General features: G+C 64.1%; 112 protein-coding genes, 1 tRNA gene and 7 pseudogenes (2 of these 120 running past the window's edge). 67 read left to right on the forward strand and 53 right to left on the reverse strand.

Going from position 1 to position 111,293, the window contains the following annotated elements; translation table 11 throughout:
- The 3 genes from ACVWWD_RS08745 to ACVWWD_RS08755 all read right to left on the reverse strand — a co-directional run.
- Positions 1–191, reverse strand: partial view of a methionine ABC transporter permease gene (locus tag ACVWWD_RS08745; RefSeq protein ID WP_023772097.1) — the start only. 466 nt of this gene lie to the left of the window's left edge; the window shows 191 of its 657 coding nt (coding positions 1–191); it begins with the start codon at positions 189–191; the stop codon falls past the left edge of the window.
- On the reverse strand, positions 172–1,254 hold the full coding sequence (locus ACVWWD_RS08750; RefSeq protein WP_023772098.1) for a methionine ABC transporter ATP-binding protein: 1,083 nt from the start codon (positions 1,252–1,254) through the stop codon (positions 172–174). Before ACVWWD_RS08750 ends, ACVWWD_RS08745 begins: the two co-directional genes overlap by 20 nt.
- A gap of 82 nt (positions 1,255–1,336) precedes the next feature.
- Positions 1,337–2,191: a MetQ/NlpA family lipoprotein gene (locus ACVWWD_RS08755; protein WP_023781933.1), complete on the reverse strand. Its 855-nt coding sequence runs from the start codon at positions 2,189–2,191 to the stop codon at positions 1,337–1,339.
- A gap of 467 nt (positions 2,192–2,658) precedes the next feature.
- Between ACVWWD_RS08755 and ACVWWD_RS08760 the strand changes: the two genes are divergently transcribed.
- The 13 genes from ACVWWD_RS08760 to ACVWWD_RS08820 all read left to right on the forward strand — a co-directional run bounded on the left by ACVWWD_RS08760 (position 2,659) and on the right by ACVWWD_RS08820 (position 16,223).
- Positions 2,659–3,141, forward strand: coding sequence for a hypothetical protein (locus tag ACVWWD_RS08760; RefSeq protein ID WP_352546360.1), 483 nt, complete (start codon positions 2,659–2,661; stop codon positions 3,139–3,141).
- A gap of 196 nt (positions 3,142–3,337) precedes the next feature.
- Positions 3,338–4,432 carry a transporter substrate-binding protein gene (locus tag ACVWWD_RS08765; protein ID WP_457103025.1) on the forward strand — a complete coding sequence of 365 codons (1,095 nt, stop codon included), beginning with the start codon at positions 3,338–3,340 and terminating at the stop codon, positions 4,430–4,432.
- Positions 4,429–5,106 (forward strand): ANTAR domain-containing response regulator, encoded by a 678-nt coding sequence (locus ACVWWD_RS08770; protein ID WP_352546362.1) that lies wholly within the window; start codon positions 4,429–4,431, stop codon positions 5,104–5,106. Before ACVWWD_RS08765 ends, ACVWWD_RS08770 begins: the two co-directional genes overlap by 4 nt.
- On the forward strand, positions 5,084–5,989 hold the full coding sequence (locus ACVWWD_RS08775) for an ABC transporter permease (protein ID WP_023793262.1): 906 nt from the start codon (positions 5,084–5,086) through the stop codon (positions 5,987–5,989). Before ACVWWD_RS08770 ends, ACVWWD_RS08775 begins: the two co-directional genes overlap by 23 nt.
- Positions 5,990–6,002: 13 nt before the next feature.
- Positions 6,003–6,923, forward strand: a complete 921-nt coding sequence (locus ACVWWD_RS08780; RefSeq protein WP_352546364.1) for an ABC transporter permease — start codon at positions 6,003–6,005, stop codon at positions 6,921–6,923.
- A gap of 67 nt (positions 6,924–6,990) precedes the next feature.
- A complete protein-coding gene (locus ACVWWD_RS08785; RefSeq protein ID WP_023781929.1) occupies positions 6,991–8,634 on the forward strand; it encodes an ABC transporter substrate-binding protein in 1,644 nt (547 codons plus the stop codon).
- The gene (locus ACVWWD_RS08790) at positions 8,624–9,568 is read left to right on the forward strand and encodes an acetamidase/formamidase family protein (RefSeq protein ID WP_352546365.1); all 945 of its coding nucleotides are present in this window, start codon (positions 8,624–8,626) and stop codon (positions 9,566–9,568) included. The genes ACVWWD_RS08785 and ACVWWD_RS08790 overlap by 11 nt, the downstream gene beginning before the upstream one ends.
- 97 nt (positions 9,569–9,665) lie before the next feature.
- Positions 9,666–11,429, forward strand: a complete 1,764-nt coding sequence (locus tag ACVWWD_RS08795; protein WP_352546366.1) for an ABC transporter ATP-binding protein — start codon at positions 9,666–9,668, stop codon at positions 11,427–11,429.
- Positions 11,430–11,631: 202 nt separating this feature from the next.
- Positions 11,632–12,840: an ABC transporter substrate-binding protein gene (locus ACVWWD_RS08800; protein WP_023772105.1), complete on the forward strand. Its 1,209-nt coding sequence runs from the start codon at positions 11,632–11,634 to the stop codon at positions 12,838–12,840.
- Positions 12,837–13,631 carry an ABC transporter ATP-binding protein gene (locus ACVWWD_RS08805; protein WP_457103026.1) on the forward strand — a complete coding sequence of 265 codons (795 nt, stop codon included), beginning with the start codon at positions 12,837–12,839 and terminating at the stop codon, positions 13,629–13,631. Before ACVWWD_RS08800 ends, ACVWWD_RS08805 begins: the two co-directional genes overlap by 4 nt.
- Complete coding sequence (locus ACVWWD_RS08810; RefSeq protein WP_352546368.1) at positions 13,624–14,334, forward strand: ABC transporter ATP-binding protein; 711 nt, start codon at positions 13,624–13,626, stop codon at positions 14,332–14,334. Before ACVWWD_RS08805 ends, ACVWWD_RS08810 begins: the two co-directional genes overlap by 8 nt.
- A 7-nt stretch (positions 14,335–14,341) precedes the next feature.
- Positions 14,342–15,229 (forward strand): branched-chain amino acid ABC transporter permease, encoded by an 888-nt coding sequence (locus ACVWWD_RS08815; RefSeq protein WP_352546369.1) that lies wholly within the window; start codon positions 14,342–14,344, stop codon positions 15,227–15,229.
- Between the two features lie 22 nt (positions 15,230–15,251).
- Entirely contained in the window at positions 15,252–16,223 is a 972-nt protein-coding gene (locus ACVWWD_RS08820; protein WP_435053969.1) for an ABC transporter permease subunit, read from the forward strand.
- A 28-nt stretch (positions 16,224–16,251) separates the two neighbouring features.
- Here ACVWWD_RS08820 and ACVWWD_RS08825 read toward each other — a convergent pair.
- From ACVWWD_RS08825 to ACVWWD_RS08860, 8 genes and pseudogenes are all read right to left on the reverse strand, one after another.
- Positions 16,252–16,434: pseudogene (locus tag ACVWWD_RS08825) on the reverse strand (HNH endonuclease); the annotation flags it as partial.
- Positions 16,435–16,494: 60 nt separating this feature from the next.
- Complete coding sequence (locus tag ACVWWD_RS08830; protein ID WP_457103027.1) at positions 16,495–17,475, reverse strand: 2-dehydropantoate 2-reductase; 981 nt, start codon at positions 17,473–17,475, stop codon at positions 16,495–16,497.
- A complete protein-coding gene (locus ACVWWD_RS08835; RefSeq protein WP_352546410.1) occupies positions 17,472–18,998 on the reverse strand; it encodes an acyl--CoA ligase in 1,527 nt (508 codons plus the stop codon). The genes ACVWWD_RS08830 and ACVWWD_RS08835 overlap by 4 nt, the downstream gene beginning before the upstream one ends.
- A gap of 258 nt (positions 18,999–19,256) precedes the next feature.
- On the reverse strand, positions 19,257–20,843 hold the full coding sequence (gene ggt / locus ACVWWD_RS08840) for a gamma-glutamyltransferase (RefSeq protein WP_352546372.1): 1,587 nt from the start codon (positions 20,841–20,843) through the stop codon (positions 19,257–19,259).
- Positions 20,844–20,906: 63 nt separating this feature from the next.
- On the reverse strand, positions 20,907–21,707 hold the full coding sequence (locus tag ACVWWD_RS08845) for an ABC transporter permease (RefSeq protein WP_457103028.1): 801 nt from the start codon (positions 21,705–21,707) through the stop codon (positions 20,907–20,909).
- Positions 21,704–22,630 carry an ABC transporter permease gene (locus ACVWWD_RS08850; RefSeq protein ID WP_352546374.1) on the reverse strand — a complete coding sequence of 309 codons (927 nt, stop codon included), beginning with the start codon at positions 22,628–22,630 and terminating at the stop codon, positions 21,704–21,706. The genes ACVWWD_RS08845 and ACVWWD_RS08850 overlap by 4 nt, the downstream gene beginning before the upstream one ends.
- The gene (locus ACVWWD_RS08855) at positions 22,627–23,712 is read right to left on the reverse strand and encodes an ABC transporter ATP-binding protein (protein WP_352546375.1); all 1,086 of its coding nucleotides are present in this window, start codon (positions 23,710–23,712) and stop codon (positions 22,627–22,629) included. Before ACVWWD_RS08855 ends, ACVWWD_RS08850 begins: the two co-directional genes overlap by 4 nt.
- Positions 23,713–23,785: 73 nt before the next feature.
- Positions 23,786–24,826: an ABC transporter substrate-binding protein gene (locus tag ACVWWD_RS08860; RefSeq protein WP_023772116.1), complete on the reverse strand. Its 1,041-nt coding sequence runs from the start codon at positions 24,824–24,826 to the stop codon at positions 23,786–23,788.
- A 214-nt stretch (positions 24,827–25,040) separates the two neighbouring features.
- On the opposite strand from ACVWWD_RS08860, the gene ACVWWD_RS08865 reads away from it, so the two are divergent.
- Positions 25,041–25,742 (forward strand): GntR family transcriptional regulator, encoded by a 702-nt coding sequence (locus tag ACVWWD_RS08865; RefSeq protein WP_031240303.1) that lies wholly within the window; start codon positions 25,041–25,043, stop codon positions 25,740–25,742.
- Between the two features lie 27 nt (positions 25,743–25,769).
- Here ACVWWD_RS08865 and ACVWWD_RS08870 read toward each other — a convergent pair whose 3' ends face one another.
- The 7 genes from ACVWWD_RS08870 to ACVWWD_RS08900 form a co-directional block, all read right to left on the reverse strand.
- Positions 25,770–26,702, reverse strand: a complete 933-nt coding sequence (locus ACVWWD_RS08870; RefSeq protein ID WP_352546376.1) for an alpha/beta hydrolase — start codon at positions 26,700–26,702, stop codon at positions 25,770–25,772.
- 45 nt (positions 26,703–26,747) lie between these two features.
- On the reverse strand, positions 26,748–27,530 hold the full coding sequence (locus ACVWWD_RS08875; protein WP_023772119.1) for a carnitinyl-CoA dehydratase: 783 nt from the start codon (positions 27,528–27,530) through the stop codon (positions 26,748–26,750).
- Positions 27,523–29,601 carry an acetate--CoA ligase family protein gene (locus ACVWWD_RS08880; protein ID WP_352546377.1) on the reverse strand — a complete coding sequence of 693 codons (2,079 nt, stop codon included), beginning with the start codon at positions 29,599–29,601 and terminating at the stop codon, positions 27,523–27,525. The genes ACVWWD_RS08875 and ACVWWD_RS08880 overlap by 8 nt, the downstream gene beginning before the upstream one ends.
- A gap of 85 nt (positions 29,602–29,686) precedes the next feature.
- Entirely contained in the window at positions 29,687–30,850 is a 1,164-nt protein-coding gene (locus tag ACVWWD_RS08885; RefSeq protein ID WP_352546378.1) for an acyl-CoA dehydrogenase family protein, read from the reverse strand.
- Between the two features lie 4 nt (positions 30,851–30,854).
- Positions 30,855–31,949, reverse strand: coding sequence for a carnitine 3-dehydrogenase (locus ACVWWD_RS08890; protein ID WP_352546379.1), 1,095 nt, complete (start codon positions 31,947–31,949; stop codon positions 30,855–30,857).
- Complete coding sequence (locus tag ACVWWD_RS08895) at positions 31,946–32,575, reverse strand: HD domain-containing protein (protein ID WP_023781911.1); 630 nt, start codon at positions 32,573–32,575, stop codon at positions 31,946–31,948. Before ACVWWD_RS08895 ends, ACVWWD_RS08890 begins: the two co-directional genes overlap by 4 nt.
- Positions 32,576–32,621: 46 nt before the next feature.
- A complete protein-coding gene (locus ACVWWD_RS08900; protein ID WP_457103029.1) occupies positions 32,622–33,575 on the reverse strand; it encodes a 3-keto-5-aminohexanoate cleavage protein in 954 nt (317 codons plus the stop codon).
- 79 nt (positions 33,576–33,654) lie between these two features.
- On the opposite strand from ACVWWD_RS08900, the gene ACVWWD_RS08905 reads away from it, so the two are divergent.
- The gene (locus ACVWWD_RS08905) at positions 33,655–34,632 is read left to right on the forward strand and encodes a GlxA family transcriptional regulator (protein WP_352546381.1); all 978 of its coding nucleotides are present in this window, start codon (positions 33,655–33,657) and stop codon (positions 34,630–34,632) included.
- An 11-nt stretch (positions 34,633–34,643) separates the two neighbouring features.
- On the opposite strand, the gene ACVWWD_RS08910 is transcribed toward ACVWWD_RS08905, so the two are convergent.
- Positions 34,644–34,853 carry a hypothetical protein gene (locus ACVWWD_RS08910; protein ID WP_023772126.1) on the reverse strand — a complete coding sequence of 70 codons (210 nt, stop codon included), beginning with the start codon at positions 34,851–34,853 and terminating at the stop codon, positions 34,644–34,646.
- A 209-nt stretch (positions 34,854–35,062) separates the two neighbouring features.
- A pseudogene (xylA, locus tag ACVWWD_RS08915) lies at positions 35,063–36,389 on the reverse strand (xylose isomerase).
- A 113-nt stretch (positions 36,390–36,502) separates the two neighbouring features.
- Here xylA and ACVWWD_RS08920 point away from each other — a divergent pair.
- Positions 36,503–36,865 carry a nuclear transport factor 2 family protein gene (locus tag ACVWWD_RS08920; RefSeq protein ID WP_352546383.1) on the forward strand — a complete coding sequence of 121 codons (363 nt, stop codon included), beginning with the start codon at positions 36,503–36,505 and terminating at the stop codon, positions 36,863–36,865.
- A gap of 299 nt (positions 36,866–37,164) precedes the next feature.
- Here the strand turns inward: ACVWWD_RS08920 and xylB are convergent, their stop codons facing one another.
- From xylB to ACVWWD_RS08935, 3 genes are all read right to left on the reverse strand, one after another.
- Positions 37,165–38,619 (reverse strand): xylulokinase, encoded by a 1,455-nt coding sequence (gene xylB / locus ACVWWD_RS08925; RefSeq protein ID WP_352546384.1) that lies wholly within the window; start codon positions 38,617–38,619, stop codon positions 37,165–37,167.
- A gap of 79 nt (positions 38,620–38,698) precedes the next feature.
- Positions 38,699–40,024: a tetratricopeptide repeat protein gene (locus tag ACVWWD_RS08930; RefSeq protein WP_352546385.1), complete on the reverse strand. Its 1,326-nt coding sequence runs from the start codon at positions 40,022–40,024 to the stop codon at positions 38,699–38,701.
- 284 nt (positions 40,025–40,308) lie between these two features.
- Positions 40,309–40,932, reverse strand: a complete 624-nt coding sequence (locus ACVWWD_RS08935) for a LysE family translocator (protein ID WP_352546386.1) — start codon at positions 40,930–40,932, stop codon at positions 40,309–40,311.
- Positions 40,933–41,359: 427 nt separating this feature from the next.
- Here ACVWWD_RS08935 and ACVWWD_RS08940 point away from each other — a divergent pair, with 427 nt between their 5' ends.
- The 4 genes from ACVWWD_RS08940 to ACVWWD_RS08955 all read left to right on the forward strand — a co-directional run bounded on the left by ACVWWD_RS08940 (position 41,360) and on the right by ACVWWD_RS08955 (position 45,972).
- Entirely contained in the window at positions 41,360–42,130 is a 771-nt protein-coding gene (locus tag ACVWWD_RS08940) for a L,D-transpeptidase (protein WP_352546387.1), read from the forward strand.
- A gap of 153 nt (positions 42,131–42,283) precedes the next feature.
- Positions 42,284–43,450 (forward strand): diphosphate--fructose-6-phosphate 1-phosphotransferase, encoded by a 1,167-nt coding sequence (locus ACVWWD_RS08945; protein WP_023781905.1) that lies wholly within the window; start codon positions 42,284–42,286, stop codon positions 43,448–43,450.
- Positions 43,451–43,518: 68 nt separating this feature from the next.
- Positions 43,519–44,238 carry an MBL fold metallo-hydrolase gene (locus tag ACVWWD_RS08950; RefSeq protein WP_031251954.1) on the forward strand — a complete coding sequence of 240 codons (720 nt, stop codon included), beginning with the start codon at positions 43,519–43,521 and terminating at the stop codon, positions 44,236–44,238.
- Between the two features lie 186 nt (positions 44,239–44,424).
- Positions 44,425–45,972: a DegQ family serine endoprotease gene (locus ACVWWD_RS08955; RefSeq protein ID WP_352546388.1), complete on the forward strand. Its 1,548-nt coding sequence runs from the start codon at positions 44,425–44,427 to the stop codon at positions 45,970–45,972.
- A gap of 58 nt (positions 45,973–46,030) precedes the next feature.
- Here ACVWWD_RS08955 and coaA read toward each other — a convergent pair whose 3' ends face one another.
- The 9 genes and pseudogenes from coaA to hisB form a co-directional block, all read right to left on the reverse strand.
- Positions 46,031–46,990: a type I pantothenate kinase gene (gene coaA / locus ACVWWD_RS08960; protein WP_023772139.1), complete on the reverse strand. Its 960-nt coding sequence runs from the start codon at positions 46,988–46,990 to the stop codon at positions 46,031–46,033.
- A 24-nt stretch (positions 46,991–47,014) separates the two neighbouring features.
- Positions 47,015–47,338 (reverse strand): phosphoribosyl-ATP diphosphatase, encoded by a 324-nt coding sequence (locus ACVWWD_RS08965; RefSeq protein WP_023772140.1) that lies wholly within the window; start codon positions 47,336–47,338, stop codon positions 47,015–47,017.
- A gap of 59 nt (positions 47,339–47,397) precedes the next feature.
- Positions 47,398–48,189 carry an imidazole glycerol phosphate synthase subunit HisF gene (gene hisF, locus ACVWWD_RS08970; RefSeq protein ID WP_031240296.1) on the reverse strand — a complete coding sequence of 264 codons (792 nt, stop codon included), beginning with the start codon at positions 48,187–48,189 and terminating at the stop codon, positions 47,398–47,400.
- Positions 48,189–49,025, reverse strand: coding sequence for an arginase family protein (locus ACVWWD_RS08975; RefSeq protein WP_457103030.1), 837 nt, complete (start codon positions 49,023–49,025; stop codon positions 48,189–48,191). Before ACVWWD_RS08975 ends, hisF begins: the two co-directional genes overlap by 1 nt.
- Positions 49,022–49,771 carry a 1-(5-phosphoribosyl)-5-[(5-phosphoribosylamino)methylideneamino]imidazole-4-carboxamide isomerase gene (gene hisA, locus ACVWWD_RS08980; protein ID WP_023781899.1) on the reverse strand — a complete coding sequence of 250 codons (750 nt, stop codon included), beginning with the start codon at positions 49,769–49,771 and terminating at the stop codon, positions 49,022–49,024. Before hisA ends, ACVWWD_RS08975 begins: the two co-directional genes overlap by 4 nt.
- Positions 49,772–50,061: pseudogene (locus ACVWWD_RS08985) on the reverse strand (DUF1330 domain-containing protein).
- 3 nt (positions 50,062–50,064) lie between these two features.
- Positions 50,065–50,715 (reverse strand): imidazole glycerol phosphate synthase subunit HisH, encoded by a 651-nt coding sequence (gene hisH, locus ACVWWD_RS08990; RefSeq protein ID WP_352546390.1) that lies wholly within the window; start codon positions 50,713–50,715, stop codon positions 50,065–50,067.
- 1 nt (position 50,716) lies between these two features.
- Positions 50,717–51,193 carry a DUF2628 domain-containing protein gene (locus ACVWWD_RS08995; protein ID WP_023772146.1) on the reverse strand — a complete coding sequence of 159 codons (477 nt, stop codon included), beginning with the start codon at positions 51,191–51,193 and terminating at the stop codon, positions 50,717–50,719.
- A 4-nt stretch (positions 51,194–51,197) separates the two neighbouring features.
- Positions 51,198–51,797 (reverse strand): imidazoleglycerol-phosphate dehydratase HisB, encoded by a 600-nt coding sequence (gene hisB, locus ACVWWD_RS09000; protein ID WP_352546391.1) that lies wholly within the window; start codon positions 51,795–51,797, stop codon positions 51,198–51,200.
- A 234-nt stretch (positions 51,798–52,031) separates the two neighbouring features.
- Between hisB and hslV the strand changes: the two genes are divergently transcribed.
- The 5 genes from hslV (at position 52,032) to ACVWWD_RS09025 (ending at position 56,199) form a co-directional block, all read left to right on the forward strand.
- Entirely contained in the window at positions 52,032–52,583 is a 552-nt protein-coding gene (gene hslV / locus ACVWWD_RS09005; RefSeq protein ID WP_352546392.1) for an ATP-dependent protease subunit HslV, read from the forward strand.
- Positions 52,584–52,630: 47 nt separating this feature from the next.
- Positions 52,631–53,146, forward strand: coding sequence for a GNAT family N-acetyltransferase (locus ACVWWD_RS09010; protein ID WP_023781893.1), 516 nt, complete (start codon positions 52,631–52,633; stop codon positions 53,144–53,146).
- 8 nt (positions 53,147–53,154) lie between these two features.
- Positions 53,155–53,754, forward strand: coding sequence for a DUF2585 domain-containing protein (locus tag ACVWWD_RS09015; protein WP_023772150.1), 600 nt, complete (start codon positions 53,155–53,157; stop codon positions 53,752–53,754).
- Positions 53,755–53,758: 4 nt separating this feature from the next.
- The gene (gene hslU, locus ACVWWD_RS09020; protein ID WP_015314577.1) at positions 53,759–55,069 is read left to right on the forward strand and encodes an ATP-dependent protease ATPase subunit HslU; all 1,311 of its coding nucleotides are present in this window, start codon (positions 53,759–53,761) and stop codon (positions 55,067–55,069) included.
- A 170-nt stretch (positions 55,070–55,239) separates the two neighbouring features.
- Entirely contained in the window at positions 55,240–56,199 is a 960-nt protein-coding gene (locus ACVWWD_RS09025; protein WP_023772151.1) for a DUF1402 family protein, read from the forward strand.
- Between the two features lie 152 nt (positions 56,200–56,351).
- Here ACVWWD_RS09025 and ACVWWD_RS09030 read toward each other — a convergent pair whose 3' ends face one another.
- The 3 genes from ACVWWD_RS09030 to ACVWWD_RS09040 are packed head-to-tail and all read right to left on the reverse strand — an operon-like array spanning position 56,352 to position 59,019.
- Positions 56,352–57,569: an NAD(P)/FAD-dependent oxidoreductase gene (locus tag ACVWWD_RS09030; protein WP_352546393.1), complete on the reverse strand. Its 1,218-nt coding sequence runs from the start codon at positions 57,567–57,569 to the stop codon at positions 56,352–56,354.
- Between the two features lie 17 nt (positions 57,570–57,586).
- Complete coding sequence (locus ACVWWD_RS09035) at positions 57,587–57,901, reverse strand: MocE family 2Fe-2S type ferredoxin (RefSeq protein ID WP_023772153.1); 315 nt, start codon at positions 57,899–57,901, stop codon at positions 57,587–57,589.
- Positions 57,902–57,927: 26 nt separating this feature from the next.
- Positions 57,928–59,019 carry a fatty acid desaturase family protein gene (locus ACVWWD_RS09040; protein ID WP_023793201.1) on the reverse strand — a complete coding sequence of 364 codons (1,092 nt, stop codon included), beginning with the start codon at positions 59,017–59,019 and terminating at the stop codon, positions 57,928–57,930.
- A 136-nt stretch (positions 59,020–59,155) separates the two neighbouring features.
- Between ACVWWD_RS09040 and ACVWWD_RS09045 the strand changes: the two genes are divergently transcribed.
- The 7 genes from ACVWWD_RS09045 (at position 59,156) to ACVWWD_RS09075 (ending at position 65,576) form a co-directional block, all read left to right on the forward strand.
- Positions 59,156–60,187, forward strand: a complete 1,032-nt coding sequence (locus ACVWWD_RS09045; protein ID WP_352546394.1) for a LacI family DNA-binding transcriptional regulator — start codon at positions 59,156–59,158, stop codon at positions 60,185–60,187.
- A gap of 28 nt (positions 60,188–60,215) precedes the next feature.
- The gene (locus tag ACVWWD_RS09050; protein ID WP_352546395.1) at positions 60,216–60,341 is read left to right on the forward strand and encodes a hypothetical protein; all 126 of its coding nucleotides are present in this window, start codon (positions 60,216–60,218) and stop codon (positions 60,339–60,341) included.
- Positions 60,342–60,743: 402 nt separating this feature from the next.
- The gene (locus ACVWWD_RS09055; protein ID WP_023772156.1) at positions 60,744–61,685 is read left to right on the forward strand and encodes a sugar ABC transporter substrate-binding protein; all 942 of its coding nucleotides are present in this window, start codon (positions 60,744–60,746) and stop codon (positions 61,683–61,685) included.
- 107 nt (positions 61,686–61,792) lie between these two features.
- Positions 61,793–62,869: an ABC transporter permease gene (locus tag ACVWWD_RS09060; protein ID WP_023772157.1), complete on the forward strand. Its 1,077-nt coding sequence runs from the start codon at positions 61,793–61,795 to the stop codon at positions 62,867–62,869.
- Positions 62,870–62,871: 2 nt separating this feature from the next.
- A complete protein-coding gene (locus tag ACVWWD_RS09065; RefSeq protein WP_023772158.1) occupies positions 62,872–63,639 on the forward strand; it encodes an ATP-binding cassette domain-containing protein in 768 nt (255 codons plus the stop codon).
- 114 nt (positions 63,640–63,753) lie between these two features.
- Positions 63,754–64,749 (forward strand): inositol 2-dehydrogenase, encoded by a 996-nt coding sequence (iolG, locus tag ACVWWD_RS09070; protein ID WP_352546396.1) that lies wholly within the window; start codon positions 63,754–63,756, stop codon positions 64,747–64,749.
- A 32-nt stretch (positions 64,750–64,781) separates the two neighbouring features.
- Positions 64,782–65,576: an SDR family oxidoreductase gene (locus tag ACVWWD_RS09075; protein ID WP_352546397.1), complete on the forward strand. Its 795-nt coding sequence runs from the start codon at positions 64,782–64,784 to the stop codon at positions 65,574–65,576.
- 35 nt (positions 65,577–65,611) lie between these two features.
- Here ACVWWD_RS09075 and ACVWWD_RS09080 read toward each other — a convergent pair whose 3' ends face one another.
- Together ACVWWD_RS09080 and ACVWWD_RS09085 are read right to left on the reverse strand one after the other, a co-directional pair.
- Positions 65,612–66,037 carry a type II toxin-antitoxin system VapC family toxin gene (locus ACVWWD_RS09080; RefSeq protein WP_031240294.1) on the reverse strand — a complete coding sequence of 142 codons (426 nt, stop codon included), beginning with the start codon at positions 66,035–66,037 and terminating at the stop codon, positions 65,612–65,614.
- Positions 66,034–66,279 carry a type II toxin-antitoxin system VapB family antitoxin gene (locus tag ACVWWD_RS09085; protein ID WP_140615375.1) on the reverse strand — a complete coding sequence of 82 codons (246 nt, stop codon included), beginning with the start codon at positions 66,277–66,279 and terminating at the stop codon, positions 66,034–66,036. Before ACVWWD_RS09085 ends, ACVWWD_RS09080 begins: the two co-directional genes overlap by 4 nt.
- A gap of 265 nt (positions 66,280–66,544) precedes the next feature.
- On the opposite strand from ACVWWD_RS09085, the gene ACVWWD_RS09090 reads away from it, so the two are divergent.
- The 3 genes and pseudogenes from ACVWWD_RS09090 (at position 66,545) to ACVWWD_RS09100 (ending at position 68,615) form a co-directional block, all read left to right on the forward strand.
- Positions 66,545–67,636 carry a 3-deoxy-7-phosphoheptulonate synthase gene (locus tag ACVWWD_RS09090; protein WP_023772163.1) on the forward strand — a complete coding sequence of 364 codons (1,092 nt, stop codon included), beginning with the start codon at positions 66,545–66,547 and terminating at the stop codon, positions 67,634–67,636.
- A 118-nt stretch (positions 67,637–67,754) separates the two neighbouring features.
- Positions 67,755–68,120, forward strand: a complete 366-nt coding sequence (locus ACVWWD_RS09095) for an ArsR/SmtB family transcription factor (RefSeq protein ID WP_352546398.1) — start codon at positions 67,755–67,757, stop codon at positions 68,118–68,120.
- Positions 68,098–68,615, forward strand: a pseudogene (locus ACVWWD_RS09100) (SRPBCC family protein). Before ACVWWD_RS09095 ends, ACVWWD_RS09100 begins: the two are co-directional and overlap by 23 nt.
- Before the next feature lie 43 nt (positions 68,616–68,658).
- Here ACVWWD_RS09100 and ACVWWD_RS09105 read toward each other — a convergent pair.
- On the reverse strand, positions 68,659–69,294 hold the full coding sequence (locus ACVWWD_RS09105; protein WP_352546400.1) for a LysE family translocator: 636 nt from the start codon (positions 69,292–69,294) through the stop codon (positions 68,659–68,661).
- A gap of 129 nt (positions 69,295–69,423) precedes the next feature.
- On the opposite strand from ACVWWD_RS09105, the gene ACVWWD_RS09110 reads away from it, so the two are divergent.
- A complete protein-coding gene (locus ACVWWD_RS09110; RefSeq protein ID WP_023781882.1) occupies positions 69,424–70,122 on the forward strand; it encodes a helix-turn-helix transcriptional regulator in 699 nt (232 codons plus the stop codon).
- 20 nt (positions 70,123–70,142) lie between these two features.
- Here the strand turns inward: ACVWWD_RS09110 and ACVWWD_RS09115 are convergent, their stop codons facing one another.
- Positions 70,143–71,252 (reverse strand): Gfo/Idh/MocA family protein, encoded by a 1,110-nt coding sequence (locus ACVWWD_RS09115; protein ID WP_352546402.1) that lies wholly within the window; start codon positions 71,250–71,252, stop codon positions 70,143–70,145.
- Between the two features lie 152 nt (positions 71,253–71,404).
- Here ACVWWD_RS09115 and ACVWWD_RS09120 point away from each other — a divergent pair, with 152 nt between their 5' ends.
- From ACVWWD_RS09120 to ACVWWD_RS09170, 11 genes are all read left to right on the forward strand, one after another.
- A complete protein-coding gene (locus tag ACVWWD_RS09120; RefSeq protein WP_023772168.1) occupies positions 71,405–72,250 on the forward strand; it encodes a MurR/RpiR family transcriptional regulator in 846 nt (281 codons plus the stop codon).
- Positions 72,251–72,406: 156 nt separating this feature from the next.
- Positions 72,407–74,341: a bifunctional 5-dehydro-2-deoxygluconokinase/5-dehydro-2-deoxyphosphogluconate aldolase gene (locus ACVWWD_RS09125; protein WP_352546403.1), complete on the forward strand. Its 1,935-nt coding sequence runs from the start codon at positions 72,407–72,409 to the stop codon at positions 74,339–74,341.
- A gap of 38 nt (positions 74,342–74,379) precedes the next feature.
- The gene (iolD, locus tag ACVWWD_RS09130) at positions 74,380–76,230 is read left to right on the forward strand and encodes a 3D-(3,5/4)-trihydroxycyclohexane-1,2-dione acylhydrolase (decyclizing) (RefSeq protein WP_352546404.1); all 1,851 of its coding nucleotides are present in this window, start codon (positions 74,380–74,382) and stop codon (positions 76,228–76,230) included.
- A 122-nt stretch (positions 76,231–76,352) separates the two neighbouring features.
- Positions 76,353–77,270 (forward strand): myo-inosose-2 dehydratase, encoded by a 918-nt coding sequence (iolE, locus tag ACVWWD_RS09135; RefSeq protein ID WP_352546405.1) that lies wholly within the window; start codon positions 76,353–76,355, stop codon positions 77,268–77,270.
- A 62-nt stretch (positions 77,271–77,332) separates the two neighbouring features.
- Positions 77,333–77,551, forward strand: coding sequence for a DUF3329 domain-containing protein (locus ACVWWD_RS09140; protein ID WP_352546406.1), 219 nt, complete (start codon positions 77,333–77,335; stop codon positions 77,549–77,551).
- A gap of 4 nt (positions 77,552–77,555) precedes the next feature.
- Positions 77,556–78,368: a 5-deoxy-glucuronate isomerase gene (gene iolB / locus ACVWWD_RS09145; protein WP_023793178.1), complete on the forward strand. Its 813-nt coding sequence runs from the start codon at positions 77,556–77,558 to the stop codon at positions 78,366–78,368.
- A 151-nt stretch (positions 78,369–78,519) separates the two neighbouring features.
- A complete protein-coding gene (locus ACVWWD_RS09150; protein ID WP_352546407.1) occupies positions 78,520–79,227 on the forward strand; it encodes a DUF1045 domain-containing protein in 708 nt (235 codons plus the stop codon).
- A 35-nt stretch (positions 79,228–79,262) separates the two neighbouring features.
- Positions 79,263–80,402, forward strand: a complete 1,140-nt coding sequence (locus tag ACVWWD_RS09155) for an alpha-D-ribose 1-methylphosphonate 5-triphosphate diphosphatase (protein ID WP_023772175.1) — start codon at positions 79,263–79,265, stop codon at positions 80,400–80,402.
- Positions 80,399–81,028 (forward strand): phosphonate metabolism protein/1,5-bisphosphokinase (PRPP-forming) PhnN, encoded by a 630-nt coding sequence (phnN, locus tag ACVWWD_RS09160; RefSeq protein WP_457103031.1) that lies wholly within the window; start codon positions 80,399–80,401, stop codon positions 81,026–81,028. Before ACVWWD_RS09155 ends, phnN begins: the two co-directional genes overlap by 4 nt.
- Positions 81,029–81,152: 124 nt before the next feature.
- Positions 81,153–81,905 carry a COG4280 domain-containing protein gene (locus tag ACVWWD_RS09165; RefSeq protein ID WP_352553076.1) on the forward strand — a complete coding sequence of 251 codons (753 nt, stop codon included), beginning with the start codon at positions 81,153–81,155 and terminating at the stop codon, positions 81,903–81,905.
- Positions 81,905–82,117, forward strand: coding sequence for a hypothetical protein (locus tag ACVWWD_RS09170; protein WP_352553074.1), 213 nt, complete (start codon positions 81,905–81,907; stop codon positions 82,115–82,117). The genes ACVWWD_RS09165 and ACVWWD_RS09170 overlap by 1 nt, the downstream gene beginning before the upstream one ends.
- A gap of 86 nt (positions 82,118–82,203) precedes the next feature.
- Here ACVWWD_RS09170 and ACVWWD_RS09175 read toward each other — a convergent pair whose 3' ends face one another.
- The 3 genes from ACVWWD_RS09175 to ACVWWD_RS09185 form a co-directional block, all read right to left on the reverse strand.
- On the reverse strand, positions 82,204–83,199 hold the full coding sequence (locus tag ACVWWD_RS09175; RefSeq protein ID WP_023772179.1) for an ABC transporter permease: 996 nt from the start codon (positions 83,197–83,199) through the stop codon (positions 82,204–82,206).
- Positions 83,200–83,211: 12 nt separating this feature from the next.
- A complete protein-coding gene (locus ACVWWD_RS09180; protein WP_023781874.1) occupies positions 83,212–84,756 on the reverse strand; it encodes a sugar ABC transporter ATP-binding protein in 1,545 nt (514 codons plus the stop codon).
- 120 nt (positions 84,757–84,876) lie between these two features.
- Positions 84,877–85,839 carry a sugar-binding protein gene (locus ACVWWD_RS09185; protein WP_023772181.1) on the reverse strand — a complete coding sequence of 321 codons (963 nt, stop codon included), beginning with the start codon at positions 85,837–85,839 and terminating at the stop codon, positions 84,877–84,879.
- 618 nt (positions 85,840–86,457) lie between these two features.
- Between ACVWWD_RS09185 and ACVWWD_RS09190 the strand changes: the two genes are divergently transcribed.
- A complete protein-coding gene (locus tag ACVWWD_RS09190) occupies positions 86,458–87,582 on the forward strand; it encodes a LacI family DNA-binding transcriptional regulator (RefSeq protein ID WP_023772182.1) in 1,125 nt (374 codons plus the stop codon).
- Between the two features lie 109 nt (positions 87,583–87,691).
- Positions 87,692–88,492, forward strand: a complete 801-nt coding sequence (locus ACVWWD_RS09195; RefSeq protein ID WP_457103032.1) for a class I SAM-dependent methyltransferase — start codon at positions 87,692–87,694, stop codon at positions 88,490–88,492.
- Positions 88,493–88,525: 33 nt separating this feature from the next.
- Here ACVWWD_RS09195 and ACVWWD_RS09200 read toward each other — a convergent pair whose 3' ends face one another.
- From ACVWWD_RS09200 to ACVWWD_RS09210, 3 genes are all read right to left on the reverse strand, one after another.
- Positions 88,526–89,011, reverse strand: a complete 486-nt coding sequence (locus tag ACVWWD_RS09200; RefSeq protein ID WP_457103033.1) for an SRPBCC family protein — start codon at positions 89,009–89,011, stop codon at positions 88,526–88,528.
- A 2-nt stretch (positions 89,012–89,013) separates the two neighbouring features.
- Entirely contained in the window at positions 89,014–89,325 is a 312-nt protein-coding gene (locus ACVWWD_RS09205) for an ArsR/SmtB family transcription factor (RefSeq protein ID WP_023772185.1), read from the reverse strand.
- Between the two features lie 163 nt (positions 89,326–89,488).
- Complete coding sequence (locus ACVWWD_RS09210; RefSeq protein ID WP_352553070.1) at positions 89,489–90,256, reverse strand: SDR family oxidoreductase; 768 nt, start codon at positions 90,254–90,256, stop codon at positions 89,489–89,491.
- Positions 90,257–91,567: 1,311 nt separating this feature from the next.
- On the opposite strand from ACVWWD_RS09210, the gene ACVWWD_RS09215 reads away from it, so the two are divergent.
- A complete protein-coding gene (locus tag ACVWWD_RS09215) occupies positions 91,568–91,807 on the forward strand; it encodes a hypothetical protein (RefSeq protein ID WP_023781870.1) in 240 nt (79 codons plus the stop codon).
- Between the two features lie 706 nt (positions 91,808–92,513).
- Here ACVWWD_RS09215 and ACVWWD_RS09220 read toward each other — a convergent pair.
- The 3 genes from ACVWWD_RS09220 to ACVWWD_RS09230 all read right to left on the reverse strand — a co-directional run bounded on the left by ACVWWD_RS09220 (position 92,514) and on the right by ACVWWD_RS09230 (position 94,882).
- Positions 92,514–92,590: transfer RNA gene (locus tag ACVWWD_RS09220), tRNA-Arg, on the reverse strand.
- Positions 92,591–92,744: 154 nt separating this feature from the next.
- Positions 92,745–93,668 (reverse strand): DUF1003 domain-containing protein, encoded by a 924-nt coding sequence (locus tag ACVWWD_RS09225; RefSeq protein ID WP_224525170.1) that lies wholly within the window; start codon positions 93,666–93,668, stop codon positions 92,745–92,747.
- 320 nt (positions 93,669–93,988) lie between these two features.
- Complete coding sequence (locus tag ACVWWD_RS09230; protein WP_352553067.1) at positions 93,989–94,882, reverse strand: D-alanyl-D-alanine carboxypeptidase family protein; 894 nt, start codon at positions 94,880–94,882, stop codon at positions 93,989–93,991.
- 256 nt (positions 94,883–95,138) lie between these two features.
- Between ACVWWD_RS09230 and ACVWWD_RS09235 the strand changes: the two genes are divergently transcribed.
- From ACVWWD_RS09235 to ACVWWD_RS09250, 4 genes and pseudogenes are all read left to right on the forward strand, one after another.
- Positions 95,139–96,950, forward strand: coding sequence for a methyl-accepting chemotaxis protein (locus ACVWWD_RS09235; protein WP_352553065.1), 1,812 nt, complete (start codon positions 95,139–95,141; stop codon positions 96,948–96,950).
- Positions 96,951–97,067: 117 nt separating this feature from the next.
- Positions 97,068–98,166 (forward strand): annotated as a pseudogene (locus ACVWWD_RS09240) (hypothetical protein).
- 136 nt (positions 98,167–98,302) lie between these two features.
- Positions 98,303–98,915 (forward strand): annotated as a pseudogene (locus ACVWWD_RS09245) (nucleoside triphosphate hydrolase).
- 131 nt (positions 98,916–99,046) lie between these two features.
- On the forward strand, positions 99,047–99,394 hold the full coding sequence (locus ACVWWD_RS09250) for a hypothetical protein (protein WP_457103034.1): 348 nt from the start codon (positions 99,047–99,049) through the stop codon (positions 99,392–99,394).
- A gap of 27 nt (positions 99,395–99,421) precedes the next feature.
- Here ACVWWD_RS09250 and ACVWWD_RS09255 read toward each other — a convergent pair whose 3' ends face one another.
- The 3 genes from ACVWWD_RS09255 to ACVWWD_RS09265 all read right to left on the reverse strand — a co-directional run bounded on the left by ACVWWD_RS09255 (position 99,422) and on the right by ACVWWD_RS09265 (position 101,776).
- Positions 99,422–100,126 carry a glutathione S-transferase family protein gene (locus ACVWWD_RS09255; protein WP_023772193.1) on the reverse strand — a complete coding sequence of 235 codons (705 nt, stop codon included), beginning with the start codon at positions 100,124–100,126 and terminating at the stop codon, positions 99,422–99,424.
- A gap of 182 nt (positions 100,127–100,308) precedes the next feature.
- Complete coding sequence (locus tag ACVWWD_RS09260; RefSeq protein ID WP_023772194.1) at positions 100,309–101,517, reverse strand: beta-ketoacyl-[acyl-carrier-protein] synthase family protein; 1,209 nt, start codon at positions 101,515–101,517, stop codon at positions 100,309–100,311.
- Between the two features lie 4 nt (positions 101,518–101,521).
- Positions 101,522–101,776: an acyl carrier protein gene (locus ACVWWD_RS09265; RefSeq protein ID WP_015314512.1), complete on the reverse strand. Its 255-nt coding sequence runs from the start codon at positions 101,774–101,776 to the stop codon at positions 101,522–101,524.
- A 202-nt stretch (positions 101,777–101,978) separates the two neighbouring features.
- On the opposite strand from ACVWWD_RS09265, the gene ACVWWD_RS09270 reads away from it, so the two are divergent.
- From ACVWWD_RS09270 to ACVWWD_RS09290, 5 genes are read left to right on the forward strand one after another with little or no spacing between them, the layout of a single operon-like run.
- Positions 101,979–102,821 carry an urease accessory protein UreD gene (locus ACVWWD_RS09270; RefSeq protein WP_457103035.1) on the forward strand — a complete coding sequence of 281 codons (843 nt, stop codon included), beginning with the start codon at positions 101,979–101,981 and terminating at the stop codon, positions 102,819–102,821.
- A gap of 28 nt (positions 102,822–102,849) precedes the next feature.
- Entirely contained in the window at positions 102,850–103,152 is a 303-nt protein-coding gene (locus tag ACVWWD_RS09275; protein WP_023772196.1) for an urease subunit gamma, read from the forward strand.
- A 12-nt stretch (positions 103,153–103,164) separates the two neighbouring features.
- A complete protein-coding gene (locus ACVWWD_RS09280; RefSeq protein ID WP_352552966.1) occupies positions 103,165–103,419 on the forward strand; it encodes a DUF1272 domain-containing protein in 255 nt (84 codons plus the stop codon).
- Positions 103,420–103,444: 25 nt separating this feature from the next.
- Positions 103,445–104,032: a HupE/UreJ family protein gene (locus ACVWWD_RS09285; protein ID WP_352552964.1), complete on the forward strand. Its 588-nt coding sequence runs from the start codon at positions 103,445–103,447 to the stop codon at positions 104,030–104,032.
- 6 nt (positions 104,033–104,038) lie between these two features.
- Positions 104,039–104,344 (forward strand): urease subunit beta, encoded by a 306-nt coding sequence (locus ACVWWD_RS09290; protein WP_015314507.1) that lies wholly within the window; start codon positions 104,039–104,041, stop codon positions 104,342–104,344.
- Positions 104,345–104,418: 74 nt separating this feature from the next.
- On the opposite strand, the gene ACVWWD_RS09295 is transcribed toward ACVWWD_RS09290, so the two are convergent.
- Together ACVWWD_RS09295 and ACVWWD_RS09300 are read right to left on the reverse strand one after the other, a co-directional pair.
- Positions 104,419–104,925, reverse strand: coding sequence for a hypothetical protein (locus ACVWWD_RS09295; RefSeq protein WP_457103036.1), 507 nt, complete (start codon positions 104,923–104,925; stop codon positions 104,419–104,421).
- Positions 104,926–105,039: 114 nt separating this feature from the next.
- Positions 105,040–105,405, reverse strand: a complete 366-nt coding sequence (locus ACVWWD_RS09300) for a hypothetical protein (RefSeq protein ID WP_352552961.1) — start codon at positions 105,403–105,405, stop codon at positions 105,040–105,042.
- A gap of 167 nt (positions 105,406–105,572) precedes the next feature.
- Here ACVWWD_RS09300 and ureC point away from each other — a divergent pair, with 167 nt between their 5' ends.
- From ureC to ureG, 8 genes and pseudogenes are all read left to right on the forward strand, one after another.
- Positions 105,573–107,285, forward strand: coding sequence for an urease subunit alpha (gene ureC, locus ACVWWD_RS09305; RefSeq protein ID WP_435054047.1), 1,713 nt, complete (start codon positions 105,573–105,575; stop codon positions 107,283–107,285).
- 206 nt (positions 107,286–107,491) lie between these two features.
- Positions 107,492–107,734, forward strand: a pseudogene (locus ACVWWD_RS09310) (DUF29 domain-containing protein); the annotation flags it as partial.
- A 130-nt stretch (positions 107,735–107,864) separates the two neighbouring features.
- Entirely contained in the window at positions 107,865–108,458 is a 594-nt protein-coding gene (locus tag ACVWWD_RS09315) for a hypothetical protein (RefSeq protein ID WP_352552959.1), read from the forward strand.
- A gap of 46 nt (positions 108,459–108,504) precedes the next feature.
- Positions 108,505–109,140 (forward strand): glutathione S-transferase family protein, encoded by a 636-nt coding sequence (locus ACVWWD_RS09320; protein WP_352552957.1) that lies wholly within the window; start codon positions 108,505–108,507, stop codon positions 109,138–109,140.
- Positions 109,141–109,210: 70 nt separating this feature from the next.
- Positions 109,211–109,822, forward strand: a complete 612-nt coding sequence (locus tag ACVWWD_RS09325) for an urease accessory protein UreE (RefSeq protein WP_023781859.1) — start codon at positions 109,211–109,213, stop codon at positions 109,820–109,822.
- Positions 109,815–110,486: an urease accessory protein UreF gene (locus tag ACVWWD_RS09330; protein ID WP_352552955.1), complete on the forward strand. Its 672-nt coding sequence runs from the start codon at positions 109,815–109,817 to the stop codon at positions 110,484–110,486. Before ACVWWD_RS09325 ends, ACVWWD_RS09330 begins: the two co-directional genes overlap by 8 nt.
- Positions 110,483–110,923, forward strand: coding sequence for a DUF3995 domain-containing protein (locus ACVWWD_RS09335; RefSeq protein ID WP_023793152.1), 441 nt, complete (start codon positions 110,483–110,485; stop codon positions 110,921–110,923). Before ACVWWD_RS09330 ends, ACVWWD_RS09335 begins: the two co-directional genes overlap by 4 nt.
- Positions 110,920–111,293 carry the 5' portion of an urease accessory protein UreG gene (ureG, locus tag ACVWWD_RS09340; protein WP_023781856.1) on the forward strand. Its footprint extends 268 nt past the window's final position, so the window shows 374 of its 642 coding nt (coding positions 1–374); it begins with the start codon at positions 110,920–110,922; the stop codon falls past the right edge of the window. The genes ACVWWD_RS09335 and ureG overlap by 4 nt, the downstream gene beginning before the upstream one ends.

The following is a 111,293-nucleotide window of genomic DNA, read 5'->3' on the forward strand; positions in this document are numbered from 1 at the left end:
CGGAAGCCGTTGATGACGGCGCCGAGCACGCGGTTCACCCATGGGCTTTCGGCGATGCCGCCGCGTTCGGTGGCAATCAGGGCCAGCCCGAGTGGCAGGCCGAACACCAGCGAGATCAGGCCGGAGGCGGCCGTCATCAGCACCGTCTCCCAGATCGATCGCAACAGAAGCTCAAACAGGATCGGTGACATGGCCAAGCACCTCCACCCGCGCCTGGCGGGATTTCAGGAATGTGACGATTTCCGCGAGGTGGCTCGCATCGCTGCCGGCGACGGAAAGGAACAGTGTTCCGACCGGCTGCCGCTGGATGTGGTCGATGCCGCCATGGACGAGGCGGAAGGGACCGGGCACCGCGGCCGCAAGGTCGAACAGCAGCGGCTCGCGCGCCGCCTCGCCCGCCACGTCGACGCGCAGAACCGTTTCGGTGCCGGCCCCCGGCACCAGCCGCGCCGCCAGTTCGGCCGGAAGTTGCGGCCGGATGGTCCCGAGCAGGCGTCTTGTGACGTCCGATTGCGGATCGGCGAACACCGACCAGACTGGCCCTTCCTCGACGATGCGCCCGGCGTCGATCACCGCCACGCGGTCAGCGATCGAGCGGATCACTTCCATTTCATGGGTGATCAAAAGGATGGTCAGGCCAAGCTGGCGGTTGATGTCCTTCAGCAGGGCGAGAATGGAGCGCGTCGTCTCCGGGTCGAGCGCCGATGTCGCTTCGTCCGACAGAAGCAGCGCCGGCCGCGCGGCAAGCGCTCGGGCAATGCCGACGCGCTGTTTCTGGCCGCCGGACAGCGACGCCGGATATGCCTTTGCCTTCTCCGACAGGCCCACGAGATCGAGCAGTTCCGCGGCCCGCTTCAGGCGCTCCGCCTTCGGCCGGCCCTCGATCTTGAGCGGCAGCGCCACATTGTCCTCGACTGTCTTGGCCGACAGCAGGTTGAAATGCTGGAATATCATGCCGATGCGCCGCCGCAACGGCTGCAACTCGCGCTCGCCAAGTCGGCTGATCTCGCGGCCTTCGATGAACACCTCGCCGGTGTCAGGGCGCTCCAGTCCGTTCAGGCAGCGGATCAGGGTGGATTTACCGGCGCCGCTGCGGCCGATGATGCCGAGAACCTCGCCCTTGCGCACCGTCAAGGAAATGCCGTCGAGCGCCGCCGTCTGGCCGAAGCGGCGCTTCAGGTCGACAAGGCGCACCACGTCCTGCGTGGTGGCCTGATCCGCGGCCTCGGTGGTTGCGATAAAATGCTGGTTCATAGGCAGGTCCCAAAATGCGATCGCGGCCCGCGCATCGCGCGGACCGCTTAAGCTGTCAACGGCACGTCGGTGCCCGCATAACTCAATAGGCGCTGAGACCGGTGCCCTTATAGACCTTGTCGAACTCGGCCTTCACAGCCTCGTTCTGATAGGACGCGACCAGCGTCCTTACCCAGGCCTCGTTCTCATGGCCGACCTTGACCGCGATGAAGTTGCGATACGGATTGTCTGCGATCGGCTCCTGAGCGATGCGGTTCTCCGGTGTGAGGCCGCTTTTCAGTGCCCAGTCGGTATTGACCACGGCGGCGTCGAGATCCTCGACCGAGCGGCCGACGATGCCGGCATCCAACTCCTTGATCTCGACCTTTTTCGCATTCTCGGCGATGTCGGCGGTGGTGGCGAGAATGCCGGTGCCATCCCTGAGCTTGATCACGCCCTCATTCTGCAGCACGCGCAACGCCCGGCCTTCGTTGGACGGGTCGTTCGGCACGCCGATCACCGCGCCCTCCGGCAGATCGGCAACCTTGGTGTACTTCTTGGAGTAGAGGCCGATCGGCCACACGCCGGTATAGCCGACACGCACGATGTGGTAGCCCTGCGTCTTGATCTGGTTGTCGAGATAGGGCTGGTGCTGGAAGGCGTTGGCGTCGATCTCGCCGCGCTCCAGCGCCTCGTTGGGCTGGGTGTAGTCGTTGAACACCACCGTCTCGATGCTGAGGCCCTTTTCGGCTGCTTGCGCGACGACGACACGCCAGACATCCTCGTCCTCGCCGCTGATGATGCCGACCTTGATCGCCTTCTTGTCCTCGGCCAAGGACGCATGCGGCGCCATCAGGCTGCCGATCGCGACAGCCGACGCGAACAGCAGAGCCAGGCCGCTGCGGCGGTTCAGGGGTGCCCATGGGGAAGATGGCAAAGTGTTGTTGGGATCGGACATGATTGATCTCTGCGGTTGTGAAGTCATGGCAGCAAGGCGGATTGCCCAAGCTTGTTCACATCGTCAGAAATTCTACTGATTTTATCAAAGAACGTGTTTCGCCGTTCTCGGCAAAGCCGGGAATATTCTCTCAAAAAATTCAGGGATGTGAGCACAGGACGCCGCCGGATCGACCATGGCGGCGCCGCGCTGCCACCCGGGATGTCGGGGAAGGCAGTCAAGTTTTCAACGAGCCCGCCTCTACCGACCGGCTGCGAAGATATTTCATCCGGTTCGACGCGCGGCTCGAGACATCGCCCGGAAACGATGGACGGCCTTCATTGGCTGCCGGCGGGTCCATTTATGGCGAAGTCAAAAGCTCTTCGGCTTGCTCAGCCACTTTTTCGTGAAGCTGGGCGGGTTGATCCGACCGTCGGCCTGCCTAGGTAGAGAGGGCGGCCGGGCGCCACGCGATCTCAATAATCGGTATGACATTTTCCTGCATTCGAAAGCTTGCCCTTTTAGCCCTCCTCGTCGTCATCGAGTCTTCCTGCGTCGTTCCCGACGACACGTCGCGCATCGCCAAGATCGATCCCACGGCGGCTGCGGCACGCAAGGAGATGGTCGGCCTCAGCGAAGCCGACGTTCGAATGTGCGCGGGATTTCCGACCGCCACCGCCGATGTCGGCCAGTCCGGGCAGATCTGGACCTATAAGCGCATCGTCCAGCGCGGCAATCTCAGCGTCGTCGTTCCCGCCTTGGCCGTGGGGGCGATCCCGACGGTCGGCGGTTCCGTCAATGTCGCTCCCGGCGGTTACTGCGACACGCAGGTTCGCATGGTCGGCGGCCGTGTCGCCGAAGTTGCCTACGCCGGCGACAACAACCTGCCGAACAAGCGCGACGCGCTTTGTGTCAGCACCGTGGATGCCTGCGTGGCCTATGCCCGCCAACACAGGCCGGCGGCCAAATAGCGGCAGCGGATTTCGCGGGAACCAGCGGTGGCCGGACACTCGGTGTTTGACGCGGATGGCGTTGAGGGCTTGACTGACCCGCCGGACCGAATACGCTAGGGCAAAATACCGGCTCTGATCGCCGGGCGGCAAACATGCCTCGTATGCCTCGCCTTTCCGGCGCTGGCTGCGGGGCATTGTCATTTTGGGGATCGGTTTGAAACGGCGCATCGAGATCGGCATCCTTTATTCCCGCTCGGGAAGCTATCAGCTCGTCTCCGACGCGTGCCGGATGGGTGCTATGCGCGCCATCGCCGACATCAACGCCGACAGGAGCTCAGGCATCCAACTGGCGCCGGTAGAGCGCGACCCGCAAAGCAATGCCGACCGTTACGCGACGCTGTGCGAAGACATCTTCAGGACCAGCAGTGCACGCCATGTCGTCGGCTGCGTCACTTCCTGGAGCCGCAAGGAGACAATCCCTGTGCTGGAGAAGGCGGGCGGCATGCTCTGGTATGCCTGCCCCTATGAGGGCTTCGAGGCCAACGAGCATGTCGTCTACATGCATGCTTGTCCCAACCAGCATCTGGTGCCGCTGCTGGCCCATGTCGTGCCGCGCTTCGGCGCCAACGGTTTCCTGCTCGGGTCGAACTACATCTGGGGCTGGGAGATGAACCGTGTTGCGCGCGACCTCATCGCCGATGCCGGCGGCAAGGTGCTGGGCGAGCGCTATCTGCGCATCGGCGAGACCGACGTGTCGCGGCTGATCGCCGAGATCCGGGCGACGCGGCCAAGCTTCATCCTCAACAACCTGATCGGCACCTCGTCCTATGCCTTCCTTGCGGCCTATCGCGATCTGGCGGGCGAGGATGCGGCTTTCAGTCCTGAATCTTGCCCAGTGATCTCGTGCAACCTGACCGAAGGCGAACTGCCGGCGATCGGCGAAACGGGCAAGGGTCACCTGTCGGTCGGACCGTATTTCGCGCCACGGCCGGCCGCGTTCGCGTCGTCCTTCGAAGCCTCCGCCTATGCCTCGGTGCAGGTACTGGCCGACGTGCTTTCGCGCGATCCCGACGCCGGCCCGGCGGAATTTTCCAAGGCCTTCGCCGAGCGGCGCTTCTCCACCCGGCTCGGCCCGATCGCCATCGACGCCCATTCCCAGCACGCCACGCTGCCTGTCATCATCGGCCGGATCGCGGACGGCTACTTCGAAGTAGTCAGCCGGCAGCACGAGGTCGCGCCGGACCCGTATCTGTCGCGCTACGACCCCGCAAAGACATTCGGCCGGCCACGCTTGCGGGTGGTGTCTTGACCAGAACCCCGCGCATCCCCAACCTCGGCGGAGCCAGGGCCTTTGTCCTGCATCGCCCGCACCCGACGGTGCAGGCGATCACCAGGCAATTGTCGGCCATCGGCCTTGTCACCGTGGATTGCTGGCCGGAACTGGCGCCGGAGGCGCTGGCCGCCGACTTCGTCTTCTTCGACGCCGATCTCGGCTTCGACGAGCAATTCCCCTGGAAGCCGGGCGAGGCGCCGATGCCGCTGGTGGCGCTGATCGGTTCCGAGGCGCCGGGCCGCATTGAGTGGGCGCTGTCGCACAAGGCCGACGCCCAGCTCCTGAAGCCGGTCGGCAATGCAGGGGTCTACAGCGCGCTGCTGATCGCAAGGCAGAGCTTCGAGGCGCGAAAACATTTAGCCGGCGAAATTGCCGCGCTGCGCCAGCGGGTCGCCGAACGCCAGACCATCGTGCGGGCTGTCTCGGCTTTGTCGAAGGGCGGCGACGACGATCGCGCCTATGCGCGGCTGCGCTCGCTGGCGATGAGTTGGCAGGTCAGCGTCGAGGACGCCGCGCGGCGTATCGTGGCGATGACGGAGGAAGCCAAGATCGGGGAAACCAGGACCGGGGAAACCAGGACCGGGGAAACCAAGACCGGGGAAGCCCCGATCGAAGATGAGAGCGGCGATGACCAGCCCTATCGCGCCTGATCTCACGGCAGGGCGCATGCCGGCCAAGGCGCGCGCCGGTGTCTGGCGCCGGCTGGTCAAGCGCCGCCTTGCGCTGCTCGGCCTGGTCATCGTCGCCATTGTCGTCGCCGGCGCAATCCTGGCGCCATGGCTGACCGGCTATGACCCCAACGACCAGATGTTCGATGGTCTGACCATCGAGGGCTCGCCTCTGCCGCCAAGCGCGAAATTCTGGCTTGGCACCGACCTGCTCGGACGTGACCTGTTGACCCGCATCCTCCATGGCGCGCGCACCTCGCTGATCATCGGCATCGTCGCCAACGGCGTGGCGCTTTTGATCGGCACGCTGGTCGGCGTCACCGCCGGCTATTTCCGCGGGTGGATCGGCGGCGCACTGATGCGTTTCACCGATTTGATGATGGCGTTTCCGGCCCTGCTGCTCGCCATCTGCCTGGCGGCGGTGTTCCAGCCGAGCCTGTGGATCGTCGCCATGGTCATCGCGCTGGTCAACTGGGTGCAGACCGCTCGCGTCATCTACACCGAGACGTCATCGCTCGCCGAGCGCGAGTTCATTGACGCCGAACGCACCATAGGGGCGAGCGCGCCGCGCATCCTGTTTCGCCACATCCTGCCGCATCTCCTGCCGACCATCATCGTCTGGGGCACGCTCGGCATCTCGACCACGGTGCTGCTGGAAGCGACGCTCTCCTTCCTCGGCATCGGCGTGCAGCCGCCGACGGCATCCTGGGGCAATATCATCTTCGAGAACCAGACCTATTTCCAGGCGGCGCCCTGGCTGGTGTTCTTCCCCGGCGCCGCGATCCTGGCGCTGGCGCTGGCCTTCAACCTGATCGGCGACGCGCTGCGCGACATTCTCGATCCGACGCAGCGAGGGCGGGAATAATGGGGGGCCGGACATGATCGCCTACCTCGGCCGCCGGCTGATCCAGTCGCTGCTCATCCTGCTCGGCGTCTCGCTGATCACCTTCGCGCTGCTCTATCTCCTCCCCGCCGACCCGGTGCGCCAGATCGCCGGCCGCAGCGCCACGCCGCAGACGGTCGAGAACATCCGCCAGCAGCTCGGCCTCGACCAGCCCTTTATCGTCCAGTACTGGCACTACCTGACCAGGCTCGTCAGCGGCGATCTCGGCCGCTCCTACATCCAGCGCTCGGAGGTGACCGAACTCATCGTCTCGCGGCTGCCGGCGAGCCTGCTTCTGATGGTCGGCGCCATACTGTGCGAGCTGCTGATCGGCCTCTCGATGGGCCTGATCGCCGCCGTCAAGCGCGGCACCGCCACCGACCAGGCCCTGATGGTCGCCTCCTTCATCGGCGTCTCGGCGCCGCAATTCGTCGTCGGCCTGCTGCTGCTCTATGTCTTCGCCGTCAGACTGAGCTGGTTCCCGATCGGCGGCTATGGCACATGGCGCCATCTCGTGCTGCCGTCGCTCACCATGGGCATCCTCGGCGCCGGCTGGTACGCGCGCATGATGCGCTCGTCGATGATCGACGTGCTGCGCCAGGATTATGTCCGCACCGCGCGCGCCAAGGGCCTGGCTCGCGGCGCCATCATTTTCCGCCATGCGCTGCCCAACGCCATCCTGCCGGTCGTCGCCATGATCGGCATCGACATCGGCATCTTCATGGGCGGCATCGTCGTGGTCGAAAGCGTGTTCGGCTGGCCCGGCATCGGCCAACTCGCCTGGCAAGCCATCCAGCGTGTCGACATCCCGATCATCATGGGCGTCACGCTGGTCTCGGCCTTCGCCATCGTGCTCGGCAATCTCTTGGCCGACATCATCGCGCCCTTCATCGACCCCCGTATCAAACTGAGATGAGTATCAAACCGAGATGAGCATCAACTCAGATGAAACCAGAAAACAAACAGAGAAAGGGAACATGACAATGAAGAAATTTCTCGCATCGACCGTCGCGGCATCGGCGCTGGCGCTGATGCTCGGCATGACAAGCGCCCGCGCCGAGGACGCCGTCGACCCGAACGCCAAGCAGGGCGGCGCCATCACCATAACCTACAAGGATGACGTCGCGACTCTGGACCCGGCGATCGGCTATGACTGGCAGAACTGGTCGATGATCAAGAGCCTGTTCGACGGCTTGATGGACTATGAGCCGGGCACCACCAACCTCAAGCCCGACCTCGCCGAAAGCTATGAGATTTCGCCCGACGGCAAGACCTTCACCTTCAAGCTGCGCCATGGCGTGAAGTTCCACAATGGCCGCGAGATGACCGCCGACGACGTGAAATATTCGCTCGACCGCGTCACCAATCCGAAGACGCAGAGCCCCGGCGCCGGCTTCTTCGGCTCGATCAAGGGCTATGACGATGTCGCTGGCGGCAAGGCCGAGACGCTGTCCGGCGTCACCGTCGTCGATCCCTACACGGTCAAGTTCGAGCTGACCCGCCCGGACGCCACCTTCCTGCATGTCATGGCCATCAACTTCTCGCATGTCGTGCCGAAGGAAGAGGTCGAGAAATACGGCGCCGATTTCGGCAAACATCCGGTCGGCACCGGCGCCTTCAAACTGGCGGAATGGACACTTGGCCAGCGCATCGTCTTCGAGCGCAACGCGGACTATTGGCACAAGGGCCTGCCGCACCTCGACAAGATCACCTTCGAGATCGGCCAGGAGCCGATCGTGGCGCTGCTGCGCCTGCAGAAGGGCGAGATCGACGTGCCCGGCGACGGCATTCCGCCGGCCAAATTCCAGGAAGTGATGGCCGATCCCGAGCAGAAGGCGCGTGTCGTCGAAGGTGGCCAGCTGCACACCGGCTATGTCACCATGAACACAACCATGGCGCCGTTCGACAATGTGAAGGTGCGCCAGGCCGTCAACATGGCGCTCAACAAAGCGCGCATCATCCAGATCATCAACGGCCGCGCCGTGCCGGCCAACCAGCCGCTGCCGCCGTCGATGCCCGGCTACGACAAGGCGTATGAGGGCTATCCCTATGACGTTGCCAAGGCCAAGGCGCTGCTTGCCGAGGCCGGCCATCCCGATGGGTTCGAGACGCAGCTGTTCGCCATGAACACCGACCCCAACCCGCGCATCGCCCAGGCGATCCAGCAGGATCTGGCGGCGATCGGTATCAAGGCCAGCATCCAGTCGCTTGCCCAGGCCAATGTCATTGCCGCCGGCGGCGACAAGGCCGGCGCGCCGATGATCTGGTCGGGCGGCATGGCCTGGATCGCGGACTTCCCCGATCCGTCCAACTTCTACGGCCCGATTCTCGGCTGCGCCGGTGCGGTACCAGGCGGCTGGAACTGGTCGTGGTATTGCAACAAGGATCTCGATGCCAAGGCGGCCGAGGCCGATTCGGTGGTCGACCCGGCCAAGGCCGCCGAGCGCGACAAGATGTGGAGCGCCATCTACGACAAGGTGATGGAGGACGCCCCTTGGGCGCCGGTCTTCAACGAACAGCGCTTCACCATGAAGTCCGCCCGCATGGGCGGCGCCGACAATCTCTATGTCGACCCGGTCCATATCCCGATCAACTATGACAATGTGTACGTAAAAGATGTGCAATAACTGCGATTACACCATCCACGGGCGCCATCACCATTTCGGCTGGGACAATTCGTTTGTCCCGGCTGAGCGGGTGGCGCCTGGCTCCACCATCGAGTTCCAGTGCCTGGATTCCTCGGGCGGCCAATTGCAGCCCGACAGCACCGTGGCCGAGATCGCCAAGCTCGATTTCGACCGGATCAATCCTGTGACCGGGCCGATCTTCGTCGAAGGCGCCGAGCCGGGTGACGCGCTGAAGGTGACGATCGAGATGTTCAAACCGTCCGGCTTCGGCTGGACGGCGAACATTCCCGGTTTCGGCCTGCTCGCCGACGATTTCCAGGAGCCGGCGCTCAACATCTGGAAATACGATGCCACCTCGCTGGAGCCGGCATTGTTTGGCAAAAACGCCCGCGTGCCGCTAAAGCCATTCGCCGGCACCATCGGCAATGCGCCGGCCGAAATGGGTCACCACTCGGTGGTGCCGCCGCGCCGCGTCGGCGGCAATCTCGACATCCGCGACCTTGCCGCCGGCACCACGCTCTACCTGCCGGTGGAGGTGGCGGGCGCGCTGTTCTCGGTCGGCGACACGCACGCCGCGCAAGGCGACGGCGAGGTCTGCGGCACGGCGATCGAAAGCCCGATGAACGTCGTGCTGAAGCTCGACCTGGTGAAAGATGCGCGGCTGAAAACGCCGCGCTTCACCACGCCGGGTCCGGTGACACGGCATCTCGACGCCAAGGGCTATGAGGTGACGACGGGGATCGGGCCGGATTTGATGAGTGGCGCAAAAGAGGCCGTGGCGCAGATGGTCGACCTGCTCGCCGGCCGCTACCAGATCGACCCGGTCGAAGCCTACATGCTGGCCTCGGTCTGCGGCGACCTGCGCATCAGCGAGATCGTCGACATGCCCAACTGGGTGGTGTCGTTCTACTTCCCGCGCTGCGTGTTTGAATGAGGCTGGGTTTGCGTCAAGACACGGCCATTGTCCTGCCGGACCCGGCAGGACAGAGGGGTGCGTGCCGGAAAAGACCTCTCGGAACTCTCCCTCTGCAATGACCTCAACTCCCGAACCAATCCTCACCATCGCCAACCTCCGCGTCTCGGTACGCGGCGAAGAGGGCGCCCGCGAGGTTGTCTCCGACCTGTCGCTGACGCTCAAGCGTGGCGAGACGCTCTGCATCGCGGGCGAATCCGGCTCCGGCAAATCCATGACCGCGCTGGCCATCATGCAGCTCCTGCCGCAGCCCGCCGCGCGTATCTCCGCCGGCAAAATCCACCTTGGCGCCACCGAGCTGACCGCCCTCGACGATCGCCGGATGCGGCGGATTCGCGGCGACCGCATCGCCATGATCTTCCAGGAACCGATGACCTCGCTCAACCCGGTGCTGTCGATCGGTCGCCAGCTCACGGAATCCATCGAGGCGCATACCAGCCTGTCGCGCGACGAAGCCCGCCAGCGTGCCATCGAGGCGTTGAAGGCGGTGCGCATTTCGGAGGCCGAAAGCCGGCTAAGGCAATTTCCCCACGAGCTCTCCGGCGGCATGCGCCAGCGGGTGATGATCGCCATGGCTCTGGCGCTCGAACCCGACGTGCTGATCGCCGACGAGCCGACGACGGCGCTCGACGTCACCGTGCAGGGCGAGGTGCTGGAGCTGCTGCGCGACTTGCAGCAGAAGCACGGCACCAGCGTCATCCTGATTACCCACGACATGGGCGTTGTCGCCGAAATGGCCGATCGCGTCATCATCATGCGGCATGGACGCATGGTCGAGGAAGGCAAGACGTCGGACATTTTCGCCCGCCCACAAGCCCATTACACGCGCGAGCTGTTCGCCGCCGTGCCGCGCATAGGCAGCGGCGCCGGCCGCCAGGAATCCAGGGATGCTGAGCCGCCGGGGCCGGCCAAGGTCGCCGAGGTCACCGATCTGCACGTCCGCTTCGACCTGCGCGGCGGCGTCTTCGGCCGGGTCACCCGCCGCGTTCACGCCGTCGAGGGCGTCAGCTTTTCCATCGCGCCCAACGAAACGCTGGCGCTGGTCGGTGAATCCGGCTGCGGCAAGTCGACCACCGCCAAGGCGCTGGCGGGGCTGGTGCCGTATAGCGGCGACATCGTCGTTGGCGGCCGCAATTTGTCCGGCCTCGGCCGCGACGAGCGCAAGGCGGTGCGCCGCGACGTGCAGATGATCTTCCAGGACCCCTACGCCTCGCTCGACCCGCGCATGCGCGTCGGCGACCTCGTCGCCGAGCCGCTGCTCATCCACGGCATCGCCTCGAAGGTAGAGCGCCGCGAGCGCGTCGCCGCGCTGTTCGACCGCGTCGGCCTGTCATCGGACCAGATGGAGCTCTATCCGCACGAATTCTCCGGCGGCCAGCGCCAGCGGATCTGCATCGCGCGTGCGCTGGCGCTCAGGCCAAAACTGATCATCGCCGACGAAAGCGTCTCCGCGCTGGACGTCTCGGTGCAGGCGCGCGTGCTCGACCTCCTCAAGGAATTGCAGCGCGAATTCGGCGTCGCCTATCTCTTCATCTCGCACGACATGGCCGTGGTCGAGAATATCTCCGACCGTGTCGCCGTCATGTATCTCGGCCAGATCGTCGAGATGGGCACACGCGACCAGGTTTTTTCCAACCCCCGCCATCCCTACACCAGGCGCCTGATCGAAGCCGTGCCGGTGCCGGATCCGGCGCGGCGCCGAAGCCGTTTCGCCCGCCTCGACCAGGAAATCCCCAGCGCCACGCGCCGGCTCGGCGAGGCGCCGCTGAAACTGGCACTCAGCGATGTCGGCAACGGCCATCTCGTTGCCGCCGAGGTCTGAAGCCGTCCGGGCGCAAACAAACCCGGCGTGCGGCAGGTCGAGCTTCACATAGTAGTGTCGCACGCCATGGGTCGGTCTCGGCGTCATGAAATCCGTGGCCGCCCCTTGCCGTTCCACGTCATTTTCCTAATCTTCCATAGTGCTTGCGGATGACGATCGTAGGGGGCGGGCGGATTCATCCACATTGGGAGGAAGTAAACTCATGAAGCTTCGCCATGTCGTTTCCGCCGCGCTTCTCGCGGCCACCACGATCCCGGCCTCGGCCGCCGAGATTTCCGATGGCAAGGTCAAGATCGGCATCCTCAACGACCAATCCGGCGTCTATGCCGATTTCGGCGGCAAGTGGTCGGTCGAGGCGGCCAAGATGGCGGTCGAGGATTTCGGCGGCAAGGTGCAGGGAGCGCCGGTCGAGATCATCAGCGCCGACCATCAGAACAAGCCCGATATCGCCTCCAACATCGCACGCCAGTGGTATGACACCGAACAGGTCGATGCCATCATGGAGCTGACGACCTCTTCGGTCGCGCTCGCCGTGCAGGGGATCTCCAAGGAAAAGAAGAAGATCGACATCGTCACCGGTGCGGCGACCACCGACCTCACCGGCAAGCAATGCTCGCCCTACGGCTTCCACTGGGCCTACGACACCCATTCGCAGGCGGTGGGAACCGGCGGCTCGCTGGTGCAGCAGGGCGGCGACAGCTGGTTCTTCGTGACCGTCGACTATGCGTTCGGCTATTCGCTGAAGGAGCAGACCGCCAAGTTCGTCGAGAGCCATGGCGGCAAGGTGTTGGGCGAAGTGCGTTATCCCCTCGGCGCGACCGACTATTCGTCCTTCCTGCTGCAGGCGCAATCGTCGGGCGCCAAGGTCATCGGCTTGGCCAATGCCGGCCTCGATACCTCCAATTCCATCAAGCAGGCAGCCGAATTCGGCATCGTGCAAGGCGGCCAGCGCCTGGCCGCGCTCCTGTTCACGCTGGCCGAGGTGCATGGGCTCGGCCTGCAGGCGGCGCAGGGCGTCGTGCTGACCGAGGGCTATTACTGGGACCGCGACGACAAGAGCCGCGAATTCGGGCAGCGCTTTTTCAAGCGCACCAACCGCATGCCGAACATGATCCAGGCCGCGACCTATTCGGCGGTGACGCAGTATTTGAAGGCGATCGACAAGGCCGGCACCGACGAGACCGAAGCCGTCGCCAAGCAACTCCATTCGCTGCCGGTGGACGATGCCGTCATCACCGGCGGCAAGGTCCAGGCCGACGGCAACATGGTCCACGACATGTATCTCTACCAGGTCAAGACGCCCAGCGAGAGCAGCAAGGATTGGGACTATTACAAATACCTCGCCACTATTCCCGGCAAGGAGGCGTTCCTGAGCGAGAAGGACAGCGGCTGCGCGACGGCCGCCCAGTGACGGGCGCGGCCACGGTGCCGCCCGACCTGACCGACCAGGAGCCGCGGGTGGTGCTTTCCGCCCGCGGCCTGCGGCGTGACTTTGCCGGCTTCGTCGCCGTCAAGAATGTCGACCTCGATGTCCGCCACGGCAACATCCATGCGCTGATCGGACCCAACGGCGCCGGCAAGACGACCGTTTTCAACCTGCTGACAAAATTCCTGGCGCCGACCAGCGGCAGGATCGACCTGCTCGGCCACGACATCACCCGCGCCTCGCCGGCCAAAGTGGCGCGCATGGGGCTGGTGCGTTCGTTCCAGATATCGGCGATCTTTCCGCATCTCAGCGTGCTCGACAATGTGCGGGTCGCGCTGCAGCGGCCGGCCGGGCTCGGCATCCAGTTCTGGCGCTCGCTGGCGGCCCTCGACCGGTTGACGCCGCGTGCCATGGAACTGCTGCGGTCCGTCGGCCTCGACGATGCCACGAACAGGCTGGCCGGCGATCTTTCCTATGGCAGGAAACGCGTGCTCGAGATCGCCACGACGCTGGCGCTGGGTCCCAAGGTGCTGCTGCTCGACGAGCCGATGGCGGGCATGGGCCATGAGGACGTGGCCACGGTTTCCGCCCTCATCCGCTCGGTGGCGAGTGACCGCGCGGTTCTGATGGTCGAGCACAATCTGACCGTGGTCGCCGATCTCTGCGACTGGATAACGGTGATGCAGCGCGGCGAGGTGCTCGCGGCCGGCGACTACGCCACCGTCAGCCGCGACGAGCGCGTCAAGGTGGCCTATATGGGTACCGCCGATGACTAGGGCTTCCCCCCTGCTCGCGGTCCGCGGCCTCAATGCCTGGTACGGCGAGGGCCATGCGCTGCACGGCGTCGATCTCGAAGTGTTTGCCGGCGAGACGGTCACATTGCTCGGCCGCAACGGCGTCGGCAAGACGACGACGCTGCGCGCCATCATGGGCCTGATCCGCCGGCGCACCGGCAAGATCGTTTTCGACGGCGCCGACCTGATGCGGCTGCCGCTGCACCGCACCGCGCACCAGGGCATCGGCTTCGTACCGGAAGAACGCGGCATCTTCTCGACGCTGACCGTCGACGAGAACTTGGTGCTGCCGCCGGTCGTCGCCTCGGGCGGCATGAGCGTCGAGGAAATCTTCGATCTGTTCCCCAATCTGAAGGAGCGGCGCAACAGCCCCGGCACAAGGCTGTCGGGCGGCGAACAGCAGATGCTGGCGATCGCGCGCATGCTGCGGACTGGGGTCAAGATGCTGCTCTTGGACGAACCGACCGAGGGCCTCGCTCCCGTCATCGTCCAACGCATCGGCGAGTTGCTGGCGACGCTGAAGCAGCGCGGCATGACCATCCTGCTGGTCGAACAGAATTTCCGCTTCGCCAGCCGTGTCGCCGACCGCTTCTACCTAATGGAGCACGGCAAGGTCGTGGCCGGGTTTCCCACCGGCGAACTGGCGGACCGCATGACGCTGCTCCACGAAATTCTGGGTGTATGATGGCGCCATGACGATGATCTTCGGCATCCCCGTCCAGGCATTGCTCGGCCAATTGCTGGTCGGGCTGATCAACGGCTCCTTCTACGCCATGCTGAGCCTTGGCCTGGCCGTGATTTTCGGCCTGCTGCGCGTCATCAATTTCGCCCATGGGGCCCAATATATGCTGGGCGCCTTCATCGGCTATCTCCTGCTCACCCATCTCGGCATCGGCTATTGGCCGGCGCTGGTCTTGGCGCCGCTGATGGTCGGCATCTTCGGCGTCGTGGTCGAGCGCCTGGCGTTGTCGCGGCTCTACGACACCGATCCGCTCTACGGCTTGCTTTTCACTTTCGGCCTCGCGCTCGTGCTCGAGGGCATCTTCCGCTACTATTACGGCGTGTCGGGAAACCCCTACGCCGTGCCGCCGCTGCTGGCCGGCGGCACCAATCTCGGCTTCATGTTCCTGCCCATTTATCGCGGCTGGGTCGTGGTCGCCTCGCTCATCGTCTGCTTTGGCACCTGGGCGTTGATCGAGAAGACCAGGCTCGGTTCCTATCTGCGCGCGGCAACCGAAAATCCTCGCCTCGTCCAGGCCTTCGGCGTCAACGTGCCGTTGCTCTTGACCCTCACCTACGGGCTCGGCTCGGCCCTTGCCGGGCTCGCCGGGATAATGGCCGCACCGATCTACCAGGTCAGCCCGCTGATGGGATCGGATCTCATCATCGTCGTCTTCGCCGTCGTGGTGGTCGGCGGCATGGGCTCGATCCTCGGCGCCATCGTCACAGGCTACATGCTTGGCCTCGCAGAAGGCCTGACCAAGGTTTTTTACCCGGAGGCCTCCAACCTGGTGGTCTTCGTCATCATGGCGATCGTGCTTTTGGTCCGGCCGGCCGGCCTGTTCGGAAAGGACGCCTGAGATGACGGAAGAGACATCCGACATGGCCGGGCTTTCGCTGCGCGAGGCATCGGCCAACCCCTCGCCAAGGCTCGAATGGGTGCTGGTCGGGCTCGGCATGGCGGCACTGCTGGCGGCGCCGTTCTTCGTCTATCCGATCTTCCTGATGAAGATGCTGTGCTTCGCGCTGTTTGCCTGCGCCTTCAATCTCCTGCTCGGCTATACCGGGCTCTTGTCCTTCGGCCACGCCACCTTCTTCGGCGGAGCCGCCTATTTCACCGCGCACGCCGTCAAGGTCTGGGGCTGGCCGCCGGAAGCCGGCATCCTGCTCGGCATGGCGGGCGCCGCACTGCTCGGCCTCGTCATGGGCTTCTTCGCCATTCGCCGGCAAGGCATCTATTTCGCCATGATCACGCTGGCGCTGTCGCAGATGTTCTTCTTCTTTTGCGTGCAGGCGCCGTTCACGCAAGGCGAGGACGGCATCCAGGGCGTGCCGCGCGGCGTCCTGTTCGGTGTCCTCGATCTCAACGCCCCGATGAACATCTATTATGTCGTGCTCGTCGTGGTCCTGCTCGGCATCTTCGCCATCTGGCGCATCGTCAACTCGCCCTTCGGCATGATCCTGCGCACGATCCGCGAAAACGAGAACCGCGCCATTTCGCTCGGCTATTCCGTAGCCGGCTACAAGCTCGCCGCCTTCGTCATGTCGGCGGCGCTGGCCGGGCTCGCCGGCTCGCTGAAGGCGATCGTCTTCCAGTTCGCCACGCTCACCGACGTCACCTGGCAGATGTCGGGCGAGGTCATCCTGATGACGCTGCTCGGCGGCATCGGCACCATGGTCGGCCCCATCATCGGCGCCAGCCTCGTCGTCGGCCTGGAAAACACGCTGGCTACATCAGGTTTCCCCGTGACCATTGCCACCGGCCTGATATTCATGGTGTGCGTGCTGGTCTTCCGGCGCGGGATTGTCGGCGAGGTTTACGCGCGGGTGCTGGGGCGGGCGAGGAAGGGGTGAGGGGCGGCCGCCGCAGCGCGGAAACATGTCACTGCTTAAAGCAGTGCTCACGGTGCCATTGTAGGAAATGAGGATGAGGGCGCTCAAGCGGTCGACGGGGTGGAAGCGCACGGCCTGACTTGTTGACGAATGCCCTTACGCTCTCAGGATCATTGACCAGCCGCGAAATCAGGATTTCCAGACCATCGTTTAGGCCGATCAATCCGCGATTGAGCTTGGAATATCTTACTCCCGTGCTGCCGGCCCATAAGCACCAAAAGCTCAGTCCACCTCACCCATAACACCCGCGCTCCACCGCCAGCCGCCGCACCAGCGCCAGCACACCATCGATCGCCGGCGTCGGCTTCCCCACCAGTCGCCCAAGCTCCTGCACCGCGCCGACCAGCGCGTCGATTTCCATCGGGCGGCCGCGTTCCAGGTCCTGGAGCATCGAGGTCTTGTGGTCGCCGACGTCGCCGGCGCCCTTGATGCGGCGGTCGACGTCTATGGGGAAGCGCACGCCGAGGCTTTCGCCGATCGCTTGCGCTTCCAGCATCATGGCGCGGGCGAGCGTGCGGGTGCCTTCGTCGGCGACGATCGCGGCCAGCGTCGAGCCGGTCAGCGCAGAGATCGGGTTGAAGGAGAGATTGCCCCACAGTTTTATCCAGATTTCTGCGCGTATGTCGTCGCGCACCGGCGCCTGCAGGCCGGCCTTGACCATCTCCCCGGCCAGGAGCGTCGCCCTTTCGCTCTTTTCGCCCGAGGGTTCGCCGAGCGAGAAGCGCCGGCCCTCGACATGGCGGATCAAGCCGGGCGCATCGACCTCGACGGCGGGGTAGACCACCGAACCGATGACGCGCCGCGGGCCGAGCCGGTCCCAGATCGTGCCGCCGGGATCGACCTGATGTAGCCTCGTGCCTTCGAGCGCGCCGCTGGTTTTATGGAAATACCACCAGGGAACGCCGTTCTGCATGGTGACGACCGATGTGTGGTCCCCAAGCAGCGGGGCGATCTGGTCGAGCGCGGGCGCGACGGAATGCGCCTTCAGCGCCAATACGACATAGTCCTGTTCGCCAAGGTCTTCGGCCTTGGCGGCGGCCCTGACCGGGGCGGTCGTTTCCTGTCCGTCCTCGATCAGGCGCAGGCCAGTGGCCTTGATCGCTTCGAGATGCGCGCCGCGGGCCGCGATCGACAGCTCGGTGCGGCCGGCGATGGCCAGCTTGGCCGCGAGATAGCCGCCGATGGCGCCCGCGCCGAAGATGGTGATCTTCATGATCGGAGTCCGAGCTTGGCGGCGAGCCCGATGCGCTGCAGCTTTCCGGTCGCCCCCTTGGGAATCTCCTCCAGGATCAGCACCTTGCGCGGCACCTTGAAGTCGGCGAGCCGCATCGCGGCGTGGGCGCGGATATCGCCCTCGCTGGCGCTCATGCCTTCGCGCAGCACGACCGCCGCCGCCACCTCCTCGCCGAGCTTGTCATGCGGCATCGCGAAGGTGACGACCTGCGCCACCGCCGGATGGTCCATCAGCACCTCGTCGACCTCGAGCGGCGAGATCTTCTCGCCGCCGCGATTGATGATCTCCTTCAGCCGGCCGGTGACCCTGAGATAGCCGTCATCGTCGAGCACGCCCTGGTCGCCGGTGTGGAACCAGCCATGCGCGAAGGCCGTGGCGTTGGCGTCCGGGTTCTTCTCGTAGCCTGAGGTGACGTTGGGGCCGCGAATGACGATCTCGCCCGTCTCGCCGGCCCGCATCAGCCGCCCGTCCGGCGCCATGACCGCAACCTCGGGTCCGCAGGCCGCACCCACGCTGCCCGGCTTGCGCAGGCCCGGCGGCAGCCGGTTCGACGCCATCTGGTGCGCGGCCTCGGTCATCCCATAGGATTCGATCACCGGGCAGCCGAAGGTCGCCTCGAGCTCGGCCATCACCTGCGCCGGCAGCGACGCCGAGGACGAGCGGATGAAGCGCAGGCGTGCCGCCGACAGCGCTTCGGCATTGCGCGCCGCGCGCGCCAGGATCGCCTGGTGCATGGTCGGCACCGCCGTGTACCAGCTCGGCCTGGCGTCACTCAGCCACTGGAAGAAGCGCAGCGCGTTGAAGCCTGGCGTGCAATAGATGCTGCCGCCGGATGCCAGTGACGACAGCACCGCCGCGATCAGCCCATGGATGTGGAACAGCGGCATGATGTTGAGGCAGCGGTCACCGGCCGTCAGGCCGAGCGTCGCGCCGATATGACGGGCGGAGGCCGCGACATTGGCATGGCTGAGTGGCACCAGCTTGGGCCGCGACGTGGTGCCGGAGGTGTGCAGCAGAAGCGCGATGTCATCGTCCCCGGCCATGGCGGGCGCCGCCTGCGGTCCGACCGCCGCGCCGTCGATGGTGAAGCCGCCGGCCGGCGCATCCGGCGGCACGATGAGCCGCAGCACGCCGATGCCGAGGCGCTCGGCCACAGTCACGGCAGGGCCGGTCTCGTTCTCGGCGACCAGGATCGCCTTGGGGCCGATGTCGGTGAGATAAAAGTCGAGCTCGTCCGCCCGGTAGGCGGGGTTGAGCGGCGCCGTCGGGGCTGTGGCGGCGACAGCGATGAAGGCCGTCGCCATCTCCGGCCCGTTTGGCAGCACGATCGCCACCCGGTCGCCTCGGCCGATGCCGAGGGTGTGGAGCTGTTTGGCCGTGGCGGCGATCAGCGCGCGCAGTTCGCCATGGGTCAGCATGGGCCTGTCGGGCGCCAGGATCGCTGGCGCGTCGTCGGCGCCGGCGACGAGGCGGCGGGAAAGGTCTGTGTGGGTTTGGATCATGGTCACCAGCTATGTTTCAAGACTATGGCTTGCGAAAGTCCATCGGACGTCAGCGCCGCCCCTCATTGCCCTGCCGGGCATTTCTCCCCGTATAGTGACGGGGAGAAAGTAGCAGTTTCTGCCTCGGCGCTTGTTCAGCGTAGGAGATTGGCGAAACCGTCGATGACATCACCTCTCGCCCCGTCATTATACAGGGAAGGATGCCGGCAGGCGGGTGAGGGGAAGCGCCAACGCCCGGCAGTTGCCTTGCCAATCACCTCAATACCCCAGCGCCATCCCGTCCTTGCGCGGATCGGATGCCCCCGTCAGCGTTCCCTTTTCCCAGTCGATCAGCACCGCCTGGCCGCCGCCGAGCGGATGGTGCGGCTCGGTGATCGCGTGGCCGCGCCGCCGCAGGCCTTCGATCGCCTCGGTGGGCACGTTGCGCTCGGCTTCCACTAGGCCGTCATTGTAGAACACGCGCGGCGCATCGAGCGCTTGCTGCGGGTCCATGCCGAAATCGATCATGTTGGTCAGAAGATGGACATGACCGAAGGGCTGGTAGCCGCCGCCCATGACGCCGAACGGCATCACCACGCGGCCGCTTTTGGTCGCCATGCCCGGCATGATCGTGTGCATCGGCCGCTTGCCGGGCGCGATGGCATTGGGATGACCTGCGTCAAGGCGGAAGCTCGAGCCGCGGTTCTGCAGCATCACGCCGGTCTTTGGGCCAACCACGCCGCTGCCGAAGGAATAATAGGTCGAGTTGATGAAGGAGACCGCGTTACGGTCGCGGTCGACGATCGAGATATAGACCGTGTCGCTGCCCGGCAGCTGCACGTCGGGCAAATGGGTCATGGCGCGCTCGCGGTCGATCTCGGCGCGCAGCCGGTCGGCATAGGCGGCCGATAGAAGCGCCCTCACTGGCACCGGGACATGGTCATGGTCGCCAACGAAACGGTCGCGGTCGCGATAGGCCAGCCGCCCGGCCTCGATTTCCAGGTGCAGGCGCTCGGCGCCGTTGGGGTCGAGCCCGCCGAGCTTGAAGCCCGACAGCACGTTCAGCATCAAGAGCGCCGTCAGCCCTTGGTTGTTCGGCGGCATCTGGTGGATCTCGTGGCCGCCATAGCTGACGCTCACCGGCGCCACATAGTCGCCCCTTGTCGCGGCGAAATCTTCCGCCGTGTGCAGCCCGCCCAGCTCCTTGAGCCGGCGCACCATGTCGACGGCGACCGCGCCTTCGTAGAACCCGGCGCGGCCCTTTTTGGCGATCACCCGCAAGGTCGCGGCCAGTTCCGGCTGCTTGTGCACGTCGCCGGCCTTTGGTGCCACGCCACCGGGCAGGAAGATGCGCGCGGCATGCTCGTCGGTGGAAAGATCGGTTTCGGGTTCGGCCCAGTCGAAGGCGACGCGGTCGTGCACGACATAGCCGTTCTCGGCATAGTGGATCGCCGGCGCCAGCACCTCGGCCAGGGTCTTGCTGCCATGGTCCTCCAGCAGCCGGCACCAGGCGTCGATGGCGCCCGGCACGGTCACCGCATGCGGTCCCTGCTTCGGTAGCTCGTTAAACCCCTTGTCGCGATACCAGTCGACGGTCGCGGCCGCCGGCGCCCGTCCCGAGCCGTTGAAAGCCAGCACTTGGCTTTGTCCCTTGGGGCAGTAGAGGACAAAGCAATCGCCTCCGATCCCCGTTGATTGCGGCTCGACCACGCCCTGCACGGCGGCGGCGCAGATGGCGCCATCCATGGCATTGCCGCCGGCGCGCAGCATCTCGATGGCCGCAAGCGTCGAGAGCGGATGCGATGTCGCGGCAATCGCTTCCGTGGCACGAACCGGCGAGCGGCCGGGAAACTGGAAATCACGCATCTGTTCTGGATATCCTAGGGCACTTGAAAGAATGGGTCACTTGAAGCGATGAGTCCGATGAAATCAATGCCGGCGGCCAAAGATCTGCGCCAGCGACAGCAGCAGGACAGACAGCACGATCAGGCAGGTCGAGATGGCGGCGATGGTCGGGTCGATCTGGTCGCGCAGCGCGTTGAACATGCGGCGCGTCAGCGTCGTGGTCTCCCCGCCCGAGATGAACAGCGAGACGACAACTTCGTCGAAGGAGGCGATGAAGGCAAACAGCGCGCCCGAGACGATCGAGAAGCGGATCTGCGGCATCGTCACCTGCCAGAAGGCAGCGACGCGTCCGGCACCCAAGCTGCACGCCACCCGCTCCTGGTTCATGTCGTAGGAGCGCAGGCCCGACAGCACCGTCAGCACCACCAGCGGCAGCGCCTGCACCGTATGCGCGATGACCAGGCCGGTCAGCGTGTTGTTGAGGCCGATGCGCGCATAGAGGAAGAAGGTGCCGATGCCGACCAGGATCACGGGGATGATCAGCGACGCGGTGAGCAGCGCGTTGATGGTGCCGTTGAAGCGCAGCGTGCCCCGGTTGACCGCATAGGCGGCGGCAGTGCCGAGCGGTGTCGCCACCAGCGCGGTCATGACAGCGACCCTCACCGACACGATGGTGGCGTCGCGCCATTCCGGCGACTGGAAATAGCTTTCATACCAGCGCAGGGACCATTGCCGCGGCGGGAACTGCAGCAGCGTCGAATCCGAGAACGACATGAGGACGATGATGACCGACGGCGCGATCAGGAACAGCAGCACGAGGCCGCCGAAGGCGTAGAGCCACAGCCGTTGCCGGTGCGAGATCGGCAGTCCGACGCTGTCACTCATCGCGAACTCCATACGCCGGTGGCGTGCGCACCGAGCAGCCACTGGAACAGGCCGAGAAGCGCCAGCGTGACCGTCAGCAGCACCACGCCGAGTGCCGCACCGGCGCCCCAGTTGGAATAGAGGCTGGTGGTCTGTTCCATGCGCATCGCCCACATCACCACCTTGCCGCCACCCATCAGCGCCGGCGTCACGAAGAAACCGAGGCACAGCACGAAGACGATGACCACGCCGGAGGCGAGGCCGGGCACCGACAGCGGAAAGAAGATTTGCCGAAAGGTCGCGGCCGGGCCGGCGCCGAGGTTCATGCCAGCGCGCAGGCAGTCGGTGTCGATCGTCTTCATCGAGGCATAGAGCGGCAAAACCAGGAACGGCAGCAATATATGCGTCATGCCGATGACTACGCCCGAAAAATTGTTGGCCAGCGACAGCGGCTGGCTGATCACGCCGAGATCGATCAGCCAGCTGTTGATCAGGCCCTTGCGCTGCAGGATCACCAGCCAGGCATAGGTGCGCACGAGCACCGATGTCCAGAACGGCAGGATGACGAAGATCAGGCAGATCGACGCGGCCCGGCCCGGCAGCTGCGACAGCATGTAGGCCAGGGGATAACCGAGCAGCACGCAGGCGCCGGTGACGATGAAGGCGACCTCGAAGGTGGTGATGAAGGTCCTGATGTAGGAGGCCTGCTCGAAGAAGCGCGCATAGTTGGCGGCGCTCAAGGCGCCGGTCTCGTCGAACAGCGACAGCCAGAACAGCCAGCCGATCGGCACGATGATGATGGCGCAGACGAGGAACAGGCTCGGCGCCAGCAGCGCCAGCAGCCGCAATGACTCGCGCCGCGCATCGGCGCGCAGGGCCTGCGTGTTCAGGTCCTGCCCCGCCGGCCTGGCGGTCTCCGTCACGATGGCGAACTGCGCGCTCATCCCTCGGCCGCCACCAGGATCGTGTCCTTGGCATCGAGGCCGAGCGTGATCGGCTGGCCGGGCGCCGGCAGCCTTGCCAGCACGTGGCTGCGGCAATAGTCGCGCAGCGTCACCTGGCGGCCGTCGCGCAGGCTGGCATAGCAGACGAAACTGTCGCCCTGGTAAATGATGTCGCTGACCGTCGCATCGAGCACATTGACGCCCGTCGACGGGTCGGATGCCGTGACCAGCCGCAGCTTCTCGGGTCGGACCACCATCAGATGCGGACCGGCCGGCGGCGTCGGTGCGCCGGTCTGGATCAGCCTGTCCTCATACCAGACCGAGCCATCGCGGCTTTCGACCGGGATGAAGTTCGATTCGCCGATGAAGCCGGCTACGAATTTTGTCTTCGGCGCGGCATAAATCGTTTCGGGCCTGTCGAGCTGTTCGATGCGGCCGCCGTTCATCACCGCGATACGGTCCGACATGGTGATGGCTTCGCGCTGGTCATGCGTGACATAAACCGTGGTCATGCCGAGACGGCGATGAAGCGCACGCAATTCGATCTGCATATGCTCGCGCAAACCCTTGTCGAGCGCCGACAAGGGTTCATCCATCAAGACGATGCGCGGCTCGAAGACGATGGCGCGCGCCAGGGCCACGCGCTGGCGCTGGCCGCCGGAAAGCTGGTCCACCCGGCGCTCGCCCAGGCCCTGCAGCTTCACCAACTCCAGCGCGTTCTCCACCCGCTGCGCCGTCTCTGTCGCACCAACGCCGCGCTGCTTCAGCGGAAAGGCGATGTTGTGGAAGACGTTCATATGCGGAAACAGCGCATAGTTCTGGAACACCATGCCGATATTGCGCCTGTGCGGCGGCGTGGTGATGATCTCGTCGCCGCCGACCTTGATCGATCCGCCATTGGCTCGCACGAAACCGGCCAGGATCATCAGCAGCGTCGTCTTCCCCGAGCCCGAAGGCCCAAGCAGCGTCAGGAACTCGCCCGCCTCGACATCGAGGTTCAGGCCACGCAGCACCGGCACGCTGCCAAATCGTTTCTCGATCGCCCGCATGCCGATCGGCAGCGCGGATGGTGCAATGGACAAGATCGTTATCTCCGAGGCAGAGACTGAAGGAGCGGGGCGGCGCTGGTGCCGTCCCGCAAGGTAAGGTTCCAGCCTATTGCTGGATCAGATTGTTGAACTTTTCCGTCGCCTCGACGAGGTTGTCGCGCCAGAACTCGGCATCCTGCAACACCTGCTTCTTGACGTTTTCGGGCGCCGAGTTGATGTCCTTGATCCGCTCCGGCGGGATCTTGCCGGTCTCGAAGGCCTTCTCGTTCACCGGTCCATTATCGACATAGAGCGGCAGATTGGCCTGCAGTTGCGGGCTGACGAACATGGCCAGCGCCTTCATCGCCGCGTCCTTGTTCTTGGCGCCCTTGGGGATGACCATGCAATCGGCGGTGAGCACGCCCTGGTCGAAGGAGAAGCTGACCGGCGCGCCTTCCTTCTTCAAAGTCCCGGCGCGGCCGTTCCAGATGCTCGCCATGTCGACTTCGCCATCCTTCACCAGTTGCATGGCCTGGGCGCCGGAGGTCCACCAGGCATCGACATGGCCACGGATCTTGTCGACCGATTTCAGCGCGCCGTCGATGTCGACGGGATAAACTTTGTCGATCGGCAGGCCGGAGGCGAGCGCTGCGACGCTCAGCGTCTCCGTCGCCTGGCTGCTGCTCAGTGCGCGCCGTCCCGGAAACTTTTCCACGTTCCAGAAGTCGGCCCATGTCTTCGGGCCCTTGTCCCCGAAGACGTCGGTCCGGTAGATCAGCACGACGGAAGTGTAGGAGATGCCGACCCAGTCGTCATGCACCAGCTTCGGGTTGATGCCGCTCTTGTCGATGATGCCGTAATCCAGCTTTTCGAACAGCCCTTCCTTCGAGCCGCGCGCGCATTCGTCGGCGCCGAGTTCGGTGATGTCCCATTTCACCGCATTGCCGGTCACCTGCAGCCGCACGTCATCGAGGCCGTTGGTCGTGTCTTCCTTGATGGTGATGCCGAGCGCATCCGCGGTCGGCTTGAAGAAGGCCTTGGTCTGCGCCTCCTGATAGGTGCCGCCCCATGAGGCGACGGTGATCGTGTCGGCGGCGACGGCCGGCACTGCCACGGAGGCAATGAGCCCGGCTATCGCTAAAGTTCTAAAGCTGGTGGTCCTGTTCATTTCAGTTCTCCGACCGGTGTTCCCATTTGTTTTTGATTTGGCATGCGATTTTGTATACAATTTAGAATGTAGCCGAGAGATCGGTGTTGTCAACCGCGACGGGCGCGATCGGCTGGACGGTGGGGACGGCGCCGCGGGCGTGGCAAATTACGCCGACTGCGACTACAAACGAGGCGATGTCCGGCTGAAGCGGCCGGGGAACTGGAAACGGAACTTGGCCAAGGAACCAAAAAACACGCTGCGCGACTCGGTCTATTCCGCGCTCAAGGCGATGATCGTGACCGGCCAGATTCCGCCGGGCTCACGCGTCACTGAAAGCGACATCGCGGCAAAACTCAATGTCAGCCGCACCCCCGTGCGCGAAGCCTTCAACCGCCTGGAGCGCGACGGGCTGGTCACCGGCCGGCCGCGCCAGGGCTATGCCGTCACCGAGTTCGACATCAACATGTTCCGCGAGGCCTTCGCCATCCGCGAACTGCTCGACGGCCATGCGACGGAATTGGCGGCGGCCGCCGCGACCGAGAAGGACAAGGCGCGGCTGCGCGCCATGCTGGCCGAGTGCGAGCGGCTGGCCGCCATTCCCGATCGCACGACGCGCGAAAAATTCCAGGAACTGGAGGTCGGCATCGATCTCCACCGCGTCATTGCTGAAATCAGCGGCAATGTCATGCTGCATGGCATGCTGTGCGGCATCCTCGACAAGTGCCAGCATTATGTCTGGACCGAACTCTTGTGGCTCGATGAATGGAAGATCGCCCGCGACGAACACGCCGAGATCGTCGAGGCGATCTGCGCAAATGATATCATCCGCGCCGGCGCCCTGGCCCGCGCGCATGTGCGCGGTTCGCGCGAGAACGTGCTGCGCCTGCTGCAGGCGAAATCGGATTATCAGAGCTTCCTGGCCAAGGCGTCCTGAGCGGACCAGCCATTCTTCCTACCTGGTTCAGCCGCCCTTTCCGAGCGTGGCCACCGCGTCGACGATCCGGGTGAAGCTCGCGCGGGCGCGGCCAACGGTATGCCGAGCCCTGAGATAGCCGTGCACCAGGCCGGGTTCCTCGAACCAGGTGGCGCGCCCGCCTGCCGCGACGATGCGGTCGCGATAAACCTCGCCATCGGATGACAGCGGGTCGCACTGGGCGGTAATCAGCACGGTCGGCGGCAAATTGGCGAAATCGGCATCGGCCAGCGGATACAGCGTGATGTCACCGGTCTGGTCCACACCGCCGGTACGGACGTGTTTGTAGAATTCAAGGTCGCGCACCGTCAGCATGGGCGCCTCGGCATGCGTCACGTAGGAGCCGAGCGCGCGATCGCCGCCGAGACCGGGATAGATCAGCACCTGGCCGACCGGCTTTTTCGAATTGCCACGGGTCGCGTGCGCAACGGCGGCGCAAAGATTGCCGCCGGCGCTGTCACCGCACAGCAAGACGGGGCGGTCGTAGGTCCCGGCGGCCCATTCGAAGGCGCTCATCGCATCGTCGAAAGCGGCCGGATGCGGATGCTCCGGCGCCAGCCGGTAGTCGACCGAGACCACCTCATAACCGGTGCGGCCGCAAAGTTCGGCACAGACGTCGTCATGGCTGTCCAGCCCGCCAAGGATGAAGCCCCCGCCATGGAGGTAGAGCACCATGGCGGCGTGGTCCGGCTTTGCGTTGCGGTAGATGCGGACCGGTATGTTGTTGACAGGTGTGGTAATGGCGGTCGTCTCCGCCGTCACGCCTTGCGGGTAGCCGGCAAAGAACTCACGGCACATGCGATCGTAGATCTCGCGCTGCTGCGCGATCCTGTGATCGATCGTGTCGGGCGGATAATAGGAATTCGTCCGCTCGATGAAGGCCCAGGTCTCGGCGTCGATCAGTTTGACGTAGTCGGTCATGAAGGGAGACCAGCTTTAGGTGATGGCGCCATCATCTCCGCAGCGTCACTTCCCCTTCCACACCGGTTCGCGCTTTTCGGCGAAGGCGCGGAAACCCTCCATGCCGTCCTCCGACCCATAGAGCGCATCGACGGTCGGCAACTGCCGGCGCGTCACCTTGTTCATCGCCTCCTGGAAGGTCAACGATTCCGCCACCCTCGCGGTCTCCTTGATCGCTGCGAACACCAGCGGCGGGCCGCTGGCGAGCAGCCGGGCGATCTCCCAGACGCGGTCCTCGAGCTTTTCCTTGGGCAAAACCTCGTTGACCAGGCCCCAGCGATGCGCCTCGGCGACATCCATCCAGCGGCCGGTGAGCAAAAGGTCCATCGCGACATGATAGGGGATGCGCTTCGGCAGCTTGATCGTCGCCGCGTCGGCCAGCGTGCCGGCGCGGATTTCAGGCAGCGCGAAGGAAGAATGGTCGGAGGCATAGATGAGGTCGCAGGACAGCGCCAGCTCGAAGCCGCCGCCCACCGCCATGCCGTTGACGCAGGCGATGACCGGCTTGTTCAGGTCGCGCAATTCCTGCAGGCCGGCAAAGCCGCCGACGCCGTAATCGCCGTCGACCGCGTCGCCGCTCGCGGCGGCCTTCAGGTCCCAGCCGGCGCAGAAGAACTTGTCGCCGGCGGTCTTGACGATGGCGACGCGGAGGTCGGGATCGTCGCGGAACGCCTTGAAGGTTTCGCCCATCAGCCGCGAGGTTTTCAGGTCGATGGCATTGGCCTTGGGGCGGTCGAGCGTGACCTCGAGGATCGAGCCTTCGCGGCGGGTCGAAATGACGTCAGACATTCTTGTTTTCTCCCAGCACCAGAAGCGCATCGGCGATCCAGGCGCCCTTGCCCTCGGAGCAGACGATCAGCGGATTGATGTCGAGTTCCTCGATCTCGCCGGCATTCTCCTGCACGAAGCCGGCAATGCCCGCGATGGCGTCGATGGCGGCCGCGAGATCGGCCTTCGGCCGGCCGCGATAGCCTTCGAGCAGCGGGAACAGTTTCAGGCCGCGCAGTGCGGCCTCGATGTCGTCGCGCGTTGCCGGCAGCATCAGCGTGACGCTGTCGCGCAGCAATTCGACCAGCACGCCGCCAGTGCCCAGCGTCATCACGGCACCGAACATCGGGTCGCGGGTGAAGCCGACGATCAGTTCGGCGACGCCGTCGCGCACCATGCGCTCGACATAGAGCCCGGTGCCGAGCGGCAACAGATCATGCGCCGCGGTGCTGACCGATTCGGCGTCCTTGAGATTCAGGCTGACGGCGCCGACCTCGGACTTGTGGGCGACGCCAAGGGCCTTCAGGGCGACGGGGAAGCCGAGCGCCATGGACGAGATCACCGCTTCGACCGCATTGCCGGCGCGTTCGCCTCTCGGCACCGGAAGCCCGGCCTTGATCAGCCGCGCCTTGGCTTGCGCCTCGTCGGGCGTGGAATGGTTACCGCCGGCAGCACCGGAGGCGGAGGTATCCACCGGCTGCGCCTGCGGTTCGCGCCAGGCCCAGCCGATGAAGGCCGCGGCCTGGGCCGCATCCATCGCCTCGGAAATGCCGAACAGCGGCACCATGCCGCGCGCCATCAGCTCGGCGGTGTATTCCTCCGGCAGGTTCTCCGGCAGCGACGAGACGATGGCGCCGTGCGCCTTGTTGGTCTTCAGCGCCGATTCGAAAGCGCGCAGCGTCGCCCACCAGTCGGTCACCGAGCAGCGATCGGGACGCGGGAAGTCGAGCACCAGCATGTTGAGGTCGAAGCCGCCCGACACCATGGCGGTGAAGGTAGCGGTCATCGCCGGTTCGTTGTTCCAGATGAAGGTGTGATAATCCAGGGGATTGGCCACCGCGACCAGCGGCCCGAGCGTCGATTTGACATGGGCGCGATGGGTGTCGTTCAGGACCGGGAAGTTGACCCACCGGCCTTCGGCGCTGTCGGCCATGACCGATGCCTCGCCGCCCGAACAGCTCATCGACGAGAGCTTGTAGCCGGGCAATGGGCCGGTGATGTGAAGCAGCTTCAGCGCCTCGATGAAGGAGGGGATGGAATCGACACGAGCGATGCCAAGCCGCCTCAGGAAGGCGCCCGAGGCCGCATCGGACCCGGCAAGCGAAGCGGTGTGCGAGACGGTCGCCTGCCGCGCCTGTTCGGAGCGGCCTACCTTCATGGCAATGATCGGTTTTTTCAGCTCACGCGCCCTGGCGGCCAATCGCTCGAAGCCGGCTACCGAATCGAAGGCCTCGATGTGCAGGCCAAGCGCGGTGACCCGCTCGTCCTCGATCAGGCCAAGCGCCATTTCGGACAGGCCGGTCTGCGCCTGGTTGCCGGCGGTCATCAGGAAGGCGATCGGCAGGCCGCGCTTCTGCATCGTCATGTTGATGGCGATGTTGGACGACTGGGTGATGATGGCGACGCCCTTGCCGCCCTCCTCCAGCCTGATGCCGCCATGCTGGTCTGGCCACAAAAGCGCGCCATCGGCATAGTTGATCAGGCCGTAGCAGTTCGGTCCGATGATCGGCATCTGGCCGGCGGCGGCCACCAGCTCGGCCTGCAGCCTTTCGCCATCTTCGTCATAGGCCTCGGTTTCGAGGAATCCGGCGGCAAAGCAGACGGCGCCGCCGGCCCCGCGCTCAGCCAGCGCCTTGATCACCTCGATTGTCAGGTGCCGGTTGACGCCGACAAAGGCCGCGTCCGGCGCGCCGGGCAGATCGGCGACCGAGCGGTAGGCCTTGCGTCCGGCAACCACGTCCTTGGTCGGGTGCACCGGCCAGATCTCGCCGGCAAAACCCATTTTGATGGATTGCGCGACGACCGCGGCAGCCTGCACGCCGCCGAACACGGCGATCGATTTGGGGCGCAGGAGGCGTTCAAGTTTATGCATGGTCATCTTTTCGTTTGAGCATGATCTCAGGAGAAACGATCTCGTTTGCCGACAAAATCGGACTCCGGCTTTCGCGGATCATGCTCTAAGCTCCGAAAGGACGCAGCAGCGCCCGCGAAATAATATGTCGCTGAATCTCCGACGTGCCCTCCCATATGCGCTCGACGCGGGCGTCGCGCCAGATGCGCTCCAGCGGCAGGTCGTCCATGAGGCCCATGCCGCCATGGATCTGGATCGCCTCGTCGGCAACGAAGGCGAGCATTTCGGTGGCCTTCAGCTTGGCCATGGCCATGTCCTGGTCGGTGACGGTGCCCTGATCGTACTTCCAGCCGGCTTCGAACACCATCAGGTCGGCGGCCTTGAGTTCCGTCGCCATGTCGGCGAGCTTGAACGACACGCCCTGGAACTTGCCGATCTGCTGGCCGAACTGCTGGCGCTGCGCGGCATATTCGACAGCATGGCCAAGCGCCCGCTCGGCACGGCCAAGGCAGGTGGCGCCGACCTGCAGGCGCGTGGCGCCGAGCCAGGAATTTGCGACGTCGAACCCCTTGTGCACCTCGCCCAGAACCTGGGATGCCGGCAACCGGCAGTCGTCGAATTCGAGAATGGCGTTGGTGTAGCCGCGATGCGAGACATTGCGATAGCCGTCGCGCACCGTGAATCCCTTGGTGCCCTTGTCGACGAAGAAGGCGGTGATCTTCTTGCGTTTTCCGCGCGGTGAATCCTCTTCGCCCGAGGCCATGAAGACGATGGCGAAATCGGCGAGATCGGCGTGGGAGATAAAATGCTTGGTGCCGTTCAGCACCCAGTCGTCGCCGTCCTGCACGGCGGTCGCCTTCATGCCGCGCAGGTCGGAGCCGGCGCCCGGCTCGGTCATCGCCAGGCAGTCCCATTTCTCGCCGCGGATGCAGGGGAAAAGATACTTTTCGCGCTGCTCCGGCGTGCCGGCGAGCAGGATGTTGGAAGGGCGCGCCACGCAGGTCCAGTGCAGCGCGTAATTGGCGCGGCCGAGTTCCTTTTCGTAGAGCAGCCAGGTCACGGTATCGAGCCCCGCGCCGCCGACATCGGCAGGCATGTTGGCGGCGTAGAGGCCGGCCTCGAGCGCCTTGGCCTTGATCTCCTCGATCAGTTCGCGGCGCAGCACGCCGGTGCGCTCGACCTCGCGTTCATGCGGATAAAGCTCATTCTCGACGAAGGCGCGCGTCGTCTCGACAATGAGTTTCTGCTCTTCCGAAAGACCGAAATCCATGGTCTCAGCCCTTCTTCTTTTTCTTCGGCTTTTCGGCTTTCTTGACCGGCTTGGCGGTCCTGGCCCTTTCCGCTGCCTTTGAGGCCACTGGCTTCTTCGCCGCCAACTTGGCCAGTTGCCTCGTATAATCCTTGTGCAGCGCGCCGGCGCCCCAGCCCTTGCCCTTGTTTTGCTTCGACAGCGCATCCATGATCGCGACCAGATTGTCGTCGCGGATTTTTTCCAGTTCGCGGATCGAAAGGCCGTGCGCCTGGTCGTCCGACTGGGTGGCGATCAGGTCGACCAGTTCGTCGTTGAACTCGGGCACGTCCATCAGCTTGGTCCACGGCCATTTCAGGCACGGTCCGAACTGCGCCATGAAGTGGCGCATGCCGGCCTCGCCGCCGGCAACACGATAGACCTGGAACATGCCCATCTGCGCCCAGCGCAGGCCGAAGCCGTAGCGCATGATGTCGTCGAGTTCCTCGACCGTGCAGATGCCGTCCTTGATCAGCCACAGCGCCTCGCGCCAGGCCGCTTCGAGCAGGCGGTCGCCGACGAAAGCCTCGATCTCCTTGCGGATGACGACCGGCTTCATGCCGATAGAGGCATAGATCTCCTTGGCGACTTCGATGGCTTCGGGGAAGGTCTGGTCGCCGCCGACGATCTCGACCAGCGGCAGCAGATAGACCGGATTGAACGGATGGCCGACGACCAGCCGTTCCGGGTGCTTCTTCATCGCCACCTGCATGTCGGTCGGCTTGATCCCCGAGGTCGACGAACCGACGATGGCGTTTGCCGGCGCGTGGGTGTCGATCTCGGCCAGCACCTTATGCTTGAGGTCGAGCCGTTCCGGCACGCTTTCCTGGATGAAGTCGGCATCCGCCACCGCTTCGGCGATCGTCTTGGCGAAGATCAGCTTGCCCTCTTTCGGCAGGCCGCCCGGCACCATCTGCTTGTAGGCGCGGCGCGCGCCCTTCATCACTTCCGAGACCTTGCGCGAAGCTTCGGGATCAGGATCGAAGATCGACACGTCAATGCCGTTAAGCAACAGCCGCGCCACCCAGCCGGCGCCGATGACCCCGCCGCCAATGGCGGCCGCCTTGTTGATGATGCTCATTGAGAGGCTCCGGTTCTTGTCCTGGCGGTTTCGGGATCGGTGAGAGGCACGCGCTCGCCGGCGCGGATGACCGATGGGTCGTAGGCTTTGCGGGCGAAGACTTCGAGCACGAACGGCCGGAAGAAGTCGATCGGCAGCGTCTCATAGTCAGGGTCGAAGCTCGACTGGTCCCAGCGTTCGCAGAATTGGTCGCAATCGTCGAAATAGGCATGGCCGGCGAAGCGGTCGCGCGCATGGCGATTGCCGCCGAGATGGTGGGCGTAATAGAGGCGCTGGAAGTCGCCATGCTTCTCCACCACCCAGGTGCATTGCTCGCGCACGAAAGGTTTCAGGATCGAAGCGGCATATTCGTCATGATTGAAGGGCGCGTAGATGTCGCCGATATCGTGCAGCACGGCGCAGGCGATCCAGTCGGTGTCGGCGCCGTCGCGCCAGGCCCGCGTCGCCGCCTGCAGCGAATGGCCGAGCCGGGTGATCTTGTAGCCCGACAGGCCCTCGTCGAGCTGCACCAGCGCGTCGAGCAGCCGCTCGCCGGTCCTGGCCGCGTAGTCGATCTCGTGGGCGGTCAGGAACTCGTAGTCTTGCCTGTCGCCATCCTTCATGGCGGTGAATTTTACGGTAGCCATATCGACCCTCCCTGCGAATTAGTCTTCTTGTTGTTTGAGCATGATATTATCCGAGAACCGGTTCCCACTTTTCGGGATCATGCTCACGCCGCGATGGCGCTCGCTTGGTCAGATTGAGCTTCTTGCGCACTTCTTCCGGCCCCAGGATCCGGGCGCCGAGATTGGTGACGATCGAGGCGGCACGCTCGACCAGTTGCGCATTGGTCGCCAGCACCCCCTTGTCGAGCCACAGATTGTCCTCGAGGCCGACGCGGACATTGCCGCCGGCGAGCACGGCGGCGGCAGCGTAGGCCATCTGGTTGCGGCCGATGGCGAAAGCCGACCAGTTCCAGGTCGACGGCACGTTGTTGACCATCGCCATGAAGGTGTTGAGATCATCCGGCGCCCCCCACGGCACGCCCATGCAGAGCTGTACCAGCGCGTCCGGATCGAGCACCTTTTCCTCGACCAGTTGCTTGGCGAACCAGAGATGTCCGGTGTCGAAGGCCTCGATCTCGGGCTTGACGCCGAGCGCCGTCATCATGCCGCCCATGGCGCGCAGCATGCCGGGCGTGTTGGTCATGACATAGTCGGCCTCGGCGAAATTCATGGTGCCGCAGTCGAGCGTGCAGATTTCGGGCAGGCATTGGCGCACATGTTCCATGCGGTTGGTGGCGCCGCCCATGTCGGTCCCTTTTTCGGTGAGAGGCAGCGGCGCCTCGGGCGAGCCGAACACCATGTCGCCGCCCATGCCGGCGGTGAGGTTCAGGATGACGTCCACGTCCGCCGCGCGGATGCGCTCGGTCACTTCGCGGTAAAGATGCACGTCGCGCCTGGGCTTGCCGGTTTCGGGGTCGCGCACATGGCAGTGGACGATGGCAGCGCCGGCCTTGGCCGCGTCGATGGCCGAATCGGCGATCTGCTTGGGCGAGCGCGGTACGTGCGGTGAGCGATCCTGCGAGCCACCAGACCCGGTCACGGCACAGGTAATGAAGACCTCACGGTTCATCGCGAGCGGCATCGAAACTCTCCTCCCATTCGAAACAGCCCCTACCATCGCTTGACTTGATCAAGGCTGCTTTGCGTTTTACGAAGGTGACATGATCAAAAGCGAAAAGTCCGTCTTTCAGGCCGAACGTGAGACCCTCAAGGTAACGTTCCTGGTGTTTTCCGGCTCCTCGATCATGTGCGTCGCCTCCGCCGTCGACCCGCTGCGCGCCGCCAATCGCATTTCCGGCGAGACCCTGTTCGATTTCAAGCTGGTCTCGGTGACAGGCGAGGCGCCGGTCACCACCTGCGGCCTGCCGGTGGCCGTCAGCGGCCGTTTCGACGCCAATGAGACAACCGACGTTCTCGTCGTCGTCGCCGGTTTCGGCACCCAGAATTACGCGACGTCGGCTCTGCTTTCAGGTTTGCGTAGGGCAGCGCGTGCGGCCCGCGCGTGCGGCGGTGTCGAGGCCGGCACCTGGCTGGTAGCGCGCGCCGGCCTGCTGGAGGGCCGCAGCGCAACCACCCATTGGGAAGACATGGAGGATTTTTCGTCCGCTTTGCCCGGCGTCGATGTCCGGCCGGACCGCTATGTCATCGATGGGCCGGTGTTCACCTCGGGCGGCGCCTCGCCGACCTTCGACCTGATGCTGCACTTGATTCGCACGCGGCTCGGCATGGCGGTGGCGCTCGATGTCGCCAGCGTCTTCATCTACGACCAGGCGCGTGCCGCGACCGATGCCCAGCCGCTGGTCTCGCTCGGCCGGCTCGACGGCTACGATCCGCGCCTGGCCCACGCGATCCGCTTGATGGAAGCGCATGTCGACCAGCCACTGACCATCGACGCTGTGGCCAGGCGCGCCGGAGTGACAGCGCGGACCCTGGAAAGCATCTTTCGCAAGTCGATCGGCGAGACGCCGGGCGCCTACTATCTCAGGCTGCGCCTGGGTGCCGCGCGCCGGCTCGTGGTCGACACGCGGATCGCCATGGCGGATATCGCCGGGCGGACGGGGTTCTCGTCTGCGGCAGCCTTTTCGAGAGCCTTTTCGAGAGCTTTTGGCGAAGCCCCTGTCAGGCTTCGCCGAGGTTGAATCCAGCTGGCTCAGACGGCGATTTGCTGGTCGCTCCCGCCATCGATCTGTGAGCGCATCTGTCTAGCCAGATGGGTCTCGAAACGGCTGGCGACAGCACGATCCCATTCGTTGGACCGGCGCGCGCCATCCCTGGGATGCGGCATTGCCATCAGCCGGTCGATGATCGATCCGGCCTCGCCAGGTGAGAGCAGGGCGTCGATTTCACGTTCGTTCTGCATATCGGTTCGCCTCCTTCTTCCTCTCCCGCTACGAGCCATACCTATACGAGATTCGTGACGGCAGTTTGAAGGCAAGAGCGAGGTCATTGAGAGGCGGCAAGGGGCAAAACCTTGTCGTCGATTTCAGCTTGGCGCGAAAAAGGTTTCCGAGCGCCAAGCTTTCGAAATCGCATAGGGCGCCGGCTTGAATTGCCGACGGTCAGGCAGCGTCAGACGTAGCGGTTGACGATGTTTTCGAGCAGTTCCTGGCGGCCGGAGCGCGGCTGCGGCTCGATCTTCTTCTTCACCACGCGCTCGGCGATCTCTTCCAACGTCCGCTTGCCCGACAGCATCGCCTTGGCCTCGGCGCTGTTCCAGCCGGCATAGCGCTCGGCGAGCGGACCCGACAGCGCCTTGTCCTCCATCATCTTCGCTGCCGCCTTGAGGCCGCGCGCGCAGGAATCCATGCCGCCGATGTGGCCGATCAGCAGGTCCTGCGGGTCGAGCGACTGGCGGCGCAGCTTGGCGTCGAAATTGGTGCCGCCGGTCTTGAAACCGGCCGGCCTGGAGCACCTGGTAATACGCCAGCGCCATTTCCGGCACGTTGTTGGGGAACTGGTCGGTGTCCCAGCCGGACTGATAATCGTTGCGGTTCATGTCGATCGAGCCGAAGACGCCGAGCGCGTTGGCCAGCGCCAGCTCGTGCTCGAAGGAGTGGCCGGCCAGGATGGCGTGGCCCTGCTCGATGTTGAGTTTGACCTCCTTCTCCAGGCCGAAACGCTTGAGGAAGCCGTAGACGGTCGCGACGTCGTAGTCATACTGGTGTTTTGTCGGCTCCTGCGGCTTCGGCTCGATCAGGATCGTGCCCTTGAAGCCGATCTTGTGCTTGTAGTCGACGACGAGATTCAGGAAACGGCCGGCCTGTTCCTGCTCGCGGGCAAGGTCGGTGTTGAGCAGCGTCTCATAGCCCTCGCGCCCGCCCCACAACACGTAGTTCTCGCCCTTCAGCCGCTTGGTGACGTCGATGCAGCTCTTCACCGTCGCCGCCGCATAGGCGAACACATCCGGATCGGGATTGGTCGCCGCGCCCGACATGAAGCGGCGGTTTGAGAACAGGTTCGCCGTGCCCCACAAAAGCTTGACGCCGGTCTGCTTCATCTTGCCGGCGAAATAATCGGCGATCTCATCCAGGCGGGCCGCACTTTCGGAGAAATCCTTGCCCTCTGGCCGCACATCGGCGTCGTGGAAGCAGAAATAGGGAGCGCCGAGTAGCGAGAACATTTCGAAGGCGACATCCGCCTTCAGCTTCGCCAATTCCATCGTGTCGACGCCGCCGGCCTTGGGAAACCAGGGACGGTCGAAGGTCTGGCCGCCGAACGGGTCGCCGCCCGGCCAGGCGAAGGAATGCCAGTAGGCGACGGCAAAGCGCAGATGGTCCTCCAGCCGCTTGCCGGCCACCTCTTCGTCGGGATTGTAGAAACGGTAGGCCAGCGGATTGGTCGAATCCGGTCCTTCATATTTGATTGTCTGGATGTCGCCGAAAAAGCCGCTGCTCATGGTTCTCTTCCTCTCCAAGATAAGTTTGCCCGATTACCTCAGGCGTAATTGGTTTCACGCCGGCGCTGGTCGAAAACGGTCCTGTCAAAACCGTCAAACCAAGGAGACAGACCATGACCGACCTCAACACGATCGCCCTGAACTACATCACCGCCTGGAACGAAAGCGATGCCGGCCGCCGGGCGGCCTTGCTCAACGCTGCTTTCACCGAGGACGTCAGCTATCGCGATCCGCTCATGCAGGGCGACGGCCATGAAGGCGTCGCGGCGCTGATCGACGGTGTCCAGCAGCGCTTTGCCGGCTTTCGCTTCTCGCTGAAGGGCACGCCGGACGGCTTTGCCGACAGGATCCGCTTTTCGTGGAATCTTGGCCCGGAAGGTGTCCCTTCCGTCATCGAAGGCACGGATATCGGCGTCATCGAGAACGGTCGCCTGAAGAGCGTCACCGGGTTTTTGGACAAGGTTCCGGCGCAGTGACGTTTTGACGGCAAGTTGAGTGGCTCCGACTCTTACGGCAGTTGCTTGCCTAATCTGTAGAGGGGACCAATTGGCGAAGTCGGCGCCGCCCCTCATCGCCCTGCCGGGCACTTCTCCCCGTGTACTGACGGGGAGAAGTGGGCCGGCGGCAATCTCGACGCCTTTCCTGCGACGTTGGTGATTGCCGAAACCAGCAATGACAGCGCCCCTGTCCCCGTCTCTACACCGGGAGAGGATGCCGGCAGGCAGGTGAGGGGCAGCGCCAACGCCCGCACGAAAGTAATGGGACAAGCGCCAACTCACGCGGTTACGGCCTTGATCGCCGGATAGAGCGCGCGGTAGCGGTGATAGGCATCGGCGAAGGCGCCGCCAAGAGCTGCATCCGGCTCGATCGTGGCATCTGTCCTCGGCGCGGAGCACACGGCCAGCGGATCGGCGCCGGTCGCCGCGATCAGGCCCAGCCTGGCGGCACCGAAGGCAGCGCCGAAATCGCCGTCGGCGGGGATATCGACGGGCAATTGCAGCGCGGTTGCGATCGCCTTCAGCCAATAGCGCGAGCGCGAGCCGCCGCCGATCGCGGTCACGCGCGTCAAGGTCGTGCCGGCGGTTTTCAATGCTTCCAGGCTGTCGCCGAAGGCAAAGGCGACGCCTTCGAGCACGGCCTGTGTCAGCACGGCGCGGCCCGATTCATGCGCCAGGCCGGTGAACGAACCGCGAATGGCGGAATCATTGTGTGGCGTCCGCTCGCCCGAGAGATAGGGCAGGAAGGATACGCCGGTCGGCGCCTTCAGCGTCTCGCCGAGTTCGGATGTCAGTTCGCCCGCGCCCTTGCCCGTGATCTCCGACAGCCAGTTGAGCGAATCGGTCGCCGACAGGATGACGCCCATCTGATGCCAAGTGTTGGGCAGCGCATGGCAGAAGGTGTGCACCGCGCTGGCCGGGTTGGGCAGATAGGCGGCGTTGGCGGCAAACAGCACGCCCGATGTGCCGAGCGAGACAAACGCGTGGCCGGCCCCCACCGTGCCCATGCCGCAGGCGGACGCCGCATTGTCGCCGGCGCCGCCAGCCACCGGAGTGCCGGCCGCGATGCCCCACCGCGACGCGAGTTCGGCGCGCAGGGCACCAGCCTTCGCGGTGCCTTCGACCAGCGCTGGCATATGATTCTCGTGAAGCGATGTCGCGGCGAGCAGCTCCGCCGACCAGCGGCGCTTGCCGACATCGAGCCAGGATGTGCCGGCCGAATCCGACATTTCCGAAATGTGCTCGCCGGTCAACCAGAGCCGCAGGAAATCCTTGGGCAAAAGCACCTTTGCCACTTTGGCGAAGACAGCGGGCTCGTTGCTCTTCACCCAGGCGAGCTTGGGCGCGGTGAAGCCGGGAAAGACGATGTTGCCGGTGAGCGCGCGGAAGCGTGGATCGGCGTCCAGTGCCGCCGCCTCGACATGGCTGCGCGTATCGTTCCACAGAATGCAGGGGCGCAACACCTGATCGGCCGCATCGAGCAAGGTCGCGCCATGCATCTGGCCTGACAGGCCGATGCCCTTGATTGCCGCGAACTGCCCGGGATGTGCCGCCTTCAGTTCGGCGATCGCGTCTTCGCAGGCGCGTATCCAGTGCATGGGATCCTGTTCGGACCAGCCGGGATGAGGGCGAGAAACATCAAGCGTGCCATGGCCGGAGCCGATGACGCCCTGTCCGGCATCGATCAGCAGCGCCTTGACGCCCGATGTGCCCAGGTCGAGGCCGAGATACATGGTTTCCTCCCACGTTCTTATTTTTTTCGGAACCCGAAAAATATGTTGAGCCAGTTTTTAAGGCAAGATCCGCTCCGGGTCAATTCTCTGACAAATCGGCGGCGCGTCGCAAAAACAGCGCCGACAGCGGGCTGTCCGGGCGTGCAGTCGAACGCTCCGTCGTCAGCGCCCTGGCCAGCGCACCGTCGCCGACGCGCAGGGCGGCCTCTATCAGCGTCAGATCGATGACGTCGCGCTGCGCGTGGCTGCCGCCAAAGCGATGGGCGATGGCCCGGATCGGCCGGATCAGTCGGATGGTTTCGGCGTAGTTGCCCTCACCGAACGACTTGATCGCAAGCGTCAGGGGATGACCGACATCCCGCGTGAAAGCGGCATTGTCGTCACCGCCCAGCATCGCCTCGCGCTGTGCTTCGAGCAATGTCCGGGCCGGAGCATCGAGCCCGGCGCCGACAAAGGCCATCATCGCATGGGCGTCGTTGAAGGCATAGTTGGAGCCACTGGCCTTGGGCACCCAATTGGCGGCCAGCGCCGTCCAGCGGTCGCCGACATCGACGCCGCCGAGATGAAGCCGCCACAGGATCGCCGATGCATCGACCATGTTGAGCGCCAGCGTCGATCTGGCGCCGTAGATCGGCCCGTCATAGAGCGCCAGCACCTCGCCGGTCTCGCCGAGATCGTAGTGGAACAGCGCCAGATGCCACCAATTGTGTACCTGAAGGAAGCTTTCCTTGGTCCAGGCTTCGGGGTCGGTGCGCATCCAGGCGATGCCGTCCCTTTGCCGGCTTTGCATCTCCATCACATGCGCGACCGCATGTTGCGCCCACCCATCGCGCGGTTCGATTTCGACCGCCGTACGGCCGAGCCTTTCGGCCTGCGCATACTCAGCCATCTCTTCGAGCCCGAAGGCCTGCATGCCGAGGATCGCGTGGTAACCCGGCATGTCCGCCTGCCACGACGGCAGGGCGCGGGCGATGCGGTCGCGCAGCATGCGGGCGTTGCCGGTGAAGAAATCGACCTGGTGTCCGACCTGGAGCGCCACGGCGTCGAGCGGGAAATCGATCGCTATGTCCCGCAGAATGCCGGAGGCCTGATGCCAGTGTCCGTTGGCGAGGTTGCCGAGGGCAGAGACATGCGCCCGCTCGCGCGTTGTCGCGGCAAGCGGCAGCGCCGCCTCGTGGCAGGTCCTGGCCACGGCCGTCGCCTCCGGTTCGGTGGCAAGCCCGAAGAGGTAGCCCTTGAAGACATGCGCCATGACAAACCCGGGGTCCTGCGCGATGGCGCGATCGACGGATTTCACGGGATCGCCAATGAAGCACTGCAATTCGCGCACGGCCTGGCCGTAGGGCGCGAATCCCGCTTCCGTCGCGCCCGAAAATGCCAGGCCAAATGCGTCCCTGATGGCCACCGAGAGTTCCCTGGTCGAGGCCCGATGGGCATGATGCCCTCGGTCCAGCGTCATCTTAAAGCATAGGCTACAGCTACGCCATTTCACGAGTCGCGCCGCGGCTCCAGGTCGAGCTCGTTCGAGTTCGGCGGCGCTATCGTCGCCAAGGTGACGGACAAGGTCAGCATCTTCGCCACCGGCGACTACACCACCAACCTCGGCGGCGACGAACGCCGCATCCTCGCGGGCAATCTGGGCTTCAGCGTTAAACGATGAGGCCCTCCGGCCTCACCTGCGTCAGGACATCAATTGCCGGAACGCATCGCCACCGTGGCGATGCCGGCGCCGACCAGGAGCGTGCCGCCGGTGCGGTTGAAGATGCGGATCGCCTTGGGATTGCGCACCACGTCGCGGGCGCGTGCCGCGATCAGCGCGTAACCGAAGGCGTTGGCGAAAGCGAGCGCCAGGAAAGTCGTCTCGAAAATCAACATCTGCGTCCAGAAATCGGCATGCCGGTCGAGAAATTGCGGCAGGAAGGCGACGAAGAAGGTGATGCTCTTCGGGTTGAGCGCCGTGACCAGCCAGGCATGCGCCATCATCTTGGCCGACGACACCGCGTCGGTGCGTGGTTCGGCCTTCAGCGTGCCGCCGGCGCGGAACAGTTTCACGCCGAGATAAATCAGATAGCCGGCGCCGATCAGTTTCAGGATGGTGAAAACACCAGCCGAAGCCGCAAGCAGCGCGCCGATGCCCAGCATCGACAAGGTCATGGCGGTGAAGTCGCCGAGCGCCACGCCGACTGCCATCGGCAAAGCGGTGCGCCAGCCCTGGCCCAGCGCATAGGAGACGACTAGAAGGATTGTCGGGCCCGGGATAATGAGGAGGATGGTGGACGCGGCAGCGAAGGCGGCCCAGTTTTCGAAGGACATGCTCGTCTCCTTTGAGCTCAAGGAAGAGGATAAATCCTTGGCTCCCGAAGAATGTAAAGGGTCGAATCCTTGTTTTCGCGTATTGCGGCCGGACAACCCGCACGACCCTTACGGGACTGCGACGTCAATTGCGCCAGCGGCAGCTAGGCATCAGTTCGCGCCGCCCAGCATGCTCACGATATCGGCCAGGCTGACATTGGCCCGAGAACCGTGGCGGCCGCGACAATGGCGGCGCCAAAAAGCTTGATGGCGGTTTTCAACGTCCTGCACATGTTTAATGGCGGCCGCGCGGGAGGGCGGAGCGGCGCCTCGGCAAGGCGCAAACGCAAGCAGCGCAAGGCATTCACGCTTTATCAACCATGAATGATGAAAATGCCCGCTATCCGGCCGGACCGTGCTTCCCGCCGACAGCCTAGGGTTTGGGTATATGCGTGAGTTGCCACAAGGTCCGACGCCGCCACGAAACGGCGACGCAGTCGAAGCCGATCTTCTTCTCTCCCGCCGCGCCGTCCTGTCCGGGGCGGGCGCTTTGGCATTGCTCGGCGTCGCCGGCTGCTCGACCTCGGGTGGTGGCGGTCTGCCGGCGCTCCAGCTCGACGATACGGTCACCGGTTCGGTGCGGCCGATCCGGCCCTCGATCAGCGTCGACAAGAACATCACCAGCCCCGATGTCATGTATGCCTCCTTGACGGATAACGGCTTCAACGTGCCCGAGGTGCCCTATCTCAAGGTCAAGCCGGAGTTTCGCCGCCAGATCGTCGTCGATACGACCGGCGAGGCGCCCGGCACCATCGTCGTGCATCTCAAGGAACGCATGCTCTATCTTGTCCAGCCGGGTGGCGAAGCCATCCGCTACGGCGTCGGCATCGGCAAGGATGGGTTCCGCTGGTCCGGCCGCGCCAATATCCAGTACGGCAGGGAGTGGCCGACCTGGACGCCGCCGCCCGAAATGATCCAGCGCAAGCCGGAACTGGTGAAGTGGCAGGGCGGCCAGCCCGGCGGCCTGACCAATCCGCTCGGGGCGCGTGCGCTCTACATCTACCAGGACGGCAAGGATACCGGCTACCGCATCCATGGCTCTCCGGAATGGTGGAGCATCGGCCAGGCGATGTCGTCGGGCTGCGTGCGCCTGATTAACCAGGACATCATCGACCTCTACAGCAGGGTCTCGAAGAAAAACCCGGTCGTCGTCATGTGATCGTCCAGCCCTCCGTTTCTCCCGTTGCGCGATGCGGCAAGACAGGCCAAGGTGACCTGAAAACCATCGCCTAGAGCCGGATGGTTTCAGGTCCGTTCGACCCGAAATCCGAATCCGTCTCTTTCGGCGTCATGCTCTAGGGAGACATCAAGCATGGCCGGAACTTTCGTCATCGCGCAGGGCGGCGGCCCGACCGCCGTCATCAACCAGACGGTCGTGGGCGCCGCGCTGGAGATCCGCGGGCGCCATCCCGGCGCCAAGGTGCTGGGCTCCCTGCACGGCGTGCGCGGCATCCGTGACGGGAACTATGTCGACCTCTCCGCCATCCCGGAGGACCGGCTGCGGCTGATCGCCGGAACGCCGAGCGCCGCCCTCGGGTCGACGCGCGACAAGCCGGATGCCGCCTATTGCGAGGTCATCCTGAAGGGCCTGCGGAAGGCGGGCGCCGACGCCTTCATCTATATCGGCGGCAACGACACCTCGGGCACGCAGCAGATCCTGACCGATGCCGCCGGCGGCAAGATCGCTTTCGTCCATGCGCCGAAGACCATCGACAATGATCTCGAGGAAAACGACCATACGCCCGGCTTCATGTCCGCGGCCGAATTCGTCGCTGGCGCCTTCCTGTCCGTCGATCTCGATTTCCGCGCGCTTCCCGGCATCTATGTCGGCATCGTCATGGGCCGCCATGCCGGCTTCCTGACCGCAGCGTCGGCGGCCTGGCAGCTCGATTCCGACAGCGGCCCGCATCTGGTCTACGTCCCGGAGCGGCCGTTCTCCGCCGCCGGTTTCATCGACGACGTGCGCGCCACGCTCGACCGCCACAAGCGCTGCATCGTCGCCGTGTCGGAAGGCGTCAGCACCGCCGACGGCAAGGCGCTGGTCGAAAGCCTGGTGCCGGCGGACAAGCTCGAGCGCGATCAGCACGGCAACGTCAAACTCTCGGGCAGCGACCTGCCGGCGGCGCTCGAACGGGCATTGGCCGAGGGGCTGCCGGGCAAGCGTGCCCGCGTCGATGCACTCGGCTACATGCCGCGCGGCTACGTCGGCTCCATCAGCGCGGTCGATGCGCAGGAGGCCTTCGATGCCGGCGCCTTCGCCGTCACTGTGGCCGAACAGGGTGGCGGCTCGGTGGCGCTGCAATATGATGGCAGCAAGATAGTGCTGAAGAAGGTGCCGCTGAAGAACGTCGCCGGCAAGACCCGCCACATGCCCGACGATTTCATGAAGCCCGACGCCAACCAACTGTCCGAGGCCGGCATGGCCTATCTCAAGCGGCTGGTGCCGGAAAAATACAAGGTCGGAAAGCCGTTCGTCTGATGCCGGGTTCGCTGATGCCCGGCTCACACTTGATGCCCGGCTCACACCTGATGCCCGGCTCACACCTGATGGATAACTGGTTCTCCAAGCGCATCGTCGACGACAGGACGACGATGCTGACCGAACCGTTCGTGCACGACTATGTGCGCGCCAATATCTGGCATTTCACCGGCCGCGACGCCGACCTTCTGGTCGACACCGGGATGGGCATCTGTCCGCTTGCGCCGGAGATAAGGACGCCTGAAGGCAAGCCGCTTCTGGTCGTCGCCACCCATATCCACCTCGACCATGTCGGCTCGCTGCACGAATTTCCGCTGCGGGCTGGGCCAAGGATGAGCGCGGCGCAATTCGAGAGCATGGATGAGGCCGCGACTTACGCTTACATGTTCCACGATCTAGAGGGCGCCGTTTCGAAATTGCCGGCGCCTGGCTGGAAGTCGGCCGACTATGCGATAGCGCCGGCGCCGTTGACGCGCATGCTGGACGAAGGCGACGTGGTCGATCTCGGCGACCGGCAATTTCGGGTGCTGCATCTCCCCGGACATTCGCCGGATTCGATCGCGCTGTTCGATGAGGCCAACGGTCTGTTGTTCAGCGGCGACGCTATCTATGACGACACGCTGATCGACGACTTGCCGGATTCCGACCGGGAGGCCTATGGCAACACGATGCGCCGGCTGCTCGACCTGCCGATCCGCATCGGCCTTGGCGGCCACGGCCCGAGCTTCGACGGCGCACGCATGCGCGAAATCGCGTCGGCCTATCTGCGGTCCGTAAGCGCACTCTGAATTAAATCTTCGTAAGGTTGGGCTAAAACCCTAAATCGCGCAGATCGGCGCCCTAGATAGTTGTGGTCGATCCGGCCGGCCGCCATGCGTGGCGAGGCAGGCAACCCAGGCCGTCGACACGCTGATGGGCACTTCTCCTAGAAGACCCGCGGGCGCGGATCAACCCCTCGCCCGGACAGAACGACCATGTCAAACCTGAGCATTCTTGGTAGGCATCGCGTCGCCGCCCTGCTGGGCGCCGCGCTGCTGGTTTCTCCCTTTGTCGTCTCATTCGCCGACAGCGCGAACGGCGTCGGCACGGGCAACACGGTTGCAACGACGCAGACCCCCGTTGCCGGGACCACGGCCCCGAGCGGTTCGTTGGCGCCGATCGTGGCCACAACCAAGCCGGCCGTCGTGACCGTGACCACGGTCATGAAGGGACAGCCCGAGGTAATGAACGAAGCGTCGCCCTTCGATGGCACCTCGCCCTTCGATGACTACTTCCGCCAATACTTCGGCGATCAGGGCATGCCCACTCCCAAGACGCCTCCGCAACAGCGGTCGCCGCGAGCCGAAGCGCTCGGTTCGGGCTTCATCGTCGGTGCCGACGGCACCATCGTCACCAACAACCATGTCGTCGACGGCGCTTCCTCGATAAAGGTCACGCTCGACGACGGCACGGAGCTCCCGGCCAAGCTGGTCGGTCACGATGCCAAGAACGACCTCGCCGTGCTGAAGATTAACGCCGGCAAGTCGCTGCCAACCGTGAAATGGGGCGACTCCAACAAGCTCATGACAGGTGATCAGGTGCTGGCGATCGGCAATCCGTTCGGCATCGGCACCACGGTAACGGCCGGTATCGTCTCGGCGCGGGGCCGCGACCTGCATAGCGGGCCGTTCGACGATTTCATCCAGATCGACGCGCCGATCAATCACGGCAATTCCGGCGGCCCGCTGGTGGACGTCAATGGGAGCGTCGTCGGCATCAACACGGCGATCTATTCGCCCAATGGCGGCAGCGTCGGTGTCGGTTTCGCCATTCCGTCGGACCAGGCTGAGAGGGTGGTCGCCAAGCTGATGAAGGGCGGCAACATCGAATACGGCTATCTCGGCGTCGAGATCCAGCCCGTCACCCCGGATGTGGCAGGCGCCATCGGACTGGATCATCCCGGCGGAGCCTTGGTCTCGCAGGTCAATGACGGCTCGCCCGCGGCCAAGGCCGGCGTCGAGACCGGTGACGTCATCACCGGCTTCGCCGGACAGGACGTCAAGGATCCCAAGGACCTGTCACGAGCCGTCGCCGACGTTGCGCCGGGTGCCAAGGAGAGACTGGATGTCTGGCGCAAGGGCAAGGCCGTGCAGATCTCGGTGGAGGTCGGGCGCAACAGCGACGACGCGAAAACGGCCTCGACGGATGACTCCAGCGCGCCGGGCACCGAGCAGGGTTCCCGCGTGCCGGCCGTTGGCCTAGGCTTGATGGATATCACGCCGGACATCCGCCAGCAGATGAACCTCCCCGAGAACGAGCACGGTGCGGTGGTTGCGAGCGTCAATCCCGACAAGCCGGCGGCGACTGCTGGCATCCAACCGGGCGATGTCATCGTCGCCGTCAACCAGGCTCCGGTGAAGAGTGCGAAGCAGGTGACCCAAGCGATTGCTCAAGCCGGCAAATCCGGACGCAAATCGGTGCTGCTTCTGGTGGAGCGTGGCGACACCCAGATCTATGTCGCCGTGCCGTTCGCCAATGGCTGACACATGAACAGCGGCGTGGCGGGCTTGTGGACGAGCCCGCCAAGCTGGGTTCTATCTGTTACAACTTGCGCAGCGCCACTTCCTCGATCAGATGGTCGGCGCCCTTGCGCAGGATCAAGTCGGCGCGGGCGCGCGTCGGCAAGATGTTTTCGCGCAGGTTCTTCAGGTTGATGTTGGTCCACAGGCCCTCGGCGATCGCCTTGGCCGCATCCTCCGACAGCTGCGAATAGCGATGGAAGAAGGAGTCCGGATCGCGGAAGGCGGTCTCGCGCAGCCGCATGAAGCGGGAAATATACCAATTGTGGATCAGCTTCTCGTCGGCGTCGATGTAGATGGCGAAGTCGAAAAAGTCCGACAGGAAGGGCACGATCTTGCCGTCCTGTGGCAGCTTGCCCGGCTGCAGCACGTTGATGCCTTCGAAGATCAGGATGTCGGGCCTGTCGATGGTGACGAACTCGCCGGGGATGACGTCATAGGTGAGGTGCGAATAGACCGGCGCGCGGACATCGGGCAACGCCGACTTGATGCCAGAGAGGAAACGCAGCAGCGCGCCGACATCGTAGCTGTCGGGGAAACCCTTGCGCTCCATCAGGTTTTCGCGGCGCAGCACCTCGTTGGGCAGCAGAAAGCCGTCCGTGGTGATGAGGTCGACCTTGGGGCTCGACGGCCATCGCGCCAGAAGTTCCTTCAGCACGCGCGCCGTGGTCGATTTGCCGACCGCGACAGAACCGGCAATGCCGATGATGAACGGCGTCTTGGCCACGTCGACGGCGTTGAAGAAGGCCTGGCGCTGCCGGAACAGAAGCTGGCTCGCCTCGACATGCGCCGACAAAAGCCGCGACAAGGACAGATAGATGCGCTTGACCTCTTCGAGGTCGACCGGGTCGTTGAGCGAACGCAGGCGGCGGAACTCGTCCTCACTCAGCGTCAGCGGTGTATCGGCGCGGAATCGCGACCATTGCTCGGCCGAGAAGAAGCGAAACGGAGAATATTTCTCGGTTGGCGCGAGCTGATCCATCGAGATACCTGCCCTTCCTCCCGATCAGCCCTTGGGCCGCGACGCCTTCTCGGCGATGCCCGAACGCCCGGTACGGGCTTCGAGCTCCTTGAGCACGTCGTTCAACGGAACACCCGAGATGCCGAGAACGACAAGCCAATGATATATAAGATCGGCACTTTCGGAAACGAGACCCTGTTTGTCGCCCTTCACGGCGGCGATCACGGTCTCGACCGCCTCCTCGCCGAGCTTCTGCGCCGCCTTGTCGATGCCCTGGGCGTAAAGCTTGGCCGTCCATGAATCCGGATCGCCGGAATGGGCGCGGTGGCTGACGATTTTTTCCAGGTCGGAGAGCGAAAACTCGGCCATGTCGGTCTATCTTCTTGTTTAAGCCGGATTTTTCCCGAAGTCGGCTTCGGGAGCATGCTCTAGGACCTGTTGCCCAGCGAGTCCAGCCGCATCGGCAGGCCGGCCCCGGCCATATGCGCCTTGGCTTCGGCGATGGTGTAGGTGCCGAAATGGAAGATGGAGGCCGCCAGCACAGCCCCCGCATGGCCGTCGCGAATGCCTTCGACCATGTGGTCGAGCGTGCCGACGCCACCCGATGCGATGACCGGCGCGCGCACCGCGTCCGACACCGCGCGGGTCAGCGCGATGTCGTAGCCGGCCTTGGTGCCGTCGCGGTCCATCGAGGTCAACAGGATCTCGCCGGCACCACGATGGACCATTTTCCGCGCGAATTCCACGGCGTCGATGCCGGTCTTCTCCCGCCCGCCATGAGTGAAGATCTCCCAGCGGTCGGCCTCGCCAGGACCGGAGACTTTCTTGGCGTCGATGGCGACGACGATGCATTGGTTGCCGAACTTGTCGGCGGCTTCGGCGACGAAATCAGGGTTCTTCACCGCCGCCGTGTTGATCGACACCTTGTCGGCCCCGGCCAACAGCAATTTTCGGATGTCGGCCACCTGGCGCACACCGCCGCCGACGGTCAGCGGCATGAAGCATTGTTCCGCGGTGCGGGCGATGACGTCGAAGATGGTCTCGCGATTGTCCGACGAAGCGGTGATGTCAAGAAAGCAAAGCTCGTCGGCGCCGGCGGCATCATAGGCCTTGGCTGCCTCCACCGGATCGCCGGCGTCGATGAGGTCGACGAAATTGACGCCCTTGACGATACGGCCGTCCTTGACGTCGAGGCAAGGGATGACGCGGGCTTTCAGCATCAGCGGCCCTCTATCGTGGCAAGCAGATCGTTGAGCAGCTGCCCGACCAGCGGCGGCACATCGGCCTGGGCATCGAAGGCTGGATCGTAAGCGGAAACGGTGATGCCGACGACCGGCACCGCAAGCGCCATGGCGCAGGCCGCGTCGCGCAGCTGCTCCGGGTTCGGCCCGCCTGATGTGACGTAGCGATTGGCCTGCAGCGCCTTGGGATCATGCACGTCGAGATCGAGATGCATGTGCACGCTGTTGGCGCCGGCGGCCTTCAGTTTTTCCGTCGCTTGCGCCACGCCGGGACATTCCATCCGGATGACGGGCAATGTTTTGAGTAGTTTTTCCTCCGCCGGATCGAGATCACGGGCGTTGAGGAGCACGCAGCGCGCGGGATCGATCGGCCTGAAGCCGGGAATGGCCGCCGCCATCGGACGCCAGCACAGGCCGAGCACCGTCGACAGCGCCATGCCGTCGAGAAAGCCGTAGACGGACGTCTCGGGCGTGTTGAGGTCACCGTGCTGGTCGGCCCAGATGATGGCGTCGGCGCCTTCGCCGGCGACGGCGCCGGCCGACGTCAGGCAGTTTCCGGCCAGCACGATGGGAAACCGCCCCCTGTCGCGGGCCATGCGGACCTCGCCCGAGACGGCGTTGCAGACGGCAAAACCCGTGGCGATCTCACGCTCCTGGCCGTCGCCGACCCTGCCGATATCCTCGACCATGACGTCATGGCCGGCAAGGGTCAGGGCATCGACGAGCCCGCCCGATATCAGCGCGTCGGGCCCCTGGCCCATGCCGCCATGATAGTGACCGCTGTCATAGGAGGCCAGGATGAGCGAAACTTTCATGACCGCGGCTCCATCGCCGGCCGGCCGCGCAGGATCGCCAGCGCCTCCGCGGGATCGATGCGGCCGTCATAGAGGGCGCGGCCCGAGATCGCGCCTTCGAGTTTTTGCGCGTCGGGCATGGTCATGCGCACGATGTCGGCGATCGAAGCCAGCCCGCCCGAGGCGATGACCGGGATCGACACCGCGTCGGCGAGGTCGATGGTGGCGTCCCAGTTGATGCCGGTCAGCACGCCGTCGCGGTCGATGTCGGTGTAGATGATGGCAGCGACGCCGGCGCCTTCGAATTTCCTCGCCAGTTCGATAACGCCGAGGCTCGAGGCTTCCGCCCAGCCTTCGACCGCTACCTTGCCGCCCTTGGCGTCGATGCCGACCGCGACCTTGCCCGGAAACGCTTTGCAAGCCTGCCTGACCAGATCGGGATCGCGCACCGCCACCGTGCCGAGGATGACGCGGGCCAGTCCACGGTCGAGCCAGTCCTCGATCTGCTCCAGCGTGCGAATGCCGCCGCCGAGCTGCACCGGGCTCTTGGTCGCCTTCAGGATGGCTCCGACCGCGGCGCTGTTGACGCTCTGGCCCCGGAAGGCGCCGTTCAAGTCGACGACATGCAGCCACTCGAAGCCCTGCTCTTCAAAGGCTTTTGCCTGCGCGGCGGGGTCATCATTGTAGATCGTCGCGGTCGCCATATCGCCGTGCTTCAGCCGCACGCATTGGCCGTCCTTGAGGTCGATGGCTGGAAACAGGATCACTCAGGCACCCTCGACGATCGCGAAATGTCCGCTCGAAGCCGCCAGCCTGTTCTGCAACGCTGTCTGGTAGGCTGGGGATCGATAGCAGCTGAGCGCGGTTTCATAAGAGTCGAACTCGACCACCACCTGCCTGTCAAATTCCGACCTTCGGGATTGGTCACTTGTCCGCCCCGCACGAGATAGCGGCCTCCGAAAGACGAAACCGCGTCGCCGATGGCGTCGCGGTAGCGCTGATACCCTTCCGGGTCTGTCACCGTCAGCATCACCAGCCAGTAGCCCTTCTTGCTCATGGTTCAGGGCCTCCAGCGCAGGAAATTGGTGATCAGCGCCAGGCCCAGCGCCTGGCTCTTCTCAGGATGGAACTGCGTGCCGGCGAGATTGTCACGGGCGACCGTGGCCGTCACCGGACCCCCATAGTCGGCGACCGCAAGGACCTCGTCCGGCTTTCTTGCGTCGAGATGGTAGGAGTGGACGAAATAGGCATGCAGTCCCGTCTCGCCGGTCGGAATGCCGGAGAACAATGGGTGCTTATGCCTCAATTCGATCGTGTTCCAGCCGATCTGCGGGATCTTCAGCGCCGGATCGGAAGGCGTGATCTCCTTGACGTCGCCCGATATCCAGCCGAACCCGTTGCTGACGGTCTTTTCGAGGCCGCGGTCGGACATCAGCTGCATGCCGACGCAAATTCCCAGGAAAGGCCGGCCCTTGGCGATGGCGACGTCCTCGACCGCCTCCCACATGCCTTCCACGGCGCGCAGGCCGGCCGCGCAATCGGCGTAAGCGCCGACGCCGGGCAGGACGATGCGGTCCGCGGTGCGCACCCGGTCGGCATCGGCAGTCAGGTCGATCTCGGCCGCGATACCGGCCTCGCGCGCGGCGCGCTCGAAGGCCTTGGTGGCCGAGCGCAGATTGCCCGAGCCGTAATCGATGATCGCAACCCGCATCTCAGCGCCGCCCCGGAATGTGGGTCAGCCCCAGCGCCATGCCCGGCTGCGCAGGGCGCGCCAAAGCGGCATCTGGAACGATGCGCGGCGCGGGTGCTGCTTCGTCCGAAAGCCCTTCGACCTCAAGGGCATAGCGCATGTCGGCGTCGCTGAGCCAGCCGGCCTCGACGACGCCCCACTCATGCCAGCCGCGGCGGCGCAGCGCCGCGATGCGCAAGCCCTGGCCTTCCAGCCCGACGTAGAGCGAGACGAGCAGCGACAAAAGCGAGCCGCCAACACCAAGGCCAAGTCTCTGGCCAAGCATCGAGAGCACGCCCATGACGACAAAGGCGAGCGCCGCTTCGACCCACAGCCGGTGACAGGCAAGCCACAGCGGCGGCACCAGCAGGCCGAGCCAGGTGAAGCCGTCGCGGACGAAGGTCGTCGTGTCGACTTTCTCGCTGCGGCCAGGTGGCTCCATCACGACATAGGCGGTCATGAGGCTATCCCTTCAAAGAACCCTTGGTGGAGGGAACCGCGTCAGGCTGGCGCGGATCGCGCTCCAGCGCGGCGCGCAACGCGCGAGCCACCGCCTTGAAGCAGGTCTCGGCGATATGATGGTTGTTTGCGCCGTAATGGTTGGTGACATGCAGCGTGATGCCGGCGTTCTGCGCCAGCGCCTGGAAGAATTCGCGCACCAGTTCGGTGTCGAAGGTGCCGATCTTGGGCGACGAGAACGAGACGTTCCAGACCAGGAAGGGGCGGCCCGACACGTCGATCGCCGCGCGCGTCAGCGTCTCGTCCATGGCAAGGTCGATCGAGGCGTAGCGCATGATGCCGCGCCGCTCGCCCAGGGCCCTGGTCAGGGCCTGGCCGAGCGCGATGCCGGTGTCCTCGACCGTGTGGTGGTCGTCTATATGCAGGTCGCCCGTCGTCCTGACGGTCATGTCGATCAGGGAATGGCGGGAAAGCTGGTCCAGCATATGGTCGAAGAAGCCGACGCCGGTAGCGATGTCCGATTTGCCGGAGCCGTCGACATGGATCGACACGGAGATGTCGGTTTCCCCAGTCTTGCGGCTTGCATCGGCGGAACGAGGCGCCATCACTCTATCCTTGTGCCAGTGGTTCAGATCGTGACCAGTTCACGGGTCTCAAGCGCTCGCCGGCTTGAAAACGAGAGCCTTCTAGCAGCATGATGCCGGCGATTGCCAGTTGCGATCCCGGCCGCTATCGAGCGGTTTGCAATCATTGGCCACATGCATACATATGGCCGATCAAAGTCAGTCGTACCGCGCCAAATCGCCTTTTGAAGGGATGGTGCGAATCGGAGCCAAGAAATGTCCAATGATTTGACCATGCACGCCACGACCATCGTGACCGTGCGCAAGGGCAACAAGGTGGTGATCGCCGGCGACGGCCAGGTCAGCCTGGGCCAGACCATCATGAAGGGCAATGCCCGCAAAGTGCGCCGCATCGGCAAGGGCGGCAATGTGATTGCCGGTTTCGCGGGCGCCACCGCCGACGCCTTCACGCTGCTGGAACGCCTCGAAGCCAAGCTCGAACAATATCCCGACCAACTGACGCGCGCCTGCGTCGAGCTCGCCAAGGACTGGCGCACCGACCGCTATCTGCGCCGGCTGGAGGCGATGATGCTGGTCGCCGACAAGTCGGTCTCGCTGGCGCTGACCGGCATTGGCGATGTGCTGGAACCCGAACATGGCGTCATGGCCATCGGTTCGGGCGGCAATTACGCGCTGGCCGCGGCGCGCGCGCTGATGGACACCGACAAGGATGCCGAGGAGATCGCCCGCAAGGCGATGCAGATCGCGTCCGACATCTGCGTCTACACCAACAACAATTTTGTCGTCGAAACGCTCGATGCCGCCTGAACCAGACCATGACCCCGCAAAGTGGGAACCGGTTTTCGGAAAAGATCATGGTCAAACAAGAAAGTAGCTACGATTTTCGGCCGGTGACCAAAAAGGACCTGCCGATGATCGCCGGCTGGCTCGCCCAGCCGCATGTCGCGGAGTGGTGGGACGATCCCGAGACGGAAATCGCCGAGATTGCCGATCACATAGACTCGATCTCCGTCGAGCCGCTGATCGTCGAGCTCGACGGAAAGCCGATCGCCTATCTGCAGAGCTATGACCCGCATATGGAAGACGGCCATCCCTATGCCGATCAGCCGTTCGGCACGCTGGGCATCGATGTCTCGATCGGCCGGCCGGAACTGATCGGCATCGGCCATGGCTCGGCCATCGTGCGTCAGTTCGTCGAAGACCTGTTCGAGGAAGGCGTGCCGCGTGTCGTCATCGATCCCGACCCCGCCAATCTCAGGGCCATCCGCGCCTATGAAAAGGCGGGTTTCCGGGCCATTGATCGCAGGCAGTCGATCTATGGCGACGTCGTGCTGATGGCGATCGATGCCGAAGACGCGCAAGAGGGGTAATCCAGGGCATGGTCACATCCAACGAGGACAAGGGCCTTTCGGCCTACGAGGACAGCTGGCGGATGGGGCTGCTGATCGTCGCCGGCCTGCTCGTCGGCCAGGCTCTCACCCTCTACCTGATGGGCCATCCGCCGATCTGCACCTGCGGCTATGTCAAGCTGTGGCATGGCGTCGTCAACAGTTCGGAAAATTCCCAGCACATTTCCGACTGGTACACCTTCTCGCACATCATCCACGGCTTCCTGTTCTATGCGCTGGCCCGGTTCCTGTTCCCGCGCTCGCCGATCGGCTTGCGGCTGGCATTCGCCGTCCTCGTCGAGGGTGGCTGGGAGATCCTCGAAAACAGCCCGTTCATCATCGAGCGCTACCGCGCCGGCACCATTTCGCTCGATTATTACGGCGACTCGATCATCAATTCGGTGTCCGACACACTGGCCATGGTGCTGGGATTTGTGATGGCGCGAAGGCTACCTATATGGGTGATCATCAGCCTCGCCATCCTCTTCGAACTGGGTACCGGCTACCTCATCCGGGACAATCTTACACTCAACGTGATCATGCTGCTGCATCCGTTCGAGGCCATCAAGCAGTGGCAAAGTGGAATTTAGTGATATGAGCACATTTTCTCCCCGCGAAATCGTTTCGGAACTCGACCGCTTCATCATCGGCCAGAAGGACGCCAAGCGCGCCGTGGCCATCGCCTTGCGCAACCGCTGGCGCCGCCAGCAGTTGGAGGGCCAGATGCGCGAAGAGGTGATGCCGAAGAACATCCTGATGATCGGCCCGACCGGCGTCGGCAAGACCGAGATCTCGCGCCGCCTGGCGCGGCTGGCCGGCGCGCCGTTCGTCAAGGTCGAGGCGACCAAGTTCACCGAGGTCGGCTATGTCGGCCGCGACGTCGAACAGATCATCCGCGACCTGGTCGAGATCGCCATCGGGCTGGTTCGCGAAAAGATGCGCGAGGACGTGAAGGCACGCGCCCATGTCAACGCCGAGGAGCGCGTTTTGGAAGCGCTGGTCGGCAAGACGGCGAGCCCGGCGACGCGCGATAGTTTCCGCAAGAAGCTGCGCGACGGCGAACTCGACGACAAGGAAATTGAAATCGAGGTGGCCGACACCGGCAATGGCGGCATGCCCGGCTTCGAAATTCCCGGCATGCCGGGCGCCAATATCGGCGTGCTCAACATCAACGACATGCTGTCGAAGGCAATGGGCGGCAAGAAGACCAAGCTGCGCAAGACGACGGTGAAGGAGTCCTACGACCTGCTGGTCAGCGACGAATCCGACAAGCTGCTCGACCAGGACGAGGTGGTGCGCCGGGCTCTGGACGCCGCGGAAAACGACGGCATCGTCTTCCTCGACGAGATCGACAAGATTGCCGCCAGGTCGGACATTTCGGGCGGCCCGTCGCGGGAAGGCGTGCAGCGCGACCTGCTGCCGCTGGTCGAGGGCACCACGGTGGCGACCAAATACGGGCCGTTGAAGACGGACCATATCCTGTTCATCGCCTCGGGCGCGTTTCACGTCTCGAAGCCGTCAGACCTGTTGCCGGAATTGCAGGGCCGCCTGCCGATCCGCGTCGAACTGCGTGCGCTGGAGAAGGACGACTTCGTCCGCATCCTGACCGAGACCGAGGCCAGCCTGATCAAACAGTATATCGCGCTGATGAAGACCGAAGGCGTCGAGCTGACTTTCACCGACGATGCCATCGATTCGCTGGCCGGCGTCGCCGTCGACCTCAATGCCAGCATCGAGAACATTGGCGCGCGGCGGCTGCAGACGGTGATGGAGCGGGTACTGGACGAGATCTCCTACGATGCGCCGGACCGCAACGGCACGGCCGTCACCATCGATGCCGCCTATGTCCAGAAGCATGTCGGAGACCTCTCCAGAAACACCGATCTGTCGCGGTTCATCCTCTGAACGAAGACGCCGGAGCAGTCCGGCGCGGCATCAAGTAACAACTCCGGCAGGAGCCATGTGTGGCCAGATGGTACCATCTGGCCACCTTTCGTCTCGCCGGATGAAGAGGCGCTCTCGACTCGACTAGGTGCTTTACCTAGTTTGCGCGGCAATTCTCTAGGCGGCGGCGCATGAAAAAACTCATCCTGGTCATTCTCGGCTTGACGCTGGCTGCGACGCTGTTCGCCGCCGACGCGGCGACATTGGTGCCGCCGGGCAACCGCAATGCCGAGCAGCCTGACATTCCCGGCGCCTCCAGCCGCCGCACCCAGGCGACCAGCACCACCTTCCAGGCGAAGTATCGCAAGGTCTATGCCTTGCTGCAGAACGACGCCGATCTGCGCGCCAAGATCAAGAAGGCGGCGAGCGCCTATGGCATTGACCCGATGCACATCGTCGGCGCCATCGTCGGCGAGCACACCTACAATGTCGACGCCTATGACCGGCTGCAGACCTACTATGTCAAGGCGATCTCCTACCTCTCGAGCAAGCTCTCCTTCGCCTATGATGGCGAGGACATCACTGATTTCGTGCAGCGGCCGGAATTCAGAAAATGCGCCGCGATTTCGGACAGCTACGATCTGTGGGAATGCCGCGAACAGGTTTGGAACCGCTCGTTTCGCGGCAAGACCGTCGGCGGCGAGGATTTCCCCGACAACCGTTTCGGCGCCACCTTCTTCCAGCCCTACTATGCCGGCCAGACCTTCGGCCTCGGCCAGCTCAACCCTCTGACCGCCCTGCAGATGAGCGACCTCGTGCACAAGGTGTCGGGCCTGCCGAAGCTCGATGTCTCCGATCCCAACTCGGTCTACAAGACCATCATGGATCCGGACCTGACGCTTCCTTACGTCGCCGCGACGATCAGGAAGTCGATCGACGCCTATAAGAGCATCGCCGGCTTCGACATTTCTGGCAATCCGGGACTGACCGCCACGCTCTACAACGTCGGCAATCCGGAACAGCGCGCCTATGCGCTGAAGGAGGAAAACGAAAAACGCCGCGCCACCGGCGAACCGGAGAAGCTGCCGGAAGAGAATTATTACGGCTGGCTGGTCAACGACAAGCTGGACGAGTTGAGGGCGCTGTTCTAGGCGTGAGAGGATACGCTCGACGATTTCGCCAATCGGTAGCGGTGCGTGAATCGCGGCGAGGTTGCCACAGCCCCCTTCTCCCCGTTCTCCGGGAGAAAGATGCCGGCAGTCAGATGAGGGACGGCTGCGGCATCGACGGGTAGTGCGACCGTTCAGGCCGCCAGCAACGCCTTCAGCTTGACTTCAGGCGATCCCAGCGCGTCCGCCGACGGCTTCGCACGCTTGCCGATCAACATTTCGGCCAGCCTGATGTCGCGTGCCACCGCATTGCCTGGGCCGATTCCGCTGGCCGCCACCAGCCTGCCGTCGTCGGCCAAATGGAACAGGATGAAGGCGCCGTCGCCAAGGTCGCGGCGCACGGCCGTTTTGCCTTCGTCGGAAAGTCCCGCGATCTGCAGGGACAGGCCATACTGATCCGACCAGAACCACGGCACCGCCGCATGCGGCTCGCCAGCGCCCAGCATGTTCTTCGCCGTCAGTGCGCCCTGTTCCTGTGCATTGCGCCATGCCTCCAGCCGCACGCGGCGGCCGCCATAGACGGCAAGCGGGAACGAGCAGCAGTCGCCGGCGGCGAAGATGTCGGGATCGCTGCTGCGCAGTTCTGCGTCGACCGCGATGCCGTTTTCGATGGCCAGGCCGGCTTCCGCCGCGAGCCCGGTCACCGGCACGGCGCCGATGCCGATCACGGCGAGGTCGGCAATGATCTCCCGGCCGCCGGCAAGCGTCACCCGCACCTCCTTGCCGTCGTCGGCGATGGCGGAGATGCCTTCCCCGCAGACCATGTCGACGTCCTCGGCGACATGCGCGTCATGGATGATTTCGGCGATCTCGGCCGGAACGCCGCGCATCAGGATGCGCGACTGCGCCTCGATGACGGTGACCGAAGCGTCAAGCTTGCGCGCCGCCGCGGCAAGCTCGAGGCCGATGAAGCCGCCGCCGATAACCGCGATGCGATTGCCGGCGCTGAGATGAGCGCGGATGGCCAGCGCATCGGCGAAGGTTCTGAGATAGACGCAGCGCCCGCCAAGGCCAGGCATCGGCAGCTTGCGTGGGGTCGAGCCGGTAGCCAGCAGCAGCTTGTCGTAGGGCAGCACCGAGCCGTCGGACAGGCGCACCGTATGCGCCGCGCGATCGATCGCAATGGCCTGAACGGAATGGATATGCCGGATCGACTTTTCAGCCAGGATTTCGTCGCTGGCGATCGCCTTGATTGCAGGCGCGTCGCTGGCCATCGCCTCCTTGGACAGGGGTGGCCTCTCATAGGGCAGATGCGGCTCGTCGCCGACGAGCGTCACCGGCCCGTCATGGCCGAGATCGCGCAGCGTGAGTGCTGCCCGTCCGCCGCATTCGCCGGCCCCGATGATCACCATTCCTGGCGCCATGTCCTTCACCCGATCTGAACCAGCACTTTGCCCGCGTCAACCTTGACCGGATAGGTCCTGAGGTTGACGCAGACCGGCGCGCCCCTGGCCGCGCCCGTCTTGTAGTTGAAGCGGCCATTGTGCTTGGGGCATTCGATGATGTCGTCCATCACCAATCCGTCGGCGAGATGCACCTTCTCATGCGTGCAAAGTCCGTCGGTGGCGAAATAGTCGTTGTCCGGGCTGCGATAGATGGCGAAGGTACGCCCGTCATGATCGAAGCGCATCACATCCTCTTCGTCGATGTCACCGGCGGCACAGGCCTCGACCCAATGGCTCATTCAGTCCTCCCTGCAGTCGTCGGATGTCATTCCGCCGCCGCGGCGACGGTGTCGTTGTGGAATTCCTCGCGGTACGGCCTGGCGGTCGGCGGCAGCTCGCGCTTGAGGAAATAATCCTCGTTGCGCAGCTGGCGGCGGAAGGCCGGGATCATCTCGCGGTAACCGGCCAGGATCGACGGCGTCGGCGCCGGCAGATCATGCTTGATCAGCGCGTGCAGCCTGGGCAGCGCATGATAGGGCACCATCGGGAACATGTGATGTTCGACATGGTAGTTCATGTTCCAGTAGATGAAGCGGCTGATCGGGTTCATGTAGACGGTGCGGCTGTTCAGCCGATGGTCGGTGACGTTGTCGGCAAGGCCGCCATGCTGGAGCAGGCCGACCATCACATGGTGCCAGGCGCCGTAGAGCCTGGGCAGGCCGACCAGCATCAAGGGCAGGAAAGACCCGGCATGGAGCGCCAGCGCTATTGCTCCTGCATAGATGGCCGTCCAGATGCGGGCAATATGGATCGCTTTGGGCTGCTCCTGTTCGGGAATGAAGGTTTTTTCCGCAGCGCTGATGTTGCCGGCGGCGTTGCGCAGCATGTCCGACATTGCGTGCCAGGCGTCGAGCACGCCGACAAAACCAAGGATGAGGCGCGCTAGGTCGGGCGGCCGCATCACCGAGATCTCGGGATCGCGGCCGACGATGATGGTGTCGGTGTGATGGCGCGTGTGGCTCCAGCGCCAGGTCACCGGGTTGCGCATGATCATGAAGCAGGCAATCTGATAGACCGCGTCATTCATCCACTGCGTCCGGAACGCGGTTCCGTGGCCGCATTCGTGCCAGCGTGAATCGGTCGATGAGCCGTAGAGCACGCCGTAGACGAAGAAGAACGGCACGCACAACCAGCTGCCCCAGAACCAGGCGCCGCCGACGCCGCTGATGATGAGGGCGGCCAGCCAGATCGCGGTGTCGCGGATCGCCGGGCCATCGGAGCGCTGCATCAGCTCCTTCATCTGCTTCCGGGGAATGTCGGTGTGATACCACTCGGCCGCCGACAGGCCGTTCTCGACGGCAAGGCGGGCGTCGCGGCCGATCAGGCTGTAGTCACGCCGGGACGGTGCTGCGGTCATGATTGCCTCCCAAGGCAAGGGGCTCGATACCCAGAAATAACGCTCCGCCATGATAGACTCAACATCACAAAGATAGTTTCTATCATTTCCTATCAAAGTCAGGTATCGATATCAGTGAATCGAGCGAGGGGCGATCATGGCGAAACGGCCGACCATCACTGATCTGGCGCGCGTCTCCGGCGTTAGCGTTGCCACGGTGGACCGCGTGCTCAATAATCGCTTGCCGGTGCGCGAGGAAACGGCGCGCCGCGTCTACGAGACCGCGACCGAGATCGGCTATCACGCCGCCGGCCTGATCAAGCAGCGTATGCGCCACGAGTTGCCGGAATACCGGCTGGGTTTCCTGCTTTTGAGGGGCAATGACGTCTTCTACGCGGAGTTCGCGCGGCAGCTCGAACTCGCGGTATCGCAATCCCAGCGCTTCCGCGGCGTCGCCATCATCGACTTCGCCAGTTCGCTGGCGCCGGACGAAATCGTCGACCGCACGCGCAAACTGGCGGCCAAATGCAGGGCGGTCGCCCTGGTCGGGCCGGATCACCCGGCGCTGACGGTCACCGTCGAGGAGATGAAGGCCAAGGGGTTGCCGGTCTTTTCCCTGCTGTCCGACTTCGCGGCCGGCATTCGCGAGGGCTATGTCGGCCTCGACAATCGCAAGGTCGGCCGCACCGCGGCCTGGATGATCTCCAAGGCGGCCAAGCGGCCGGGCAAGGTCGCGCTGTTCGTCGGCAGCCACCGCTTCCACGGTCACGAACTGCGCGAAATCGGCTTCCGCTCCTTCTTCCGCGAACAGGCGCCGGACTTCACCTTGCTGGAAACGCTGGTCAATCTCGAGGCCAACCAGATCACGCAGGACACGCTGCTCGACCTGCTCGGCCGCCACCCGGACCTCGTCGGCTGCTATGTCGCGGGTGGCGGCATGGAAGGCGCGGTCGCGGCGCTGCGGCAGGCCAGGCCCGCCGAGATGCCGGCGGTCGTCTGCAACGAGATATCGGCGGTCTCGCGGTCCGCCTTGGCGGATGGGGTGCTCACCATGGTGATCTCCACGCCGCTGGCCGCCTTGTGCCGCGAACTGCTCGACCTCATGGCGCATGCCATCGAGACGGGTGCGGCCAACGCACCCGGCCAGACCTTCCTGCCGTTCGACATCTACCTGCCCGAGAACATCTAGCGAGCATTGACCTCGGGCACCGCGCCCGATGAGCCGCCACTGGCTGCCGATCCGCAACTACAGCACCAGGGGAAAGAAGCTCCACGCCCGCAGGCGAATTGGAGCTTTCTTCGATCTCAACGGCAAGCTCAGTGTCGAACGGCAAGTGAAGTAGGCGGCGGCGTGCAGGGTCTGGAGAGCGCCGCTCGATCTCTTGTTGCAGAGAGACATCTGGCATTTCTGAACGCCATGCCATCGCCCGCCCACGGCACCCAAGGAATGGACCCGGCGCGCAGACGCCGTTCGGCTCCGCCAGCATCCCCTGTCCGCCAAAATTGCACATCCGGTTCTGGAATCTCCCTTGACGCCTCCCGAGCAAATGGAATAAATATTTCACCAGGCATGTATTTTGGTTCTTTCGTTCCGGAAGATCTGTTTGATCAAGAGGCCTTGGCGTTCCAGCAAACGGCAGGCGCAACCCGGGGAGAGAGACGGTAATCGGGAGAGATTCCCCGGCCAGATCGGGGATTCCGGAGAGATCGGTGCAACCGGACACCAAAAGTGGAGGAGAAATACAATGAAGAAACTGCTTTTGGGCGTCGCCTTCGCGGCGCTGATGAGTTCATCGGCCATGGCCGCCAAGATCGGCGTCTCGATGGCCAAGTTCGACGACAATTTCCTCACCGTGCTGCGCAACGGCATGATCGAGCAGGCCAAGGGCATGAGCGGCGTCGAGCTGCAGGTCGAAGACGCGCAGAACGACGTCGCCAAGCAGCTCGACCAGATCAAGAACTTCGCCGCTTCCGGCGTCGACGCCATCATCGTCAACCCGGTCGACACCTCGGCCACGCAGGCGATGTCGGATGCGGCGGCCGCGGCCAAGATCCCGCTGGTCTACGTCAACCGCCAGCCGGTCAATGTCGACACGCTGCCCGACAACCAGGCCTTCGTCGCCTCGAACGAGGCCGATTCCGGCACGCTCGAAACCAAGGAAGTCTGCCGCCTGTTCAAGGAAGCCGGCAAGAAGGAAGCCAATGTCTATGTGATCATGGGCGAGCTTTCCAACCAGGCCGCCGTGCAGCGCACCAAGGACATCGACGATGTCATCGCCACGCCGGACTGCAGCTTCATCAAGATCATCGACAAGCAGACCTCGAACTGGGATCGCGACCAGGCGCAGAACCTGATGACCAACTGGCTGTCGACCGGCAAGAAGTTCGACGGCGTCATCGCCAACAATGACGAAAGCGCCATCGGCGCCATCCAGGCCATGAAGGCCGCCAACGTCGACATGAAGTCGGTTGTCGTCGGCGGCGTCGACGCCACCCAGGACGCGCTTGCAGCCATGCAGGCGGGCGACCTCGACGCCACCGTGTTCCAGGACGCCGCCGGCCAGGGCGCCGGGGCGCTGGATGCGGCGCTGAAGCTCGCCAAGGGCGAGAAGGTCGAGCACAAGGTCTATGTCCCGTTCCAGCTGGTCACGCCGGCCAACATCGACAAGTTCCTGAAGAAGAACTGAGCCGCGGACATACGGGGCGGCGCTCTCGCACGGCGACAGCGCCGCTCCGCTTCCCTCGGCGCCCGAAAGGTGCTCGGGACGGCCGCGGCTGACGGAGGATAGAAGAATTGGCACAGACATCTCACGGCGTCGGCGGGGTCAGCTATGACGCCAGGAAGCGCACATGGCCGGCCGAATTCAACGTCTTCCTGGCGCTGGTCATCCTCGTCGTCGTCTTCGAATTGATCGGCCGGGTCTTCCTCGGCGACAGCTTTCTGTTCAACACCCGCAGCGACGTCTCCGGCCTCTTCAACGAGGCGCGCCTGCAGATCATCATCCTGCAGGTGTCGATCGTCGGCATCATCGCCATCGGCGTCACCCAGGTGATCATTACGGGTGGCATCGACCTGTCCTCAGGCTCGATCGTCGGCGCGACTGCCATGATCGCCATGAGCTTCGCCCAGGTCGCGACCGTCAACGGCAATCCCAACCCCAAGGCGATGTTCCTGGCCCAGGGCTGGACCGACCTGCCCGTGATCGTCCCGGTGCTGGTGGCGATCGGCTGCGGCCTGCTCGCCGGCCTCGTCAATGGCGCGCTGATCGCCTACACGCGCATCCCGCCCTTCATCGCCACGCTCGGCATGATGGTGACCGCGCGCGGCATCGCCAAATGGTGGTCCAAGGGCCAGCCGATCTCGTTCCCGACGGACAGTTTCGCCGCGATCGGCAAGGGCTTGATGCCCGTCATCATCTTCCTGTCGCTGGCCGTGCTGTTCCAGCTGATCATGACCTACACCAGATACGGCAAGCACTGCTACGCGATCGGCTCCAACGAGGACGCAGCGCGCATGTCTGGCATCAAGATCGCCAACCACAAGATCCTCGTCTATGTCATCGCCGGCATTCTCGCCGCGCTCGCCGCCGTCGTGCTCTCCTCCAAGAACCTCACCGCCCAGGCCGGCATGGGCGTCATGTACGAACTCGATGCCATCGCCATGGCGGTCATCGGCGGCGTCTCGCTGTCGGGCGGCCGTGGCTCCATCATCGGCACGGTGATCGGCGCGCTGATTTTCGGCGTCATCATCTCCGGCTTCACCTTCCTGCGCCTCGACGCCTACTACCAGGAGATGGTCAAGGGCGTGATCATCGTCGGCGCGGTAGTTCTAGACCAGTGGCGCCAACGCATGCGGGCAATGAGGGCTTGACCATGTCAGACATCGTCCTGAAGACCGAGAACCTCACCAAGCGCTATGGCGGCGTGCATGCGCTCGAAGGCGCCAATTTCGAGCTGCGCAAGGGCGAGCACGTCGCCATCATGGGTGACAACGGCGCCGGCAAGTCGACCTTCGTGCGCCAGATCACCGCCGTCGAGCAGCGGACCAGCGGCCAGGTCTGGTTCGATGGCAAGGAAGTGAATTTCGCCGGACCGATCGAGGCCCGCGAGGCAGGCATCGAGACGGTGTTCCAGAACCTGGCTCTGGCCGACGACCTCGACGTGCCGTCGAACCTGTTCCTCGGCCGCGAGAAAGTCCTGTTCAATCTCGGGCCATTCTCGATCCTGGACCGCAAATACATGCGCAAGGCAACCGAGGCGGCGCTGGTCCGCACCGCGGTGAAGATCCCGAACCTCTCCAACACCATCCGCCATATGTCGGGCGGCCAGCGGCAGTGCGTGGCGATCGCCAGGACGGCGACCTTTGCTTCCAAGCTGATCATCATGGACGAGCCCACGGCGGCGCTCGGCGTGCAGGAGACGGCGCAGGTCGAAAACATCATCCGCACGCTGAAGGACAATGGCGAGCCGCTGATCCTGATCAGCCACAACATGCGCCAGGTGTTCGACCTTTGCGACCGCATCGTGGTGTTCCGGCGCGGCCGCATCGTCGCCAATCTGCGCAAGGAAAATACCGACGGGCAGGACATCGTATCCTATATCACCGGCGCCAAGACCGGCGAGGCGGAACTCGCGGCCTAAGGGCCGGGCTCGGAGGCGAGGTCATCGCCTTCCCGTCGATTTGTCTTGACCCGAAAATCGTTCAGCGCCCATGACCGGCGCCCCGCTTCGAACCATCCCCAGAGGAAAATATCCATGACTGTTCGCTTCGCCCTCCTTGGTGCCGGCCGTATCGGCAAGGTCCACGCCCGCGCCGTGGGTTCCAATCCCCAGGCAAAACTGGTCGCCGTGGCCGATGCCTTCGAGAAGGCGGCGAGCGAATTGGCTGTTGCCTATGGCGCCGAGGTGCGCAGCATCGACGAAATCGAGAAGTCCAAGGACATCGACGCGGTCGTCATCTGCACGCCGACCGACACCCATGCCGATCTGATCGAGCGCTTCGCCAAGGCCGGCAAGGCGATCTTCTGCGAGAAGCCGATCGACCTCGACGTCAAGCGGGTCGAGCAGTGCCTGGCCGTTGTCGACATGGCCAAGGCGACCCTGATGGTCGGCTTCAACAGGCGTTTCGATCCGCATTTCGCCGCCGTGCGCAAGGCTATCGTCGATGGCGCCATCGGCACGGTCGAGATGGTCACCATCACCTCGCGCGATCCCGGCGCGCCACCCATCGACTACATCAAGCGTTCGGGCGGCATTTTTCGCGACATGACCATTCATGATTTCGACATGGCGCGCTTTCTGCTCGGCGAGGAGCCCGTCGCGGTCAGCGCGCACGCCTCGGTGCTGGTCGACAAGAAAATCGGCGAAGCCGGCGATTTCGACTCGGTCAGCGTCATCCTCGAAACGGCTTCGGGCAAGCAGGCAGTCATCTCCAATTCGCGCCGCGCCACATATGGCTACGACCAGCGCATCGAGGTGCACGGCTCGAAGGGCATGGTGGCGGCCGAGAACCAGCGGCCGGTGTCGATCGAACTCGCCAACGAAAAGGGCTATACGCGCCCGCCGCTGCACGACTTCTTCATGACCCGCTACCTCGACGCCTATGCCCTCGAGATCGCCGCCTTCATCGCGGCGGCGACATCCGGCAAGAAGGCGGCGCCGAGCGGCGCTGACGGCCTGGTGGCGCTGAAGCTGGCCGATGCGGCGCTGAAGTCGGCGACCACGGGCAAGACCATTCGTCTCGACAAGTAAGAACCGGACCCCCAAGGCACAGGAGTAGAGCGATGAGCGCATCCGCCGATCGCAATTCGAATACACGCGCCATCGTCACCGGCGGTGCGCAAGGCATAGGATTCGCGGTCGCCGAAGCGCTGGCCGACGAAGGCTGCCGGGCGCTGGCGCTCATCGGCCGCTCGCAGGAGAAGGGCGACAAGGCTGTTGCTCATTTCAAGAAATCGGGCGTCGACGCGATCTTCATCAGCGCCGACGTCTCCAAGGTTGCCGACTGCAAGCGCGCGGTCGCCACCGCGATCTCGCATTTCGGCACGCTCAACGCGCTGGTCAACGCCGCCGCCACCTCGGCGCGCGGCACGCTGGTCGAGACGTCAGAAGAGCTATTCGACCAGATATTCGACACCAATGTGCGCGGCCCGTTTTTCCTGATGCAGGGCGTGGTGGCGCATCTCTTGGAGAAAAAGGCGCCCGGGTCGATCGTCAACGTACTGTCGATGTCGGCGCATACCGGGCAGTCCTTCCTGACGCCCTATTCGACCAGCAAGGGCGCGCTGATGACACTGACCAAGAACGTCGCCAACGCCTATCGCTTCAACCGCATCCGCTGCAACGCCGTGCTGCCCGGCTGGATGGACACCGAGGGCGAGGACATCGTGCAGAAGAAATGGCACGACGCGCCCGACGACTGGCTGGCGAAGGCCGAAGCCGCGCAGCCGATGGGCCAATTGGTCAAGCCGGACCAGCTCGCGCGGCTGATCAGCTACATGGTCAGCCCGCAATCGGGCGTCATGACCGGATCGCTGGTCGACTACGACCAGAGCGTTGCTGGGTCTTTGCCGGAGTAGCTTCATGCGAGCGATCTGCGGGGCGCACATTGAACCTATCCTATGTCAGTCTTTGTGAAATCCTGACCGGTGTAGAGCAAAGCCAAATTATATGCCTTGCAACAGGCATAGGAAAAGCAATCGCCCATATTGAGCTGCGCCGGCGAATTGACACCCTTGCCGTAGTTTTGTGCGGCTTCGATGGCGAGCCGCCCGACTTCGGCCGAAATGACGACCTCGCCGATCCCCAAATCCTGCACGAAACGGTCCACGGCCGCATTCGCCTTTGCGACCGCCGTCGGTTGGACGGGTGAAGGCAGGGGGGTCTTTGAACGCGCCAAGGCCATTGCGGTCTCGAAACGAACGACCGCCGAAATGAAGAAAGGCCCGCCATGGGCATCCATCCGGGCGGCTAGTTCTCCTGCCGTGGGCTCCGGACGCAACAGAGCGACGACCGCCGAAGCGTCAATGAACAAGCTCATAATCCCCCTGAAAGCTCGTCCGAATAGGCTCTCATATCGAAGTCAGGATTATCCGCTCCGATTTCACCAGCCATTCTGACTGCCTCCGCCAAGCGTTCCGATACAGTTTGGACACTGCGGGCGCGCTCAATTTCATGCGTCAGGGCGCGGCGAACCGCCTCGGCTTTACTCGGCGCCTTTGTGAGGCGCTGCACCTCAAGTACCAGCCGGTCGACTTCTCGGTCCTTCACATAAAGCGGCATCGGAGCATATCCTTTTTGGAATATCCAACATATACCTTCCTGCATATTCAAACAAGACCGCCATCAGGTGCGTGACATTAAACGCGAGTTCGGCTATAGCCCACGCATGATCAACCTGACCGCCACGTATTGGTACTTTAGGAGCTCGCTGGCGGCGGGAGGATTGCGCTCGATCTGAAGATTGCAGCAACAAGATCCGAACAGCCGCCAGACCTGGCGGCTTTTTTGTTTCAGCCGGCAGGTTCCCAAACAGGAGCAGAAAGCCGTGTTGACCACCACAGACGACCTCCGGGTCAAGGAACTGAGACTGCTGAGCACGCCGGACGAGGTGATGCGCGAGATACCGCGCTCACTCACGGCGACACGCACCGTTGCCGCCTCGCGCAACGCCATTCACTCCATCCTCACCGGGACCGACGATCGGCTTGTCGTCATCGTTGGCCCTTGTTCCATTCACGATCCGGTCGCGGCCGTTGAATATGCCAGCCGTCTGGCGGCGCTGCGCGAGGCACTGTCCGACCGGCTTGAGATCGTCATGCGCGTCTATTTCGAAAAGCCGCGCACGACGGTCGGCTGGAAAGGCCTGATCAACGATCCCGACCTCGACGGCAGCTTCAACATCGACAAGGGGCTGCGGATGGCGCGCAACGTGCTGTCCGCCGTCAACAATCTCGGCCTGCCGGCGGCGACCGAATTCCTCGACATGACGACGCCGCAATACATCGCCGACCTCGTCGCTTGGGGCGCCATCGGCGCGCGGACGACCGAGAGCCAGATCCATCGCGAGCTGGCCTCGGGTCTCTCCTGCCCGGTCGGCTTCAAGAACGGCACCGACGGCAATCTCAGGATCGCCGGCGAGGCGGTGAAGTCGGCCGCCCAGCCGCATCATTTCATGGCGGTGACCAAGGGCGGACGCAGCGCCATCGCGGCGACGACCGGAAACGAGGATTGCCACGTCATCCTGCGTGGTGGCGTTCAGCCCAATTACGATGCGGCAAGCGTCGAAGCCGCATCGGTCGAACTCGTCCGCGTCGGTATCGCCCCCCGTCTGATGATCGATGTCAGCCACGCCAACTCAACCAAGAAGCCGGAGAACCAGCCCAAGGTCGCGGCCGACGTCGCTGGCCAGGTCGCGGCGGGCGACGAGCGCATCATCGGCGTCATGATCGAGAGCAATCTCGTCGCCGGCCGGCAGGATGTGATGGCCGGCAAGCCGCTGGTCTACGGCCAGAGCATCACCGATGGCTGTATCGACTGGGCGACCACCGAGACCGTGCTGCACGGCCTTGCCGGCGCTGTCGAATGGCGCCGCTCGGCACGCCGCGCGATCATGGAGAGCCGGCAGGGCGCCGCCTGATCTGGTTGGAGCATAAGGGCGGCGCTTCCAGTTTCAGCCCAGGACCACGCCGCTCTTAGGCCCCGCAGCTCCCCACCTCCTTGCATGCCGCCGATCCGCGTGTTACATACTGAACCAAATGGTTCAGTATCATCCTGCCCGCCTGGATGCATCGTTCGCCGCGCTCTCGGACGCCACCCGACGCGGGGTTCTGGAGCAGCTCGGCCGTGCGGATGCTTCGATCACGGACCTGGCCCAGAAATTCCACATGACCCTCACGGGCATGAAGAAGCATGTCGGCGTCCTGGAGCAGGCGGGCCTCGTCACGACGCGGAAGGTCGGGCGCGTGCGGACCTGCAAGCTCGGCCTGCGCCGCCTGGAGGAGGAGACGGCATGGATCGAGAGATACCGCCAGCTCTGGGCCGCACGCTTCGACGAGCTGGATAAGGTTGTCGAGGAATTGAAACGGAAGGAGGAAGCCGATGGACCAAAAGAGAGCGAATGAGCCCACCCCCATGCAGAACCGCACGACGGTGGAACGAAAGTCCGACCGGGAGCTGGTCGTCACGCGAAGCTTCGACGCGCCGGCCCGCATCGTCTTTGAAGCGTGGACAAAGCCCGAGCTGTTCAAGCAGTGGTGGGCGCCGAAGTCGATGGGCATGTTGCTGCGTTCGTGCGAGATGGATGTTCGTGCGGGAGGCGGGTACCGTTTGGTGTTCGGGCATGATGACTCGCACCCTGCCGAATTCTTCGGCAGGTATCTCGAAGTGTCACCGCCCCCTCGCGCCTCGTCTGGACCAATGACGAAGGTGGTGACGATGGCCCCGTCACCACGGTGACCTTCGAGGAGAAAGGCGGCAAGACGCTGCTCATCATGCATGAGCTTTATCCCTCGAAGAAAGCCCTCGACGCCGCCGGCACCGGGGCGGCGGATGCGATGGCCGAGACGTTCGGGCAGTTGGACGAGCTTCTCCCCACGCTGCGGCAGGGCGCCGCCTGATCCGGCCGGCGCCAGAAGGGCGGCGGTTCGGTTCAGCCCGAGACTACGCCGCCCTCAGCCCTTCCCATACAGTGAACACGGAGACCGCGAAGAGCAGCAGCCCGGCCGCCCGGCCGGCAAGAATGGTTACCCGTGGATTGGCGATCAGAAGCTTGCGGCTGCGGCCGGCCGATATTGCGAGCCCGCCATAGATCGCGGCCTGCGTCAGCACGGTCAGCAGGCCCATCGCCGTAGCCTGCATCCAGATCGGGCCGTACACAGGTTTCAGGAACTGCGGATAGACGGCGAGCACGAAGAGATAGGCCTTCGGGTTGATCAGGCAGGTCACCAAGCCTTGGCGAAACGCCTTCCATGCCGAGCGGCTGCCGGCGGGCTCGTCGTGACCGACAGTGATGGAGCTGCGCATCAGTGCAATGCCGATGAAGGCCATGTAGGCGGCGCCGGCAATCAGCAGCGGCTTGAACAGGATCGGCACGAAATGCATAAGCAGGCCGACGCCTATCGCGCCGTTCAGCGTGTGCACCATGCCGCCGACCATGATGCCTCCGGTCGCGGCAAGACCCCTGTCGCGCCCGCCGGTCAACGCATTGGCAAGCACGAACAGCATGTCCATGCCTGGAACGGCGATGATGCCGAACAGGAGGATAAAAAACAGCCAGAGGTTTTCAGCATAGCCCATGTCAGTTGCCTGTTCTCACGCTCGGCTCAGCCTCGGCCGAACCCGTTGATTTTCAAACCGATAGGCAGTCCTATAGGCTGGCCCAACTGACGATGGTGTGTCAGTTGTAATTGGTACCGGGTTAGAAAAATGCGCAAGGCGTCACGCCTGTTCGAGATCATCCAGATCCTGCGGCTGGCGCGCCAGCCGGTGACGGCGTCAATGATCGCCGGCCAGCTGGAAGTGACGATCCGCTCGATCTATCGCGACATCGTGGCGCTGCAGGCGATGCGCGTGCCGATCGAGGGCGGGCGTGGCATCGGCTACATCCTGCGCCCCGGCTTCGACTTGCCGCCGCTGATGTTTTCGATCGAGGAAATGGAGGCGATCGTCCTGTCGCTGGCGCTGCTGGAGCGCACGGGCGACGACGAGCTCAAGCAGGCGGCCAAGCGCGTCGGCGCCAAGATCGCCGGCGCCGTGCCGCCGCCCTTGCGCCAGACGCTCGACGCCAATGCACTGCATGCGTGGGGATTCGCCGCGCCCTCCGCAGGTGCGATCGATCTGGCGCTGGTGCGCCGCGCCATACGCGACGAGGAGAAGCTCGAGCTCTCCTATCGCGACGAACTTGGCCGCGCTTCCGAGCGCCTCATCCGCCCGATCGCTCTGATCTACTACGCCGAAACCGCCAACATCGTCGCCTGGTGCGAGCTGCGCCAGGCGATCCGCAATTTCCGCAGCGACCGGATCGAGGATTGTCGGCCGACCGGGCTACGTTTCAAGGGCGAAGGCGATCGTTTGCGGCAGGTCTGGGTCGATGGATGGGAAGTCAATGCAGCGGCCGCCGGCTAAAGCGACCAGCGCAGCGAACCCTACCTTACATCCACCCAGCGCTTCTCCTCGAAGGAGCGCGCCATGGCGTGCACGGTGCGCTCGATCTCCAGCCCTTCGGCGAACTCGATGAGCCGGGCCGGCTTGCCGGCAATCCGTGTCAGCAATTCGTGGCATTCGATGATCTTGAGGTCGTTGAAGCCGAGGCCGTGGCCGGGCGCCGGCACGAAGAGGTCATAGGGTCTGTGCTGCGGCGCCACCAGAATGGTGCGATAGCCCTGTTCGGTGGCTCGGTCGGACGTCAGGTAGAGCTGGAATTCGTTCATCCGCTCCTGGTCGAACAGGATCGACCCCTTGGAGCCGAAGATCTGGATGGCGATGCGGCCCTTGCGGCCCCAGGCCGAGCGGTTGACCTGCAGCGTTCCGGCAATGCCGTTCTCCAGATGCATCAGCACGCTGGCGATGTCGTAGGTCTCCACCGCGCGTCGGCCGCCTGAAGCAAGCTTGCGGTCGGCATAGGGCTTGGCCATGTCGCAGATGACGCTGCCGACGCGGCCGAACAGCGCCGAGACCAGCGACAGCGGATGCACGGCGAAATCGTCGAGCGCGCCATAGCCGGAAGTCGCCTCGTGCTTCCAGAAGAACAGCGCCTCGGGATCGGCCATGAAGTCCTCGTCCATCTCGATGCGCAGATGGTTGACCTCGCCGATGATCTTTTCGTCGAGCAGCGCGCCGATGTGACGGATGGCCGGGCTCTGGATGTAGTTGTAGCCAAGCGCCGCGACCTTGCCTGATTTCTTCGCCGCGGCCGCCATCGCTTCGGCTTCGGCAAAGCTCGGCGCCATCGGCTTTTCGCACCACAGATGCTTGCCGGCTTCGAGGACAGCGATGGCCATTTCCGGATGGAACTGGTTGGGCGTTGTCAGCGACACGATATCGACCTCCGGGTCGTTGACGACGGCGCGCCAGTCACTGGTGGCCTTGGCGAAGCCGAACTCGCCGGCCTTGCGCTTGGCGAGATCCTCATTGACCTCGCCGAGATGGACGAGCCGTGGCTTGGCCGCATCGGGGAAGACGGCCCCGACGGCGCTCCACGCGATGGCGTGGCATTTGCCCATGAAACCCGTGCCGATAAGACCGACGCCGACCATTTTTTGTTCCTTCGCTGCCACAAAACCCGAGTGGATGAATTAGTCCATTTTTTCTAGGAATGGAATGTCTGCCTCATTTTTTATGGCGTTCTTGCGCAGGCTCGCTATGATGGGGCAGAGAGGGTGTCCAGACAGGCTTGGGCAGAGGGACGATGGACGAACAGGTACCTCGCGACTTCGAGACGCTGCGTGCCACGATTCTGGACCGGCGCGAGACCCTGCCCAAGCGCATCGCCCAGATCGCCGCCTATGCGCTAGACAATCCCGACGACATCGCCTTCGGTACCGCCGCCAGCATCGCCGCTTCGGCCGGCGTGCAGCCCTCGACCCTGATCCGTTTTGCCCAGCAACTTGGCTTCGACGGTTTTACCAGCCTGCAGCAGGTATTCCGCGAGCGGCTGCGCGAGCGCAACTCTTCCTATGACGAGCGGCTGCAGGCGCTGCGCGCCAAGGCCGAGGGCGGCGCCGGCCACCGGGCGATCTTCGACGGCTTCATCGCCGCCGCCAGCACCTCGCTCAACGACATTTCCCGCACCCTGGACGATGCGCATCTGGAAGAGGCAATTTCGCTGCTGGCGAAGGCGCAGACCATCTATGTCTTGGCCAAGCGGCGCTCCTATCCGGTGGCTTCCTACATCGCCTATGCGCTCGGCAAGCTGAAGATCCGCAACCAGCTGATCGAATCGGCAGCCGGCCTGAATGCCGAGATGGTCGGCTTCGCCACACCGGCGGACGCCGTCATCGCCATCAGCTTCTCGCCCTACGCACCGGCCACGATCGAGGAGGCGCGTGCCATTTCCGAGCAGGGCGTGCCGATCGTCGCCATAACCGACAGCTCGTTCTCGCCGCTCGCCCAGTTCGCCAGGGTCTGGTTCGAGGTTGCCGAGGCGGATTTCGCCGGCTTCCGTTCGCTGTCGGCGACAATGGCGCTGGCCATGGCGCTGACCGTCGGCGTCGGCGAGAAGCGGCGCGACGCCAGCCGTAAGCGCAAGGCTTGATCAGGCATTCCATCAAGGCAATTTTAGCCAAGGGAACGCTCATTCCATATTGACTATGGATTGGAATTATTATTTCATATTGCCGGCGCCACGCAGCCGCTCGCGCGTGTTACCCAAACAATGTGTCCATGACGACACGACCGACGGGAGGTTCCAATGAGCGAAGCCGTGGACGCAAGACAGGCGCCGCTCGATGTCATCACCATCGGCCGCGCGTCCGTCGACCTCTATGGCCAGCAGATCGGATCGCGGCTGGAGGACATCACCTCCTTCGCCAAGTCGGTCGGCGGCTGCCCGGCCAATATTTCCGTCGGCACGGCGCGGCTCGGGCTGCGCTCGGCTCTGCTGACGCGCGTCGGCGACGAGCAGATGGGCCGCTTCATCCGCGAACAGCTGAAACGCGAAGGCGTCAACACCGACGGTTTGAAGACCGACAAGGAGCGGTTGACCGCGCTGGTTCTGCTTTCGGTCGAGAGCGAAGGCGTTTCGCCGATGATTTTCTACCGATCCGACTGTGCCGACATGGCGCTGGCCGAGGAGGATATCGATGAGGCGTTTATTGCTTCGGCCCGTTCGATCGTCGTCACCGGGACGCATTTTTCCCGCCCCAACAGCGATGCCGCCCAGCGCAAGGCGATCCGCATCATGAAGGCCAGGAGTGGCAAGGTCGTGTTCGATATCGACTATCGCCCGAATTTGTGGGGCCTTGCCGGCCACGCCGAAGGATTTGAGCGCTATGTCAAATCCGACCGCGTCTCGGCCCGGTTGAAGACGGTGCTGCCCGATTGCGACCTCATCGTCGGCACCGAGGAAGAGATCATGATCGCGTCCGGCGCCGACGACTGCCTGAGCGCGCTGAAGACGATACGCTCACTGTCCTCGGCCACCATCGTCCTGAAGCGCGGCGCCATGGGCTGCATCGTCTATGACGGACCGATCAGCGACGATCTCGAGGACGGCGTCGTCGGCAAGGGTTTCCCGATCGAGATCTACAATGTGCTTGGCGCCGGTGACGCCTTCATGTCCGGTCTGTTGCGCGCCTGGCTCGGCGGTGAAAGCCTTGCCACGGCGGCGACCTGGGCCAATGCCTGCGGCGCCTTCGCCGTGTCGCGGCTGCTCTGCGCGCCTGAATACCCGACCTTCGAGGAGCTGCAGTTCTTCCTCGATAACGGCAGCAAGCATCGCGCGCTGCGCAAGGACGAGGCGATCAACCACATCCATTGGGCGACGACACGCCGGCGCGACATCCCCTCGCTGATGGCGCTCGCCTGCGATCACCGTGTGCAGCTCGAGGATGTGGCGGCCAGGACAGGTGCCGATCCGGCACGCATCCGCGATTTCAAGGTGCTGGCGGTCAAGGCAGCGGCCAAGGTCGCCGCCGGCCGCGACGGCTATGGCATGCTGATCGACGAGAAACATGGCCGCGAGGCGATGTTCGAATTCGCCCGCCACCCCTTCGCCTGGCTCGGACGACCGGTGGAACTGCCTGGCTCGCGGCCGCTGCGCTTCGAATTCTCGCAGGACATCGGCTCGCAGCTTACCGAATGGCCTGTCGACCACTGCATCAAGTGCCTGTGCTTCTATCATCCCGACGATCCGGCGGAACTGAAGGAAGAACAACAGCAGAAGCTGCGCGCGCTGTTCGAGGCCGCGCGCAAAGTTGGCCGTGAACTTCTCATCGAGATCATCGCCGGCAAGCACGGCAAGCTCGACGACACGACCATCCCGCGCGCGCTGGAGGAACTCTATGCGCTCGGCATCAAGCCGGACTGGTGGAAACTCGAACCGCAGGCGTCGAGCGGCGCCTGGGCGAAGATCGAGGCGGTGATCCTGAAGCACGACCCCTGGTGCCGCGGCATCGTCCTGCTTGGCCTGGAGGCGCCGCAGGACGAGCTGGAGGCCGCTTTCGCCGCCACGGCCAACGCGCCTATCGTCAAGGGCTTTGCCGTCGGGCGCACCATCTTCGTCCACGCAGCCGAACAATGGCTGGCCGGCAGGATGTCGGATGACGAGGCAGTCGCCGACATGGCGTCGCGTTTCGAACAGTTGACCGAAGCGTGGCTTGCCGCGCGCGGCCGCAAGGCGGCATAACAACACGCAACGGTGTAGCGACTGCGGAGGAAAACACCATGAGCAAGACAATCCGCCTGACGATGGCGCAGGCGCTGACCCGCTTCCTGTCTCGCCAGATGACCGAGATCGACGGGAGAAAAACGCCGATCTTCGGCGGCGTCTGGGCTATCTTCGGCCATGGCAATGTCGCCGGCATCGGCGAGGCGCTCTACGAGGTGCGCGACGAATTGCCGACCTTCCGCGCCCACAATGAGCAGGCGATGGCGCATGCGGCGATCGCCTATGGCAAGGCCAATTTCCGCCGCCGCTTCATGGCCGCGACCTCTTCGATCGGCCCCGGCGCGATGAACATGGTGACGGCGGCGGCCCTTGCCCACGTAAACAGGTTGCCCGTCCTGTTTTTGCCGGGCGACGTCTTTGCCAACCGCATTCCCGATCCCGTGCTGCAGCAGGCCGAGGATTTTTCCGACGGCACGGCGACGGTCAACGACTGCTTCCGCCCCGTGTCGCGCTATTTCGACCGCATCACCCGGCCGGAGCAGATCATTCCGGCGCTGAGCCGCGCCATGCAGGTGCTGACCGATCCGGCCGAATGCGGCCCGGTGACTTTGTCGCTCTGCCAGGACGTGCAGGCCGAGGCCCATGACTATCCCGAGAGCTTCTTTGCCGAGCGGATCTGGCGTCAGCGCCGGCCGCGCCCGGACCGTGGCGAACTGGCGGCGGCCGTGGCGGCGCTCAAGGGAGCCAGGAAGCCGCTGATCATCGCCGGCGGCGGCGTGCTCTACTCTCAGGCTTCGGACGAACTGGCCAAATTCGCCCAAGCCGCCGGCATCCCGGTCTGCGAAACGCAAGGCGGCAAGTCCTCGCTGCAGGACGATCACCAGCTCAACATGGCGGCGGTGGGTGTTACCGGCACTTCGGCCGCCAACCGGCTGGCGGAAGAGGCCGATGTCGTGCTCGCCATCGGCACGCGGCTGCAGGATTTCACCACTGGCTCGTGGGCGCTGTTCAAGAATTCCGGCAAGACCATCATCGGGCTCAACGTGCAGCCCTTCGATGCCGGCAAGCACCGGGCGCTGCCGCTGGTCGCGGATGCCTGGGAAGGGCTGGCCGAGTTGGGAACCGCGCTGCAAGGCTGGAAGGCGCCTGCCGCCTGGACCGACAATGCGGCCGCCGGCAAGAAGGCCTGGCAGGCCGACGCGGCCAAGGTGACGGCCTCGACCAACGCTGCTTTCCCCTCGGATGCGCAGGTGATCGGCGCCGTGCAGCGCGCCATGGGCTCAGGCGTGACGCTGCTGCATGCGGCAGGCGGCCTTCCGGGCGAACTGCACAAGCTCTGGCAGGCCGGCGCGCCCGGCTCCTACCATGCCGAATATGGCTTCTCGACCATGGGTTACGAGATCGCCGGCGGGCTCGGCACCAAGATGGCCAAGCCCGACGAGGAGGTCGTCGTCATGATCGGCGACGGCTCCTACCTGATGCTCAACTCCGAGATCGCCACCTCGGTGATGCTCGGCCTGAAGCTGACCGTCGTGCTGCTCGACAACAGGGGGTTTGGCTGCATCAACCGGCTGCAGATGGCGACCGGCGGCGCCAACTTCAACAATCTCTTGCAGGACTCGCGCCACGAAATCCTGCCCGACATCGACTTTGCCGCGCATGCGGCAAGCATGGGCGCGATAGCCGAGAAAGTGCCATCGATCGCCGAGCTGGAAAACGCGCTGCAAAAAGCCAAGAAGAACGATCGCACCACCGTGCTGGTCATCGACACCGATCCGCTGGTTTCGACCGATGCCGGCGGCCATTGGTGGGATGTGGCGGTGCCCGAGGTCTCGGCGCGGCCTCAAGTGAACGCCGCGCGCAAGGCCTATGACGAGAAGCGGCGGATGCAGAACGTCGGCGATTGATATCGACCGCCCAAGCTCCTCCCTTCTCCCCGTCACTATACGGGGAGAAGGTGCCGGCAGGCGGATGAGGGGCGGCGCCAACAGACAAGAAATGAAACTGTTTTTGGGACCGGAGTGACGACTTGAAAGCCAAATTGGGCATGTCCCCCATCGCATGGTGGAACGACGATCTTGCCGAACTGAGCGATGACGTGTCGCTGGAGGAATGTCTGCGCCAGTCGCGCTCGGCCGGCTTCACAGGCATGGAGATGGGCCGGCGCTTTCCCAACGACCCCGCCATCATGCTGCCGATCCTGAAGGCCGCCGACGTGACGCTGTGCGGCGGCTGGTTTTCGGGCACGCTGGTCGATGAGGAGATGGCTGCCAACAAGGATCGCGTCCAGCCGATGATCGACCTGTTCAAGGCGGTCGACGCGCCCTGCATCGTCTATGGCGAGGTCGGCCGCTCGATCCAGGGCGACCGTACCAAGCCGCTCGCCACCAAGCCGAAGCTCACTGGCGACGAGATGAAGGCCTACGCGCGGCGCCTGACCGAATTCGGCGAATGGTGCGCCGGGCAAGGCATGCCGCTGTCCTATCACCATCACATGGCGGCTGTGGTCGAGACCGAGCCGGAGCTCGATGCCTTCATGCGCCATTCCGGCGAAGGCATCCCACTGCTGCTCGATGCCGGACACCTCGCCTTTGCCGGCGGCGACGTGCTGCGCGCCATCGACAACCACCACAAGCGCATCAGCCACGTCCATGTGAAGGACGTGCGCATGGGCGTGATCGAGAAGCTCGACCGCACCAGGCAATCTTTCCTCGATGCGGTGGCGCTCGGCGCCTTCACCGTGCCGGGCGACGGATCGCTCGATTTCGGCGCGATCGTGCGGCGCTTCGCCGACCATGGCTATGAAGGCTGGTTCGTGGTCGAGGCCGAACAGGACCCGAAGAAGAACCCGCCGTTGAAGATGGCGCAGGTTGGCCACAGGGAGCTGATGCGGGTGATGACATCAGCCGGCTACACGGTGGAGACGCAAGGTTTTCCGAATGCCTGAAGACTGGATTCGCCGTGAGGCGCGGTCTATCTGAGGACGGATTGCTGAATTCGGATGGCGCGATGAAAGATTATGAACACCCGTTCTTCCGCCCGCTGTGGCGGCGCATCGCCGTCGTGGCCGTCTGCCTGATCTGGTCGGTGATCGAGTTCGCGTCCGGCACGCCGTTCTGGGGCGTCATCGCGCTCGGTTTTGCCGGCTACGCCGTCTGGCAGTTTTTCTATCTCTACAAGCCGGTCGACGAGAGCAAGGCCGCAAGCGAGACCGAACCGAAGGAGTAACCCGATGTCGAAACTGCTCGTCAAAGCCGACAAGGGCCATGGCCGCGTCGCCCATGTGACGCCGAAAAGCGCCGGCTGGACCTATGTCGGTTTCGACCTGCATCGGCTGAAGCCGGGCGAAAACGCGTCGGGAAAGACGGAAGACCGCGAAGTCTGCCTGGTGTTCGTGACCGGCAAGGGTACCGTGAAAGCCGGCGGCAAGGATCTCGGCCTGCTCGGCGAGCGCATGTCGCCCTTCGATGGCAAGCCGTGGTCGGTCTATGTGCCGCAGGGATCGGACTGGTCGGTGACGGCCGATACCGAGCTGGAACTTGGCGTCTGCTCGGCGCCCGGTCTTGGCGGCGGCCTGCCGGTCCGGGTGATCGGACCGGGCAATCTCGGCCAGGAGGTGCGCGGCAAGGGCACCAACACGCGCTACGTCACCAACATCCTGCCGGAAGGCCAGCCGGCCGACTCCTTGCTGGTCGTCGAGGTCATCACGCCCGGCGGTCACACGTCGAGCTACCCGCCGCACAAGCACGACCAGGACAACCTGCCTGCCGAGTCCTATCTCGAGGAAACCTACTACCATCGCCTCAACCCGCCCCAGGGCTTTGCCTTCCAGCGCGTCTACACCGATGCCGACAAAAGCGGACATCGCGCGCTGGACGAAGCCATGGCGATCGAGGATGGCGATGTGGTGCTGGTGCCCAAGGGCTATCACCCCTGTGCCGCCTGCCACGGCTATGACCTCTATTACCTCAACGTGATGGCCGGACCGAAGCGGACGTGGAAATTCCACAATGCTCCCGAGCACGAATGGTTGATGAAGGCCTGACCGTGTCGCCGTCCGGTCGAACTTATTGGTCCAGCTTGGAAAAATCGTCGGCTAAGGACCCGAAGTGTCGATTTGCCTTCTAAAACCCGTCAAAGCTTCGTCAATCCGTCATGGAAATCACCTATGGCAACAGTTCTGACGAGGACTTCCCATGCGTTATGCCATTTATTTCACCCCCCGGCAGGACGAGCCGCTGGCGCGCATCGCCGCGAATTGGCTGGGCCGCGATCCGTTCGGCGCCGCGACAAGGCCGGTTGAGGCCGTTGCCGATCTGTCGGCGGCGGAAGTGGCCTTCCACACCGCTTCGGCGCGCCGCTATGGCTTTCACGCGACGCTGAAGGCGCCCTTCCACCTGGCTGCGACGGAGACCGAAGCCTCGCTCCGCGCGGCGCTGGATCATTTTGCCGAGGTTACGCCTGTCGTCACGATCCCGCGCCTGGTCGTCAGCCAGATCGACACCTTCTTCGCGCTGGTGCCGGATGGTCCGCTGCCGCCGCTCAACCGCTTCGCCGACGATGTGGTACGCGATTTCGATCGGTTTCGCGCGCCGCTGTCCGAGGCCGAGATCGAGCGGCGCAGCCCGGATTCGCTGAAGCCGGTCGAGTTTCGCAATCTCTGCCAATGGGGCTATCCCTATGTCTTCGAGACCTTCCGCTTCCACATGACCCTGTCCGGGCGGGCCAGCCCACGGGAAAGCCCTCGCCTGCGCGCCGCCATCGACAGCCTTTTCGCCGATGTGTTGCGCCAGCCCGTGCTCGTGGACGCGCTGACATTGTTTGTCGAACCCGAGCCCGGTGCGCCGTTCATGGTGCTTTCCCAGCACGCGCTCGGACGCCGCCCGGCCCGAAAAATCGCCTGAACGAAACCCGACTGCAAGACCAAGGACTACCCGCAATGACCGCCGAAACTGTTCTTTCCAACGCCCGTATCGTTCTTGCCGACGAGATCGTCGAAGGCTCACTGGTGCTGCGCGATGGCTTGATCGCGGGCATCGATGCCGGTTCTGCCCGGACCGGCGAGGACATGGGCGGCGACTTCATCATTCCTGGGCTGGTCGAACTCCACACCGACCATCTCGAGGGCCATTATGCGCCGCGGCCGAAAGTGCGCTGGAACCCGATCGCCGCGGTGCTCGCCCATGACGCGCAGGTGGCGACCGCCGGCATCACGACCGTGCTCGATGCCTTGCGCGTCGGCATGGACGAGGACGCCGACCTGACATTGGACGACATACGCAAGCTGGCCGATGCGATCGAGGACAGCGTCGCGCAGGATCGTCTGCGGGCCGATCACTTCCTGCACCTTCGCTGCGAGGTTTCAGCGCCGGATTGCCTCAACGCATTCGCCAATTTCGACGGTGACGAACGGGTCAAGCTGGCGTCGCTGATGGACCACGCGCCGGGCCAGCGCCAGTTCGTCAATCTTGAAACCTATGCCTACTACTACCAGCGCAAGCTGAAACTCTCGGATCGCGATTTCCAGAAATTCTGCGAGAAGCGGATGGACGAATCGTCACGCAACTCCGGGCCGAACCGCGTCTTCATCGCCGCCGCCTGCCGGGAGCGCGGCATCGTGCTCGCCAGCCACGACGATGCGACGTCGGCTCATGTCGAGGAGGCCATCGAGCAGGGTGTGCGGGTCGCCGAGTTCCCGACCACCGAGGAAGCGGCGCGTGCCTCGAAGGCCGCCGGGCTTGGGGTGCTGATGGGGGCGCCCAATGTCATGCGCGGCGCCTCGCATTCGGGCAATGTCTCGGCACGCACCTTGGCCAGTGACGGCCTGCTCGACATCCTGTCGTCCGACTACATTCCCTTCAGCCTGATCCAGTCGGCCTTCTTCCTCGGCGACATGGTCGAAGGTATTTCGCTGCCGCGGGCCGTCGCCATGGTTTCGAAGAACCCGGCGCGGGCCGTCGGCCTCGACGACCGCGGCGTCATCGAGCAGGGCCGTCGCGCCGATCTGGTGCGCGTGCGCGTCGACGATCATGTTCCGGTCGTACGCACCGTCTGGCGGCAGGGATGCCGGGTGGCATGATGGTGTCGGCCTCGATCGAGCGCGAACTGTCCGCCGAAACCTTCCCGATCCGCCACGGCGTCTTCGTCGCTGTCGTGGGCCCCAGCGGTGCCGGCAAGGACACGGTCATAGGCTATGCCAAGGCGCTCTTTGCCGACGAGACGCAGCTGGAGTTCGTGCGCCGCGTCATCACCAGGCCGAGCGATACGGCGAGCGAGGACCACGAGACGCTGGCCGACGCCGCCTTCGCGGAGGCCGAGGCTGACGGCGCCTTCGCCATCTCCTGGGAAGCGCATGGCCTGCGCTATGGCCTGCCTGCCGATGTCGACTGGTCTGTCTCCAATGGACATGTCGCCGTGGCCAACGTGTCGCGCGCGATCATCCCCGCCTTGCGCGAGCGCTATGCCAATCTGGCCGTCGTCGAGATCACCGCTTCGCCCGAGGTGCTGGCGGAGCGGCTGGCGATGCGCGGCCGCGAGTCGCGCGGCGAGGTGCTGGCGCGGCTGGCGCGCAGCGCCAATATGAGCTTGTCCGGCCCTGGCGTCACGTCGATCGACAACAGCGGTCCGCGCGAAGTGGCCGGCGAACGTTTCGCGGAAGTGCTGCGCAAGGCCATGGCCTTTTCCGACATGTCGGGCCTGATCTGATCCGGCTTGTTTCACCCGCCTGCTTGCGCTGCCGCTGGAAACGCTCCGGGCTGCTGGCCGCGTGGGGTGATTCTGGATTACGATCCGCGAACTCGAAATGAGGTCGAGCCAGACAGGAAACTTCATGCAGACACTGACACCCGTCCTCTCGACAATCACGGCGGCATTTCTCGCCTCCCTGGTCGAGGTCGTCGAAGCTTTCACCATCGTGCTTGCGGTGGGGGTGACACGCAGCTGGCGCCCGGCATTGACCGGCGCCGCGCTGGCGCTGGCGGTGCTGGCGGCCCTGGTGCTGGCCTTCGGCCCGCTTCTGGCGCTGGTCCCGATCACCACGCTGCAGTTCGTCGTCGGGGTGCTGCTCATCCTGTTCGGCATGCGCTGGCTGCGAAAAGCCATCCTGCGCAGCGTCGGCGTCATTGCCCTGCATGACGAGGAGGCGGCCTTCGCCAAGGAAACCGCGGCCCTGCACCAGCAGGCCGCCGATCGGCGCGCCGATTACCTCGCCGGGCTGGCCTCGTTCAAGGCGGTGCTGCTCGAGGGTGTCGAGGTGGTGTTCATCGTCATCGCCGTCGGCGCCGCGCATGGGCAGACATTTTACGCCAGCATGGGTGCGCTGGCGGCTTTCATCCTGGTGATGCTTGTCGGCTTGGCCGTCCACCGGCCGCTGGCGCGCGTGCCCGAGAATGCGCTCAAATTCGTGGTCGGGCTGATGCTGACCAGTTTTGGCATCTTCTGGACCGGGGAAGGCATCGGCGCCGATTGGCCTGGCGCCGATCTTGCCCTGCTCGCCATCTTCGCCATCGTCGCGCTGGCGTCCTTCGCCATGGTGCGCTGGCTGCGCGGTATCCGTCCAACAGCAGCCGGAGGACTCGCCTGATGAACGTCCTTCGTCTCGTTGCCAGGGAAGTCATCGGCATGTTCGTCGATGACGGCAATCTGGCCCTGCTGGCGCTGGTCCTGGTGGCCGCCGTTACCGCGGCGGTGAAGTTGCTCGCGCTGCCGCCGCTGCTTGGCGGCGCGCTGCTGCTGGTCGGCTGCCTTGCCATCCTGTCGCAAAGCGTTCGCCGCGCCGCACGGAGCGGCAGGTAATTTCAGCCAGGCATGGCGGATGACCAGAGGGTGCCGCGAAAGGCACGCCACCCCGTCACCCCTGCACCGGTAAGGCCGGAAGGGACCTATTCCGCGGCGGCGCCGACAGCGCCCTTGCGGGCGGCATCGACCATCCGCCGTCGCGCTCGGAACACGCCCCATTGCTGGTCGACCAGCACGCCGATGAGGATGACGCCACCCATCACCGCGAAGTTGAGGGAGGAGGGAATGCCGAGCAGGTTGACGAGGTTCTGCAGTTCCTGCAGCAGCACCGTGCCGAGGATGACGCCGATCAGCGAGCCCTCGCCGCCGCGCAGCGAGAAGCCGCCGAGCACCGCGGCCGCAATGGCGTAGAGCTCGTAGAACTGACCGTGGCTGGCCGGCGAGATCGAGCGCGTGTACATGGCGAAATAGATCGCCGACAGCGCGGTGAGCACGCCGCAGATGACGTAGGCCGCCATGACGACGCGGCCGGTGCGAATGCCGGAATATTTCGCCGCCTCCTCGTTCTTGCCGATGGCGTAGAGATAGCGCCCGAACACCGAGCGGTGCAGCACCACCCACATGACGACGGCGATGACGATCAGCGCGAAAAAGGAGTTCGGCACGCCCCAGGAGCGGCCGGCGGTCAGGAATTCGAGATCGGGAAAATTCTGCCCGAAGGCAAAACCGGCGGTGCCGTCGGCGGTGTAGAAGCGCGCGACGCCGCGATAGATCAAAAGCCCGCACAAGGTCACGACGAAGGGCTGCAGCTTGAGCCGCGTGATCAGCCAGCCATGCGCCAGGCCGATGATGGCGCCGAGCACCAGGATGAGCACGAAGGCAATCGGCCATCCCATGCCGCGCACGGCGATGAAGTCGATGAACAGCGTGCCCAGCAACGCGACAACGGAGCCGACGGACAGTTCGATGCCGCCGGTGATGATGACGAAGGCCTGGCCGATGGAGAGGATGCCGAACAGGCCGATCAGGTTCGAGGTGTTGGCGAGGTTGATCGGCAAGAGGAAGCGCGGATTGATGATGGCGACGATTGCCCCGACCACCAGGATCAGGATCAGCAGGCCGAGATCTTTCTTTGTCATCGTCGTCTCCGCTTACGGCCTGTTCACCGGTTTGCCCACCGCGAGCAAAAGCACGTTTTCCTGGCTGAACTGATCCTTGTCGAGAATGCCCGAGATCTGGCCCTCATGCATGACGGCGATGCGATCGGAGACGCCGATCACCTCTTCCATGTCGGAAGAGATCATCAGCACGGCGACGCCAGCGTCGGCCAGCGCCCGCATCAGCCCGTAAATCTCGGCCTTGGCGCCGATATCGATGCCGCGCGTCGGCTCGTCGAGGATCATCACCTTCGGGTTCATGGCCAGCCATTTGCCGAGCACGACCTTCTGCTGGTTGCCGCCCGACAGCGTGCCGGTGCGCGTCTGCACCGAGGGCGCCTTGATGCCGAGGTTTTTCTTCTGCTTCTCGGCGGTGGCGGTCTCGGCACTTGCCGAGACCAGCGAGCGCCTGGCATGCGCCGGCAAATTGGGGAGTGAAATATTCTGCGCGATCGACAGGTCGAGCAGGATGCCGGTCAGCTTGCGGTCTTCCGGCACGAGGAAGATGCCTTGCGCGACGGCGTCCGCCGCGCTGGCCAGCGTTAAGGGCTTGCCGTTGAGCTCCAGCGTGCCGCCAAGGCTGGCTTCGATGCCGAAGAACACCCGCGCCAGTTCGGTTCGGCCGGAGCCGACAAGGCCGGCAAGGCCGAGGATTTCGCCGCGCCTGACCTCGAGATCGACCGGCCGGCTGGGGTAGGTGGGGGTGCGGACGGCCTTGGCTGCAAGCGCCACGGCGCCGGGCGCACGCGCCGCCTCGGAGGCTTTCTCGCGCTCCTTCAGCATGCGGCCGATCATCAGCTTGACCATCTGGTCGTGATTGATGTCGCGCTTGCCGAGCGTCCCGGCCAGCATGCCGTCGCGCAGCACCACGACGCGGTCGGCGACGCGCTCGATCTCGTGCAGTCGGTGCGAGATGAAGATCACGCTGATGCCGTCGGCCTTCAGCGCCTTGATGACGTCGAGCAGCTTGTCGGTCTCGGCCAGCGGCAGGCTCGATGTCGGCTCGTCGAGGATCACAAGCCTCGCCTTGATCGACAGCGCCTTGGCGATCTCGACCATCTGCTGCTGCGCCAGCGACAGATCCGCGACCTGCGTATCGGCGGAGAAATTGGCGCCGACGCGCTTCAGCAGCGGCGCCACCATTTCGCGCAGCTTCGCGCGGTCGACCAGTCTCAGCGGGCCGGCGCGCAACGGCTCGCGGCCGAAGAAGATGTTGGCGGCAACGTCGAGGTTTTCGAAGAGGTTGAGTTCCTGGTGGACGAAGGCGATGCCCGACCCCAGGCTCCCCTCCACGCTCAGGCCTTTGTGGGCGGCGCCGTCGACCGTGATGGCGCCGCTGTCAGGCGTGGTGACGCCGCCGAGGATCTTCATCAGCGTCGATTTGCCGGCGCCATTCTCGCCGACCAGGCCGATGACCTCGCCCGGCCTGACCTCCATCGAGAACCCGTCGAGCGCCACGACCCCCGGATAGGTCTTGCGCACGTTCTCAAGGCTGAGGAACGGAGTGGTCGCAGCTATGGATGTGTCGGAATAATTCATCATGCCTGACAGCAGCCGGTGGGCCGAAATGCCCGTTCTGCAGACTGACGACCCCGGCAGGGTTCGTCAATGCGAACAGCCGGCTCAAGCGAAGTTGAGCCGGCTGGACTGCTTCTGGTCTTAGTTTCCAGCCATCGCCTTGAGATTGGCGGCGTAAGCGTCGACGTCATCCTTGCCGATGATCTTGGTCGGGATGATGATCAAATTGCCGGCCGGAATGCCCGATTTGTCACCCTTGAGATACGCGGCCATCAGCTTCATGCCCTGATAGGCCCATTCGAAGGGCTGCTGCACCACGGTGGCGGCGATCGTGCCTTCCTTGACGCCGCCCAGCGTGATCGGATCGTCATCGAAGCCGACGACGGTGATCGAGCCAAGCTTGCCGGCATCGCGCAGCGCTTCATAGATGCGGGGCGTGTTGTAGGAGTAGAAGCCGACCATGCAGGTGACGTCGGGGCTGGCGACCAGCGCGTCCTCGACATTCTTCTTGGCGCGCGCCTGGTCGATGTCGTCGCCGCGCACGTCGACCAGTTCGATCTTGGTGCCGGCGAGGCCGTCCTTCATGCCCTGGATGCGCTCCTTGGCATTGTCGGCGCCAAGCAGGCCGACGAAGCCCAGGCACTTGCCGCCGTTCGGCATCGCCTTCTTGGCGATTTCGGCCGCCTGCTTGCCGGCGTCGACATTGGAAGAGCCGATATAGGCGACACGCTTGGTCTGCGGGGCATCGCTATCGGTGGTGAACAGCGCCGTTTGCGAAGCGATCTTGTTCAGGCCATCGGTCGAGGTCTTGGGATCGACGGCCGAGACCATGATGCCCTTGACGCCGGCGGTCACCAGATCGTCCATCAGCCGCTGCTGGATGGCGACAGAGGATTGTTCGGGATACTTGAGTTCGAGCGTGTAGTCGGGCAGTTCGCCCTGCGCCTTCTTGACGCCGGCTTCGGCCGCTTTCCAGAAATCGGAAGCGCCGTTGACGACGAAGGCCAGCGTCGGCTTGTCGTCGGCGCGCGCGATTGCCGTCGCCGTCAGGCCGACAGCCAGGGCCGCGGCGGCCACGGATGCATTGCGTATCAAGGATTTCATGTTCAACCTCCCGTTTTGGTCAGTCGTAGGACTGACCGGACTTGCACAGTAAATTGTCTTGCACACTAAATTGTCTTGCTCACCTGAATTGCCGTCCGCGGCGTGGACGCCCTCCTCCTCAAAGGGGTTCCCCGGCACTGAAAAGAATGACGTCGTTTCCAGCCACGGCCACGGACTTTAGACACTCATTCCCCGTTCGTAAATAGTCCGATTTGTCTGACATATCACATATCTGAGACATGGTTCGCGGAAGTTATATCCGCTCTCCGTCGGGCCGTTCACGGACACCTCCGTCACCAACCGGACCAATGTGGCCGGAGGCGAGGATTGACGGTATAGCGCATCCTTGTATTAGTAAATACTATTAGCAAACCACCGGCCCGGTGGCGCTTAGGTGTCATGGCCGAATCGATCTGCCGACGCTGCGATGGCCGATCGTACGCAGCCAAAGCCTTTACGACCTCTGGTTTTGCGAGGGCTCGAGCCTTTGGGACGGGGATGAGCTTCAAGGATGGTAATAATTATCAGTAAGATCGATGCCGGTATGAATCGGAAGAGTCGCCTCATCTTGTCGGCCCGGCGAGCTGAAGCTAGACAGGCTGGGGATTTGGGGGGGATATGAGCGAGACGACGGACCGGGCCATCAGGAAGCTCCGCAAGGCGGCGGCAAAGCCCAAGGGCCGCGTCACCATGACCGATATTGCGAGGGCCGCCGGCTGCTCGCAGGCGACGGTTTCCTTCGTGCTCAACAATTCGCCTGGCATTCGCCTGTCGCGGCAGACGCGGGAGCGGGTGATCGAGGCGGCGCGCGCGCTCGGCTACAGCGCCCCCGCCTTCTCCGCGCTGAAGCCCGTTGCGGCTTTCGAGGGGGCTTTTGATGGCTCGGCCTTCGAGGGAATCGACGGCGTGATCGGCTTCGCCGTCGACCAGCTCGCCACCAGCCCGGAAGCCGTGGTCGCCATCGAAGGCGCGCGCCAGGCCTCGTGGAACGCCGGCAACGTGCTTCTGGTGGCACAGACCATGGGCGACGCCGTAATGGAGCCGCGCGCCATCTCGGCGCTGACCAGGCGCGGCATTTCGGCACTGATCTACATGACCATCTTCACCCGCGAAATCACGGCGCCCGATTTCCTCTACGGCCTCGAAATCCCAGTCATCCTGCTCAACTGCTATACCGCGGACTATGCCTTCCCCGCCGTGGTGCCCTCCGAGATCGCCGGAGGCCAGAGCTCGACCCGACACCTGATCAGCCATGGCCACCGTCGCATCGCCACCATCACGGGCGAACCCTGGATGCAGGCAGCACAGGACCGGCTGAAAGGCTACCGCCGCGCGCTCGCCACCGCCGACATCCCCTTCGACCCGGAACTGGTGGTCGAGGGCGACTGGTCGGCCAGCGCCGGCTACGCCGCGACCGTGAAGCTACTGACGCTAAAGGACCGCCCGACCGCGATCTTCTGCCAGAACGACCGCACCGCGATCGGCTGCTACGAAGCCCTTAAGGAAGCCGGACTGCACATTCCCGCCGACATCTCGGTCGTCGGCTATGACGACGAGGAAATCGCCCGGCATTTGTTCCCGCCGCTGACGACGTCGATCCTTCCGCACATGGCCATGGGCCAATGGGCGATCGAGCAGCTGGAAGCGCCTGCGATAGTGGGGCGGGGGCGATATCCAATCACCAAGCTGGAATGCCCGCTGGTGGAGCGCGAGAGCGTGGCGACATTCAAGGGCGTCGCATAAAACACCGGCCCTTCCCCTGTCCTGGGATGCTGGCATCAACCGTACTCCCCCCTATCTTGGCTTCATCCTGATAGAGGTCTAGCCTGTACCCATAGCCAGGGAGGCGCATATGACGTCGAGTTTCACCGTTCATGACGCATCCGGCTATGAGCAGCTCATGGGCCGCTGGAGCCGAAAGCTCGCGCCCAGCTTCATCGGCTTCGCCGGGCTCGCCCCCGGCGAAAAGATCCTCGATGTCGGCTGCGGCACCGGCAGTCTGACGTTCGAACTGGCGAAATCCGCCGAACTCGCGGCGATCACGGCGATCGACTTTTCGCCTGTCTTCGTCGAGGCGGCAAAGCGGCGCAACACCGATCCGCGCATCGAGATCCAGCAGGCGGACGCCACCGCCTTGCCATTCGCCGACAATGCGTTCGACCGCGCGCTGGCGCTGCTGGTGCTTCACTTCGTGCCGGAAGCCGGCAAGGCGGTTGCCGAAATGCGCCGGGTGACGCGGCCGGGCGGGGTGGTCGCGGCCGTGGTGTGGGACCATCTCGGCGGCATGGCGGGCATGCGCATGATGATCGACACGGTCGCCGCGCTCAGCGAGAGCGGTCGCCAGCTGCGCGGCCGCTATTGCTTCCAGCCGATGATGCAGCCCGGCGAAATGAAGCGGACCTTCATCGAGCAGGGGCTGGCCGATGTTACCGAAACCGAGCTGATGATCCGTATGGATTACCAGGACTTCGCCGATTATTGGGCGCCGATTTCAGCCGGCGAGGGCCCGCTCGGCAAATACATGACCACGCTCGAGGCAGCCGAGCGCGAACGCACCGAGGCTGCCGTCCGCGATGCCTATCAGGCCGGGCGACTGGACGGCCCGAGGTCGTTCGCCAATGTCGCCTGGGCGTGCAGAGGCGTGGCGCCCTGACCGCCCAGAGGGCGAAGCGCCTTTGAACCGCGATCAGGCCTGCCGAGCAACCAGATCGGCATAGCGCTGCAGGTAAAGCGGCCAGCCCTGATCGCCGGCGACGCTGTCGCGCACACCTTCCCAGCCCTGGCCATGGCGCTCCAGGTTGCGGTGCTCGATCTCGACGCGGGTACGCTCAGCCGTTTCGGCGGTGAACCGCACTTCCCACTCGCTGGTCTTGGCCGGGTCGGTCTCGATGCGCCATTGCGGGCTGATGTCCCAGCTCAAGAGCACGCGGTTCGGCGGCTCATAGGCCAGCACGCGCGCCCAGCGGCACTCGCTGCCATCGACGCCGCGGTCATAGACGTGACCGCCGACGCGAGGCTCGAGCACCGTCTCGGCGATCTGGGCTGCGAGCAGATTGTGCTCTGGCGGTTTGAAACTGCCGAAATCCTCGGTGAAGACCTTGAAGGCGCGCTCGATCGGCGCCTCGACGACGACGGATTGTTTCACGGAGGCGATGGGAATCTGGGTGTTCATGGTCACTCCTCTGGTGGGGTCTCGACGGCTAGCTTGTAGGTCGCGAGCGTCTTGCTCCAGAACCGGTCGAGCCAGGCGCGCATCTGGCCAAGCCCGTGCGGATCGATATGGTAGACGTTGCTGGCGCCCTTCGGCTCCGCGCGCACCAGCCGCGAATCCCGAAGCACCTTCAGATGCTGCGACACCGCGGACTGCGATACGCTGACCTGCCGCGTGACCTCCGCCACCGAGCGCGGCCGCTCCGCTATCAGCTCAAAAATCTGCCTTCGGGTCGGATCGCCCAGGGCGGCAAGCTGTGCGCTATCAACAGTCATGACTTATGATTAGTGTAGGCTGATGATTTAGTCAAGCGACTGTGGCTGGCGGCCCGGTGCGGCGGCGAGAAATTTCACCCGAGATAGGGATCGCAGTTCATTCCGGTGGAAGGAGTTGCGCCGAAGGTCGAAATCCACACGGGCATAAAACCGGCCGCGCCGTCTATCCCTTGCTTTCTTCAAGGCTGTTGCCGCCATCGACCACCAGCAAGGCGCCGTTTATATAGCTGGCGCTCTCGGAGGCCAGGAACACGACCGCCGCCGCCACCTCACCGGGCCGGCCGGCGCGGCCCGGCGGCGCATGCAGGGCCGCTATCCGTTCCGCCTCGCTCGACGCGCCAGTCTCGATCCAGCCGGGCGCCACTGCATTGGCGGTGACCCCGTGGCGCGCCACTTCCAGCGCCAATGTCCGGGTCAGGCCGACCATGCCGGCCTTCGCCGCGGAATAGGCGGCGGTGCCCTGGTAGGAGACCAGCGGCCCGGTCACCGACGCGACGTTGACGATGCGCCCATACCCCGTTTCGACCATCGCCGGCAGAAACGCCCTGGTGACGAGAAACGCCGTCTTCAGGCTGGTCTCGATGCCCCGGTCCCACTCGGCCTCGCTCATCGTTAGGAACGCCTTGTCGACGGACGGCGAGGCCAGCGAGCCCATGCCGGCATTGTTGACCAGGATATCGATAGCGCCGACCTCGGCCCGCAGCCGCCCCACCTCCGCGGCGATGGTGAGATCGGCGACCGCGGCCGTGGCATCGACACCCTCGCCGCGAAGCTCGCCAGCGCGCTCCAGCACCCGCGCGCTGGCGCCGGTCAGGAAAACCGCATGCCCGGCTTGGCCAAACTGGCGCGCAATGGCAAAGCCGATGCCGTCAGCCGCGCCGGCGCCGGTGATCAGGACACGCCTGGTGATGGTTGTGGCGGTTGTGGCCAAGTCTGGCTCCTAGGGAAGGGCGCTGACGCGGTGGGGGCTATGAGGCGTCAATAGGCCTAAACATCCTCGGTTGTTCAGCTTTGATTTTGGCCCTCTCTATCGACCTGGTTCGGCTTTCGCAACGCCTTCAGCAGAGGTCCGCGACGACGGCATTGCCGCGGCCGCGGTGAGAGCCTGCTTGGCAGGCAGCTCCAATTCCGACACAGCTCCGCCCCCATGGCGCGTTCTGGCGTTTAGCATTAGCTATTCCTGCTCAGATGCATTCAGGGACAAGGAACACATTCCTTGCCAGTCAAGTGAATTAGCTGAGACTAATCTCCGTCCCTTGCGTTTCTTGCCGTCTCGTCTAGTGGGCAGGGTGGTGCTTGGCAGGATTCAGAAAATTCCAGTGTCGGCGGTGTCTCGGCGCCGGGAAGGTATTCGACTGCGGAAAATGGTTGGCCTCGAACGGCACTTGTTGCCCGCATGGGGCTCACCGACCGGGCTGCAAAGGTTCTACTATCAGATGCCCGGTATGTCGCGGCAGCGGTCTGCAGGGCCCGGAACTTACACCTCCAACAGATCGGTAGGGACTGAGGCGAGAGAAGGGCGGCAGCCTGTTTCATGGTTCACCATTAACATAGGTGATTTCCCCAAAGCAGCCTTCGGTCTTTCCTTGAACGAGGGCAGAGCGGGCGCGCATCGGGGAGCGCAAAAATGATAGCATTCGTTGGCCGAGCCGGAGGAAGTTTTGAAGCCGCGATGATCGTAGTCATGGTCTTGGCTGCAATAGGAATAATCCTAGTCATAACCACTGAGATTTTCTGAGGCGGTCAAGGTTCGCGGGCTCGTCTCTCCTCCTCTCGGCGATCGAGCAGCCTCGAGTGGCGCGGCTTGTCTTCGCCTTCAGGACCTTCACACGCGCGACGGTTAGAGCCATTCGGCCTTATCATTCTTGAGGCCCTTCGGGGCTCGACCGCCGATCTTTCGCCGCACGGTCCGAAGACGCTTTTGTTTATCGGCTTTGAAGGCGAAAGGCGCTGCCGGCGTAACGCCCTTGTTGGCGCAATGAGCACCATGGCCGGCTTGCCGGCCTCTCGCTGCGCGCCGATGATGGCCAAAAGCCCGCCACCTTCGCGGCAGCGGGGCCAGTCCAAACAGAGATGAAAACAGTGCACGGCCGAAACGCCGCGCTTGAACTCTACGGGCCGGAGCTACTCTCAAGACCGAGGCGCTCGCCCACCAACCCCTGGGGCGGATATCCCGCCCGTCGGCTGCCGGAACCAAAACCGAGATGGGAGATTTCCGGAGACAAAACCCGGAGCAACCATCATGCTGATCGGAGACTTCGACACGGAAACTGTGAAGCACAGTGCGTTGTACAGAGACGCCAAGCTCGCAATGCTCACCCACCAGGTGCTGTATCGCATGGAGCTTACAGGAACCGCAGCTGGCGGAGTCGAGCACGCGCTGGCAGAGTTTGCTCAAGCCAACCAGGCCGCCTTCGATGCTTCAAGCAGCTCGCTCGCAGCTTTCCTTCATTTGGAACCCAATCAGACCTTGGGAATGTGAACAGCACCTGGCTTGTCGGCGGGCGGTATAGCAGCTTCCGGCTTTCCAGATGCTCCTCAAGCAACCGCTTGCGGAAAGTTGCCTTGGGGCAAGCGAGCCTCGTCTGCCATCACCACTGAGAGCCAGAAGGCGGTTCCAATACAGAGCAGAAGTACACGCAGCGAAGGGAAGTCGGCTGCGTTTGCCCCAACTTGGCTTCGTCAGGCTGTTCCCAACCGGGAAAGATGAGAGCCCGCCACCTTCGGCAGCGGGCTCCTGCGATAGCGGTGCTGTCAGCCGGACGTGGTTGGCCGAATGAGAGCGGAAGGTCCCGGACCTGCCGTGACCTTGGACAGCCGCTGGCGTTTGATGAGAACGGGTTGTTCGTATGTCTTCTTCATCCCTGCTCCTTTGGTGCGGACCTGACTTGCCAATCGCTGTGGGCCCGCCTCACTGGCGGCGAAGCGGGCCCGGCCAAGTCTTGCGAGACCTGACCGGCAGCGAGGGAGGCTGCCGGCATTCGAACCAGCCGAGGAACAGCAGGTTCCCGAATGTCGCATAAAAAGGCGCCCGCCGGAGCCAGCGCACAAGTCGTGGAAAGGTGGCGATCGGAGTAAGTGGCCGACATGCAGGCTCGAACCACTCCAAAATCCCTTCGGGCCAAAAGTGTTACCCATGTCTCCGGTATGAACCGTAACCCATGTGTCCGGAATGGACCTGCGGAATTTGGCGCACCCGACAGGATTCGAACCTGTGACCTCTGCCTTCGGAGGGCAGCGCTCTATCCAGCTGAGCTACGGGTGCTTTCAGGACGAAGAGCCCGGAAAACGAACCAGCCGGCGAACCAGCAAGTCACGGCTTCTTAGCGGAAGCGGGCGCGGGCTTCAACGGGCAATTGGCGGCGTTGCGAACTTGGCTTGGGTAGCAGAGCGTTCGCCCAATGCGCGGGCACCACCCCTCACTGCTCTACCGGGCTCTTCACCGGCCGCCGCCCCCGCACCGCCCGCTTTGCCTTCTTCGCGCTCGCCAGTTCGTGCATTGCATCCAGCTGCATCTGCTGCATCTCGGCCAGTCGCGTCCATTGCCGCGAGATGAGGTAATCGAGCTTTTCGTGCAGGTGGCGGACTTCCAACTCGGCCTTGAGGTTCACCCGGTAGTCGTTGAAGGAGCGCAGCCGGTCCTTGGCCTCCGTCCGTCTCTGGCTCATCATGATGATCGGCGCCTGGACCGCGGCGATGCAGGAGAGCAGCAGGTTGAGCAGGATGAAGGGGTAGGGATCGAAGGCGCCCGCCATGCCCGCGATCAGGTTGATGCCGATCCACACCAGGAGCACACTGGCGAACGAGATCAGGAACCACCAGCTGCCGCCGAAGGCGGCCATGTTGTCGGAAACCCGGTCGGCGAAGGAGCGGTGCTCCTCGAATTCTTCTTCGCTGTTTTCCGAAATCGTGTCCTGCCGGGCGATCGATTCCACCACTTGGCGGTCGAGCTCGGAGAATTCGCCGTGCTCCTGCTGTAAGAGCTCCTCCATGTAGCGCATGCGGTAGCGGCCGAGCTCCTCGCGGCTGATGCGCGCGCCCTTGGGCAGGTCGGGGTGGTCCGAATGAATGCGGTCGGCGAGGCTCGGGCGCAGCGTGTCGATACGCACAAGGTCGCGCTTGCGGAATTTGCGGCCCGAGATCGCCGACGGCTTCTTCTTCGGCTTCAGCCGCGATGCGCCCGGGCCTGATGGCTCGGAATCCGGCACTTCGGGCGTGTCGAAATGCTCATCGGAAACCTCGTGCGAATCCTCTTGCGTGGTCGGCGCCTCGAAATACTCGCCGCCGCTGTCGTTCTCATTGTCGGCCGACTTCTGCTCGGATGCCTTGGGTACGGTGCTCATGATGGGCTCCTGCGCTGTAAGTTAGGATACGCTGAGGCGACGGCGCTTATCCACTGTCGGATTCGCAAGCCTATGCCACGTCTTCCGCACGATTGCGTGACAGTCGCAAGATGGTAGCCGGCTGCGAAGTTTCGCGGGCACCAAGGCACGACTTGGGACGGCGGCCGGCCCTTCGCAGGCTCCCTGCCCCTTGGGCGTTCAGACCCTTCAAAAGGTCCACTGGACCTTTGATCCGCTCAAGGCGGACCGTGTCTTCACCGTTCGTCGTTCCAAAAGCCAGGCAATTGGCTTTTTGTCCGCTGCGCGGATCACGCCTCACCTCACTGCTGTTCGGCGAACATCAGCCTGGTCTTGGTGTCGGCCATGCTGGGCGACAGGCTGCGCTGGATCAGCGCTTCGACATGGTCGTTGCGCTGACGCGCGCTGTCGGCGCCCATCACCACCACGATCAGCTGGCGGCCGTCGGCGTCGTAGGAGGTGACGATGTTGAAGCCGGAAGCCCTGATATAGCCTGTCTTGATGCCGTTCACGCCGCGCACGCGGCCGAGCATGTCGTTATGGCCGCGCACCAGCCGGCCGCGAAACATGAAGTCGCTTTCGGAGAAATAATGGAAGTGCCGCGGGAAGCGCCGCTGCAACGACATGCCGAGCACCGCCATGTCGTGGGCGGTCGTCATCTGGCCGTCATCGGGCAGGCCCGATGCGTTGCGGAAGGTGGTGCTGCTCATGCCGAGCTGGCGCGCCTTGGATGTCATCATGGCGGCGAACTGGTCTTCCGAGCCGCCGAGATATTCGCCCACCGCCACGGCCACGTCATTGGCCGATTTGACGACGATGGCGCGGATGGCGGAATCGACGTCGATCGTCTCCCCGCGCCGGAAACGCATCTTGGTCGGCGGCTGCGAGGCGGCGTGGTCCGAAACCGGGATCTGCGTTTCCTTGGTGACGCGGCCGGTCTCCATCGCCTCGAACAGCAGATAGAGCGTCATCATCTTGGTCAGCGAGGCCGGATAACGCTGCGCCGTCGAATTGACCTCGAACAGCTGCTTGCCACTCTTTCCATCGACGACGATGGCCGCGTATTTTTGCGGTGGCGCCGGCACGGCCAGAACGCTGTCGGGCGGGGCCGTGGTCGAGCAGCCGGCCATCAGGGCCGCCAGGGCCAGGACAGCGAGGATTTTCTGGAAGAGCGGAAAGAGACGCGGCAAGGACAAGGGCTGGACTGTTCTGGCGATGCTGTTGCTGAGATAAGGCGAAGCTAACGTAACCCGGCGGGTGCGTCCATTTGGTTAATGCCGGTTAGCCCAGGGAATGTCGAGTGCCGGCGGCCTGTTTCCCCACTCGCCAAGGCGGGGGAGAGGAACCAAGCCTTGCCACCGCCCCGAAATCGCCCGTTTCCTGTCTTTCCTTGCCAAAGCCGCGTCTGCCGTGGGAAGAGCGTGGCATCCGGCGGCTAGGGGGGCTCGCAAAATGGCTGACATTGGGGCTGGCGCCGCGCCGTCATTGATCAGGGCGTCGCTCAGCCGCACCGGCAAATGGGCCGGCAGCATCGCCTTCATCGGCGGCGCCGTTTCCGACATCCTCAACCCGCTGGCGCCGTTCGCCGCCTATATCGCGCTGGCTGCCTCGATCGTGGCCGTCATCATCGCCATTGCCATCGTGCTCAGGCTCGTGCTGGCGGCCAAGGCACTGCCGGCGCTGGTGTTCGCCACCAGTGCGGCGGCGGTTGCCGGCGGCGTCTACGCCGTGCAGAAGGAGACCAATTCGCAGAACGGCATCATCGCCAGCCTGGTGCCGGCGATCGCGCAACTGCAGCAGTCGACGGGCATCGTCGCCGAAAAGGTGGCTAGGATCGAGCAAACGGTCACGCAAACGCAGAAGACCGTCGAAGAGGTCAAGAAATCGACCGACACGGTTGCCCAGAGAACCGATCAGATCGCCTCCGCCCAGCAGCAGCAAGCTGCCCAAGGCGCCGAGACGCAAAGGACCGTCGAAGCGGTCAAGCAAACGACCGAGACACTCGTAGGCGGCCAGCAGCAGCAAGTGGCCCAGGCCGAAAAGCTTCAGGCGACGACAGAGCAGATCGCCGCCTCGATCGACACGATAGCCAAGGGGTTTGCCTCCTTGGCCGCGCAAGGCGGCGCCATCGCCGAGCCGAAGCGGCCGGACGAATTCTACCACAATGCCCGCGTCTACGAGCTCTCGGGCGACATGCTCAACGCGCGGCGCTCCTATCTCGCCTTTGCCGGCTTCGATGTCGACGCCATCGATCCCTATACGCGCTTTGCCACGCTTCTGCGGGTCCAGGACGGCAAGGCCGGCGCCCGCGAGGTGTTCGGCCAACTCGCGGAGAAAGCCAAGGCGCCATCGATTAAGCTCGTCCACCTGCTGCAGTTCGACGATACCCAGCGGCTCGACAAGCTCAACGCCTTCATTGCGACCAATCCGGACTATGCACCGGCCTATTTCATGTTGGCGCAGGAGTTCTCGGAGGATCGGCTCGGCAGCCAGACGCTGGCCGACAAGCGCAGCGAAGCCCAGGCGCTGACCAAATTCGTCTCTTACGAGAAGGATGGCGGGCTGCTCGGATATTTCGTCGACCAAACCCAGCTTGCCGACTGGCTGGACCGCGGCCGCGGCCGGCTGGCGGCCCTTGGCGACGTGCTCGACCCCGCCCGCTTCGCGCCGTCGCTGACGCCGATGCGTTCCAACCAGGGCTGGTCGATGACCATTTCGCTGCCCGAGCCGGCGACCGCGATATCTTGGCGTCTTGGCGGCGCCGGCCCCTTCACCGACACCGGCCTGCTGGCGCTCAACGACCAGCGGACCGGCAAGCCGATGCCCAATCCGAGCTTCGAATTGCCCGACAGCACGGCGCAGACCACGATCGCGATCAAATATCTCGACATCAGGGGGCGCGAGACCGGCCCGTTCGACATAAGCTTCGACCCGGATGCCGCCCTGCAACAGGGCAACAAGCAGATCCTCGACCAGTTCTGGACGTCATGGATCGCCTTCGACGCCAGCGGCAACCATGGGTTGGTCTATTTCACCCAGATGCTGTCCTACCGCTGCGCCATCAAGGAGGTGCATTACAGCCTGAACGGTGCCACGCTCGACAAGACCCTTCCCATGCCGCCCTGCAATGCCGGGGATCCCTACGCCATCCCCGATGATTTCGAGCCCTATTTCAAGGTCACCAAAAGCGTGACCTCGATGTCGGTGCAGGTGACCTATACCGACGGGACGAAATCCCCGGTGCGCGACTACAAGCGGCAATAGGGCTCGCACTTTCCGACGAAGGCGAGCGCAAAACCAATGCAAAATACGCGCCCACGCGCTTGCGCGGTGCGCCGAACCGGTTCTTCTTGGCACCCGTCAGATTCGGGTGAGAGAGCCATGGATACAGTCACGATCAACGCCAAGGGCATTTCGGTTTCGCTGGACCTCACGGTTGGCCACATCGCCGACATGGTCGTCGAGAGCGGCGCGCGCCGGTTGAAGCCGCTACACCGTGCACCCTGGGTCGACGCGGGCGAGACGCTGCCTCCAGACCTGTCGCGGGGCACCGTCCGGCTCTCCGGCGACTTTCTCTGCGCGCCGTTTTCGCGCAGCGATGTCGAGGAGGCACCGCTGCATGGCTGGCCGGCCAACAGCGCCTGGGATGTGGTCGACAGTGGAGCGACGGATAGTGGCTGGCGCGCGGTCTTCCGGCTGCGCCACAAGGGTGATGGGCGCCAGCGTCGACAAGATTTTCACGCTGCGCGACGACCATCCTTTCCTCTACCAGGAACATGTGTTTTCCGGCGGGTCCGGCGCGATCTCTGTCGCCCATCACCCGATGACGGCAATGAAAGGTGGCGGCAGGCTGGCTTTCTCGCCGAAGCGGTTTGCCGCCACGCCAGCCGATCCGCTGGAGCCGGACCCCGCGCGCGGCCGCTTCATGCTGGCCTACCCCGGTCGGTCGTCGGACCTCGAGCATTTCCCTGCTGCCGGCGGCGGCACGCTCGATCTGACGGATTACCGTATGGATGACCGGCGCGAGGATTTCCTCACCTTGGTCGAGACCGACCATGGCGGTCCAGGCTGGACCGCGCTGGCTCGCGAGGCCGAGGACGATCTGGTGCTGGTGCTGAAGAACCCGGCCGAACTGCCGGTTACCATGTTGTGGTTCAGCAATGGCGGGCGCGACTACGCGCCGTGGAGCGGCCGCCATCTCGGCGTGCTCGGCATCGAGGATGGGCGCACCGCGGTCGGCCACGCCGCCTCGCTTGGCGACAACTGGCTGAAGCGCGAGGGCGTGGCGACCGCATTCGCGCTTGGCGAGGATCGCGGCGTCTCGTTCCGCCATGTCATCGGTGCGTTGCCCCTGTCGGATGGCGAGCCCCCGCGCGCGATCACCACTGCGGGTGGCAGCCTCCGGTTGGCTGGCGCCGCGGCATCGGAAGTCCCGTTCGATAGTGAATTTCTTCGTATCGGCCAGCCAGCGGCACGCTGAAGACGAAGCCGTAAGGGACTAATCGCGGTCGCCAGTGCTGACTCCACGACCGGTCGCTCTAAATCGTGCAAATCGCGGTTTGAAATTCAAGCGACCGCCGACAAGATGCGTCAAAATCTTCGGAAGGAGCCGAAAAATGTCCGAAATCGCCCACCTCGCCGCTACCATCTTCAAGCGCGCCGGCAAGGCAAATCGCTTCATCGTCGCCATTGCCGGGCCGCCGGGCGCCCGGCAAATCGACACTGTCGGCAAGCCTGCATGACCTTTTGCCGGAAGGCGCGGTGGAGGTCGTGCCCATGGACGGCTTCCACTATGACGACATCGTGCTCGAGCGGCGCGGTCTGCGGGCGCGAAAGGGCGCGCCCGACACATTCGACTTTGGCGGCTTTGAGACGCTTTTGAAGCGCATCCGCGCCGGCGAGGCCGAAATCGCCATTCCGGTGTTCGACCGCGGCATGGAATTGTCGCGCGCCGCCGCGGCGATTGTCGGCGCTGAGACCAAGTTCATCCTGGTGGAAGGCAATTACCTGCTGCTCGACGAGGAGCCGTGGTCGCGGCTGGCGCCGCTGTTCGATTTCTCGATCTTCGTCGACGTGCCGCGCAAGGAGCTCGAACGCCGCCTGATGGAACGCTGGCACGAGCATGGAGATTCCGAGGCGGATGCGCGCGCCTGGATCGCCTCCAACGACATGCCCAACATCGAACGCGTGCTTGCGCGGCGCCGGGCGGCCGACCTGGTCTTTGGTTAAGCCGTTATCCAGATCAACCTTGGTTGATCTGGATTTAACCGTTTAATTTTCAATATTTTTCGACGGGAACCTTAAGACTTACAACGCGTTATCCCGATCAGGCAATCATGCCAGAAGAGGGATTCCGTCCCATGGCGAACAAGCCCACCAGGGGTAAGTCGGCGCAACCGAAGGCGCCGCAGTCGACGGCTGGGGCCGGCCCGGCGATCGCCCAGCGCTCCAAGGATGCGAAGGCCTTCGGCAAGGCAGCCCCGAAAAAAGTCGTGCCGGGCTCGAAAGTGACCGCGCCGAAAGCGGCCGCCAAGCCCGCCCAAGCGAAGAAGCCGGCCATGGCCGGCGGCTCGAAAGCAAGCGGCGGCTCGAAGGTTCGCTCCGCGGCCAATGTCGCCGCCGGCGCGGTCGTGGCCACGGCGCGGGGCGTGGCATCCCTTGCCGCCTCCGTGGTCGGCAGGGGCGGACCCAAGGCGAAAGCAAAGTAGGTTGCTCCTTCCCGAGGGCTGATGGGTTCAGCCTCGCGCCGGAATGGTCAGGCCTTTCTGCACCGCCGGCCGCGCCAGGCCGCGCTCCAGCCACGCTGCCAGATTGGCGAAATCGTCGAAGCCGACCAGATCGCGCGCTTCGTAGAAGCCTATCAGGTTGCGCACCCAGCCGAGCAGCGAGATGTCGGCGATGGTGTAGTCATTGTCCATGATCCACTTGCGGCCCTTCAGCCTGACGTCGAGAACGCCGAGCAGGCGCCGTGATTCGTCGCGGTAGCGCTCCAGCGGTCGCTTGTCGGCGATCTCCCGGCCGGCGAATTTGTGGAAGAAGCCGACCTGGCCGAACATCGGCCCAACAGCCGCCATCTGGAAAAAGACCCACTGGATGGTCTCGTAGCGCCGCGCCGCGTCGACAGGCATGAGCAGGCCGGTCTTTTCCGCCAGGTAGAGCAGTATCGCGCCGGATTCGAACAGGCCGATTGGCGCGCCGCCCGGTCCGTCGGGATCAATGATCGCCGGGATCTTGCCATTGGGATTGAGCGACAGGAATTCTGGGGTCCAGCTCTCGTTCTTGCCGATGTTGATCAGATGCGGCTCATAGGGCAGGCCGATTTCCTCCAGCGCGATCGATATCTTCACGCCGTTCGGCGTCGTTGCCGAATAGAGCTGGAGCTGGTCGGGATGCTTGGCCGGCCAACGGCTTGCGATCGGAAAGGCGGACAGGTCTGCCATCGGGAACTCCTGAGCGGGGGATTCGCACCAAGCGGCGCGATATTGGCGGGTCGGCCAAGAACTAGGGCCGCGGCGAGGCCGGATCAATATGGCGGTGACGCTTTCACCATGCACGGACAGTCACCCGATTCGGACCGCGCGAACGGTGGGGACAGCGCGGCCAGGTGGCAACCGCCCGGAGGTCAGATTGCTTTGAAGGCCAGCACCGCGTTGGTGCCGCCAAAGGCAAAGCCGTTGCTGATGGCGGCGCGCACCTTGCGCTCGCGCGCGACATTCGGCGTCACGTCGAGATCGCAGTCGGGATCGGCCTCGCGGTAATTCGCCGTCGGCGGCACGACGCCTTCGCGGATCGCCATGACGCAGGCGATCATCTCCAGCCCGCCCGAGGCGCCGAGGCAATGCGCGTGCATCGACTTGGTCGAGGAGACGGATAGCGCGCGCGCATGGTCGCCGAAGACGCGCTTGATCGCGAGGGTTTCGATCTGGTCGTTGGCCTTGGTGCCGGTGCCGTGTGCGTTTAGGTAGTCGATATCCTCGGGATTGAGCCCGGCATCCGCCAGGCAGAAGCGCATCGCCGCTTCCGGCCCCTCGACGGTCGGCGCGACGATATCGGAAGCATCGGCCGAAAGGCCGGCGCCGGCGATTTCAGCCAAAATGGTGGCGCCGCGTGCCATCGCATGGTCGTAGCTTTCCAGAACCGCCATGCCGGCGCCTTCGCCCAGCACCAGCCCCTGGCGGTCGGCCGAGAACGGCCTGCATGTGTCGGGCGAAAGCACACGCAGCGCCTCCCAGCCCTTCAGCACACCCCACACCAGCGGCGCATCGGTGCCGCCGGCCACCATCACGTCGGCGCGGCCGAGCCTGATCTGGTCGACCGCCGATGCGATGGCATGATTGGCCGACGAACAGGCCGAAGTGACGCCGAACACCGGTCCGCGCAAACCCAGATGCATGCTGACCTGACCGGCGGCGGCGCCCGGCATGACTCTTGGAACGGTGAAGATGCCGGCGCGATTCTTGCCCTCGATCAGGATGGCGCGATAATTCTCCTCGACGGTCTCGAAGCCGCAGACGCCAACACCGACAATGGTTCCCATCCGATAGGTGTTGTCCGCATGCGGGACCAATCCGGACTGCCGCATGGCTTCTTTCGCCGCGAGCACCGCCAGCAGGCTGAAGCGATCCATTGACACCAGTTGCTTGCGCTCGATGCCGTGATCCGGCAGTGCTTTGATCTCGCAGCCGGTCTTGACCTTCAGGTCGTGCAGGAAGGGATTGTCGATCGGGCCGATCGCCGACCGGCCGGCCCGCATCTCGGCCCAGATTGCCTGCGCATCGGTGCCCAATCCGCACAGTCCACCGATGCCGGTAATGACGACGCGCTTCAGCATTCGGTCAGGCTTTTTTCGCGATCAGAGCGCGAACGGCCTCGACCATGTCGCCGACGTTCTTCAGATTGCTCCAGGCATCGACCGTGTTCATCTCGATCTCGATGCCATATTGCTCTTCGAGGTCGAAGATGATCTCGGTCAGCTCCAGCGAATGGATCCCGAGCGCCGTCAATTCGGTTGTGGTGGTGATTTCCTCGCCGCCCGGCTCGGCATGGGCCTTGATCTTCTCGATGATGTCCGCTGCCAGCTGGTCAGCCATTCGGTTTCTTCCCCACTGTGTCGTTTCCCGACGCCAACTGAACGGCGCCTTCTTGTCCTCGATATCAGGCCGCGATCTTCGCCTTATCCCTCCGCCAAGCGTCGCCTGACCGTACCAAGGTGGCTCCCTCTATAGAAACGGAAACGTCATCAAGCAACAAGCTATATGTCGACAAAAGCGCCGCAGTGCTTAACCTGACGGCGTGGATACGATCGAAAATAGCAAGTTTTCAGGTCAGCTGGCCCAGCGCGCGGCTGGCAAGGCGCAGCTTGGTTGCGCCAGCATCGACGGCCGCACGCGGCTGCGGCGCCTCTATCAGGACGGCTCCGCCAAGATAAGGCTGCCATACGTTTCGGCCGGCCCGCTGGAGGCCGTCCTGATCAACACCGCCGGCGGACTGACCGGCGGCGACCGCCTCGGCTGGGAGGTCGATGTCGGCCCGCATGCCAGCGCTGGGATAACGACCCAGGCCTGCGAAAAAGTCTATCGCGCCGCATCGGACCATGCCGAAGTCCGGGTCAGACTGACCGTCGGAGAGAACGGCAGCATCGCCTGGTTGCCGCAGGAAACCATCGTCTTCGATCGCGCCGCCTTTGTCCGTACGTTGGACGTCGAGCTTGCCGCATGGGCCGAGGCGCTGTTGCTGGAAGCGACCGTCTTCGGCCGCCAGGCCATGGGCGAACGTGCCGCACAGGGTACTTTTCGCGACCGCTGGCGTATCCGCAGGGAAGGAACCCTCATCCACGCCGAGGATTTCCGCATCGGACCTGATATCGCCGACATCATGGCCCGTCCGGCGATATCAAATGGCGCGATCGCAGTGGCCACGCTGCTGCTGGTGTCGCCGCGCGCGGAAGCCTTGCTCGATCAGGCTAGGGAGATCATTGGCGCCCGGGGTGGCGCCAGCGTCTGGACCGTGAAGACATCTGGCAAGCTTCTTGCGAGGCTTTACGCCGAGGACGGCTACCAGCTGCGCCAGCGGCTGGTCCCGCTCGTTGGATTGCTCAATGGAAAAGCGGGGCTGCCCAAATTATGGTCACTGTGACTGTATCCGCATCATTTCAGGATGACGCATGAACCTGACGCCAAGGGAAAAGGACAAGCTGCTGATCGCCATGGCGGCGATCGTGGCGCGCAAGCGGCTGGAGCGCGGCGTCAAGCTCAATCATCCGGAAGCGATCGCGCTGATCACCGATTTCGTCGTCGAGGGCGCCCGCGATGGCCGCCCGGTGGCCGATCTGATGGAGGCCGGCGCCCATGTCGTCAGCCGCGCCCAGGTGATGGAAGGCATCGCCGAGATGATCCACGACGTACAGGTGGAAGCGACGTTTCCCGACGGCACCAAGCTGGTGACCGTGCACGAACCGATCCGGTGAGGAGAGACAGACATGCTTGAACTGCGCCCGAACTGTGAGTGCTGCGACAAGGATCTGCCGCCGGAAGCGACGGATGCGCGGATATGCACCTTCGAGTGCACCCTCTGCGCCGGCTGCGTCGAAAACGTGCTTGGCGGCGTCTGCCCGAACTGCGGCGGCAATTTTACGGCGCGGCCGATCCGCCCCGCCGCGATGCTGAAGAAATATCCGGCTTCGACCAAACGCGTGCTCAAGGCCGAGGGCTGCGGCCCCCGCAAGGCCGCGTGACACCGCAAAACGAAAGGCAAGTAAAATGATCCCTGTCAAACGCCTGTGCCTCTCGGCCATCCTGCTCGTGGCGGCGGCGATGCCTGCCTACGCCCATGTCGGTATCGGCACGACCTCCTCCGCCATGGCCGGCTTCACGCATCCGTTGTCGGGCCTCGACCATATGACGGTGATGCTCGCCGTCGGTCTGTGGGCGGCCCTCAAGGGCGGCAAGGCGATCTGGGTCTGGCCGGCGGCGTTCGTCGGCGTCATGTTGGGCGGCGCGGCTCTTGGTATGGCCCATGTGCCGCTGCCCTTCGTCGAGCCGGGTATACTGGCCTCCGTCGTGGCGCTCGGCCTGCTGGTGGCGCTGGCGGTCGATCTGCCCGTTTCGGCCGGTGTCGCCATCATCGGCCTGTTCGCGCTGTTTCACGGCCATGCCCATGGCACGGAAGTGCCCGAAAATGCCGGCGGCCTCGAATATATGGTCGGTTTTGCCGTAGCCACCGTGCTGCTCCATGCCATCGGCATCGCCGTCGGGCTTGGCCTCGGCATGAGGTCACGCGGCGTGGCCCGCATCACGGGCGCCGCCTGCGCGGCGATCGGCGTCGGCCTCGCCTTCGGAATCGTGTGAGGTCCCATGATCCCAGGCGAAATCATCCCCGTTCAAGGCGACATAGAGCTCAACAAGGGTCTGCCGACCGTCATCCTGAAAGTGGCCAACAGTGGCGACCGACCGGTCCAGGTCGGCAGCCACTACCATTTCTACGAAACCAATGAGGCGCTGAAATTCGATCGTGAACGGGCGCGCGGCATGCGCCTCGACATAGCCGCCGGCACCGCCACGCGTTTCGAGCCGGGGCAGGAACGGGATGTCACGCTGGTGCCGCTTGGCGGCAAGCGTGAAATCCACGGCTTCCAGCAGAAGGTGATGGGCAAGCTGTGAGGGCTTTTTATGCGTGGCGCGCAGGGCCAGTGGGCGGCTTCAGGGCATGCATGAACGCAAGCTCCGCGCGCGGCTCAGCCCGATGGCTTGGCGGCCGCATAGATGACGATCTTTCCGGGATCATCGAACTCCACGGCGAGAACGTCCTGCGCAAGCACGCGCCGAGAATCGAGAGCATTGAAAAGCAGGGCGTTCGCCTCGATCTCCTTGCGCAACTCGCTGACATCGTCCAGATGCTGCCGAACCTTGTTCTCGATGGCTGGCGGCGGGCCGCCTTCGCTGCGCACCGCGTCGGTGAGGAACACGATATCGACCTTGTCGAGTTTGGACGTCTTGCGCACCGTGCTGATGTTTTCGCGTGTGCGGTCGATCGCCGAACTGACTTTTCCGATTTCAGCTGTCGCCTTGGCCTCTTCCTGGTTGACTTGCGATCCGACGATGCGGTCGACGGTCTCCGGACTCTTCAGGCCCTGCGCGTTGAGCGCCGCCTGTGGTACACTCGCCGCCAGAAACGCTGCCGCGGCAATGACATGCAACCATCGCGCATGGCATCTGGCATCGGGCAGGGCGTCGAGGGTCATCGTTCGCTTTCGCAGTTTGCTTCAAGAGCTTTGGAACGAAACGCCCCCAGCCCTGTCACGGTTCCCTGTCGGGTTCGGTGGGCGGACCGGATACCGGTCCGCCGCGCCGGTTGGTCAGCTGGCTTTCTTGGTGATCAGGGTCAGCGCGCCGTTCGGCTCCATGCTGGCCGCGACCACCTGGGCCGACGTCATTCCCTTGGCCTGGAGGGCGGATTTCACCTTGGGGGTGGCATCGATCGAACTGCGCAATTTCTGCAGGCCGGCATCGCCACGCTGCGCGATGACCTGGTTGACCTGCGTCTGGGTGTCCTTCGGCAACTCGCTGATGTCGATCACGTTGACGCTCTGGATCGCCGGCGCGGCCTGCTGACCCCCGGGCGCGGCTGGAGCCGGCGTAGTCGGAGCGGGCTGTTGCTGGGCGCTGGCGGCACCCGCCAGCATCAGGCTGGCGGCGGCTGCAAGAATTGTCGTTTTGCGCATGGATTTTCCTTCCATCGATTTGGCAAACGGTCGTTTTGGGGTGACCCTTCAACCTCAACCGCCAAATGGGTTCAGAAGGTGTCGCCTAGCGGGTCATTGCGTGACCATTGGAGGGCGGCAATGTGCAGCCCGGCTTCAATCACACCGCATTTCGGGAGCAACCGCTGATGGCCAGACTAACGCGTGCCGCCTACGCCCAGATGTATGGCCCGACGGTCGGCGACAGGGTGCGCCTCGCTGACACCGAACTCTTCATCGAGGTCGAGAAGGATTTCACCATCCATGGCGAGGAGGTGAAATTCGGCGGCGGCAAGGTCATTCGCGACGGCATGGGTCAGAGCCAGGTTTCCCGTGCCCAAGGTGCGGTCGACACCGTCATCACCAATGCGCTGGTGATCGATGCCAGCGCCGGCATCTTCAAGGCCGATATAGGCTTGAGGGATGGCCGCATCGCGGCCATCGGCAAGGCCGGCAATCCGGATACGCAGGATGGCGTCACCATCATCATCGGCCCCGGCACGGAAATCATCGCGGGCGAGGGCAAGATCCTGACCCCGGGCGGCTTCGACGCGCATATCCACTTCATCTGCCCGCAGCAGATCGAGGAAGCGCTGATGTCGGGCATCACCACTATGCTCGGCGGCGGGACCGGCCCAGCGCACGGCACGCTGGCCACGACCTGCACACCGGGGCCGTGGCACATGGCACGCATGATCCAGTCCTTGGACGCCTTCCCGATGAACATTGGCCTGTCGGGCAAGGGCAATGCCTCGCTGCCAGCCGCTCTCGAGGAGATGGTGCTGGGCGGCGCCTGCTCGCTCAAGCTGCACGAGGACTGGGGCACGACGCCGGCAGCGATCGACTGCTGCCTGTCGGTCGCAGACGATTACGATGTGCAGGTGATGATCCACACCGACACGCTCAACGAGAGCGGCTTTGTCGAGAACACGGTGGCGGCCATCAAGGGCCGCACCATCCATGCCTTCCACACCGAGGGCGCCGGTGGCGGCCATGCGCCTGATATCATCAAGGTCTGCGGCCTGCCCAACGTCATCCCGTCCTCGACAAACCCGACGAGGCCCTACACGGTCAACACATTGGCCGAGCATCTCGATATGCTTATGGTCTGCCACCATCTGTCGCCGTCGATCCCCGAGGACATCGCCTTCGCCGAAAGCCGCATCCGCAAGGAGACCATCGCGGCCGAGGACATCCTGCACGACATCGGCGCCTTCTCGATCATCTCGTCGGACAGCCAGGCCATGGGTCGCGTCGGCGAGGTGGCGATCCGCACCTGGCAGACGGCCGACAAGATGAAGCGCCAGCGCGGGTCATTGCCGCAGGAGACGGGCGACAACGACAATTTCCGCGTCCGCCGCTACATCGCCAAATACACCATCAATCCGGCCATCGCGCATGGCCTGTCGAAGGACATCGGCTCGATCGCGATCGGCAAACGCGCCGATCTGGTGCTGTGGAACCCGGCCTTCTTCGGCGTCAAGCCGGACATGGTGCTGATCGGCGGCATGATCGCGGCCGCCCCGATGGGCGACCCCAATGCCTCGATCCCGACGCCGCAGCCGATGCACTACCGGCCGATGTTCGGCGCCTATGGCAAAGCCCGCACCAATTCGTCGGTGACCTTCGTTTCGAAGGCCGCACTCGAGTCCGGTTTGCACGGCCGGCTCGGCGTCGACAAGCAGTTCGTCGCCGTCGAAAACACGCGCGGCGGCATCGGCAAGCACTCGATGGTGCTCAACGACGCCACGCCGCAAATCGAGGTCGATCCGGAAACCTACGAAGTTCGCGCCGATGGCGAACTCTTGACCTGCGAGCCGGCGACCGTGCTGCCGATGGCGCAAAGGTACTTTCTGTTTTGATCGGAGCGATATGCAGCCCTGAGTGATTCGTTGCGATTTTCGCAAACTGGGGCATGATGTTCCCATGAATAAGATTGATCGCCTTCGAGCATCAACACCGTACGAAACGGACTTCGTGCAATGGTGCGCTGAGCAAAGCCCACTGCTGCGCGAGGGGCGTTTTGCCGAGCTTGGATCGAGAGAATCTGGCTGAGGAGATCGAGAGGTTGGGGAGGGGCGACAGACGGGAAATCCGCAGCAGGACGGAGGTATTGATTGCGCACCTCCTGAAATCGGAATTCCAACCAGGCCACAGATGCCACGGTTGGCAAGCGTCGATAACGGAACAGCGTATCTGGATTGGTAATATCATCAAGGACAGCCCAAGCCTTCGCCGCTATCCTTCGCAGGTTTTGGACGAGGCATACCGCGACGCTTTACCTGTGGCGGTAAGAGAGACGGGCTTAAGAAAACCCCATCTTCCGAGCGAACCGCCATATACAGCCAAACAGGCGCTTGATGGCGATTTTAGCCGGTCGCCCCGCTTTCAATGGACAGCTTTCTGCGAGTTTAAGCTCGCCGCATTTCTTGTTAAGGCCGATGGCAAGCGAAATAGCATCCCCCCACGACATCTTCCCACATATCCGCATCGTCATGGGCATGGTGATCGGGCTCGGCGTCGCGCGCCTGCTGTCGGGGGTAGCGCGCATCGTCCAGCATCCCACCCAATACCGGCTCTATACGGTGCATCTGGCCTGGGTCGCTTCGGTGCTGCTGATGCTGGTCCATTTCTGGTGGTGGGAGTTCGGCCTCTATGCCATCGAAACCTGGACCTTCGGAAAGTACCTGTTCATCATTTTCTACGCGATCACCCAGTTCCTGCTCTGCGCGTTGCTGTTTCCGGATTCGATGCTCGACTACACCAGCTACGAGGATTTCTTCTATTCGCGCCGCGCCTGGTTCTTCGGACTGCTGGCGGCAACCTATCTGCTCGACGTGATCGACACGCTATTGAAAGGTCCGGAGCATTTCGCCCGCTTCGGCAACGAATATCTGTTCCGAACGCCGGTCTTCGTAGCACTGTGCATCGTCGCGATCCTGGTGCGTGACCGCCGTTTCCACATCGCCTTCGTCGCGGCCGCTCTGATCTACCAGATATCGTTCATCCCGCGGCTGTTCGACACGATCGTATGACATCAGCCGATGGTCTAGAGTTCCCGGGGAAAGGCAGGGTTCAACGATGTACAAGGCCATTGGATCGCGCGGATCCCGGGTCAGCCGCGTCCTCTGGATGCTCGAGGAACTCGGGCAGCCCTACGAATTCGTCGAGGTCAAGCTGCGCTCTCCGGAAGCCTATGCGCTCAATCCGTCGGGCAAGGTGCCTGTCCTCACCGACGACGAGCTGACGGTGACGGATTCGGCGGCGATCTGTGTCTATCTCGCCGACAAGCACGCAGACAAAGGGATGGGCGCCAATCCCGGTTTCGCTGGCCGCGCCGAAATGGATTCCTGGATGCATTTTGCCCAGAGCGAGTTCGAGGCGCCGCTGTGGAACAAATTGCGACACCGTTTCCTCCTGCCCAGGAACGTGCGGGTCGATGTCGGTCCTGCCGCGGCCTTTGACTTCGCCACGGAGGTCAAGGCGCTGGAGCGCCGGCTCGGCGACAAGCCCTTCGCCCTCGGTGACCGCTTTTCCGCCGTCGACGTGCTGCTAGGCGACATGGGCGGCTGGGCCCGCGCCGGAAAATTCCCGATCGAGTCCGAGCGCGTCAACGCTTATCTCGACCGCGTGCTGGCGCGGCCCGCCCGTGCGCGGGCGCAGGCCAATGCATCGGCCCCAAAATCGGAATCGATTTTGGGAAAGCACGATGCATAGATTCAAAAGTATTAGAGCGTCCTTTGCGCGTCCAAGAGGACGCGCGGCGCTCTAACGGAGGCTCGACGAAATGAAGCTCAACCTCAACACCGACTTCACTAAATTCCCGCGCGCCGTCTCGGTGCTGACCGCTGGCAGTGCGGGGGCCACGGTACCATCCGGCCGTGCGGTTCTGGCCCATGACGAGCGGCATCTGCGCCGCCGGGCCATCGAACTTGCCGACGGCGGCAAGGTGCTGGTCGACCTGCCCGAGCCTGTTGCCCTCAACGATGGCGACCGCCTGGTGCTGGAGGATGGCGGCCATATCGAGATCATCGCGGCGCCCGAAGAGATCTATGACATCCGCGCCCGCGACGCCGTGCATCTCGCCGAACTCGCCTGGCATATCGGCAACCGCCATCTCGCCGCCGGCATCGAGGCGGACCGCATCGTCATCCTGCGCGACCATGTCATCAAGGCCATGCTGGAGGGGCTTGGCGCCACGGTGGACGAGGTTTCCGAACCGTTCAAGCCGGTGCGCGGCGCCTATTCCGGCCATGGTGGTGGACATGGACATGATCACGGCCACGATCACAGCCATGCCGAGGCGCATGCCCATAGCCACGGTGAGGCACACTCCCATTCACACAGCGAATCGCATTCCCATTCGCATAGTCATGCCGGCCACCATGATCATGACTGACCAGCCGTCCGGCATCGCCGTGCTGCGGCTGATGGCGTGGCTGTCGCCGGCCTTTCCGGTCGGCGGCTTTGCCTACAGCCATGGCCTCGAGCGCGCGGTGCACGATGGAATGGTGACCGATGCCGCCGGCCTTGCCGGCTGGCTGGAGACGCTGGTCGAGATGGGCTCGGGCTGGAACGATGCCGTGCTGTTCGCCGAAAGCTGGCGCCGCGCTAGCGAAGGGGGCGATCTGGCTGAGGTTGTGGCACTGGCCGAGGCGCTGGCCGGCTCGCGCGAGCGCCACGCCGAGACCATGCTGCAAGGCGCGGCCTTCCTCAAAGCAGCCGCCGCCTGGCCCAATGCCGTGCTGGAGCGCTTGCCGGCGCAATGCGCCTACTGCATCGCAGTCGGGGCTGTCGCCGGCGGCAATGGCATTGCGCTGCACGACGCGCTGTCCGCCTTCCTGCAAGCCTTCTTCTCCAACCTCGTCCAGGCCGCGATCCGGCTCGGCATGATCGGTCAGAACGAGGCGACGACGCTGCTCGCGGGTTTCGAGCCGCTGGCGCTCTCGACCGCTGCCCGCGTGTCCCGCTCGACATTGGACGACCTTGGCGGCTGCGCCTTCGTCTCCGACGTCATGGCGATGAAGCACGAAACCCAGTATTCGCGACTGTTCCGCTCATGATCCTCCTCGCCTTCGTCCTCTCCTTCGTCCTGCTGCTGATCACGGCACTGCATGTCTATTGGGGCATCGGCGGCGTCTGGCCAGGCAGGGACACGGCGTCCTGCGCCCACGCTGTCGTCGGGTTTCGCGGCGTCGACGAAATGCCGACGCCGTTCGCCAGTTTCGCCGTTGCCGCGTGCCTCGGCCTGGCAACGCTGTGGCCGCTGGCGCTCATCGGTTTCTTTGCCTCGCCGTTTCCCAAGCAGGGCCTCGCAGCCACCGCGATGCTGATCGGGCTGGTGTTCCTGGGGCGCGGTACTGCCGGTTTCACGCCCTGGTGGCGCCGGCTGGCGCCGCAACAGCCTTTCGCGCGGCTCGATACCAGTCTCTATTCGCCGCTGTGCCTGTTGATCGGGCTCGGCTTCGCCGTTCTTGCCATCATGGAGTTCCCGATATGACACAACCCAACGGCCCACTTCGTGTTGGCATTGGCGGCCCCGTCGGCTCCGGCAAGACGACGCTCACCGAAAAACTCTGCAAGGCGCTGCGCGACGAGTTTTCCATCGCCGTCGTCACCAACGATATCTACACCAGGGAGGACGCCATGATGCTGGCCCGGCTGCAGGCGCTGCCGGAGGACCGCATCGTCGGTGTCGAGACCGGGGGCTGCCCGCACACCGCCATCCGCGAGGATGCCTCGATCAATCTGCAGGCGATCGCCGAGCTCAACCGCAAATTTCCCGACCTCGACATCATCTTCATCGAATCCGGTGGCGACAACCTTGCAGCCACTTTCTCGCCGGATCTTGCGGATCTCACGCTCTACGT

The organism is Mesorhizobium sp. URHB0026 (assembly GCF_054059755.1).

Coding starts and splice junctions, on each gene's coding strand:
- ACVWWD_RS08750 (WP_023772098.1), bottom strand. CDS start 1,254: ATGAACCAGCATTTTATCGCAACCACCGAGGCCGCGGATCAGGCCACC.
- ACVWWD_RS08755 (WP_023781933.1), bottom strand. CDS start 2,191: ATGTCCGATCCCAACAACACTTTGCCATCTTCCCCATGGGCACCCCTG.
- ACVWWD_RS08760 (WP_352546360.1), top strand. CDS start 2,659: ATGACATTTTCCTGCATTCGAAAGCTTGCCCTTTTAGCCCTCCTCGTC.
- ACVWWD_RS08775 (WP_023793262.1), top strand. CDS start 5,084: ATGACCAGCCCTATCGCGCCTGATCTCACGGCAGGGCGCATGCCGGCC.
- ACVWWD_RS08780 (WP_352546364.1), top strand. CDS start 6,003: ATGATCGCCTACCTCGGCCGCCGGCTGATCCAGTCGCTGCTCATCCTG.
- ACVWWD_RS08785 (WP_023781929.1), top strand. CDS start 6,991: ATGAAGAAATTTCTCGCATCGACCGTCGCGGCATCGGCGCTGGCGCTG.
- ACVWWD_RS08790 (WP_352546365.1), top strand. CDS start 8,624: ATGTGCAATAACTGCGATTACACCATCCACGGGCGCCATCACCATTTC.
- ACVWWD_RS08795 (WP_352546366.1), top strand. CDS start 9,666: ATGACCTCAACTCCCGAACCAATCCTCACCATCGCCAACCTCCGCGTC.
- ACVWWD_RS08800 (WP_023772105.1), top strand. CDS start 11,632: ATGAAGCTTCGCCATGTCGTTTCCGCCGCGCTTCTCGCGGCCACCACG.
- ACVWWD_RS08810 (WP_352546368.1), top strand. CDS start 13,624: ATGACTAGGGCTTCCCCCCTGCTCGCGGTCCGCGGCCTCAATGCCTGG.
- ACVWWD_RS08815 (WP_352546369.1), top strand. CDS start 14,342: ATGACGATGATCTTCGGCATCCCCGTCCAGGCATTGCTCGGCCAATTG.
- ACVWWD_RS08820 (WP_435053969.1), top strand. CDS start 15,252: ATGGCCGGGCTTTCGCTGCGCGAGGCATCGGCCAACCCCTCGCCAAGG.
- ACVWWD_RS08830 (WP_457103027.1), bottom strand. CDS start 17,475: ATGAAGATCACCATCTTCGGCGCGGGCGCCATCGGCGGCTATCTCGCG.
- ACVWWD_RS08835 (WP_352546410.1), bottom strand. CDS start 18,998: ATGATCCAAACCCACACAGACCTTTCCCGCCGCCTCGTCGCCGGCGCC.
- ggt (WP_352546372.1), bottom strand. CDS start 20,843: ATGCGTGATTTCCAGTTTCCCGGCCGCTCGCCGGTTCGTGCCACGGAA.
- ACVWWD_RS08845 (WP_457103028.1), bottom strand. CDS start 21,707: ATGAGTGACAGCGTCGGACTGCCGATCTCGCACCGGCAACGGCTGTGG.
- ACVWWD_RS08850 (WP_352546374.1), bottom strand. CDS start 22,630: ATGAGCGCGCAGTTCGCCATCGTGACGGAGACCGCCAGGCCGGCGGGG.
- ACVWWD_RS08860 (WP_023772116.1), bottom strand. CDS start 24,826: ATGAACAGGACCACCAGCTTTAGAACTTTAGCGATAGCCGGGCTCATT.
- ACVWWD_RS08870 (WP_352546376.1), bottom strand. CDS start 26,702: ATGACCGACTACGTCAAACTGATCGACGCCGAGACCTGGGCCTTCATC.
- ACVWWD_RS08875 (WP_023772119.1), bottom strand. CDS start 27,530: ATGTCTGACGTCATTTCGACCCGCCGCGAAGGCTCGATCCTCGAGGTC.
- ACVWWD_RS08880 (WP_352546377.1), bottom strand. CDS start 29,601: ATGCATAAACTTGAACGCCTCCTGCGCCCCAAATCGATCGCCGTGTTC.
- ACVWWD_RS08885 (WP_352546378.1), bottom strand. CDS start 30,850: ATGGATTTCGGTCTTTCGGAAGAGCAGAAACTCATTGTCGAGACGACG.
- ACVWWD_RS08890 (WP_352546379.1), bottom strand. CDS start 31,949: ATGAGCATCATCAACAAGGCGGCCGCCATTGGCGGCGGGGTCATCGGC.
- ACVWWD_RS08895 (WP_023781911.1), bottom strand. CDS start 32,575: ATGGCTACCGTAAAATTCACCGCCATGAAGGATGGCGACAGGCAAGAC.
- ACVWWD_RS08900 (WP_457103029.1), bottom strand. CDS start 33,575: ATGCCGCTCGCGATGAACCGTGAGGTCTTCATTACCTGTGCCGTGACC.
- ACVWWD_RS08905 (WP_352546381.1), top strand. CDS start 33,655: ATGATCAAAAGCGAAAAGTCCGTCTTTCAGGCCGAACGTGAGACCCTC.
- ACVWWD_RS08910 (WP_023772126.1), bottom strand. CDS start 34,853: ATGCAGAACGAACGTGAAATCGACGCCCTGCTCTCACCTGGCGAGGCC.
- ACVWWD_RS08920 (WP_352546383.1), top strand. CDS start 36,503: ATGACCGACCTCAACACGATCGCCCTGAACTACATCACCGCCTGGAAC.
- xylB (WP_352546384.1), bottom strand. CDS start 38,619: ATGTATCTCGGCCTCGACCTGGGCACATCGGGCGTCAAGGCGCTGCTG.
- ACVWWD_RS08935 (WP_352546386.1), bottom strand. CDS start 40,932: ATGTCCTTCGAAAACTGGGCCGCCTTCGCTGCCGCGTCCACCATCCTC.
- ACVWWD_RS08940 (WP_352546387.1), top strand. CDS start 41,360: ATGCGTGAGTTGCCACAAGGTCCGACGCCGCCACGAAACGGCGACGCA.
- ACVWWD_RS08945 (WP_023781905.1), top strand. CDS start 42,284: ATGGCCGGAACTTTCGTCATCGCGCAGGGCGGCGGCCCGACCGCCGTC.
- ACVWWD_RS08950 (WP_031251954.1), top strand. CDS start 43,519: ATGGATAACTGGTTCTCCAAGCGCATCGTCGACGACAGGACGACGATG.
- ACVWWD_RS08955 (WP_352546388.1), top strand. CDS start 44,425: ATGTCAAACCTGAGCATTCTTGGTAGGCATCGCGTCGCCGCCCTGCTG.
- coaA (WP_023772139.1), bottom strand. CDS start 46,990: ATGGATCAGCTCGCGCCAACCGAGAAATATTCTCCGTTTCGCTTCTTC.
- ACVWWD_RS08965 (WP_023772140.1), bottom strand. CDS start 47,338: ATGGCCGAGTTTTCGCTCTCCGACCTGGAAAAAATCGTCAGCCACCGC.
- hisF (WP_031240296.1), bottom strand. CDS start 48,189: ATGCTGAAAGCCCGCGTCATCCCTTGCCTCGACGTCAAGGACGGCCGT.
- ACVWWD_RS08975 (WP_457103030.1), bottom strand. CDS start 49,025: ATGAAAGTTTCGCTCATCCTGGCCTCCTATGACAGCGGTCACTATCAT.
- hisH (WP_352546390.1), bottom strand. CDS start 50,715: ATGCGGGTTGCGATCATCGATTACGGCTCGGGCAATCTGCGCTCGGCC.
- ACVWWD_RS08995 (WP_023772146.1), bottom strand. CDS start 51,193: ATGACCGCCTATGTCGTGATGGAGCCACCTGGCCGCAGCGAGAAAGTC.
- hisB (WP_352546391.1), bottom strand. CDS start 51,797: ATGGCGCCTCGTTCCGCCGATGCAAGCCGCAAGACTGGGGAAACCGAC.
- hslV (WP_352546392.1), top strand. CDS start 52,032: ATGTCCAATGATTTGACCATGCACGCCACGACCATCGTGACCGTGCGC.
- ACVWWD_RS09010 (WP_023781893.1), top strand. CDS start 52,631: ATGGTCAAACAAGAAAGTAGCTACGATTTTCGGCCGGTGACCAAAAAG.
- ACVWWD_RS09015 (WP_023772150.1), top strand. CDS start 53,155: ATGGTCACATCCAACGAGGACAAGGGCCTTTCGGCCTACGAGGACAGC.
- hslU (WP_015314577.1), top strand. CDS start 53,759: ATGAGCACATTTTCTCCCCGCGAAATCGTTTCGGAACTCGACCGCTTC.
- ACVWWD_RS09025 (WP_023772151.1), top strand. CDS start 55,240: ATGAAAAAACTCATCCTGGTCATTCTCGGCTTGACGCTGGCTGCGACG.
- ACVWWD_RS09030 (WP_352546393.1), bottom strand. CDS start 57,569: ATGGTGATCATCGGGGCCGGCGAATGCGGCGGACGGGCAGCACTCACG.
- ACVWWD_RS09035 (WP_023772153.1), bottom strand. CDS start 57,901: ATGAGCCATTGGGTCGAGGCCTGTGCCGCCGGTGACATCGACGAAGAG.
- ACVWWD_RS09040 (WP_023793201.1), bottom strand. CDS start 59,019: ATGACCGCAGCACCGTCCCGGCGTGACTACAGCCTGATCGGCCGCGAC.
- ACVWWD_RS09045 (WP_352546394.1), top strand. CDS start 59,156: ATGGCGAAACGGCCGACCATCACTGATCTGGCGCGCGTCTCCGGCGTT.
- ACVWWD_RS09050 (WP_352546395.1), top strand. CDS start 60,216: ATGAGCCGCCACTGGCTGCCGATCCGCAACTACAGCACCAGGGGAAAG.
- ACVWWD_RS09055 (WP_023772156.1), top strand. CDS start 60,744: ATGAAGAAACTGCTTTTGGGCGTCGCCTTCGCGGCGCTGATGAGTTCA.
- ACVWWD_RS09065 (WP_023772158.1), top strand. CDS start 62,872: ATGTCAGACATCGTCCTGAAGACCGAGAACCTCACCAAGCGCTATGGC.
- iolG (WP_352546396.1), top strand. CDS start 63,754: ATGACTGTTCGCTTCGCCCTCCTTGGTGCCGGCCGTATCGGCAAGGTC.
- ACVWWD_RS09075 (WP_352546397.1), top strand. CDS start 64,782: ATGAGCGCATCCGCCGATCGCAATTCGAATACACGCGCCATCGTCACC.
- ACVWWD_RS09080 (WP_031240294.1), bottom strand. CDS start 66,037: ATGAGCTTGTTCATTGACGCTTCGGCGGTCGTCGCTCTGTTGCGTCCG.
- ACVWWD_RS09085 (WP_140615375.1), bottom strand. CDS start 66,279: ATGCCGCTTTATGTGAAGGACCGAGAAGTCGACCGGCTGGTACTTGAG.
- ACVWWD_RS09095 (WP_352546398.1), top strand. CDS start 67,755: ATGGTTCAGTATCATCCTGCCCGCCTGGATGCATCGTTCGCCGCGCTC.
- ACVWWD_RS09105 (WP_352546400.1), bottom strand. CDS start 69,294: ATGGGCTATGCTGAAAACCTCTGGCTGTTTTTTATCCTCCTGTTCGGC.
- ACVWWD_RS09110 (WP_023781882.1), top strand. CDS start 69,424: ATGCGCAAGGCGTCACGCCTGTTCGAGATCATCCAGATCCTGCGGCTG.
- ACVWWD_RS09115 (WP_352546402.1), bottom strand. CDS start 71,252: ATGGTCGGCGTCGGTCTTATCGGCACGGGTTTCATGGGCAAATGCCAC.
- ACVWWD_RS09120 (WP_023772168.1), top strand. CDS start 71,405: ATGGACGAACAGGTACCTCGCGACTTCGAGACGCTGCGTGCCACGATT.
- ACVWWD_RS09125 (WP_352546403.1), top strand. CDS start 72,407: ATGAGCGAAGCCGTGGACGCAAGACAGGCGCCGCTCGATGTCATCACC.
- iolD (WP_352546404.1), top strand. CDS start 74,380: ATGAGCAAGACAATCCGCCTGACGATGGCGCAGGCGCTGACCCGCTTC.
- ACVWWD_RS09140 (WP_352546406.1), top strand. CDS start 77,333: ATGAAAGATTATGAACACCCGTTCTTCCGCCCGCTGTGGCGGCGCATC.
- iolB (WP_023793178.1), top strand. CDS start 77,556: ATGTCGAAACTGCTCGTCAAAGCCGACAAGGGCCATGGCCGCGTCGCC.
- ACVWWD_RS09150 (WP_352546407.1), top strand. CDS start 78,520: ATGCGTTATGCCATTTATTTCACCCCCCGGCAGGACGAGCCGCTGGCG.
- ACVWWD_RS09155 (WP_023772175.1), top strand. CDS start 79,263: ATGACCGCCGAAACTGTTCTTTCCAACGCCCGTATCGTTCTTGCCGAC.
- phnN (WP_457103031.1), top strand. CDS start 80,399: ATGATGGTGTCGGCCTCGATCGAGCGCGAACTGTCCGCCGAAACCTTC.
- ACVWWD_RS09165 (WP_352553076.1), top strand. CDS start 81,153: ATGCAGACACTGACACCCGTCCTCTCGACAATCACGGCGGCATTTCTC.
- ACVWWD_RS09170 (WP_352553074.1), top strand. CDS start 81,905: ATGAACGTCCTTCGTCTCGTTGCCAGGGAAGTCATCGGCATGTTCGTC.
- ACVWWD_RS09175 (WP_023772179.1), bottom strand. CDS start 83,199: ATGACAAAGAAAGATCTCGGCCTGCTGATCCTGATCCTGGTGGTCGGG.
- ACVWWD_RS09180 (WP_023781874.1), bottom strand. CDS start 84,756: ATGAATTATTCCGACACATCCATAGCTGCGACCACTCCGTTCCTCAGC.
- ACVWWD_RS09185 (WP_023772181.1), bottom strand. CDS start 85,839: ATGAAATCCTTGATACGCAATGCATCCGTGGCCGCCGCGGCCCTGGCT.
- ACVWWD_RS09190 (WP_023772182.1), top strand. CDS start 86,458: ATGAGCGAGACGACGGACCGGGCCATCAGGAAGCTCCGCAAGGCGGCG.
- ACVWWD_RS09195 (WP_457103032.1), top strand. CDS start 87,692: ATGACGTCGAGTTTCACCGTTCATGACGCATCCGGCTATGAGCAGCTC.
- ACVWWD_RS09200 (WP_457103033.1), bottom strand. CDS start 89,011: ATGAACACCCAGATTCCCATCGCCTCCGTGAAACAATCCGTCGTCGTC.
- ACVWWD_RS09205 (WP_023772185.1), bottom strand. CDS start 89,325: ATGACTGTTGATAGCGCACAGCTTGCCGCCCTGGGCGATCCGACCCGA.
- ACVWWD_RS09215 (WP_023781870.1), top strand. CDS start 91,568: ATGCTGATCGGAGACTTCGACACGGAAACTGTGAAGCACAGTGCGTTG.
- ACVWWD_RS09225 (WP_224525170.1), bottom strand. CDS start 93,668: ATGAGCACCGTACCCAAGGCATCCGAGCAGAAGTCGGCCGACAATGAG.
- ACVWWD_RS09235 (WP_352553065.1), top strand. CDS start 95,139: ATGGCTGACATTGGGGCTGGCGCCGCGCCGTCATTGATCAGGGCGTCG.
- ACVWWD_RS09250 (WP_457103034.1), top strand. CDS start 99,047: ATGGCGAACAAGCCCACCAGGGGTAAGTCGGCGCAACCGAAGGCGCCG.
- ACVWWD_RS09255 (WP_023772193.1), bottom strand. CDS start 100,126: ATGGCAGACCTGTCCGCCTTTCCGATCGCAAGCCGTTGGCCGGCCAAG.
- ACVWWD_RS09260 (WP_023772194.1), bottom strand. CDS start 101,517: ATGCTGAAGCGCGTCGTCATTACCGGCATCGGTGGACTGTGCGGATTG.
- ACVWWD_RS09265 (WP_015314512.1), bottom strand. CDS start 101,776: ATGGCTGACCAGCTGGCAGCGGACATCATCGAGAAGATCAAGGCCCAT.
- ACVWWD_RS09275 (WP_023772196.1), top strand. CDS start 102,850: ATGAACCTGACGCCAAGGGAAAAGGACAAGCTGCTGATCGCCATGGCG.
- ACVWWD_RS09280 (WP_352552966.1), top strand. CDS start 103,165: ATGCTTGAACTGCGCCCGAACTGTGAGTGCTGCGACAAGGATCTGCCG.
- ACVWWD_RS09285 (WP_352552964.1), top strand. CDS start 103,445: ATGATCCCTGTCAAACGCCTGTGCCTCTCGGCCATCCTGCTCGTGGCG.
- ACVWWD_RS09290 (WP_015314507.1), top strand. CDS start 104,039: ATGATCCCAGGCGAAATCATCCCCGTTCAAGGCGACATAGAGCTCAAC.
- ACVWWD_RS09295 (WP_457103036.1), bottom strand. CDS start 104,925: ATGACCCTCGACGCCCTGCCCGATGCCAGATGCCATGCGCGATGGTTG.
- ACVWWD_RS09300 (WP_352552961.1), bottom strand. CDS start 105,405: ATGCGCAAAACGACAATTCTTGCAGCCGCCGCCAGCCTGATGCTGGCG.
- ureC (WP_435054047.1), top strand. CDS start 105,573: ATGGCCAGACTAACGCGTGCCGCCTACGCCCAGATGTATGGCCCGACG.
- ACVWWD_RS09315 (WP_352552959.1), top strand. CDS start 107,865: ATGGCAAGCGAAATAGCATCCCCCCACGACATCTTCCCACATATCCGC.
- ACVWWD_RS09320 (WP_352552957.1), top strand. CDS start 108,505: ATGTACAAGGCCATTGGATCGCGCGGATCCCGGGTCAGCCGCGTCCTC.
- ACVWWD_RS09325 (WP_023781859.1), top strand. CDS start 109,211: ATGAAGCTCAACCTCAACACCGACTTCACTAAATTCCCGCGCGCCGTC.
- ACVWWD_RS09330 (WP_352552955.1), top strand. CDS start 109,815: ATGACTGACCAGCCGTCCGGCATCGCCGTGCTGCGGCTGATGGCGTGG.
- ACVWWD_RS09335 (WP_023793152.1), top strand. CDS start 110,483: ATGATCCTCCTCGCCTTCGTCCTCTCCTTCGTCCTGCTGCTGATCACG.